Origin of the sequence: Microbulbifer zhoushanensis (assembly GCF_021729055.1) — a bacterium.
In the GTDB taxonomy this organism is placed as follows: Bacteria; Pseudomonadota; Gammaproteobacteria; order Pseudomonadales; family Cellvibrionaceae; genus Microbulbifer; species Microbulbifer zhoushanensis.
On record NZ_JAJSAO010000004.1, the window covers coordinates 403701 to 510671 of the forward strand.

The following is a 106971-nucleotide window of genomic DNA, read 5'->3' on the forward strand; positions in this document are numbered from 1 at the left end:
TACCTGCATCTGGTAGTAGGCATCGGCCTGCGGATTACCCTGGGCGCGGGGACGAGCGGAAACCGGCGCGCGCGCGGTACGCGCGTCTGCGTAGGTGGAATCCTGCTCATAGGCGGGCGCCGCGTTGCCGCTGTCATTACCCAGCTCGACAATCGGCGCCTGCGAAAATACGGGCGAAGCCGCAACCATAGTGGCTGCGGCTAGCGCGACTCTCCCAAGCAAAGGCTTGGGAGAAAATCGAATCGATAAGTTCATCGCTACAGGCAATTACTTAACGATTACAACGCGACGGTTCATGGCACGGGCGCTCTCGCTGGAGCCAGCCTGAGCCGGACGCTCTTCACCGTAGCTGATCACTTCCAGGCTGGCAGCGTCTACGCCCTGCAGCACCAGGAAGTCACGAACGGCGTTGGCACGACGCTCGCCCAGTGCCAGGTTGTACTCGCGGGTACCCAGCTCGTCGGCGTGGCCTTCCAGGCGTACTGCCTGGGCGCTGCCACGCAGGCGGTCCGCGTGGGCAATCAGCAGCTCGCGGGTCTCCGGCTTCAGCAGGGACTCGTCAAAGTCGAAGTAGACAACGTTGTCCAGGGGCACGGCAGTTTCCGGCTCCGGCGCGGTGTCGACAACCGGCTCGGTGGGCTGTTCTACCATCTGCTGCTGGGCAGTGTCGTCGGTGTCGGTGCTGGAACAACCAGCCATGACGGCCAGTACACACGCCAGGCCAAGACCAGTTTTTACTGATTTAAACATAAGCAACTCCGCTTTTAAGTGTTATCGAGAAATCCACAAGGTTCAGATTTTGTCTATTTTTTACAACTGCGACCGATACGCCAGTCACAAACAGCGTATCGGGCAGGTCCCAATCAGTCGAAATAGGGCGACCAGGCCGGTTCACGTACATCCCCGCTACGAGAGGGCAGCCTGTACTTCACCCCGGCATCCAGCGAAACCGCAGCCAGAATACCTTTGTCCCCACGCTTGGTGGCGTACATCAGCATGGCACCATTGGGCGCGATGCTGGGGGACTCGTCCAGACGCGTTTCCGTGAGGACCCGCATCCTGCCGGAGACGATATCCATCGTGGCAATAGTGAACACCCCCCTGCTCCGATGGACCATCACCAGCGTTTTACCGTCGGGAGAGACCCGCGGCCTCGCGTTGTAGTCGCCATCGAAGGTTAAGCGGTCTACTTGACCGGTGGCAAGAGTCAATTGGTAAATTTGTGGCTTACCTCCCCTATCAGAGGTGAAAACCAGCGATTTACCGTCCGGCATCCAGTTCGGCTCGGTGTCAATGGAGAAGTGCCGGGTCATGCGGGTGAACTTGCCACTGCGCAGATCCAGTACGTATATCTCCGGGTTGCCGTCCTTGGATAGCACCATTGCCAGCTTGCTCCCGTCCGGCGACCAGGTGGGCGAGCTGTTGATCCCCTTGAAGTTGGTCAACTGCTGGCGCGCACCGGTACGCAGGTTCTCACGGAAAATCGCCGGCCGCCCGGTTTCGAACGATACATAGGCCACTTCCTGGCCATCCGGTGACCACATCGGCGACATCACCGGCTCACTGAAGCGACGAATCACTTTCGGGCGCGCGCCGTCGATATCCGACCTGACCAGCGAATAGCTGGGCCGGCCACCGCGCCGTTCCTCCTGCACGTAGATCATCTCTGTAGAGAAGGCGCCCCGGATACCGGTGATCGCCTCATAGATCTCGTCTGCCGCGCGATGGGCAATATCCCGCAGCTGGCGACTGCCGCCGCTGACCTGCTTGGTGAACATAGTCTGTTGGCCGAAGATGTTCACCAGGTCGAAGGTCAGCAGGTAGCCGCTTGCCTGGGGCTCTATACGACCGGTAACGACGTATTCAGTTCCCAGGATTCGCCAATCCCTGAAAATAACTTCGTCCGGGGCCTTGGGGAAAGACAGCATGTCTTCCTTGGGGACCGGGGCGAACAGGCCGCTGCGGCGCAGGTCGGCTGAAATGATGTCGGAAACATCCTCCGACAGCACCCCGGTACCGGAGAAACTGAAGGGAGCCACGGCGATGGGTGTGGGATCGTCGATGCCGCTGGTGATATCCACCACCAGCTGTGCCCTGGCGCTCAGGCTGAGCGAGGCGACGACGAGTACGGCGACGAGCTTGAATAGGTTCTTTATCATTGGCGCAGATCTTCGACTCGGAAATTCAACAGGGTTGTTCGTACCTCGCGCTCAAAGACCGTCGGCTCCTCCCGGGCCAGCTCTGCCACTTCCGGGAAAGTCTCGACCCGGCGAATGGCGGTGAGCACTGAGCGGTCCAGCGCGGCATTACCACTACCTTCTACAATGTTCGCCGCGACGACGCGGCCGGTGGGGACAAAGTTGATCTTGACCACCGTCAGCATGCCGTTGCGGGCACTGGGCGGACGACTCCAGACGGACTCGATCCGCTGCTGGATCGCCTGCGCCACGGACATCACCGCCTGGGCGTCCTCGCGCGCGTCCAGTAACTCCTCTTCTTCTTCGAGCGCCTCCTCGAACGCGCTCTTGCGCTCCTGCTCGAGCCGCTCCTTGCGCTCACGCTCCTTGCGCTCTTTTTCCTTGCGGGCCTTTTCCTCAGCGGCCTTGCGCTTCTTCTCGGCCTCGGCCTTGCGTTTTTTCTCGGCCTCCTGCTTCTTCTTGCGCTCCAGGGCGGCCCGGCGCTCGCGCTCGGCCTCCGCCTCGCGCTGGCGCTGCAGCTCCTGCTGGCGGCGCTTTTCGCGCATATCCACCTTGGGCGGGGCCTTCTTCTGCTTGACCGTCGCCTCTACGGTAACCAGTTTGGCCTGCACGAACTTGGGCATCTGCCGCTTCTGGGGCTCGTTCGAGGCCTCCCAGCCCAGCGTCAGCACGGCAATCAGCAGGCCGTGGAACGCCAGGCTGGCGACCACCGGCAAGATATAGGAGCTGGCGTTATTCATAATGCTCGCTCACGCCACCCCTACTCTGCCGGAGGCTCGGTAACCAGGCCCACGCTCGGCGCACCGGCGGCCTGCAGCTGGGTCATGGCGCCGACAATCAGGCCATACTTGGCATCGGTATCTCCCCAGACCAGTACCGGCGTCTTGGGCTTTTGACGCAAAACCTTGCCGACAGTTTCCCGGATCTCGTCCATCGGCTTGGCAACTTTCTCGTCGTCGCCCAGGTTGAGGTAATAGGTACCATCGGCGCGCACGGAAACAATCAGGGGCTCATCATCGGTATCGTCGATCGGCGCCGAGGGCGCGTCGGGCAGGTCAACCTTGACGCCCTGCATCAGCAGTGGCGCCGTGACCATAAAGACGATCAGCAGCACCAGCATCACGTCGATATAGGGTACGACGTTGATTTCAGACACCAGTTTGCGCTTGCCGCCCTTGCGAAAAACACTCATGACAATCGTCCGGTCGCGTTAGCTGGAGTGCACTTTGCGGTGCAGGATCGAGGAGAACTCTTCGGCGAAAGTCTCATAGCTGGACAGCAGCCATTCCGCCTTGGCAGAGTAGCGGTTGTAGGCCATTACCGCGGGGATGGCGGCAAACAGCCCCATGGCGGTGGCCACCAGCGCCTCACTGATACCCGGCGCCACCGTGGCGATGGTGGCCTGGTGCATGGTGGCCAGGCCGCGGAAAGAGTTCATGATGCCCCACACGGTACCGAACAGGCCGATATAGGGGCTTACGGAACCCACCGATGCCAGGAATGGCAGGTTCATCTCCACTTTCTCCTGCTCACGGGACATAGCCACGCGCATGGCCCGCTCGGTGCCCTCCATGACGGCCTCGGGGCTGCTGCGGCCCTGCTGACGCAGGCGGGTGAATTCGGTGAAACCGGCACGGAACAGGGACTCGACGCCGTCGACTTTGCCCTTCTCGGCACGCACATTGCCCTCGCGGAACAGCTGGTTCAGGTCGGCCCCGGACCAGAAGCGGCGCTCGAAGTTGGTCAGCCCTTTCTTGGCGCGGGTCAGGTAGAGGCCGCGCTGGATGATCATCACCCAGGAAATCACCGAGGCCAGCAGCAGTAGCAACATCACCAACTGCACCAGCAGACTGGCGTTCTGTATCAGCCCCCACAGGGAAAGTTGTTCACCGGCGTTCATGTCTTAGTTCACTGCCTTCAATGCTTTATAGATAGATTCGGGAAGCGCGCAGGGTCTGCGGCTGTCATCTGCGACACAGGCGACTTTGACCACGCCCTCGCAGATAATTTCATCGTCGCGCCAGATTTTTTGTTCAAATGTCACTGCCGCGCGCCCAAGTTTGCCAATCGCCGCCGTTGCCCGCAATGCGTCGTCCAGCCGCGCCGAGCGCCGGTACTGGATTTCCGCCGAATGCACCACCAGCAGGAGCCCCTGCTGCGGCATGGCGGGCTTATCATAACCGAGCGAACGCACGAATTCTGTGCGCGCGCGCTCCATATACTTCAGATAATTGACGTAATACACGATTCCACCCGCGTCGGTGTCCTCGATATAGACACGCAGGGGGATACTGAAAACTTCTGCCACGTGGGTCCTTATTATCTCTGCTGGCGGCCCGCGGCCGCCGGTCAGCCCATCCGGTCCGGTTTGGGTATGCCGAAATGCTCGTAGGCCAGGGCCGTGACCATCCGGCCGCGCGGGGTGCGGGTGAGGTACCCCTGCTGGATCAGGTACGGCTCCAGCACATCCTCGATGGTATCACGCTCCTCGCTGACAGCCGCGGCGAGACTGTCGACACCCACCGGGCCACCGTCGAACTTCTCCATCATGGTGAGCAGCACGCGCCGGTCCAGCTGGTCGAAACCGCGCACATCCACGTTGAGCATATTCAGCGCCCGGTCGGCAATATCCGCATCCACCACACCATCGCCCTTCACCTCGGCAAAATCCCGCACCCGCCGCAGCAGGCGATTTGCAATCCGCGGGGTGCCGCGGGCACGCCGCGCCACCTCTAGCGCCCCGCCCTCGTCCATCTCCACGCCCATCAGGCGGGCGGAGCGGCTGACAATGCGGGTGAGGTCCTCGACGCTGTAGAACTCCAGCCGCTGCACAATGCCGAAACGGTCGCGCAGCGGCGAGGTCAGCAGGCCCGCACGGGTGGTCGCGCCGACCAGGGTAAATGGAGGCAGGTCCAGCTTGATGGAGCGCGCGGCCGGCCCCTCACCGATCATGATATCGAGCTGGTAGTCCTCCATAGCCGGGTATAGCACCTCCTCCACGTGCGGGCTGAGGCGGTGGATTTCATCGATAAAGAGGACGTCACCCGGCTCCAGATTGGTCATTAGTGCTGCCAGGTCGCCGGCCTTCTCCAGCACCGGTCCCGAGGTGGTCTTGATGGCGACACCCATTTCCGTGGCGATGATATTGGCCAGCGTGGTCTTGCCCAGCCCCGGCGGGCCGAACACCAGCGTGTGGTCCAGGGCATCGCCGCGCAGGCGGGCAGCCTGGATAAAGATCTCCATCTGCTCGCGCACCACCGGCTGGCCCACATAATCGGCGAGACTCTTGGGCCGCACGGCGCGATCGTGCTGATCTTCCTGGCCGGAGGGGCCAATGGGCTCGGGCGCAATCAGTCGGTCAGCTTCGATCATGGCTTCCTCCGCCAGCATAATCACAACCGCAAGGGCGAACCTCGTGCTCGCCCAATTCCGGACGGGCGGCCACGATGCCCGCCCCTACGACACCATTAGCTGGCCAGACACCGTTCATGCCGGCACCATGCTCTTGAGGGCCAGACGAATCAGGGTGGCACTGTCTGCATCGGGCTGCTCCTTCGTCGCCCGCGCCACCATCTTCGTGGCCTCGGTGGGCTTGTAACCCAGTGCCGCCAGGGCGCTTTCCGCCTCCCCGGCATGGTCGACTTTCGGCTCCGCCGCAGTGGCCATCAGCGGGATATCGTTGCTGTCACCGAACTGCGGCGCGAGTTTGTCGCGCAGCTCGATGATCAGGCGCTCGGCGGTTTTCTTGCCCACACCGGGCACCTTCACCAGCGCCGCCACGTTATCCTCCGACACGCAGCGCGACAGCGCAGCGCCGTCGAGGCCGGACAGGATCGCCAGCGCCATCTTGGGGCCGACGCCATTGACCTTGATCAGGGTACGGAACAGTGCGCGGTCCGCCTCACGGATAAAGCCGTACAGCTGCTGCGCAGTCTCGGACACCGCCAGGTGGGTATGCAGCACCACCGGCTGCCCTGCCGGCGGCAGTTCAAAAATGGTGGTCATCGGGGCCAGCACTTCATAGCCCACCCCCTGCACATCCACCAGCAGGTGCGGCGGCTGTACTGCGGCGAGGCTGCCGCTCAGTCTTCCGATCATCGTTATCCGGTTCTCTGTGTGGTTTTACTTCTTTATATATGTTCCCGTGCAACCTTCCCGGCTGCCACCGCCCGCTAGGAAACCGTGAGACGACCGCGTCGGAAGCGGCCCCGGCCACTGCCCGCGGTATGCACCAGGGTCTGCATGGTGTGCATATGGCACAGCGCCACGGCCAGGGCATCGGCGGCGTCCTCCTGCGGCGCGGCCGGCAGGGATAACAGGGTCTTCACCATATGCTGCACCTGCAGCTTGTCCGCCGCGCCACTGCCGACGATGGCCTGCTTGACCTTGCGCGCCTCGTATTCCGCCACCGGCAGGTCGGCGTGGGTGGCCGCCACGATGGCGGCGCCGCGGGCCTGGCCCAGCTTCAGCGCGGAGCCTGCGCTCTTGGACATGAATACGTTCTCGATCGCCATCTGCGCCGGCTGGTATTGGCCGGCGATCTGGCTCACGGCATCGAAGATCAGCTTGAGGCGCTCGGGCAGCTCCGCGTCGGGCAGGCGGATCACACCACTGGCCACATAGCGGGCCTTGCCGCGCTCCACGTCGATCAGGCCGTATCCGGTCTTGCGCGAGCCGGGATCGATCCCCAGGATTCGGGTCAAAGGGCGCCTTCCTGTATGTTTATATAGTAATGGCGAAAGGTAAGAAGTGTCCCAAGGCGGGCGGGAGGCGTCAAGGGAGGCAGGGCGGGCCGGGCGGCCCACCCTCCCGGGTCAGCCGAGCTCGGCCATGACCTCTTCGGGGATATCGGCATTGGTATAGACGTTCTGCACGTCATCCAGGTCTTCCAGCATATCCACCAGTGCCAGCACCTTTTCCGCACCATCCTTTTCCAGCGGGATGGTGGTGGACGGGATCATGGCTATTTCGGCACCGTCCGGCTTGAAGCCCGCCTCAGTCAGTGCGTCTTTTACCGGCATGTAGTCCTGGAACTCGGTGGTGAGCTCGATACTGCCGTCATCGTTGGTCTCGATGTCCTCGGCCCCGGCCTCCAGGGCCGCCTCCATCAGGGCATCCTCATCGGTGCCGGGCTCGTAATACATCTGGCCCTTGCGGGTGAAGAGATAGGCTACCGAACCATCGGTTCCCAGGTTACCGCCGCGCTTGGTAAAGGCATGGCGAACCTCGGCAACGGTGCGGTTGCGGTTATCGGTCAGGCACTCCACCAGGACCGCAACACCGCCGACACCGTAGCCCTCGTAGGTCACCGCCTCGTAGTTATCACCCTCGGCATTGCCCGCGCCGCGCGCAATCGCCTTGTCGATGGTGTCCTTTTTCATGTTGGCACCCAGCGCCTTGTCGACAGCAGCGCGCAGGGCCGGGTTGTCATCCGGGTTGGGACCGCTCTTCGCAGCGACGGTCAGCTCGCGAATGATCTTGGTGAAAACTTTGCCGCGCTTGGCATCCTGGGCCGCCTTGCGGTGCTTGATATTGGCCCATTTACTGTGTCCAGCCATTACTCTCTCCGGTAATTCTCCGTCGTGGCTTTTGCAAACCTGTCGTCACCCCGGTGCCAGCCGGGACCCGGATGGCACTGGTTGCCGGCCAGCGCCGGCAGGGGACGCAACTGTTAACTGACCTGCTCTTCCTTCTTCTGGCGCAGGCGGATATTCAGCTCGCGCAGCTGCCGCGAATCCACGGTGCCCGGGGCATCGGTCATGACACAGGCCGCGCTCTGGGTTTTCGGGAAGGCGATCACATCGCGGATTGAGTCGCTGTCGGTCATCAGCATCACCAGGCGATCGAGGCCGAAGGCCAGGCCACCGTGGGGCGGCGCGCCGTACTTGAGCGCGTCGAGCAGGAAGCCGAACTTCTCGCGCTGCTCGCGCTCGTCGATCCCCAGCGTACGGAACACCGCCTGCTGCATGTCCTGGTTGTGGATGCGGATCGAGCCACCACCCAGCTCGGTGCCGTTCAGGACCATGTCGTAGGCCCGCGACAGCGCTTCCAGCGGGTTCTTTTCCAGCTCTTCCGGTGAACAGGAGGGAGCGGTAAACGGGTGGTGCAGCGAGGTCAGGCTGCCGTCGTCCTCCTCCTCGAACATGGGGAAGTCCACTACCCAGAGCGGTGCCCACTCGGCGGTGTACAGGTCCAGGTCCTCGCCCAGCTTGCAGCGCAGGGCGCCCAGTGCCTCGGAGACGACCTTGGCCTTGTCGGCACCAAAGAAAATCAGGTCGCCGTTTTCGGCCTGCATGCGCTCCAGGATCGCCGCGCGGGTCTCGATGGGCAGGAACTTGGTAATCGGTGACTGGAGGCCGCCCTCGAGGTCATCCTTGTCGTTGACCTTGATGTAGGCCAGGCCCTTGGCCCCGTAAATACCCACAAACTTGCCGTAATCATCGATCTGCTTACGGGTCAGCTTGTCGTTGCCGCCCGGAACCTTCAGCGCCGCCACGCGACCCTTGGGGTCATTGGCCGGGCCGGAGAAGACCTTGAACTCCACCTCGGTCATCAGGTCCTTGATCTCCACCATCTCCAGCGGGATACGCAGGTCCGGCTTGTCGGAACCGAAGCGCAGCATGGCCTCGTAATAGCTCATGCGCGGGAAGTCACCCAGCTCGACACCTTTCAGTTCGCTGAACAGGCTGCGCACCATGGCCTCGGTAATCGCCATGATGGCGTCTTCGTCGAGGAAGGCGGTCTCGATATCGATCTGGGTAAATTCCGGCTGGCGATCCGCCCGCAGGTCTTCATCGCGGAAACACTTCGCAATCTGGTAATAGCGATCGAAGCCGGACACCATCAGCAGCTGCTTGAACAGCTGCGGCGACTGCGGCAGGGCGAAGAACTTGCCGTCGTGGGTGCGGCTCGGCACCAGGTAGTCACGAGCCCCCTCCGGCGTCGCGCGGGTCAGGATCGGGGTCTCGATATCCAGGAAGCCCTCGCCATCGAGGTAATTGCGGATGGCCGTGGTCAGCCTGGAGCGGAAGCGCAGGTTGTGCTGCATCTCGCGGCGACGCAGGTCCAGGTAGCGGTACTTGAGACGCACGTCTTCACCGACATCGGTGTGCTCGTCGAGCTGGAACGGGACAGTCTCCGCCGTATTGAGGATCTCCAGGGCAGTGCCGTAGACCTCGATCTCGCCGGTGGCCATATTCGGGTTAACCGCCTCGGGCGCACGGGCACGAACACGTCCGGTAACCTTGAGGACGTACTCACTGCGCACCCGGTCGGCCAGCTCGAAGTACTCCGCCGCGTCCGGGTCAAACACCACCTGCGCGATACCGTCGCGGTCGCGCAGGTCGATGAAGATCACACCGCCGTGATCGCGGCGGCGGTCCACCCAGCCGCACAGGGTAACTTCGCGGTCGATGTCCGCAGAACGAAGGGCGCCACAGTAGTCGCTGCGCATGAATACAATTCCCGTTGTCGATAGTGATTGGCTGGGCGGCAGGTGCCGCCCGATTGGCTCCGGCCCGGTCCCGGTCAGCTGGCCTTGGCCTTGTCCCCGGCGGGCTTGTCCGCCCTGGGCTTGGCCGCATCCCCGGCCAGGTTCTTCTTGTTCCCGGTCTTGAAGTCGGTCTCGTACCAGCCGCCGCCCTTGAGACGGAAGCCGGCGGCCGAGATCTTCTTGCGAAGCTCGGCCTGTTTGCACTCGGGGCAGTCGGTCAGGGGCGCATCACTGATACGCTGCAGGGCCTCCATCTGGTGACCGCAGGCACTGCACTGATATTCATAGATCGGCATGGATTCAGTACCCGATACATTAAGGGGCGCAGATTATACATGACGCCCCGCGAGGGAAGAAGCAGGCAGAGGCCGCTCCACCGCAGCCGCCCCCGCAGGGTGCAATGCCCACCAAAATGAGCACGGCGCAGCAGTCCGGGGGCCAAAATCGTGAAAAAAAGCACTATTTTTCCCGCTCAACCCCGTGCGCGTGAAAAAAAACTATATATACTTCGGGGCAGTACCACGCTGTACGAACACATTTTTATCGGAAAAACACAACTCAAAAGGAAGCTACTCATGGCCGCACGCAAAGCATCAGCCAAGAAAGCACCCGCTAAGAAGACCGCAGCGAAGAAAACCGCGGCTAAGAAGGCTCCGGCCAAGAAAGCCGCCCCGAAGGCCAAGAAGGTTACTGCGATCAAGGAAAAGTACACCAAGACCCAGATCCTGAACCAGATCTCCGAGAACACCGAGCTGACCCGCAAGCAGGTCCAGTCTGTACTGGACGAGTTGTCCGACATCATCGAGGGTCACATCAAGAAGCGCGCGGTGGGTGAATTCGCCCTGCCCGGCCTGATGAAGATCACCACCGTGAAGAAGCCGGCCAAGAAGGCCCGCAAGGGTATCAACCCGTTCACAGGCGAAGAGACCGTATTCAAGGCCAAGCCCGCCAGCACTACCGTCAAGGTACGCCCGCTGAAGAAGCTGAAGGAAATGGCCGAGTAAGAATACCCGCCGATTCCGGACGCCAGACCCCGCCCCCGGCGGGGTTTTCTGTCTGGGGCCCCGGCCCGGCAGGGAAAACTGCCCCCGCGCGCCCCTACCATCCCCAGCCCGCCCCGGCGTAAAATACCCGCCCAGAAAGCCAGACCCAATTACCAGTAAAACCAACCGGACAAGACTCGATTTATGCGCGCATCCCGCTACCTGATCGCCACCCAGAAAGAAACCCCGAATGACGCTGTGGTCATCAGCCACCAGCTGATGCTGCGCGCGGGCATGATCCGTCGCCTGTCCTCGGGACTGTATACCTGGCTGCCCACCGGACTGCGCGTGCTGCGCAAGGTGGAGCGTATTGTGCGCGAGGAAATGGACCGCGCCGGCGCCCTGGAGGTGCTGATGCCAGTGGTCCAGCCGGCCGAACTGTGGGAGGAATCCGGTCGCTGGCAACAGTACGGGCCGGAACTGCTGCGGGTCGAGGACCGCCATCACAACCCCTTCTGCCTGGGTCCCACCCACGAGGAAGTGATCACCGACCTGATCCGCAACGAGATCAGCAGCTACAAGCAGCTGCCGGCCAATTTCTACCAGGTACAGACCAAGTTCCGCGACGAAATCCGCCCGCGCTTCGGCGTGATGCGGGCGCGCGAGTTCACCATGAAGGATGCCTACTCCTTCCACCTGGGTGCCGACTCGCTGCAGGAGACCTACGACATCATGCACGGCGCCTACTGCCGCATCTTTGATCGCATCGGCCTGGACTACCGCCCGGTACTGGCGGACACCGGCGCCATCGGCGGCTCCAGCTCGCATGAGTTCCACGTACTGGCCGAGAGCGGAGAAGACGACATTGCCTTCGCCACCGACAGTCGCTACGCCGCCAACGTGGAGCTGGCCGAAGCCGTGGCCCCGGCTGGCGAGCGCCCGGCACCCGCGGCCGACATGGCCGAGGTACACACCCCGGGCCAGAAAACCATCGACGCGGTGAGCCAGTTCCTGGGTAGCGAGCCGTCCCAATCGGTCAAGACCCTGATCGTACTGGGGGAGGCAGAAGAGGGCGAAACCGCCCCCCTGGTGGCCCTGGTACTGCGCGGCGACCACGAACTGAACGAGCTCAAGGCGGAAAAGCTGGCCGGAGTCGCCAGCCCGCTGCAGTTCGCGCCCGAGGAGCGTATCAGCGCCGAGCTGGGCTGCGGTATCGGCTCACTGGGACCGGTGGGCCTGGGAATCGAGGTTATCGTGGACCGCACCGCCGCGCACCTGGCCGACTTCACCTGCGGCGCCAACCGCGACGATTACCACCTGACCGGCGTCAACTGGGAACGGGATGTGCAGCTGGCGCGGGTCGAGGACCTGCGCAACGTGGTGGCCGGCGATGCCAGCCCTGATGGTAAGGGGACCCTGGAAATCAAACGTGGTATCGAGGTTGGCCACATCTTCCAGCTGGGCGACAAGTACAGCCGTGCAATGAACGCCACCGTGCTGGATGAGAACGGCAAGGAGCAGACCATGGCCATGGGCTGTTACGGTATCGGCGTTTCGCGCATCGTCGCTGCCGCCATCGAGCAGAACCACGATGATGCCGGCATCATCTGGCCGGAGGCCATCGCACCCTTCCAGCTGGCCATCGTGCCCATCAACATGCACAAGAGCGAGCTGGTACGGGAGAAGTGCGACCACCTCTACGAGACCCTGCGCGAGGCCGGCGTCGATGTACTGCTGATGGACGAACCCAAGGCGCGCCTGGGGGCCATGCTGGCCGACGTCGAACTGATGGGCATTCCGCACCGCATTGTGGTGGGTGACCGCGGCCTGGAGAAAGGCGTAGTGGAATACAAGGGCCGCCGCGACGCGGAGAGCCAGGACTTCGCCGAGTCCCAGCTGGTCGAAGTCCTGCTGGAAAAACTGGGCGGTTAACCGCTCTACGATAGGGGTCGGGAGCCGGCTGGCTCCCGATCGCGCGCCCCCACAACCGGCCCCGGCCGTGTCACCATGAACTACCCCCTGCCCTTTCCCCGCACCTTCTCGTAAAATCGGTTGCCATGATAAGAACAAGCCTTATTGCACTGCTGCTCATGCTGTTTACCGCCGGCGCCAATGCCCAGGTGCGCATCCCCGAGCTGGCGCCGGAGGAGCGTGCAGCGCTGCGCAATGCCATCGGGCAGGCCGACAGCTTTGCCGACCGCTTTGACGCGGAGGTATGGCTGATGGCCAAGTCCCAGCCGCTGGCGCGCTACATCAAGGACCCGGATGAACGTATGCACGTGCTCAAGGCGATCCACCGGGAAGCCACCCTGGCCGGGCTCAGCCCCGAGATCGTCCTGGCGGTGATCCAGATCGAGAGCGCCTTCAACCCCTACGCGGTGTCCCGCGTGGGTGCCCAGGGCATGATGCAGGTGATGCCGTTCTGGAAGAACGAAATCGGCAGCCCCACGGACAACCTGATCGATATGGACACCAACCTGCGCTACGGCTGTACCATCCTCAAGCACTATATCGGCAAGGCCAGGGGCAACCTGGCCAACGCCCTGGCCTACTACAACGGCAGTTACGGCCGACACACCTACAGCAGCAAGGTACTGGACGCCTGGGCGGAGCGCTGGCGCTGATGGCAGTCTGCGGCACGGGTACAGGGGACAGGCAGTGAGTACCGCGTTCATCTTCTTCACCGGCGCCGCCTGCAGCCTGCTGCTACTGGCCGCCGCCAAGCTGGCAACCCATTACCGGGGACTCGACGCCGCACGCTGGCTGCTGCTGGTGATCACCGGCGTATTTTTCTACCTGCTGCGCCACGCCCTTCCCGAAGCACCGCCGCCACTGGATTTCCTGGTGGTATTCCCGTCGATCCTGGTACCCGGTGCTTTCTGGCTGTTCGCCCACACCCTCTGCCACGACTGTGACCCTTTCCCGCGCTGGGGCTGGGCGCTCATCGGCCTCGACGTGGTGATCAACAGCCTGTCCAGTAGCAGCCTGCTCCGCGACAACTGGCAGGCGCTGGATAATGCCACCTATATTCTTGCCCAGCCGCTCAAGCTGGGGCTGCTGTCCGCCGGGGTGATTACGCTGCTGCGCCACTACCAGTCGGATCTGGTGGAAGCCCGCCGCAACCTGCGGCTGGTCCTGATGATCGCTGTCGGCGGCTATATGCTGCTGGTTGTCATGGCCGAATTCCTGTTCACCTACCGGCCCGCCCCCGCCGGCATCCCGGCCCTGCATGCAGTGCTGGCCAGCCTGCTGTCGCTGTCAGCATGCCTCTGGCTGCTGGCCCCGGCCCCCGGTGCACTGGCGGAATCCCTGCCCAGGGACAATGAGGAAGCGGTTACCACCGAGGCCACGCCCCGCCCCCCGTCGCCCATGGATGACAGCCAGCGGCAACTGGCAGGAAAGCTCGAGGCCCACATGCAGGCCGGCGGCTACCGCCGCACCGGCCTCACCATCCGCGAACTGGCGGAGGAACTGGGGGCCCGCGAACATATCCTGCGCGCCCTGATCAACCGCCACCTGGGCTACCGCAACTTCAACGAATTCCTGAACCAGTACCGTATCGACGAGGCCAGCACCCGGCTGGCGGATCCGGGGCAGGCCCACCTGCCGGTGCTGACCATCGCGCTGGATATTGGCTATCGCTCCCTGAGCCCCTTCAATGCCGCTTTCAAGCGCCGCCACCAGCAGACACCCACCGAGTACCGACGCGAAAGGCTGCCCGCCTGAATCGGCATAATTCCGGAATCCGTCAGCTGTTTTTTCGTTTTCCGTAAGCGTCCACCCGCACTTTCCGCCAGACTCTTCCCTGATTCACTGTGGGGGCGGACCTTGTGTCCGGCCCTGCGGCCACCATAAAAAACATCGGAAGAAGAATAAGCAGGTGAACCTATGGAAGTGGCGTTTCTCGCGGAGATGGCCCAGGCATGGCTGTCGCATTTCAGGACTGACCTGTTTCGCTACCTGATGGCTGCTACCGCAGTGAGCCTGTCCGTCAGCTGGCTGTTCCGGGGCTGGATGGAGCGCCGGCGGATCCAGAAGCGCCGTGCCCGCTGGCGGGATATCCGCCGGGAAGTCAGCTTCTCCATGCTGACCCTGGGGATTTTTGCCACCGTGGGCATCATCACCAGCGTGCTGCGCGACTGGGGGCTGGTGAAGCTCTACTGGGAGTGGGGGGACTATCCATTGTGGTGGGCTGTCCTGAGCCTGCCGGTGGTCATCCTGGTCCACGATGCCTACTTCTACTGGACCCACCGGGCCATGCATCATCCCCGCCTGTTCCGGCACTTCCATCGGGTACACCACCTGTCCCGCACCCCCACGCCATGGGCGGCCTACAGTTTTTCGGTGGGCGAGGGTGTGCTGATGGCGGTCTTCTCCCCCCTGATCCTGACCCTGATGCCCCTGCATGTGCTGGTGTGGCTGGCGTTTATTTTCGTAATGATCTTTCGCAACGCGATGCTGCACGCCGGCTGCGAATTCCATCCGCGCAGCTGGGTCGATGGCCCGCTGGACTTTATGACCACCACTACGCATCACGACCTGCATCACCAGAAATTCCAGGGCAACTACGGCTTCTACTTCACCTGGTGGGACCGCTGGATGGGCACCGAGTTTAAGAACTACAAGGACGAGTTCCGCCGTGCCGCTGCCGGGAATAACGGCGATGACGACGGGAGAGAAGATTTGCAGGTGACCGCCTGACACCGGATTGCGGCTGATCGGCAATGAAGTCCGCAAGCTCGCGTGGCCCGGCACCCGTTACAGGGCGTCCGGTGCCACGCATTTTTGTTTCAGGAAGCCTGGGGGCGCTTGTCACGCCCGTGAAGGTAACAGGCAACGCCCCACAGTATTAGCAGCACCTCGGTGGCAAAGAACAACCCATTGCGCCAGTCAAAACCACTGTGGGCCAGCATGCCCACCAGGCGCCCGCCACCAAACCCGGCATAGGCCATTGCCAGCAGGAGGAATGCGGTGGGTCGATGGCGCCGGAACACCAGGGCCAACGCGATCGCTGCGGCGATCGCCAGCATCAGCCCGCCAAATGTGGCCAGGAACTCCGGCATGGCCGAGGGTGCCAGCAACGCAAAGTCGATCGTCTTGGCAAAAGCCGCTGGATTGGCAAAGGCCATCACACCGATGATCGCGAACACCAACGCATTCAGAATCAGGTAAATCGTTCCGCTGTTTCTCACTGCCTGCCTCCTTTACAAGCGGTTCGCCCATAAGACCCTTGAAGTCTGGCCCCACACTCCCCGACGGGCCAGCTTTCCGCCCCTGTCGATGAAATTTGCGTACCGGATGCGGTTTTACCTGCCAGGCGGCCACGACCGGAAGCACTCCGGACTACTATCCGATCGAGCGTCATTGCAATCGCCGTGGGGGAGCCGTGGCAGGCGCCCCGCATCTCCTCCCCCCGACTGGCATGACCCCGGCTCTAACAGCCCCGGGAACTACAGGCCCAACAATAATGGAAAGGACGTCAGTATGCGTAATTCGTACTTGCGTGAACCGCTGGTGCACTTTGCCCTGATCGGGGCGCTGCTGTTCGGCATCAACGCTGTATTTACGGATAGAGATGAAAGTTTGGATGAAATCGTCGTAAGCCGCGACCGTATCGATCATCTCGCCGCCGTGTTCGAGCGGCGCTGGCAGCGCCCGCCCTCTGAGCAGGAACTACATGACCTCGTGGAAAACTTTATCCGCGAGGAAGTGCTTTACCGCGAGGCAATGAACCTGGGCCTGGACAGGGATGACACGGTCATCAGGCGGCGCCTGCGCATGAAGATGGAGTTCCTGGCCCGGGACCTGGTCGATGCCGTCGATCCCGGCGAAAAAACCCTGCGGGATTTCCACGCCGCCAATGCCGAACAATACCGGAGGCCGGCACGCATGAGTTTCCGGCAGGTCTATTTCGACCGCGCGGCCCACGAAAACCCGGAATCGGCTGTCGAGACCGCCCGGGCACTGCTCGGGGAAGGGGTACCGGAGGCGGAGCTGGGTGACAGCAGCCTGCTGCAGGCCCACTACCGTGACGAGAGCAGCGAGCGGCTGGAGCGGGTTTTCGGCGGGGGATTTGCCGCGAAGCTGCTCGACCTGCCCCGGGGGCAGTGGAGCGGTCCGGTGGAGTCAGCGTACGGGCTGCACCTGGTTTTTATCGAGGCCCGCCAGCCCCGGCGGGTGGCAGGTTTTGACGAGGTGCGTGCAGAGGTTCTGCGCGACTGGCAGCGCAGCGAAAAGCAACAGGTACTCGAAGCGCAGTACGAAAATTATCGCACGGCCTACAGGGTGCGTATCGACGAATTCCCGGGGCGCGAAACTGACGGGGTGGCCATGCAATGAATCGCCTGTCGCTGCTCCAGATTACAATGATCTTTGCCCTCCTGGCCCTGCTGCTGTCATTCCAGGCCAGCTCCCACGAACTGCGCCCGGCCTACCTGCAGGTCCGGCAGACCGCGGAAGAGTCCTTCAGGGTAACCTGGCGGGTACCGGCCCGCGGCGACCTGCGGCTGGCCATCAACGCGCGCTTCGACGACAGCGTGGTGCCCACCGGCACACCGCGCGCCAGCTTCGCCAATGGCTTCTACACCGAGTCCTGGGATATCCGCCACCCGGAAAAACTGGCCGGTGCACAGGTATCCATTGATGGGCTGAGCCAGACCATGACCGACGCACTGGTGCGCATCCAGTGGCAGGACGGGCGCGAACAGGTGGCGCGCCTGTTACCGGACAAAACCGGAATGGTGGTGGATACCAGGGCCAGTGGCGCCCAGGTTGCCGCGACCTATTTCGTGCTGGGTGTGGAGCATATCCTGCTGGGTATCGACCACCTGCTGTTTGTGCTGGCACTGGTGCTGCTGGTCAGTGGCTGGCGGCAACTGGTGATCACCATCACAGCTTTCACCCTTGCCCACAGCCTGACCCTGGCCGCCGCAGTGCTCGGCTGGGTCGCCGTGCCGCAGGCGCCGGTGGAGGCGATCATTGCCCTCAGCATCGTGTTTGTCGCCAGCGAGATTCTGCAGAAACAGCGCGGCCGCTCGACCATCGCGATCCAGCGACCCTGGCTGGTGGCTTTTGCCTTCGGGCTGCTACACGGGCTGGGATTCGCCGGGGCGCTGGCGGAAATTGGCGTACCCGGGCACGCGATCCCGCTGTCGCTGGCAGTGTTCAATATCGGCGTGGAGGCGGGGCAACTGGCCTTTATTGGCGCGCTGGCCGCGTTGTACTGGCTGGGCCGGCGGTTGCCATCGGTGCAACTGTGGGAGGCCCGGACCAGTGCGCCCGCCAGCGCACTGGTGGCGACCCCGGTTTCCTATGTGGTGGGCGGCCTGGCAGCCTGGTGGCTGGTGGATCGCACCCTGGCAATGATGCTGGTCTGAACCGGGGCGGGGGCCGGCCATCGCCGGCCCGGAAAGGGACAGATCAGTCCTGGAACAACAGTTCCAGGGGGTAACCCTTGAACGGCTTGGTCTTCTCGATCACCAGGTGCGAGGTCATGCGCGAAATGGCCGCATCCTCGTTGGCCAGCAACTGCTCGGACACCCGGTTGAAGTCCGCCGCGTCCGGGCAGATAAAGCGCAGCATGTAATCGAACTCTCCCGACATCTTCACGCAGGAAACGATCTGCGGGATATCGTTGATGGCGCGCCGGAAGCTCTCGCTGGTGCGGGCATCCTGGCGTTTCAGGGCCACATTGACGTAGAACTCTGCGTGGCGGACCTTGTCCAGGTTGACCTCCGCGAGGAACTCGCGGATGTAGCGCTCACTGGTGAGCCGCTTGACCCGCGCCAGGCAGGCGCTCTCGGACAGGCCGATCTCTTCACTCAGGTTCAGGTTGCTGATACGCGCGTTGGTCTGCAGTGCCTGCAGGATTTTCAGGTTATGCCGGTCGATTTTCACGGTGTTGTTGATCTTCTACCACGGAGGGGCCAAGGATACCGGCATTCGTGCCGGGCCGAAACATCGGGTCGGGCGGGCCACTGGCCCGCCGCCTCAATCAACCCGCCTGGCGGTTACCACTGGTGACGAAGCGCTCGATACGGTCCAGCGCGCGGCGCAGGTCCCCGTCATCGGCGGCCAGGGTCAGGCGCACGTGGTTCACCGCACTGGCGCCGAACGGCGCACCCGGCAGGACCGACACGTGCTCCGCGTCCAGCAGCGCCTCGGCAAAGGCCTCGCCGGATTCCGCCACCTTCGACACATCCACCATCACGAACATGCCGGCGTCCGGCGTGGCACAGCTGAGCCCCGGGATCCCGGCAATCCGCTCGACAATCAGGTCACGGCGCTGCTGGTAGGCATCGCGCATCTGGCTGACGAAATAGGAGTCGAACTCCAGCGCAAAGGCCGCCGCCTCCTGGATAAACTGGGGGCAACCGAAGATGGTGGCGCCGGCGAACTGGGCCAGCCGCTCGGTCAGCTCGCCCCTGGCCACCGCCCAGCCAAGGCGCCAGCCACTCATGGCGTGGGACTTGCTCAGGCCGTCAATCACTACCACGTTGTCCAGCTCCTCGGCGGCGGTGCGCAGGGAGGTATGACGGCGGGCAAAGGTGATCATCGAGTACATCTCGTCGCTGATCAGCCAGATATCGCGCTCGCGGCAGTAGGCGGCCAGCTCGCGCAGCTGCTCCGGGGTGGCCATGGCGCCGGTGGGATTCACCGGGGTATTGATCATCACCACGCGGATGTCGTCGGTGATCGCCGCCTTGATCGCCTCCACGTCAAAGGCGAAGTTGTCCTCCGCCGGGCAGGCGACTTTCTGCATCTCCAGGCCCAGTGCGTTGCAGATGGGCACATAGCCGATATACATCGGCTCCGGGATCAGCACTTTCTCGCCGGGGTTCAGCAGGCAGGCGAGCACGGCGTAAATGGCGTTGGTACCACCGGGGAACACCACCACATCGTCCGGGCTGCACGGGTGCGGCGACACCTTGCTCTCGATCGCGGCGATGGCACTTCGCAGCATCGGCTCGCCGGCATCGGGGGAATAGTGGGTACGGCCGACACCCAGGCGCGCGCGGGTGTAATCGAGGATCGGCTCCGGGGTATCGAAGTTGGGGTCGCCCACACACAGGAATATCACGTCCTCGCCTTTGTCGGCCAGTTCGTGGGCCCGGTCACTGACCGCCCAGACATTGGCATCCGCCTGGTTGAGTCGCTCGCTGGCGTTACTGAAATGTGGCTTGTACATCGTTCCTGTCCGGTTGTTATCGATACTTCTACGTTAACAACCGGGCGGGTAATCGATGGCGCTAAAGCGCGGTGCTTTTCGCATTCCCGCGCCATTTTGGGCGCCTTTGCCGCAGAAAATTCGGTGACCGTACTCCGTTCCTGGTCAAGCGGATACCCACCCTCTGACTGCAGCCTCAGAAGCGGTAATTGATGTTCAGGCCACCGATCTCATCCTCCGGGCGCAGCATGATATTGCCGCTCACCTGCAGTTTTTCGGTGACATTCAGCCCCACCATGGCACCGGCGCCGTTCTGGAAGAAACCGCGCCCGTCGCTGTCATAGGCCCTCAGGTACGCACTGTTGCCACGAATCGACTTGAGACCGACGCGGACATCGGCGGTATCGTCACCGTCATTGCCTTCCACCCAGACTTCCCCGAACCAGCGCCATTCGGCATTTTCCGGCGCGTTGTAGAAAAAGCCAGCACGGTAGCGCAGGTATTCCCGGTCCTGGCCCTTCACCTTGAGCCCGATCGGGTCGAGGGTCTCGCCGGTGACACTGCTGACATAGCGGAGATCTGGATCGGTGCGCTCGCGGAAGCGGTCGACCTCTACCTCGGTCCACTCCACCGATACGAACGGGCCCAGCTGGCAGGGCAGTGCCGGAGCGGTATCGTAACCGCCGCGCAGGAACACACCGGAGGCATCACCCTCGGTGCCCGCCTGGACCCGGGTCCGGAACGACTGGCCCAGGTGGATACGGCGATCCACTTCGTCATAATCGATATCACTGTAGGTGAAGCCACCATCAACAAACCAGCGCTCGTCGTTCCAGCGGGCAAACCAGCTGAAATTCAGGTTGTCCGCCTCCAGCCACAGGTTGTCCGGCGTGTACTCGGTGCTGCCATAGGAAAGCGACAGGGACCACTCGAAATTCTCGGCGGCATTGAAGCTGAAGCCAAACAGGCCATTCCAGGCGCTGTCGTCGTAATACTGGGCCGGTCCGCCGCCCAGCTCGGTCCGCTGCCACGCACCGCCGAAGAAAATGGTGGTGGTGGGCTCGCGGAAACGCTGGGCCACCAGGTGATGGTCGATATTGGTCTGGTGCGTGCGGTAATTCTGGTAACCCAGGTCGGGCAGTAAGCCGAAGCCCACCGGTGCGCTCAGTACCGAATAATAATAATCACCGAGCACTTCCTGCGCTGCCAGGGTCGGGTGCACGCCATCGTTGAAATACAGGCGGTCCGCATTGGGCGCACTGCCGTTTTCACTGAACACCGGGTCCGGGTTGGCACAGGCACCCGCCATATAACAGGTGGCAGCCTGGTCGATATCGGCAAAGCCAAACAATCCCGGCCTGTCCAGTGCCAGCGCGGCAAGCCCAGCAGAATCGAGGATCAGCACATTGGCCCCCAGCAGCACCAACTGCGAACGCAGCGCCTCGTTATACAGCGACGTGCCGATATTGGCAGTACTCACCGCACCCGGGCCGATATCATTCATCAGCGGCGTATTACCCACCCGCGGTACGTTCGATACCACCACATAGTCCGCTCCCGCCGTGCTCAGCTCGGCGACCGCGAAAGTGAGAAACCTGGCCGCCCGCTCCATACTTTCCGGGCTGATGGTTCCGGCCAGGGTGCCGGCAATGATGTCGTTGCCACCCCCGTTCAGGTAATAGAGCGCATGGGAATCGATACTGTTGCGCTGCAGGAACCCCTGCCCACTGGCGTTGGGGACACCGGTCAGCCCGATACCATTGCCGGGATCGTCTACCAGCGCCTGTAGTGCCACCGGGTCACCAAACGCGGCCACGGCGGCTGCCACCTCCGCCGGAGGCAGGTAGGGGCTCTCACCGGCGGCAGGATCGCAGATGCCGTCGGGGCCGCAGCGGGTGGAATCCGGCAGGATGGTAGTCAGGCTGTTGTGGTCGGCGACGGTGGTATCGGGAAACAGCTCGAGAAAGCGCTGCGGACCCACCACGTCGAGCAACACATCGGCGGCCCGGTTACCGCCCACTGCCCAGTTATTACCGTTGGCCAGCAGAGATTGCGAGATCTGTGCCACCTGCTCTGCCGGCGTGCCCGGGGCCGGCGCACAGGGAATGGCGCCACCGAAATCCGGCCCCAGGCCGAAACAGGACGGCGTCAGCATGGGAAGGCCGAAGCGCTGGGCGGTAAAGCTGATGGCCGGCTGGCGCGGAGTTTCCCCACCCGGGTCGGGGCTGGTAAATATGCCGGCATTGCCGCTGTCGGACAGGCTGTCACCGAAGACATAAAAATTACTGTAGAGGTCCTCGGTGACATTCTCGTCGGCAAAGCTGGCCGATGCTGCTGCCAGTGCCACGGCCAGGCTGATGGATTTCGCGGTGAATCCCATGTCGCACTCCTTTGCTTGTACGCGGGCTTACATGTGCCGCACGCCTTTGCGCTGTTATGTTGGCGGTGGTCGCGATGGGCCAAGTATAGACACGCCTCGCCACAATCCCGGGACGGCGCGATCAATTCCTGTTAATCCACGGCAGTTTGCCGGCCGTTCGCCGCCGGTGGTTCATTTCAGGTCTGCAAAGGCCTCGATCGCCCGCTTGCGGGTTTCCTTTACATCGCAGATCGGCGGCGGGTAGTCCGACATACGTGGCGGGCAATGGATTTCATCGCCGCGCACACTCTGCAATTCCGGCACAAAACGGCGGATAAAGTCCCCGTCCCGATCAAATTTCTTTGACTGGCTATATGGATTGAACACACGGAAGTAAGGAGCGGCGTCGGTACCCGTGGAGGCCGCCCACTGCCAGCCCCCGTTATTCGAGGCAAAATCCGCATCCACCAGCTTGTTCATGAAATAGCGCTCGCCCCAGCGCCAGTCGATCAGCAGGTTCTTGGTCAGGAAGGACGCCACCACCATGCGCAGGCGATTGTGCATCCAGCCGGTCTGCTCCAGCTGGCGCATGGCCGCATCCACAATCGGCACACCGGTCTTGCCGAGGGTCCAGCGGCGGAACGACACTTCATCCCCGGACCACTCGACTCCCTCGGTCTCGGGCTTGAACGGCTTGTGCTTGCACAGGCGGGGATGGGCCGCCACCAGGTGGGTGTAGAACTCGCGCCAGATCAACTCCCCCAGCCAGCAGGCGATGCCATCGCTGCCGCCGCTCCAGCGATCCCTGTTGCACTCCAGCGCCATGTGCGCACACTGGCGCACCGAGATGGCACCACTGTTCAGGTAAGGGGACAGTCGCGACGTGGCGTCAATCGCGGGGAAATCCCGCTCGTCCTCATAGCCGTCAATGATCTCACTGAACGACTTCAGGCGGCGCATCGCCGCCTTCTCCCCCGGTTGCCAGCCCTTTACGGTACCGCGTTTATCCACTTCCAGCGGGTATCCCTCCAGGGACCCGGGAATCGTCTGCACCAGGTTGTTACTGCCCTCCACTTCGAGCCAGGCGGGCCAGTCCACATCCGCACTGCGCTTGCGGGGCGCCGGCAGGGGCTGGTAGCTGTCGCCGCCGAACTGGCTGATAAACGCCCGCTTGAACGGCGTAAAGACCTTGTAGGCCTCGCCGCTGCCAGTGGTTACCGAGCCCGGCGGCACCAGGGTGCGGTCGGTGCAGTATTCCACTGGCACATTAATTTTCTTCAGTGCCTCCCGCACTGCATTGTCACGCCGCTGCTCGTTGAGCGGGTACTCTGCATTGGCGAACAGGGCATCGGCACCCAGTTTTTCCACTACCTGGGACAATGCCGCCGGCACCTGCCCAAACTCCCGCAACTCGAGGAAGTACAGCGGTATATTGCGCTGGGCCAGGCCCTCCTGCACTTCCCGCAGGCAGGCCATGCGAAACGAAACCAGTGGATCGCCCTCATCCTGGCCCTGCCAGGTTTTCGGGCAGGCGATAAAAATCGCCGCAACTTCGCTGCAACTCCCGGCCGCGCGATGCAGGGCGGTATTGTCGTGCACGCGGAGATCGTTGCGCAGCCACACCAGGCCGCGTTCGAAGGCTGCCTTGCCACTCATGACAGGTCCTCCCGGAGTTCTTCGATAGCCTGCGCGCCGCTGGCGGGCAACAGGCGCCCCCTGCCCGCCTCCGCCAGCCGCACGAGGTCGCGCTTCTGTAATTCGACGATCCCGCCGGCAAACCATACCGGCGCGCGCATGTTGCGCAGGGCGCGCTCCGCGCCACTGCCAAACGCCGCCATGGGCAGGGCGTTATGGCTGAAACAGATCACGCCCCGCGCCTGTAACTTCTCCACGGCGTAAGGCAATTCCGGCATCTCGTCTACCGGCCCCAGGTGTAATATGTCGATGCCCGCCGCCAGCAGGCCGGCCCCGAACAGGGCGGCAAAAGCCTGCTGCTCGGCACCGGGAAAACTCACCAGCAACAGCCGCCCGCTCCCCGCCTGGCCGGACAGGTTGCGCTGGCCGCTGCGCAGCATCAACGCAAGCTGCCCGTTCAATTGCTCCCAGAAATAAGACCGCAGCACGCTGCTGCCGAACCGGGTACGGCGGCTCAGGTCGCGGTGCAGTGGCGCCAGCCAGCAATCCAGTAAAAGTGCCGGAGGATAAGCCGACAGCAGCTGCTCCAGGTGCTGCTGCAGGGCGGCGGGCTGGAACCGCAATGCCACATCGATAGTTTCCTGCACCGAACGCGCCCAGGTATCCCCCTGTTCCTGTTCGCCAGCGGTTCGCTCGCCGTCATCGCCCCGCTCCAGTAATGGCCGCACCTTGCCGATGGGAACACCGCGTGCCAGCCACGCCTGGATTTCCCGCACCCGCTGCACGTCCGCCTCGCTGTATAACCTGTGGCCCTTGCCGGTGCGCGCGGGTACCAGCAGGCCGTAGCGCCGCTCCCAGGCGCGCAGGGTGACCGGGTTGACCCCGGTGCGCTGGGCGATATCGCGGATCGGTAGCATCGCGTGCTGGCCGGCCGGTGCGCCGGATTCAGTCCCGGGGACTTCTGTTTTATTGGCGTCAGTCACACTCATCGGCTTGGTACCGCTCTCGGTCATTGGGGCCCGGGCCCTCAGTGAAAATCACACAGGCCCATCTCGGCCGGTTCGGTCGCCAGCAGCAGCTGGCTGTGGATAAAGTGGTGCGGGCTGCGCGGCAGGTAGTGGCGCAGCAGGGTCAGCACCGCCGACACCGGCTTCAGGCCCAGCCGGTAATCCTCGATCAACTGGGTCAGCTCGGCCTTCTCTTCCCTGCTGAGGAATTCCTTCAGGTGCCCCTGCACGTGCATCAGGGCGTTGGTGCGGTCCTTGCGGGTAGCCATGTGGGCGAGGATTTCCATCAATCGGCCGCGCACCTCGAAGGCAAAGGTTTCGGCGTCATGGGACCTGGCGTCGGCGATGAAGCGCCCCAGCTCGCGGGTCTTCACCTGGTGGTGGGCGAGCAGCAGGTATTTGTAGGCGGTATAGAACTCGATGATCCGGGCGGGCCGCGGGTCTTCCTCCACATAGCGGAACCAGGCGTCATAGGCGAACACCCGGGTCAGGAAGTTCTCGCGTATCTCGCTGTTGTTGAGGCGCCCGGTCTCCTCCATCGGCAGGTGCGGGAAGTACTCGCGTATTCGCGCGGCAAACATCCCCACGCCGTCACTATCGTGCCCGTGGCCGTTGGGCAGGTAGCGGCGCACCCCTTTCAGGCCACAGCTGGGTGAGTTCTGCATAAAGATATAGCCGCGCACCCGCTGCAGCTCCGGCGCCACACTGTCCGCATAGTCCCGCAGGGGCTGTGTCACATCCAGGTCCGGGTCCACTACCCCGATAACGCGGACTTCGGCATCCGGCGCGGGATCGCTCTTGACCAGGCGGATGGGGTCCCGCGGCACCCCCAGCCCAATGGCCACCTCGGGACACAGGGGCACATAGTCGAAACAGTGCCCCAGCAACTGGGTGCAGACTCGGCTGTGCTTGTGCCCGGCGTTATACCGCACCGGGTCACCCATCACGCACTGGCTGATGCCAACGGGAATCTTCTGGGTCAGCAGCTGGATATTCATATCTACCTATACACTTTTTAAATGTGTACAAGGTTTATAGCGTGAAAACCCAGCCTGTACAACAATATTTTTTGTACAACAGGGTCCGGCAGACGCTTGCGCTGTCAGGTGTCACAGCTACAATGCCAGACCCTGCCGAGAGCCACGGATGAAGTGATGATCCCAGCACTGCGCGAAATCGACGAGGTACAGTCGCTCTACCTGCAATTCCTGCAAGCACTGGCGGAGGCCGGCTTCCGCGGCGATTCCAGCCCCAGTTATGCCAGCCGCACGGTACTGGCCACCGATAACTCCATTTACCAGGTGCTGCCACAGGCAGTGGTGTATCCCCGCGACACCCACGACCTGCAATTGCTGGCCCGGCTGGCGGACCGCGAAGAGTTCCACCAGGTGGTGCTGTCACCCCGTGGCGGCGGTACCGGTACCAATGGCCAGTCACTCACTGACGGCATCGTGGTGGATATTTCGCGGCATATGAACCGCATCCTGGAGATCAACCCGGACGAGGGCTGGGTGCGGGTGCAGGCCGGCGTGGTCAAGGACCAGCTCAACGCCGCCCTGGCCCCCCACGGCCTGTTCTTTGCCCCGGAACTCTCCACCAGCAACCGCGCCACTATCGGCGGCATGATCAATACCGACGCATCCGGCCAGGGCTCCTGCGTGTACGGCAAGACCCGCGACCATGTGCTGGAACTGTCGACCGTTTTGATGGGCGGCGAGTTGCTGCACTCCGCGCCGGTGGACAGCGACGGGCTGGGACAACTGCGCGAGCGGGACGACCGCATCGGGACGGTGCACCGCACCTGCGACGATATCGCCCGGGACAAGGCCGCGCTGATCGAGGAAAAGTTTCCCCGGCTCAACCGCTGCCTTACCGGCTATGACCTGGCCCACCTGCGCGACGGTGACAGCGGCGACTTCAATATCAACAGCGTCCTCTGTGGTTCCGAGGGCACCCTGGGCTTTATCGCCGAGGCAAAGCTCAATGTCCTGCCAATCCCCCGCTGTGTGGCACTGGTCAACCTCAAGTACGACAACTTCCAGGACGCCCTGCGCGATGCCGGCGACCTGATGGGCGCCGGCCCCACCTCGATCGAGACCGTGGACAGCAAGGTACTGCAGCTGGCGATGGAGGATATTGTCTGGCACAGCGTCAGCGAGTTTTTCCCCAGCGATGATCGCCCGGTGCAGGGCATCAACCTGGTGGAGTACACCGCCGACTCGGAAGAGGAACTGGAGCGGGCCCTGGCGCGCTTTACCGCCCAGGTAGACAACGCCATCGGTGAGACCGGCAAGAGTTTTGGCTACTCCATTGCCCGCGGACACAGCGAGGTCAACCGGATCTGGGCCATGCGCAAGCGGGCCGTGGGCCTGCTGGGCAATGTCAGCGGGGAAAAACGGCCCATCCCGTTTGTGGAGGACACCTGCGTGCCGCCGGAACACCTGGCGGACTTTATCGCCGAGTTCCGCGCCGTGCTGGATGAGGCCGGCCTGGATTACGGCATGTTCGGCCACGTGGATGCCGGGGTACTGCACGTGCGCCCGGCCATCGATATGAAAGACCCGCAGCAGGCCGCGCAGATCCGCCCCATCACCGACCGGGTGGTGGCACTGACGCAGAAGTACCACGGCCTGCTGTGGGGCGAGCACGGCAAGGGGGTGCGCTCCGAATACGCACCGGAGTTCTTCGGTGAACTCTACGGCGAACTGCAACATATCAAGGCCGCGTTCGACCCCCGCAACCAGCTCAACCCGGGCAAGATTGCCACCCCCAGCCGCGCGTCAGGCCTGCTGAAAATCGATGCGGTGCAAACCCGCGGCGAGCGCGACCGGCAGATCCCGGTGCAGGTATGGGAGGGCTACAGCGAGGGCGTCCACTGCAACGGCAATGGGGCCTGCTTCAACTGGGACCCGGACTCCGCCATGTGCCCGTCTTACAAGGCCACCCGCGAGCGTATTCACTCCCCCAAGGGCCGCGCATCGCTGATGCGGGAATGGCTGCGGCTGCTCAGTGCACGGGATGTGGATGCGGTGGAAGCGGCGCAGAAATTCCGCGAACAGTCCTTTTTTGTCGGGCTGCCGGGGCGGATCAAGAACAGCCTGGCCAGGGCCCGGGGAGAGTATGACTTCAACCACGAGGTCAACGAGGCCATGCAGGGATGCCTGGGGTGCAAATCCTGCGTGGGCCAGTGTCCGATCAAGGTGGATGTGCCGGAGTTCCGCTCCAAGTTCCTGGAGCTCTATTACAGCCGCTACCTGCGGCCGCTGAAAGACTATTTTGTCGGCAGCCTTGAGTTCGTGATGCCGCACCTGGCCCGGGTACCGGGACTGTACAACCGGCCGCTGCAACTGGCACCCGTGCGCTGGCTGCTGGAACGGGGCCTGGGCCTGTCCGACAGCCCCGCGCTGTCCCGCAAGGGCCTGGAGAAATCCATGGCGGAACTGGGCGTGCCCTACGCCAGCCGCGCCACCCTGGAGGCGCTGGGGCCGGCCCAGCGCAAGCGCGCCGTGATCATTGTGCAAGACGCCTTCACCAGCTACTTCGACGCCGATATGGTGGCCGATGCGCTGCGGCTGCTGCGCCAGCTGGATTTCTTCCCGCTGGTGGCGCCGTTCAGGGCCAATGGCAAGCCCATGCATGTACATGGTTTCCTGCGCCAGTTCCGCCGGGTGGCGGTGGCCAACAGCGAGATGCTCGAAGAACTGGCGGATAGCGGCGTGCCGCTGGTGGGTGTGGACCCGTCCATGACCCTGACCTACCGCGCCGAATACCGCAAACTGCTGGGGGATCGTGCGCCGCAGGTAAAGTTGCTGCAGGAGTGGATGGCGAGCCAGCGCGAACACCTGGAGCAGCAGCGCTCCCGCCTCCGCCCTGCCACTTTCCAGCTGCTGCCCCACTGCAGCGAGCAGACCAATGCAGCCGCTTCACTGCAGGACTGGAAGGATGTATTTGCTGCACTGGGCCTGCAGCTGGAGAGCGAAAGCCTGGGCTGCTGTGGGATGGCCGGTACCTATGGCCACGAAACCGCCCACAAGGAGACTTCGCGGGTAATTTTCCAGCAGTCCTGGGCGCCGCGCCTGACCGGCGAGACCGGCCAGCTGCTGGCCAGTGGCTATTCCTGCCGCTGCCAGGCCAAGCGCTTTGCGGGAGTAAGCCTGCGCCACCCACTGCAGGGACTGCTGGCACAATTACAAAATTAAGCGTTTACTAGGGGGGAGATGAGCCCGGGAATCGGGCCCAGTTACTCCAAGAACCGGGAAGCGACCGCGATGTATCGACTGCTGACACCCCTGTTGCTGGCCGGCCTGTTGGCAGGCAATGCCCTGGCGGAGGCCACCCCGCCGGTCACCAGCCTGGTGGAATCCGCCGAGGCCCGGGCGCTGGAAGGGGACTTCGACGCCGCCCTGCCGCTGTATGAGCGCGCCATTGCAGGCCTGGGCGATGAACCGGCCCGGCAGCACGCGTTGCGCTATCGCTACGGCATCGTGCTCAATGCCCTGGGGGCACGGGAGGATCCCGATACCTTTTATCCACTGGCGCGGGCCCAGTTCTCCGCCGTACTCGACTACCTTGGTGAGGGCGGCGAGCTGGAGCATTCGGCGGCCCGCGTCAGCTCTGCCCTGGCGCACACCCTCCACCAGCAGGCCCCCTATGCCCGCAGCCCCCTGCACCAGTCGCAGATGCTGCGCCGGGCCTACCTCCTGTACAACGACGCGGCTTCGGGCCTGGCCCGGGAACAGGAGTGGCACAATCTGGCCATTACCTACTTCAACCTGGGCCAGGTATGCGAATGGCAGGGCAACCTGGAGGAAGCCATCGAGTGGCTGGAAAAGGCCGTGGCGCTGGACGCACGCCACGGATTCCCGGACCTGGAAGAGGACCGCGCCTACCTCTATGCCCTGCGTGAACAGGTCAATCCCCCGGCCCGGGCCAGCGCAACCGCCCTGTGACCAGGCGGCCAGCACCCATCAACACCCCACCGCCCCGCCAATCCGACGGTTTTCGGCCGCTTCGGACCAGCGGTCACAAATAATTTACTGCAGAATTTTCTCCGGCGGATTCCCGATTAGGAGGAGTGTTTCGTTCGGTTTTTAACCACACCCGAAGATGACATCGCTGTCACCGCGCCGACAAAGCACTGCAACCATGTGCTAGTACAAACTATTTTTTTCAGTCACATATTCACCAGAAATTCATTTGAAAGAATGAAGTTCTCAAAAAACATGATTTCTGGAATTAATGCATCAATGGCAGCGCTGACATTGATACCGGCGGACGCTGTTTAAAAAATGCACAGAAGGATTTGATTAACCGGACCCAACCCGTAATATAGCCACCACTGATTAATTATTAATCAGTTATTTCCAAACTAACTTGGAAATGTCACTGGGCCCCCGGGCCGGTGACCAACTGATTCCTGGAGGTAACGGGAAAATGCTGAAACAGACTCTGCGCAATTTTGTATTTCTTATGACCGCCGTCCTTGCGGCCTCTGTGAGCCTGAATGCATCTGCCGCCGTTAAGAAAGAAAAAACCATGGTTGTAGACGCCACCGCTTACAACTCGGTGCCCGGCCAGACGGACGACGATCCCTGGGTAGCGGCGTGGAACAACCGCCTGCGTCCCGGCCAGAAAGTGATCGCAGTGTCCCGTGACCTCGAAAAGCATGGACTGACCAACGGCGCCAAGGTGAAGATCGAGGGCCTGCCCGGCACCTATACCGTGCGCGACCGGATGAACAAGCGCTTCAAGAACCGTATCGATGTGTGGATGGAGAAAGACATCAAGAAAGCCCGCAAGTGGGGCAAGAAAAAGCTGAAGATCGTGTATCAACCGGTCAAGTAAGCCAACAATTCACACTAACTAACAACAGTAACTGACCGCGGCTATCACCGCGGCCTCAAACGCCCCGCCCCGCGGGGCTTTTTTTTTGCCTGCGAAAAAATAGCCGGCACTTCAACCCGGAACCCGGATTTCAGGGTTCGGTTTCCGCGTCGATTCCCGGGAGCTCTCGGCATTTTTCGTGGCTGGTATGGAAGCGACCCGGCTGGCGATCCCGGTTATAGCGGAATCGTGGGCCATCCTCACGGAACACAATCAGGTACTCCTCCTTTTTCCACTGACCACCTGTGCGGAACTCGGTCAGCCAGAGCAGTGCCTGCTCGCCCTCGTAGCAGCGACCGTAAAAAAGCCGGGTTCTCTCCACCAGTTCCTTACTGAGGTAATCACGGTACTGACCCGGGTAAGTAAAGCGGTCACTGGAAATCGATACCTCTGTTTCACGGTTGTCGCCGTGGCCCTCTCCCGGCCTGCCGCGGGGTACCCGCTGGATATAGATTGAGGTGTTTTCATCGCAGTCGATACAGCTGCGTCCCGCAATCACCGCATAACCATCGAGCTCGGCTACCAGCCGGGCCTCCGCCAGGTGAGTCTCAAGCAGGCGGTCACCGGGCAGGCGCACGTCCACTGCATACACTGACCCGCAAGCCAGGGACAACAGGAGGGGGGAAAGCAATACAAGCAGGGGTTTTATTGCGGACATCGACAGGGGCACCGCTCTCAGTCACCGGGTGGGTCACCGGAAGCATTCTTTCCGTAGAGCTTCGCGGTGCCCCGTGATTGGGTAGTGCGCTGTCACACTGTCGCGAATCCCTGCCAATTAAAACGATAGCAGGGAATTCGGGAAGTGGTGATTGGGGAGCGGGCGGGAGGAAAGGCTGGTTTCAGCTCTCCTGTTCTTCCACCGGTCCGACAAAGGTGGCTATACCCTCCTCGCGCAGGGCATCCAGGGCCTCCTCGAGGGCCTCACGCTCCGTTTCGAAGGCATCCTCCCAGACGGTGGAATTGTCATTCTCGTCGACAATTTCCAGCAACCAGCCACCCTCGCCATCCTCGTAAATATCGATATGGACGTTCAGCCCATCCTCGCTGTAGGCCTGGCTCAGCTCGGATTCGCGGGGTTCAAATTCATCTTCCATGGGGTGCCTCACTTCGGGCCGGTCACTGGGGTCGCAGCACTGTGACAAGATGCGGCCGGCCGGTCAATCAAAATCTGTCGCGGGATCGCGAGCCAGGGCTGCGAAACTGCCCATTAAATGTACGACAAACGTCCCGGTGTGCGTTAAAATGCGCGGCGATTTTTAGCCCCGCCCTGGCCAGGTCCAGGCCGGGAATGTTTTGCCCCGGATTTACGCTCCGGCCCGCAACGAGGAAAACCCATGTCCCACCAGTACGTAGTCTGTGCGCTCTACAAGTTCGTCACCCTGGACGACTTCGAATCCCTCCGCGAGCCCCTCCTTGAAGTCATGCTGGAACACCGCGTGCGCGGCACCCTGCTGCTCGCCCGGGAGGGCATCAATGGCACTGTCGCCGGCTCCCGCGAGGCCATCGACACCCTGCTCGCCTACCTGAAAAGCGACCCGCGGCTGGCGGAACTGGATTACAAGGAGTCCTACACCGATTCCGCCCCCTTCCGGCGCAGCAAGGTGAAGCTCAAGCGCGAGATTGTCACCATGGGCGTCGAGGGTATCGACCCGCGCCAGACCGTGGGCACCTATGTAAAGCCGGCAGACTGGAATGCGCTGATCAGCGACCCCGAGGTGGTGCTGATCGATACCCGCAACGACTACGAGTACCAGGTGGGCACCTTCGAGAAGGCGGTCAACCCCAATACCGAAAGCTTCCGGGAATTCCCCCAGTATGTGAAAGACAACCTGGACCCACAGAAGCACAAGAAAGTGGCCATGTTCTGCACCGGCGGTATCCGCTGTGAGAAGTCCACTGCGTACCTGAAGGAGCAGGGTTTCGAGGAGGTGTACCACCTGCAGGGGGGCATCCTGAAGTACCTGGAGGAAGTCCCCAAGGAAGAAACCAAGTGGCATGGCGAGTGCTTCGTCTTCGATGACCGCGTGACCGTGAACCACGACCTCGAGCGCGGCGAGTACCAGCAGTGCAATGCCTGCCGCATGCCGGTCACAGAAGAGGAAATGCAGTCACCGCAGTTCGAGCAGGGCGTCAGCTGCCCGCACTGTTTTGACAAGGTCTCGGACGCCGATCGCGCGCGTTTCCGCGAACGGGAGAAGCAAATCCAGCTGGCCAAACAGCGCGGCGAGGAGCATATCGGCCACGATGCCCGCGAGACCACCGCCGAGCGCCGCCGCCGCAAGCAGGCATTGCGCCGGCAGCAGGCGGAGCAGGCAAAGCAGGAAGAACTGCGCAGCCAGCGCGCCTGAGCGGGAAGCTCCCAGGTTCCGCCGGGACAAAAAAGGCCGGCCCGGTGCATCCGGGCCGGCCTTTTTGGTTAACCACCCCGCAGGATCGTCAGTCGATTTCTATCTCCGGCATTCCTTCCCCCTCGCCACTGCGCAACCACAGCTCCGCTCCCGCACGCCGGGCGATCTCGCGGTAGTGGCGCGCCACCTCGCCGTCCGGCTCCGCCACCACACTGGGCCGGCCGCTGTCGGTGCCCTCGCGGATCGACATGGCCAGTGGCAGCTTGCCCAGCAGGCCGGTGTCGTAGTCGGCCGCGATGCGCTCGCCGCCACCGGCACCGAATACCGGTTCGGTATGGCCGCAGTTGGAGCAGGTGTGCAGTGACATGTTCTCGACTATCCCGAGCACCGGCACATCGACCTTGCGGAACATCTCCACCCCCTTGATGGCATCCTTGAGGGCCAGGTCCTGGGGCGTGGTAACGATCACCGCGCCCGCCAGGGTGGCTTTCTGGGCCAGGGTCAGCTGGATGTCGCCGGTGCCCGGGGGCATATCGACCACCAGGTAGTCGAGTTCCTCATCCCCCTGGCACCAGAGGGTCTGGGTCAGGATCTGGTTGAGGGCACCGCTGGCCATGGGTCCGCGCCAGACGGCCGGGGTATCCTCGGTCAGGAGGTAGCCGATAGACATGGTCTTGAGGCCCAGGGCCTCCACCGGCAGGAAGAACTTCTGTTCCCGCACCTCCGGCCGGGCGTCCTCGGTGCCCAGCATGGTAGGCAGGCTGGGGCCGTAGATATCGGCATCCAGCAGGCCCACGCTGGCGCCTTCTGCCACCAGTGCCAGCGCCAGGTTGACGGCAGTGGTGGACTTGCCCACCCCGCCCTTGCCGGAGGCCACGGCGATAATGTTCTTCACACCACGCATGTGCGCGGGCACCTCCCCGGCATCGGTGGTGGGGATATCGGTGAACAGCTCGAACTGCAGCCCCGCGTCCCCCAGCGGCCCGCCACGCAGCGAGGGCATACAGGCCTCCCGGATCCGCTCACGCCACTCGCCTTCCTGGCTGGAGCAGGGGTATCCCAGGGTAATGCCCACAAAGACGGTACCGTCCTCGTAGCCCACCTCGATATCCGCCTCCAGCTCATCCAGTATCCGCCCGGTGCCCGGATCATGCAGGCTGCCCAGGCACTCCGCCAGCCGCTCCAGCTCTGCCTGTACATCGGCCGGCAGGTCTTCGTGTTCGTGGTCGTGTTCGCTCACCATCATCCCTCTTTCCGGTGGGTATCGTTCGGTGCGTGCATTGTGTCCGATGGGTCCGCCCAATTCTAGCCGCCCCGGGGGCAGCAGGCCCCGCCGCCCTCCCAGCAAGGCCGCAGATCTGCTATATTCGCCGGTCTTTTTACCGTGGCCGCAACCCTGTGGCCGGAATCCGCCGATTTCACCAGGGAATCGGCGCGAATCAGCGAACCAGCAGATGGAAGAACCGATGTCCGACAAGCGCAACATCCTTGTTACCAGCGCCCTGCCCTACGCCAATGGCTCCCTGCACCTGGGCCATATCCTGGAATACATCCAGACCGACATCTGGGCGCGTTTCCAGCGCGCGCGTGGCCACGACTGCCTGTACATGTGCGCCGACGATGCCCACGGCACCGCCATCATGCTGAAAGCCGAGCAACTTGGCCTGACCCCGGAACAGCACATCGCCAATATGCAGGCGGAGCACGAGAGGGATTTCGCCGACTTCCTGATCGGCGTGGACAACTACCATTCCACCCACTCGGACGAGAACCGCGAGCTGTCAGCGATGATCTACAAGCGGCTGCGCGACAACGGCCATATCGCTACCCGCACCATTACCCAGGCGTTCGACCCGGAAAAAAACCTGTTCCTGGCCGACCGCTACATCAAGGGCACCTGCCCGCGCTGCAAGTCGCCGGACCAGTATGGTGACAACTGCGAGGCCTGTGGTGCCACCTACAGCCCCACCGAACTGATCGACCCGGTATCCGCCATTTCAGGCGCAACGCCGGTGGAGAAGGAGTCCGAGCACTTCTTCTTCACCCTGCCGGAGTTCACCGACTTCCTGAAGCAGTGGACCCGCTCCGGCACCCTGCAGGACGAGGTGGCCAACAAACTGTCCGAGTGGCTCGATGAAGGCCTGCAGCAATGGGATATCTCCCGCGACGCACCCTACTTCGGCTTCGAGATCCCCGACGCCCCCGGCAAGTATTTTTATGTCTGGCTCGACGCCCCCATCGGCTACATGGCCAGCCTGAAAAACTATTGCGACACAAAGGGCCTGGACTGGCAGGACTACTGGAAAAAAGACAGCGATGCCGAGGTGTACCATTTTATCGGCAAGGATATCGTCAATTTCCACGCGCTGTTCTGGCCCTCCATGCTCGACTCCGCCGATTTCCGCACCCCGACCAAGGTCTGCGTACACGGTTTCCTGACCGTAAACGGCAAGAAGATGTCCAAGTCCCGCGGCACCTTTATCAATGCGCGCAATTACCTGGACCACCTGCACCCGGAATACCTGCGGTACTACTTTGCCGCCAAGCTGACTGGCGGTGTCGACGACCTGGACCTGAACCTGGAAGACTTTATTGCCCGGGTGAATTCCGACCTGGTGGGCAAGGTGGTCAACATTGCCTCGCGCACCGCCAAGTTTGTGAGCAAGTCCGGCGGCGTGCTGGCCGACCAGCTGGCGGACGAGGCGCTCTGGAACCAGTTTGTGGAGGCGGCGCCCCGTATCGCCGAATTTTACGAAAGCCGTGAATACGCCCGCGCCATGCGCGAGATCATGGCGCTGGCGGATGCCGCCAATGCCTGGATTGCCGACAAGGCGCCCTGGTCACTGGCGAAAGAGGAAGACAGGGAAGCCGAGGTACTGGCCATCTGCTCCCAGGGCGTCAACATGTTCCGCGCACTGATCACCTGGCTGGCGCCAGTGCTGCCGGAAACCGCGAAAAAGGCCGAGGCTTTCCTGGGCGCGGAGCTGGACTGGCACGCCGCCACCACACCGCTGTCCGGTCATACCATCAACAAGTTCAAGCCGCTGATGCAGCGGATCGAGCAGAAGCAGGTGGATGCGGTACTGGAAGCGGCGAAGGAGTCCCTGGCCCAGCTACAGGCGGAAACAAAACCGCTCAGCGGCCCGCTGGCGGACGATCCCATCGCCGACGAGATCCAGTTCGATGACTTCGCCAAAGTGGACCTGCGCATTGCCCTGATTGCCAATGCCGAGCATGTGGAAGGCGCGGGCAAACTGCTCAAGCTAACCCTGGACCTGGGCGGCGAGACCCGGCAGGTGTTCGCCGGCATCAAGAGCGCCTACAAGCCCGAGGACCTGGTGGGCAAGCACACCGTGATGGTAGCCAACCTGGCCCCGCGTAAGATGCGCTTCGGTGTGAGCGAGGGCATGGTGCTGGCCGCCGGGCCCGGCGGCAAGGACCTGTGGATCCTCGAGCCCCACGCGGGCGCCCAGCCGGGCATGCGTGTGATGTAAACCCTGTAGGAGCGGCCGCTGGCCGCGATCCGGGTTGAGATTATATTTCGCCCTCGATCGCGGCCAGCGGCCGCTCCTACGAAAACTCTTCAACTTACAGGGATGGCCAGAATGCGCGGCGTCTTCCTCGACACCCTCACCATGAAACTCGAAGAGCTGGACACCTCCGGCCTGGAAGCGAGCCTCGAGCACTGGGACCTGTATGAATCCACCGCCCCCGAACAGGTAGCGGATCGCATCGCCGGCGCCGACGTGGTCATCACCAACAAGGTGGTACTGGATCGCGAGCTGATCGAAAACGCCGCCCGCCTGAAACTGATCTGTGTCTGTGCCACCGGCACCAACAATATCGACCACGAAGCTGCGGAAGAACGGGGCATCCCGGTGCGCAATGTGGCCGGCTATGCCCAGGCATCAGTACCACAGCATGCCCTGGCCTTGATCCTGGCCCTCGCCACTCGCTGGCATCAATACCACAGTGACGTTGTGGCCGGGCGCTGGAGTGAATCCCCCGTGTTCACCATGCTGGATTACCCGGTGATGGAACTGGCCGGCAAGAAACTGGGCATCATCGGCTACGGTGACCTCGGCCGGAAAACCGCCGAACTGGGTCGCGCGCTGGGTATGGAAATCCTGGTGGCCGAGTCCTTTACCGGCGAAAAGAAGGCCGGACGCACTCCTCTCGGGCAACTGCTGGCGGAGGCCGATGTCATCAGCCTGCACTGCCCGCTGACAGACGAGACCGACAAACTGGTCGACAGGGAATTCCTTGCCGCCATGAGGGCCGGCGCCCTGCTGGTAAACACCGCCCGCGGCGGGCTGGTGGACGAAGCGGCGCTGGCAGAAGCCCTTGAGAACGGCCATCTCGGCGGCGCAGCACTGGATGTGCTGAGCGTGGAACCACCACCGGCCGATCACCCGCTGCTGGCGGGCGATATCCCCAACCTCATCATCACTCCGCACAGCGCCTGGATCAGCCGCGAGAGCCGCCAGCGGCTGCTGGATGGTGTGGTAGCCAACATTGAGGAATGGCGCCGATCCGCCTGAGTCACCACCCGGGCGGCACGCGCCCGGCGATCACTTCCCGCTGACCATCGCCTGCCGCACAGGCGGCGTGGCCCACTGCGACCAGGGGCCTGCACACAGTCACCTCACTCAGTGCCAGGTTCCGGCATCCGGTTACCGGACCGCCTTCCCGCTGCCGTGCGTCCCGGAGGGCCGGTGCAGTAACAGCGCTGCAAAGCTGTGGATTAGCGGTCAGCCTAATTCGCGGTCCCGCATACCAATTTCCGATGGCGACTCTACGATTCATAGACAGAACCCTGACGTGAGGAAATTTCTTATGGCTACTGCAAAAGCCCCCAACAGTTCCAGCCAGGAAAAACTGAGGCAGGCCTACCACCTTGCCGGTGAGGCAGCTTCTGACCAGGCTGCACACCTGCGTGAACGCGCACGCTCCTCGGTCGAGAACAGCAAGCGCCGCGCCACCGACCTGGAGCAGCGCTTCGAGTCCTCAATCAGGAAGCATCCGGTGGCCAGCGTGGGTTGTGCATTCGCCGTCGGCTGGGTTATTGCAAAACTACTGAAGTGATACCGCGCGAGCCCCGCTCGCCCGTTCACTCTTTCCAGGCAACTGATACAAGGTTCCGGGAACCCGATACTGATGCAGAAAGATCAAGATCCAGCACCGGACAACAGAGATTCCGAACCGGCCGCGCAGGAACGCGGCCGGACTTCTTTTGATTCATCACAGGAGAAGCCGGAGCCCCGGGAGCCCAGCCCACTGGCACAGGTTGAAGCAACAATGACACTGGTGTCCGCGTGGCTCAACAATCTGCAGACACTGTTCAGGCTGGAACTTGACCGTACGATAGAGGCCGGTCGGCGCATGCTGGCCATACAGCTCGTACTGCTGCCACTGGGCATCGCCTTCCTACTGAGTCTCTGTGCCGGCGTCGGCCTACTTGCCTATTACTTCTCACAGTCGGTGTATATCGGCTTCACCGCTTTTGTGCTGGCCCAGCTGGTACTGCTCACGGCAATGATGCTGTACATGAAAAAACTCCGCGGCCTGCTCGGCTTCAGCGAGACGCGCAAGCAGGCCCGGGAGGCTATGGACAATGTCCTTGAAACACTTAAATAACCGCGTTGCGGAATGCTGCCGGGAAATGGATCGCCAGCGTGACGCCATTGTATCCCTGGTTGACGCCCAAAAAGGCGCTATTGACCAACGGGCCAGACGCATTCCCTTGCCACTGGCAATGGGCGCGGCAGCTGTAGCGGGCTTTATTGCCCAGCGGTTCTTTCATTCCCCCACCTCCAACCAGCTTCTGCGGCTTTACCTGACCTGGCGGGCCTTTTAGGCGCAGCCTGGCCTGGTACTGCAGGCCAGCGGACGCCGGATAGCAGCCAGGGGAACAACCGCCGCACCCCCGGGACAATAAAAAAGGGGCCGGATAACGGCCCCTTGCAGCTGCCTGGACAGGTGAGAATCTCAATCATCCATTGCCAGCACAGCCTGCTTCATTTCTTTCACGTAACGGTCAACCAGTTGATAGTCCCGATCGGTGCCCCACTCCCGTGAAGCTGCCTTTTCGTAGGCATCCCTGGCTGCGACATAGTTACCGTTTACCCGCTCCTTGAAACCGATATTTGTGTAAGTTGACTTCATATTCTCCTTGTGACCGTCTTCTTTGGGGAACTCCGTCGAGCGCATCTTTTCCAGGTAGGATTTTTTGGTGATCCGGTCGGCAAGATATTGTACATCCGCGGTCAGCAACTCCGCCCACAGCGAACTATTGGCGTCCTGCCAGCTGCCAGACTCCACCAGTGACACCAGCTGTGCCAGGAGTTCACCGGCTTCCTCATCCCGGTCAAGCTCTTTAAGTGCTTTATACCTCGTCAGGCTGAGGCTGACGAAGCGAGGGGATTCCTTGCCGCCGAAATCGATCTTTCCCTGCTCGGCCAGGAATTCCTCAAATTTCCTCTCACGGAACAGGCGGATCATATCCTCGGTATCCGTCACCGCCACCGAGGCATCGACCTCCTCAATCCTCACCTCGCCGACCTCGACCATTCCCTTGCCCGCAATACCGACACCATAGGCAATATAATCAGCCTCATCCGGGATTTGCAGGACCATTTTTTTGGCCTTCCAGTCACTGCTTCCACGGATTGGTGAATAAAACGTGCTATCCCAGGTGAGGTACTTCGCCTGGTCATCCTGCTGATCGACGGCCCCAAAATAAATGGCTACCGATTCCTCGACACCTGTCGGCTTGTAATCAACCACAAGCATGATGCGCTTGTCATGATAGGGGGCCGCTTCAATCTTTTTCTTCATCAGTCCAACGTCGCCGGGTGTAGCATCCCCGGACCGAATGATGATCTTTTCCTCGTCGACCTTTCCGGTTATTTCGAACACGTCAGCGACAGACGCATCGTAAAACCAGTCACCAATTATTTCCTCACCGGTGAACGGCTCCATGGGCTCGAAAAGGCTGTCGGGGAAGGATTTTTCATCGTTTTTTTCCCCGGCGAACACTGCAGTGCTTGCGATAAGCGCAAGGGAAAAACCCATTTTCCTGATCATAGTCATCACAACTCCCTGTAATTTGATAAGTGTGAGCACTTCTCGATACCCGATGCTACAGGGCATAAATAGGCCAAACCACCCGCGGGAAACCTGATGTAAGGTCCTGTAATAAATGACGCCTGGACCTCTTTTTTTATGCCAAAACGTTATACAAATAATTTCGAGTATTGTGAAATCTCGCAGGGTGCCGGCTTTCCAGCCCGGGGCAGCGACATCCTCGGGAGCAGCCAGGCCCGGTTCGAGGAGGGCACCCGGCAGCGGCGGCCCGCCGCCAGCTCACGGGCTTGCCCGGCGCACCAATTCAAAAGCGCTCCTCTCTACTATCCGCATGTTGGCAGAATTGTCTTTCTATCCTTCCCGCTGCGGGGCCATTCAATTAGAGTTAACTGAGGAAGTTTTTACCCAGATATAAAATGACTACGACCAAGCAGACAGTGCCCCCAGATCCGCGGCCAGTAACGCCCATCCCTCCGATCGAGGTTGAAGAAGCCGGCCGTAAACTGGCAGCTTTCATCCGTCGCAACCCGCGCCTGCTGGTCCTTACCGGTGCCGGCGTCAGCACGGATTCCGGCATTCCCGACTACCGCGATGAAGACGGCGCCTGGAAGCGCAAGCAGCCGGTGCAGCACCAGGATTTCATGCGCAGTTTCGAGACCCGCCAGCGCTACTGGGGCCGCAGCCTGATCGGCTGGCCGGTCATCCGGCAGTCGCAGCCAAATCCCGCCCACCGGCACCTGGCGGAGCTGGAGCTGCGGAACTGCAGTGAGCTACTGGTTACGCAGAATGTGGACCGGCTGCACCAGCGGGCGGGTAGCCGGAATGTAATCGACCTGCACGGGCGGGCCGACCAGATCATCTGCATGGACTGCGGCTACCGCTGTGACCGGCAGCTGGTGCACGATCGCTGCTTTGCGCTCAATCCGGGATTCCACCAGTACCAGGCCAACACCGCGCCGGATGGCGATGCGGACCTGGAGGTGGATTTCAGTGGCTTTCGCATTGCCGACTGCCCGGACTGCGGTGGCATCCTCAAGCCGGACGTGGTGTTTTTTGGGGATAATGTGCCGCGTAACCGGGTCCGGTCTGCACTGGATGCCCTGCAGGCCAGCGACGGGTTGCTGGTGGTGGGCTCGTCACTGATGGTGTATTCCGGGTTCCGCTTCTGCCGCTATGCGCGGGAGTGGAACAAGCCCATCGCCTCCCTGAACCTGGGCCGCACCCGGGCAGACGATATCATCGACCTCAAACTCAGTGCGCGTATCGGCGAAACCCTGGATGCCACGCTGGCACAGCTCTGAAAACCGGCACTGTCATTGCACAGGGTTGTCCAGCTTCCCGCCCGCGTCAGCGCCATCAGCGGTGTCCTCGCGGCATTCCCAGCCCCAGCTGCGATGGCGGTCGGCAAATTCCCGCGCCCGGGACTCGCAATAGCCGGCGCGGTGCTGCGCGCTCCACAGGGACTGCACCTGACCCGCCTTGGTGTAACGCACCTCACAGGGCACCTTGCGTGGCGGATCGGCAAAAACCACATCGATCCGGCGCTCACGATCCCCGAGTACACAGGTAAAATCCTGCGCCAGGCTGCCGCTGGAAACTGACAACGCGATAAGAAAAGCCGCTAGCACGCCTGCCCTGAACATCTGCAACCTCCCGAGCCGTCACTCGTCGCCGTTACCATCACCGATCTTGTCCTGGGTCCGGTTTTCGAAATCGCTTGCATCATGCCGCTCGTGCAGCTGTTCCTCCGGCTCGCCCCAGGTGCGGTTAACCATACGTCCTCGCTGCACCGCGGGCCGCCGGGCAATTTCATCGGTCCAGCGGAGCACATTGCGATAGGTGTGCGCCTGCAGGAATTCCGCGGCATCGTATACCCTGCCCTTCACCAGCGCGCCATACCAGGGCCAGATCGCCATGTCGGCAATGGTGTATTCACTTCCGGCGATATACGGGTGTTCCGCCAGCTGGCGGTCGAGCACATCCAGCTGGCGTTTCACTTCCATCGTGTAGCGGTTGATCGGGTATTCGTAGGGCTCGGGCGCGTAGGCATAGAAGTGCCCGAAGCCCCCCCCCAGCAGCGGGCCGGCACCCATCTGCCAGAACAGCCAGTTCAGGGCCTCGGTGCGCTGCGCCGGGGTATGCGGCAGGAAGGCACTGAATTTTTCCGCCAGGTAGAGCAGGATGGATCCGCTCTCGAATACCCGGATCGGTGGATGCATGCTCTGGTCAAGCAGGGCCGGTATCTTGGAGTTGGGATTTACGTCGACAAAACCACTGCTGAACTGGTCGCCCTCGGTTATATCGATCAGGAAGGCATCGTATTCCGCCCCATCAAAGCCCAGCGCCAGCAGTTCCTCCAGCATGATAGTGACCTTGACTCCATTGGGTGTGGCCAGCGAGTACAGCTGCAGGGGATGCTCGCCCCGGGGCAGGGCTTTCTCGTGGGTGGGACCGGCGACGGGACGGTTGATATTGGCAAACTTGCCGCCGCTGTCCTGATCCCATTTCCAGACCTTCGGCGGGGTGTAGGTATCGTCGGCCATCTGTGCGACTCCCGCCGGAGCCTGTCGGGAAAAAGCGCCACAGGGACTGCGAAACAGGACCACCCCAATCTTATTATGATCGGCAGCTGGCCCCGGATTCACGGCTTATGCCGTGCGGCGATAAGACAGGCCCGGCACTTGGTTAACAGGGCTGCATTCTGCAGGAAGGATAGTGTGCAGATCCCGAATCGCGACCGCGGCCGTCAGTCGCCCTTAACTGCCTGCTCCCGGCTGTGGCAGGCTACTGTTCCAGATGTCCCGGTGCATTTTCCAGTCTTTCCCGACCTTCTTCCAGGTTACCAGGTACTTACCACTGTCCAGGGTCTGGCCGTCTGGCCCGATCACCGTCGCATTGCCAATCTCTACTGCCGTGCCCCCGAGGCTTTCCACCTCGACGGTCTGCAGCTTTATCTGGATGCCGGCATCCATCATGCCCTGGAATACTTTACGGACGGCGTCGCGACCACTCAGCATCCCGCTATTGGGCGGCAACAGCTGGGTGTCCGTGGTATAGATGGCTGCCAGCTCTTCGGCATCGCCCTGTTCAAGGGCATGCATCCATTTTGCGTTGGCGGCCTCAATGCCGGCACGGACAGTGCCATTATCGTTTTCCTCAGGTGCTTCGCAGCCGACGGCAACGAATGCCAGAAAAATTACAAACAAGGGGACTCTGGGAAATTTCATTAATCATGCCTCCTGGCAATACTCTCTTATTGCAACGATTTGCAGCGTTTTACGCTGGCTGATACTGCCGTGTGCAAGAGGATGGTCGGGACACAAGGCCCCTGACTGCGGGGCATAGTTCTTATCGTTTTATGATTTATGTCAGCGGGGTAAGTACGCAACGTAGGCCCACGCACCCGCAGAAACTTAATAATTTTGATTAACTGATAACATCACAGGTGCCGCGGGTATTGCAATGCCGCACTGCCAGCAAAGACCACTAAAGTGGGGCTCACGCGGCATTGACGTCGGAAATGGCGCCGGCCAGCCAGCCCGGGCGGTCTATCCCAGTTCAAAGGAGGTTATTCCGAAAACCCGCTCCAGGGGCAACTGCGGCGGTGGCCCGGAGTACATACGGGCAGTCTCAAACACCATCTCCATCCTGTGACGCTCTACCAGTTTCTGCGCCTGGGGGTTCACCTCGGGAATATCCAGGTAGACGGGGCGCCCGGTGGGCACACTGGCCGTCAGGGCCAAAAAAAGGCGTTCGGCCAGGTCCGCGTCGTCGGCGAATAACGGGCCTATCTTGTAGCCCTCGCGACAGGTCCGCATCACGCCGTATCCGTGTAATTCGTCATTTTCCACCGCTCCCAGTGCCACCGAGTCCGGCTGGGAGATCCAGGCATGCAGGAAATGCTCACGCGGGGCGGGGAATAACTGGTGGTCATAGGTGGCGACCTCCGCGAACGGGACCCAGGAGAGAGGCACCACGGCGTGAGTATCCTGCGCTCCAGCGGTCCCCTGTCCGGTCAGGCCCAGGTAGCGCATATTGCGGTGGGCCAGGCCAAACCCGGCCTGGCGATAGTTTTCCTGCTGGGCCACCACGCCGTCCAGGCCCATGGTACGACCCGCAAGGTAGTCCATCCCGGCCGCAGCCAGGCGCTCGCCGTAGCCGCAGCCGCGGCGCGCCGGATCAACGATATACAGCCCGAGAAAACCGAAGTCCTCGCCATAGCGCACCGCTGAGATGCAGCCCACCGGCTTGTCGTCCTCAAGGCCGATAAAGAAGCCGCGCGGGTCGGCCGCATAAAAACAGGCAGCGTCATGTAGCCCCGGGTTCCAGCCCTCCCGCTGGGCCCAGTCCAGTGCGAGGCAGAGTTCTGACGGGTGCATATTGCGGATTGTAAAGTCGCTCACAAGCCCCTCTCCAGCCAGTTCAATGTCCGGTTACTTGTGTCCTAACTGTAGTCTCGCCGGCGGGAGAATAAAGCGGCCATCGAGGCCGGGGCAGAATTGGGACCAGGAAAAAGCGGTAGGAGCTTGCCCTGGCAAAGGCGGCGGGCCGGGGTGGCCGCGCCGCCGGTTGGGGCAGGAATCAGGCCTCTTCTTCGGCCAGCTTGTCCTGGGTGCGGGTGGCAAAATCAGCGGCATCGTGCCGTTCCCGCAATTGCCCACTGGGTTCGCCCCAGGTGCGGTTGACCATCTTGCCCCGCTGCACTGCCGGGCGCTCGCCAATCTCATCTACCCAGCGATTTACGTTGCTATAGGTGTGCGCCTCGAGGAACTCAGCAGCGTCGTAGGCCTCGTTGCGCACCACCGCTGCAAACCACGGCCAGATGGCCATATCGGCAATGGTGTAGCCACTACCGGCCACATAGCGGTGATCGGCCAGGCGCCGGTCGAGCACATCCAACTGCCGCTTCACTTCCATGGTGTAGCGATTGATCGGGTACTCATACTTTTCCGGCGCATACGCGTAGAAGTGCCCGAAGCCGCCGCCCAACAGCGGGGCGGTGCCCATCTGCCAGAACAACCAGTTGAGGGTCTCCGTGCGTCCCGCTGCGTCCGCGGGCAGGAAAGCATCGAACTTCTCCGCCAGGTAGAGAAGGATAGAGCCGGACTCGAATACCCGGATTGCCGGGTCGCTGCTGTGATCCACCAGGGCGGGGATCTTGGAGTTCGGGTTGATGTCCACGAAGCCGCTGCCGAACTGGTCGCCCTCAAGGATATTGACCAGGTGGGCGTCGTACTCGGCCCCCTCGAAACCCGCGGCCAGCAGTTCCTCCAGCATCACGGTTACCTTGACGCCGTTTGGTGTCGCAAGTGAATAGAGCTGCAGGGGATGCTCACCCACCGGCAACTCGCGCTCGTGCGTGGGGCCGGCCACGGGGCGATTGATATTGGCAAACCTGCCCCCGCTACCGGCATCCCATTTCCAGACTCTGGGCGGGGTGTAGGTGGTGTCGGACATACTCTTTACTCCTGTGAATGGATTGCGGACGGATTCGACAGTCCGGTTGGCCGCCTCGCCGGTTGTCGAAAGCTGGCCGGGATATCTACGGTGCGGGTCGGCAAACAGACCTTCAAGGGCCAACGGCAAGCGGGCAACCGAAATGACGCTTCTTTACGGAAACCCGCAATCAACCAGCAGGATCTGGCAACCCATGCGAAGGCTGCAGGCTCTCGATTCCAGCGATATCCAGTAACCGCTGCCAGTATCCCACATCGACCCACTGGCCGAATTTCCTGCCCACCTGCTCGAAGTGGGCCACCTTTTTCATACCAAAGTGCTCATGCAGGGACACACTGGCCGGATTGGGCAGCGTGATGCCAGCGATTACTCAATGTACCTGGAGAATCTCCAGCCTCCTGAACAGGGCATCGTAGAGGCGCCTGCCCCAGCCACAGGACAGCTCGGTGTGCGCAACATAAACGGTAATCTCCACCGAGTGGCGGTAGGCGGAACGGGCTCTCCAGCCGGTGGCATAGGCGTAGCCAACCAAATCATCACTGTCGTTCTCGGCCACCAGCCAGGGGAGGTCCTGTGCGGCGATGCCGGCGAACCGCTCCCGCATCGCCTGCTCCGAAACTGGCTTCTCTTCGAATGTGGCAAAGCTACTGGAGATGTAGTGGTTATAGATATCTGCAATTGGCCGGGCATCGGCATTATCGACGTTTCGGATCATGGATTGCTGTCCCTGTAAGCGGCAGGCCATTCAATAATTTTTTCCAGCTTGGCAAGTATGCATGCCTAAAAGAATTCAACAACTTACCCTGCTTTCCTGAAGGGCTGGATAATGTTCTGTGGCGATAACCAGCCAGGCGGCACTTTAACCACGACGTAAACCGGTTAAACTCAGCTAACCTGCTGGCCACTGCCACAATAATACGTGCTGCCACTGCAGCCCCCGTGCCGGGAGCAGATGATAATCAAGGAGAATAGCCGTGGATTACTTCGAGGGAATGAAACGCCTGCCGGGCCTGCCCATGGGCCGCGCCGCCTACAGCGATCGCATGGCCTATATCGGTGCCGAGCTGTCCAGGCTGGTCTACGAGCCTTTTACACCCGATGCTGACCTGACTGGCCTGCTGCACAAGCTGGGCAAATGCAGCAATGATACCGAGCGCCGGGAAGTCCTGGCCGCCTGGAGCAGCCACCTGCACAGCAATAGCTGTGGGCTCGAACCGGATATCCGCCATATTCTGCAGGACAACAACTTTGAGCCGATCAATTTTTATGATGTGTCAGAGACCCAGGCACTGCTGGCACAAATGGATGGCGGCGGAGGCCATAAAGTACTGGTGCTGTGCTTCCGCGGCACAGAATTGAATGCCTGGGACATCATCACCGACCTGCGTTTCCCACTGATGCCGGCCGGCAACCAGGGGCGGGTTCATACCGGTTTCAAGCGGGCTTTCGAGAATGTCCGCGCCCAGATTGAAAATGACCTGCTGAAAAGGGCGCAGTTGCCCCTGTACATTTTCGGCCACAGCCTCGGCGGCGCGCTGGCGCTTATCTGCACCAGGGAGCTGAACCCGGACGGTGACGGTGCCACCTATGTCTACGGCTGCCCCCGCACCGGTGACCAGCCTTACTTTCGCCGGGTGAAAACACCCATCTACCGACTCGAGATGGGCGGCGACCCTGTGCCGATGGTTCCGTTCGGTTACGGGTTTGGTGCTGTGCTCGCCCTGCTGCGCCTTATCCCACTGAACGGTACCTTGCACCTGGCCCGCTGGCTGCGCCAGAAGGTGCTGGGCTATTACCACACGGGATTCCGGGTGTTTATCAAGCATGCGCCCAACGATCCCGATGAGAACAATTTCGGTTTCCGCAAAATGCGTGTGGATTTCTCGGCGAATATCTTCTGGCGCATGCAGAGTATCTGGCGCGCCTGGCTCAGCACCCTGCCCGACGTAAAGGGTGTGGCCGGTTTCCACTCCATCCGGCTTTACAGCGATATGCTGCAGGCCCATATGCTGCGCCGCAACCTCAACCTGCTGCGGTCCGCAGCCGTGCCCACAAGTTCACCGGAAACCGTGCCGGTGGAGGAAGCCACCCGGGAAACCGCCGCCCCGGTAGATTCTGGCCCGGCGGACAGCGCCCGGAAAAAGACCACCGCAGGCAAGGCACCGGCGAAGAAGGCCACAACCACGCGTAAACGCAGGACTGCAACCTCCGGCAAGTCGCCGGCACCGCGCAAGCAACCGGCGCGAAGTAAGGAGACTGAAAGCGAGACCGAGGACTGAGCCGGAACTACCGCTTAATCACCGGCAATTCCGCTCCCAGCCAATCGGGCAATGTTCAGCTATAGAGCCGCAGGGACTGTGGCTCTCCCTCCAGTTCCATCACAATCGCGAGGGGTGGATCGCCATCCATTCCCGCAGCCCGCGCCAGCAGGCCGACAAATGCCATGGTCTGTTTTGACATACTGTCGGCAGGGTGGAACAGGAAATGCTGTTTTACCCGCAACCAGCGGTGCAGGCAGAACGCCAGCAGGCGGTTGTCCCGGTCAAGCCCCGTCCCGTCCCCGATGCCATTACCAGCGTGGTAGTGCTGGTGCAGTTTGCGCAGTATCAATGCCCAGCTCTTGGCAAACAGATGCATGCGGCGGGCATCCCGCAGGCCACGGGAGTCCAGGCTCCGCACCTGGGGGTTTTCCAGGCAATTGGCAAACGGCGCGGCAAAGAAATCATCGCGGCCCGACAGGGGCCGGTCCTCACTCCGCGGGCCGGCATTGAATTCAGTGAAGAGGCCGATGGCCCCCTCATAACGGCGATAGCGTCGGTGCAATTGCCGCACTGCCCGGCAGGCAATTGCCTGGCGGTTTTCACTGATCACGTCAAAGTCCCGCAGCGCCTGTAATACATCAGATAGCAGCTGGGTATCAGAGGTATTTCCCGGATCCGCATAGTTCAGCAGGGATTCCAGCGCCTCTCCCTCCAGCGCAAGCCGGGCCTCAATCCGTGCATTGATAAACCCGCTACCCGCACGTTCCTGCCACTGGCAGTAGCCCTGTACGGCAAGCCGGCCCGCTTCCGGCGACAGCAGGCCGCCCGTTACCAGGGTATCGACAAACATTTCCAGCTCATCGAGCTGCAGTCGCTCATCACGCTGGGTGACGGTGAGATTAAGGGGCAGGCTTCGCTGCCCACCGCGACGTATATTGAGCAGGGACAGGAAGCCCGCTGATTGCTGTTCACGGATACCGTCCAGTGCCCGCTGCACTTCCAGCCGCGACTGGATGGCAACATTACCCGCCAGGTCCTGCTCCACCTGCACACGACTGTCGACGATCGACAGGCTACCGAGGGACAACCCCAGCAACGCCATCTCACTGCCGCGGGTTTCCCGGCGCTCCAGCAGGTCGCTGGCACTGCCGGCAACCAGTTCCAGGCCCGGCAGGGACTCCGCAGTCCCGTCCACCAGCGCGGCCAGCGCCTCCAGGTCACCAGAGAGCAGCCGGCGATAGAGCTCGGAACCGGCTGCAGAGCCCGGTTCCAGGCGCAGCTCGATTTCCGCTTCCTGCCGGCGCAATCGCTGTTCCCGCCCGAGGACTGTTAATTCGATCCTGCGCCGTGCCACGGCCTCGATCTTCGCGGCCAGTGCGCGAATACGCGCGTCGATTTTCTCCAGTGCCGCGCGGACACCGGCCAGTGCCGCGTCCAGCTGACCGGAGGCGGACTCTACTGCGCTGGCGACACTGCCGCCCAGTCCGGCCAGCTCATCCACCAGGGCCCCGGCGGCATCCGCCGCCTGCTCCTCAACCGTTTCCGCCAGCTTGCCCTGCAGCGAATCCAGCAATCCATGAACCTCGTCGGCAATACGCCCGCGCAACTGCGGGGGTACCCCGGCAGGCAGGGCCTCGATAACGGCGGCCGCCCCCTCGCGGGCCAGCGCCGGTTCCGTGGCGCGACTGAAAACCCCCGGGCCACTGTCCAGCCAGCGCACCAGTTGCTCCGCCACCGATTGCCGCAGGCTATCCTGGTCCGTTTCGGCACCGCCGGCCAGGCGCAACAGGGTCTGCAGGTCCGGGTCCGTCGTCACGTTGGCCACCACAGCATCCAGCAGCTCGCGGTACTCTGTCTGCAGCAGGTCGCCCGGCTTCAGGTACGCACCAAAGCGCTGGTAGAGCGACTCGTAGTCGCGAAGACAGGGCTCTACCAGGCGCTCACGTACCTGGTCCACCAGCCCGGAAATATCCAGTTGGATACCCAGCCCGGCACTGCCACTCCTTTCACTGCCGCGGATGCGCCGGATCCGCAGCGCCAGTCGCCCACCTTCCGGCCAGGCGGTAAGTTGCAATTCCCGCTCTGCCCGGTAACTGGCAGACAGAGTCAGGCCCGCATCCGCCACAACCGCCCCGGTGGCCGACAGCAGGCTGTACTCCAGCTCCAGCCCGGCGTCCAGGCGGCCGGCGGACTGCCAGTGCAGTGCGGCCAGGTCGTCGGCGGCGGCAATTGCTTCTATATCGAAGGGGGATGGCAGCTGCCGCAGGCAGGTGGCGGCGGCGGCAGCGAAGCGCGCGCCCGCGGGCACATGGAACCAGTAATCGAGCCGGCCATGGGCTTCACCGTCGGCATGGGCCACGATGCCGCCCGACGGACCGCCACCCGACACATCACCGCCCAACTGCCCCCGAGCGTGCAACTGGCCCGCCAGGCCGATCCGCAGTGGTTCCAGGCCGGCGCCCGCGCCGACAGCAGCTACCGGCATGAATTCCGGCCGGTCGCAGGCCTCGAGCTCGAGTTGCGCCCCGCCCTCTCCACCCACGGCCAGTGTTGGGCTGCCGGCCGGCAACGCGGCTTCTGTGGCGGCAGAGCTATCCAACAGCTGCAGTTGCACCAGGCCCGGATCATCACCTGCGCTATCGGCAAAACTGTCCACCCGCCGCAATAGCCGGCGCAGCGGTGCCGGCACACTGTCGGCATAGGCGCCCCGCAGGCTGGCAGCCAGCTGCGCCAGGGGCGCCGGATCGATATCCAGCTGTTCCAGCCGCGGGCGCTGGGAGTCCAGCTCATCCTCCAGGGTAAACAGGTAATCCAGGGGGGAGCTGGCGGCAGTGCCGCTCTGCAGGTCCGGCCAGTGGCGTTGCAGGCCATCCAGGGCCAACAGCAACTCCACCTCTTTATCCAGGCCAAGACTTTCGAGTACTTCACCGGCGGGGGACCGGCGCGAGAGGAAATCCATGGGGTGCTCCTTGCAGGTTATTGTTATACAGAGTGAGAATAAGCCAGTGGTGGAGACAAAAGCCAGCAGCCGCGGGGCCTGTCGACAAGCCCGTGTTGAACCCCCCATAGGACTCACCCATAATACCGCCCCTGCGCGGTATGCCACCGCACCCCTCTCCCCCGGCCCTCGTCGCGACGCGGCCCCGTGCGCGGGAGTGGGGTAAACCAGTGCGAGTGGCCCAGGCGGAACGTCATGTAACAGTTCGCTTCGCCAGAACGCCCAGCTCTGCGTTGAGAAAGCCTGAAATAGAACCACTATTCCTGCGCTTCCTCGCCTTGACCTGGACGCTTTGGCTATGCTCCTTTGTTACCGAACTTTCCGATTGGACCACCGGGCTTCGACAACCAGCACCAGGCCAATCCCGGAGAACCATGACCGAATTTGCTGTCATCCTGCTGAGCACCATTCTGGTCAACAACTACGTGTTGGTGCAGTTTCTCGGCCTGTGTCCTTTTATGGGCGTCTCCAACAAGCTGGAGACCGCCGTAGGCATGGCGGGCGCCACCACCTTTGTGCTTACGCTGGCGTCCATCTGCTCCTACCTGGTCAATACCTACCTGCTGGAGCCGTTTGATATCGGCTACCTGCGTACCATCTCCTTTATCCTGGTTATCGCGGTGGTGGTGCAGTTCGCGCGCATGTTTATCGAGAAAACCAGCCCGCTGATGCACCGGGTGCTGGGGGTCTTCCTGCCCCTGATCACCACCAACTGCGCAGTGCTCGGCGTGGCACTGCAGAACACCATGAAAGCGCACAACTTCGTGCAATCCACCCTTTATGGCTTCGGTGCCGCGGTGGGCTTCTCGCTGGTACTGATCCTATTTTCCGCCATGCGCGAACGCCTGTTCGCGGCGGACGTCCCCACCCCGTTCCGCGGTGCTGCCATTGGCATGATCACCGCCGGGCTTATGTCGCTGGCCTTTATGGGCTTCAGCGGCCTGGTATAGGGGGGCAGCATGCTGGACTGGTTACCCGAAATTTCCACTCCCCTGCTCGTGCTTGGCGGCATGTCGCTGGTATTCGGCGCCCTGCTGGGCTTCGCCGCCGTGCGCTTCCGGGTCGAGGGCGACCCGCTGGTGGAGCAGGTGGACGCCCTGTTGCCACAGACCCAGTGTGGCCAGTGCGGCTACCCTGGCTGCCGGCCCTATGCCGAGGCCATCGTCCACGGCGACAGCATCAACAAGTGCCCGCCGGGTGGCCAGGGCACCATCAACGAACTGGCCAACCTGCTGGATGTGGAGCCCCTGCCCCTGGACGCCGAGCACGGCGTTGAGGACGTCAAGAAAGTGGCGTTTATCCGCGAAGCGGAGTGCATCGGTTGCACCAAGTGCATCCAGGCCTGTCCGGTAGATGCCATTGTCGGCGCGGCCAAGTACATGCACACCGTTATCGAGGATGAGTGCACCGGCTGCGACCTGTGCGTCGAGCCGTGCCCTGTGGATTGTATCGATATGGTGCCGGTGGAAACCCCGTTGCAGGACTGGCACCCGCCCAAGCCGGCTGATGGTGTGGAGCTGATTGCCAGCGACAGGAGGGATGTGGCGTGAGCCCAGAGCAGTTGAAGTCATCACGCGAATCCGCCGACGAACGTCGCGCCGCCCGCGAGGCACGCCTGATCGCGCGCGAGGAAAAGCGCGCGCTGGAACCAAACGACTTTCCCGGCGGCATCCACCCGCCGGAGAACAAGCACCAGTCCACCGGCGAGCCCATCGGCACGATTCCGCTGGCAGAAAAGCTGGTGGTCCCACTGATCCAGCATACCGGCGCCGCCGCCATCCCCCTGGTGAAACTGGGCGACAGGGTACTGAAGGGCCAGCTGATCGCCGAGGCCGACGGACTGATCAGCGGCAATATCCACGCCCCCAGCTCCGGCACCGTAGAGGCCATCGAGCCCGGCCCCATGCCGCACCCATCCGGGATGACGGTGGATACGATTACCATACGCACCGATGGCGAGGACCGCTGGTGCGAGCTGCATCCCTGCGAGGATTTCCGCAAGCTGGCACCGGTGGAACTGCTGGAGAAAATTCGCGACTGCGGCGTTGCCGGCCTCGGAGGTGCGGGCTTTCCCACCGCGGTAAAGCTGGATCCCCACGGCGGCACCGGGATCGACACCCTGATCATCAACGGCACCGAGTGCGAGCCCTACATTACCGCCGATGACATGCAGATGCGCGAACGCGCCGGGGAGATCATCGCCGGCGTGGAGATGATGGCGTATATCCTCGACGAGCCGGACCAGGTCCTGATCGGCATCGAGGACAACAAGCCCGAGGCAATCGAGGCCATGCGCGCGGCTGCCGAGGGCACCCGTTTCGATATCGTCGTCTATCCCACCAAGTATCCCTCCGGTGGCGAGAAGCAGCTGATCCAGATACTTACCGGCCGCGAGGTCCCCAACCGGGGCCTGCCGGCCAACGTGGGGGTCATCTGCCAGAACACCGGAACTGCCAGGGCCGTCTACCGCGCGGTGCGCTTCGGCGAACCCATGGTCAGTCGTGTCACGACGGTGGTGGGCGAAGCCCTGGAGCGCAGCCGCAATATCGAGGTGCCGCTGGGCACCCCCATCCGCCATATTCTCAAGCACCACGGTGTGCACCGCGGCCTGATGCAGCGGATCATCCACGGCGGCCCCATGATGGGCTTCACCATCGAGGACGACAGCACGCCGGTGATCAAGACCACCACCTGCCTGCTGGTACCCACCGACAGTGAATTGCCGCCCCCCCCTCCGGCCCAGGCCTGCATTCGCTGCGGCTTCTGTGCCGAGGCCTGCCCGGCCTCTCTGCTGCCACAGCAGCTGTACTGGTACGCGCGCGCGGACGATCGCGAAAAACTGCAGGCATATAACCTGTTCGACTGCATCGAGTGCGGCGCCTGTTCCTATGTCTGCCCCAGCACGATACCGCTGGTGCAGTATTACCGCGCCGCCAAGGGCGATATCCGCATCGCCGAAGAGGAAAAGGAAAAGTCCGATCGCGCCCGCGAGCGCTTCGAGTTCCGCAAACTGCGACTGGAAAAAGCCGAGAGGGAAAAGGAAGCCAAGCGCAAGGCCCGCCGGGAAGCCGCAGAACTGGCGCGCAAGCAGCGCGAGCAGGAAGCGGCATCCAGCGGGGACAAGGCCGCCGACGAGGAGGCCGATGTGGTGGCCGCGGCGCTGGCCCGGGTGAAGGCGAAACAATCGTCGCCGGAGCAACAGCTGGCCCGGGCCAGGCGCTCACTGACCAGTGCCGAAAGCCGTGTCGAGCACATGCAGAAAAAGCTCGACGCCGCCGACGAGGGCCAGCGCGACCAGCTGGCGGCGCAGCTGAAGGAAGCACAGCTCAAGTTGCAGGAAGCCCGGCGCAAGTTTGCCGAAGCCCAGGCCAAGTCCAGCCCCTCGGCGGCCACCGACGCTGCAGAGGCGCAGGCCGGCAGCGCCGCGGCGGGGACAAAGGGCAGCGGTGACAGCGACAAGGATGCGTCCCCGGGAGAAAGGTCCAGGGCACAGGAAGCAATTGAAAAGGCTAGGGCAGCCGCCGCGGCGCGGGCCAACATGGATCCGGCAGAGAAGCTTGCCGCAGAGGTCGAGGCCCTGAAGGCCCGCGTGGCCAAAGCCGAGGCGCGATTACAGAAGGCGCGGGAAGAAGACGACCAGAACGTCGATGCCTTTGCTACCGCACTGGAGAAACTACAGGACAAACTGGACCAGAAAATGCGCCAACAACAGGAACAGGGCGGGGATCAATAATGTCACTGATGCGCATGTCCTCACCCCATGCCCGCTCCGGTGACCGTACCGCCGGTGTGATGCTGCAGGTCGCCGCAGCCACCATCCCCGGCGTGCTGGCCCTGGTGCTGTATTTCGGTATCGGCGTACTGATTAATATCGCCCTGTGCACCGTCACGGCTCTCGCGTGCGAGGCGGCGATCATGAAACTGCGCAATCGCCCGGTGGCCTTTTACCTCAAGGATTACACCGCGTTTGTCACCGCGCTGCTGCTGGGCATTGCCCTGCCACCCTACTGCGCCTGGTGGCTGCCGGTGGTGGGCAGTGCCGTAGCGATCGTGCTGTCGAAACAACTCTATGGCGGCATGGGCTACAACCCGTTTAACCCGGCAATGGTGGGTTATGTGGTGCTGCTGATCAGCTTCCCGCTGGCGATGACCCGCTGGGTGGCGCCGGGTGAGCTGATCCAGGGCACCCCCGGTCTCGGCGAGGCCTTTTCACTGGTGTTCGGCAATTACAATGTCGACGGCTTCACCCGTGCGACCCCACTGGAAATCGTGCGGCTGAACGACTCGATCCTTCTCGAGCAGCTCTACCAGATGGAGCCCATGCTGAACCTGGGCACGGTGGCCGGTCTTGGCTGGGAAACCGTCAACCTGGGATTCCTGCTCGGGGGCCTGTTCCTGCTTTACCGCGGCGTGATTACCTGGCACGCCCCGGTGGCGATGCTGGCCACCCTGACCCTGCTGTCGCTGCTGTTCTATGACAGCGGCAGCTCGCTGAGCGAGGGCTCCCCCGCGCTGCACCTGTTCTCTGGTGCCACCATGCTGGGCGCTTTCTTCATCATCACCGATCCCGTGAGCGGCGCCACCAGCAACAAGGGCCGGCTGGTGTTCGGCGCGGGCGTGGGCCTGATAACCTTTATCATCCGGGCCTGGGGCAGTTACCCCGACGCCGTGGCATTTGCCGTGCTACTGATGAACTTTGCCGCGCCCACCATCGACAACTACACGCTGCCACGCACCTACGGCCACAAGGCTCCACGCAAGGCCACCGAAGGCGAGGAGGAGCAGTAATGCTGAAACGCTCCATGGCCAGCAATGCGGTTATCCTGGCGCTGTTCGCCCTGGTGACCGCGGGCACCCTGGCAATAACCCAGATCACCACCCGCGAGCCCATCGAGCGGGCCATTCGCGAAGCCTCGGCCAAGGCACTGCTGGAAATCATCCCGCTGGACCGTCACAGCAACGACATGCTGGTGGACACCTATCCCATCCCGCGCCAGTACTGGTCGCGCCTGGGCCTGAAGGACGGTGGCGATATCAACCTGGCGCGCGAGGAAGGCCGTATCAGTGCAGTCATTATTCCCACAGTCGCGCCGGATGGTTACGGCGGCCCCATCAACCTGCTGGTGGGCGTCAACCGGGACGGTACTGTTGCAGGGGTACGGGTAACCAGCCACAGTGAAACCCCGGGCCTGGGCGACAAGATCGAGGTCAAGAAAAGCGACTGGATCCTGGGCTTCAATGGCAAGTCGCTGGGTAACCCACCGCGGGGCCAGTGGAAGGTACAGAAGGACGGCGGAGCCTTCGACCAGTTCTCCGGCGCCACCATCACCCCGCGGGCCGTGGTGACACAGGTGCGCGAGGTGCTGGATTTCGTCGCCGAACACCGCAAGGAAATTTTCTCCGCGCCCGTTTCCGAGCGTGCGGTGGAAGTTGAGCAGCCCACCGAGTCCGGCCAGGAGGAGCAGTAAGATGGCAACACCCGGCTATAGCGAGATCAGCCGCAACGGCCTGTGGAACAATAACCCGGCCCTGGTACAACTGCTGGGCCTGTGCCCGCTGCTGGCGGTTACCGGTACGGTGGTCAATGCGATCGGCCTGGGCCTGGCCACCATCGGTGTACTGACCTGCTCCAACCTGGCAGTGTCCATCGTGCGCCGGCAGATGCCGGAGACCGTGCGGCTGCCAGTGTCGGTGATGATCATTGCCACCTTTGTGACCTGTGCTGAACTGCTGATGAAGGCGTTCACTTATGAGCTCTACCTGGTGCTGGGCATTTTTATCCCGCTGATTGTCACCAACTGCGCAATTCTCGGCCGCGCCGATGCTTTCGCCAGCAAGAACCCGGTCCTGCCGTCGGTGGTGGACGGCTTCATGATGGGGCTGGGCTTTATGGCGGTGCTGATTGCGATTGGGGCCATCCGCGAAATACTGGGCCAGGGTACCCTGTTCGCGGACATGGACCTGTTACTGGGACCGGTCGCCAGGGACTGGGCCATCCCGGTACTGGGCAGTGACTACCCGGGCTTCCTGGTGGCGGTACTGCCGCCGGGCGCTTTCCTGGTGGCCGGGCTGCTGATCGCGGCGAAGAATGCCATCGACGCGGGCATCGAGCGCCGCCGCAGCCAGCAGGTAAGGATCGTCCCCGGAGCCAAACGGGTGCGCGTTACCGGCAAGATTTCCTGAGATGCACCAGCAGCGAGCATCGGCCACATGGGGTGTAAGACACTGTAAGCTGGTTGGCACCACATTCGTCCAAATGGCGCTAGTCACGGGGCCCAATTTGGCTAGAATGGTACGCCCGATCAGGGGAATGATCGGATATGTACACAATAAAAAGGGATTACAGCCATGACAATGGACAGTGGAAAGTCTGAACTCGTATATCACGGCCGCCGCGCCCAGCGCGCCGACAGCCGCCAGCGTCGCAAGGCGATTCTGGAAGCGACCCTGCGCCTGATCGTCAAAGAGGGCATCCGCGGTATCCGCCACCGCGCCGTTGCCCGCGAGGCCTCCGTGCCGCTCGCCGCCACCACCTACTACTTCAAAGACCTCAATGACCTGATCAGCGACGCCTTTACCTATTTCGTGGAACAGGGGCTGGAGCACACGCGCCAGCTGCAGGAAGACAGCTTCGCCGCCGCCCGGGCCCTGTCGGAAGAGGAGCGCGCCTCTGCTGGCGGGCGAAAACTGCTGACCCAACAGCTCACCCGCTTTATCCTCACCCACGTGCGCTCCCAGGCCAGCCAGCGCGACTTCCGCCTGATCGAGCTGGCATTCCGCAACGAGGCCCTGCGCAATGAGCAGCTGACACGGGCCATCCGCATGGCCAACCAGGCCAACCAGGCACTGATCGAGGAGTTCTTCCAGCTGCTCGACGTTGCCGACTCCGAGGCCGCAGCCCAGATCACCATGGGCACTATCCTCAACCTGGAATACCAGATCCTCTGCGGCGCGGTGGATATCGAGTCGCCACTGCTCGAGCGTACCGTCACCATGATGATCAAGGGACTGATCCCGGCCATGGCCACCGCCAGCCAGCCGGTCGCCCTCGACTGAGCACCCCGCGGCCACCTGACCAGCCAGTTTCCTGAAGGCGCCCCGCCCCGGCGGGGCCGCTCACCTGACTTCCCCCCACCACCGTCGCAGCCGGCTAGGCTCAAGGTAACACTCTGTAAACGTGCCATTTAGCCATGACACCCAGCTGGCGCTTACTGATCGCAATAGCCATCGCCCTGCTGCTGAACAGCGGCTGTGAGCGCAGCGGCCAGGACACTGACCAGCCTCCCGGGTCCGGCAGCGGCCCCGCGGCGCCTGTGCCCGGCAATCTCGATACCATCCCCATCGACCTGTACGACAACTACACCGAGACCGGCGACCTGGCCGCGATTGAGAAGCGCGGCCAGCTCCGCCTGCTGGTGGATCCCAGTCGTTCCGCCGCGCTGCACCGGGAGGCGACGCAACAGGATGTGGAAATCGAGCAGGCCCGCCTGATGGCACGTCGACTGGGCCTGGAACTGGTGATTCTCGAGGTGCCACAGTTCAGTGACCTGATCCCCATGCTCAATGCCGGCAAGGGTGACCTGATCGCCAACAACCTGCTGGTCACCGATGCCCGACAAGAGCAAGTCGACTTTTCCAGCCCCACCGCCGAGACCGAGGTCGTCCTGGTGTCGGCAACAGACACGGCGGATGTTGATGGGCAGAGCAGCCTCAGGGGCAAAGTCCTGGTCGTCACCGCCGGCACCGAATTCGAGCGCCAGGCGCAGGATTTCGCGCAACAGCACCCCCGGGTGGAAGTACAGGTACGCGATGACAATTACATCGACCTGCTGGTGGAGGTGGCCAGCGGCGACGCGGACTTCACCATTGTCGACCGCCAGGCGCTGGGCCTGGTGCAACAGTTTCGCGATAACCTGAAAGCCAATCGTGTATTTCCCGGCCAGCGCCAGCTTGCCTGGGCCATTCGCAAGGACTCCCCGCGACTGCTGGAGGCCATCAATGAGCAGGTGCGGCTGGTGCGCCTGACCCGGCCCGGCGAGCGCTCTGTCGGTGACCTGGAGGCGATCCGGGAGCGCGGGGTGATTCGTGCCGTCACCCGCAACCACCCGGGCACTTACTTTATGTGGAAAGGGCAGATCCTGGGTTTTGAATTCAGCCTGCTGGAGAACTTCGCCAAAACGCTCGGCGTGCGGCTGGATATTACCGTGGCCGAGAACCACGAGGATTTTGTGCGCCTGCTCCGTAATGGCGATGTGGATATCTCGGCCAGCCTGCTTGCCATCACCAGGCGCCGGCAAGCGGAGGGCATGGCATTTTCCGACCCCTACCTGACAAGCCCCACCGGTATCGCTGCCCGCAGCGGCGCAAAGCTGGCCGCAGTCAAGGACCTCGCCGGTCAGACGGTGTGTGTGCGCCGGGCCAGCAGCCAGTACCAGGTGGCAGAAGAGCTCAAGCAGCAGGTGCCGGACATGAAAGTCGAGGAGGTCCCTGGTGAGCTGGATATCCAGCAGGTCATCGACAAGGTGGTCGACCGGGAATGCGACCTGGCTATCGCGGATGAAATCTCCGTACGGCTCGAGCAGGCCTGGCGGGAGGATATCGTATTCGCCCTGCGGCTGCCGCGGGAAGAAAACCGCTACGCCTGGATGGTGCGGGAGTCCAACCCCCAGTTACTTCGGGCCATTAACGAGTTTTTCGCCGAGCCCAGCACCGATGACAGGATCCCGGAACTCTATGAGCGCTACTTCAATTCCCCCAAGCGCACGCGGGTAGAAATCGAGGAACTCAATCGCAGCGGCCAGATATCCCCTTTTGACGATATTGTGCGCCGCTACGCGGAGCAGTTCGACTTCGACTGGCGACTGATCGTCGCGCAGATGTACCAGGAAAGCAATTTCGACCCCGACGCCAGGTCCTGGGTGGGTGCCAGGGGGTTGATGCAGGTGATGCCGAATACCGGCAAGCAGGTGGGCGTGACCGACCTTTTCACCCCTGAAAACAGTATCCGGGCCGGCACCAGGTATATGCGCTGGCTCCATGACAAGTTTGACGACAAGGGCATCAACCAGGAGAACCAGGTCTGGTTCACCCTCGCCTCCTACAACGCCGGCCTGGGTCATGTCTACGACGCCCAGGACCTGGCCGAGCAGAAAGGCTGGGATCGCAGGGTCTGGTTCGACAGTGTGGAAAACGCCATGTTGCTGTTGTCGGAAGAAAAATATTTCAAACAAGCCCGTTACGGTTATGCCCGGGGACAGGAGCCGGTGGATTACGTGCGCAAGATCGAGGCGCGCTTTCGCTCATTCGTCGCCCTCCTTGAGGCACAGGAGCGCCGCAATAAACAGGGCACCCGGTTAAACCCACGGACATACCTCTTCACCAGCCGGGTCCGCTATCGCGCCAACAATGCCCCGGCGCAGCCCCTGACTAGACTGTAATCAACGAAGCAAGCATCGACCGGTATAAAACTTAATGCGGTTCACTCTTCCCTGGTTCTCGTTCAGTGTTCTTTTCATAACATTCCTGCTCGCCGTTGGCTGTGGAGGCGACCGCGAGCACTCTCAGCCCGGTGAAGCCACAGAACCGGCTACCGGACAGGAGTCCGCGGAAAGTGGGAGCGAGTTGGCGACAGCAGACGAAGCGGAAGGGGGAACGGCGCCACCAGCACAGGAGTCACCAGAGCCTGCAGAAAACGCTGTATCTGGCGAGAGTGAAAAAAAAGCCGGCAAAAAGGGGAAAGTCGCAGGCCTGTGGGACCGCTTTGCAAAGCGGGTGGCCGGCAAGGGCGACCTGCGGCCGGAAGCCGCCTGGTCACCCGAGACTACCGGCGAATACCCCATCGGCGCCTATGACAACTACATAGAGACCGGGGACCTGGATGCCATCAGGAAGCGCGGCAAGCTGCGTATCCTTGTTGATATCACCAATACCGACTCCCTCCACCGGGCGGCCACACCACAAGACATTGAGATCGAGCGAGCCAAGCGAAAGGCGGAAATACTGGGCCTGGAGCCGGTTGTGCTTTACGCGGAAAGCTTCGACCAGCTGATACCCATGCTGATAGAGGGCAAGGGGGACATTATCGCCAACAACATGGTTCCAACCTCCGAGCGTCGCGAGCTGATTGATTTCAGCATTCCAATAGCGTCCACCCATGACACCCTGGTCTCCCGGACCGATATGCCTGATATCAAGGCAGGTGAGTCACTAAAAGGCAAAACCCTACAGGTAACCAGGGGCACAGTATTTGAGCAGCGGGCCCGGGAACTGGCAAAGAAGCATCCCGGTCTCAAGGTTGAAGTTGTCGACACCAACTACGTCGAACTGGCCCTGGAGGTGTCCATGGGGCATATCGATTTCACCATTATCGACGAATTGATATTTGGCCTGGTAAGCCAGTTCCGTGACAACCTCAAGAAAAATATTGTCTTCGAGCGGGAAGACCAGCTGGCAGCGGGCATCCGCAAGAACTCCCCGCAGCTTAAAAAGTTTATCAACGATGCCATCCGTAATATCAAACTGACCACCCCCGACCAGCGCTTTGTCGGTGACCTGGACCAGATCAGGGAGCGCGGTGTACTGCGGGCTGTCACCCGCAACCATCCCGGCACCTACTTTATGTGGAAAGGCCGGGTGATGGGTTATGAATACGAGATGCTGCAGAGATTTGCCAAGGATCTCGACGTGCGCCTCGAGATTATCGTGGCGCCGAAGCACAGTGACCTGCTGGATTACCTGAAAGAAGGTAAAGCCGATCTAACAGCCAGCCTGCTGACTGCTACCGATGCACGCCGGCAGAGCGGGGTTGATTTTGGCCCCGCCTATATGGAAGAGAAAGTCAGTGTCGTCGGCCGGTCAGGGGAAACCATCGAGGATATTAGTGAACTGGAGGGGCGCACTATCCATGTTCTGGAATCCAGCAGCCAGTATGAAGTCCTGGTGGAAATCCTGGACCAGTACCCGGACATCGAGGTGGAGCTGGTCCCGGAGGAGCTCACCATCCCCCAGATTCTCGACCGGGTTGCCGAGGGCGATTACGACCTCACAATTGCTGATGATATAACCGTGCGCCTGGAACACCACTGGCGCGACGATGTGGACAACCTGATCGACTTACGCGTGGAGGATAATGTTTACGCCTGGGCGGTACGGGAGAGCAACCCGCAATTGCTGGAGACGATACACCAGTTCTTTAACGATGAAGAAATTACCAAGCTGCGAAAAACCCTGTTTCACAAGTACTTCGACGAGCCCAAGCGCACCCGTGACGAAATCAAGGGGCTGAGCGAGAAGGGCGAAATCTCCCCGTTCGACAATATCGTCAAGAGGTACGCCAAGGAGTATGACTTTGACTGGCGCCTGGTGGTCGCACAGATGTTCCAGGAAAGTAGCTTCAACCCCGGGGCCAAGTCCTGGGTAGGCGCGCGCGGCCTGATGCAGGTGATGCCGGATACCGGCAAGCAGGTAGGCGAGACCAAACTGTTCGATCCGGAAACCAGTGTGCGTGCGGGCCTGAAATACCTGCAGTGGCTGTACCGCAAGTTCGAGGGCAAGGGTATCAGTCCCGAGAACAAGATGTGGTTTACCCTGGCCTCCTATAACGCCGGCCTGGGGCATGTCTATGATGCCCAGGACCTGGCTGAGGAAAAAGGCTGGGAGCGCAAGGAGTGGTTCAACAACGTCGAGAAAGCCATGCTGCTTCTCTCGCAGGAGAAGTATTACAAGAAGGCGCGATATGGCTATGCCCGGGGCCGGGAACCCTATGATTATGTGCGCAAGATTGCCGCCCGATTCCGGACCTATGCCGCTCTGCTGGAGGCATTCGAGCGGCAGCAGCAGGTGGGGGCCCTTAGCTGCACTGCTCTCCCACTCTGGCTAACCACGCACCTGGGCGGGCTGGCACATATCGCCGAATGTCGCGAGCCGAAAGGCGAAGGCGTGGCACAGGTTCCCGCCCAGTAAAAAAGCCGGCGGAATGACCGCCGGCTTCATTGTTGGCACCCGACATGGGTCCGACATGGGTCCGGCAGGGGTTGTCAGCTGCAGCTGCCCCCCATCGAGGCCACCCACTCCCGCAGCAATGCCGTACCTTCCTCGTGCTCCAGGCTTCGACCCAGTTCCGGCATCATGGCACCGGGGTTGGTGGTCTCCACCCGGAAGTTGAGGATGGATTCCTCCGGCTCACCCGGGACGATGGCAAACCGGCGGTTGCCACTGCCGGTGCCCGCCGCCACCGGTGGTTTGCACAGGCCCAGCTTGCGCCGGTCGGACTCCTGGTGATGCAGCATTAGCCCCGATGTATCGGCGGCGCCCGCCGGGTTGTGGCAGTGGCCACAGTTGATATCCAGGTAGGAACGGGCGCGTGCCTCGAGCGGCTCGCTGCTATCCGTGAAATCCACGTTGCGCGGTACCGCGGTAATCTCCGGCAAACCACTAAGGTAACCCACCTGCTGCCAGTGCAGCAGCTGGTTGCGCGCGCCGTCCGCGTAGGCGTAGTCCTTGTTCAGGTGACGCGCGCGCGGCCCCAGCGGCATGATGGCCTTGTCGGTATGGTTGTCCGCATGGCAGCCGGCACACTGGTTCGCATCCGGCACCACATAAGTAAAACCCGCATCCTCGATTTCCCCGCTTACCAGCTGCAGGCGACTGGCGTCTCCGGCTATTTCCAGCACCGCTTCGGTCTGCTCTGCGTTCCATACGTAGGGCAGCGCCTGCCAGCCGTCCGCGCGCTTTACCAGCAGGCGGGTTTCCATCAGCCGCACATTGTCCAGGTTCAGGGCCTCACCGGTCCGGCCGGCGACGTAATCACGGCTGTAGTCATCGGTGCGCAGCACAGCGTCCTGGATGCCGCTGGTATCCCGTGGGTAGTAAAAGGTCTTGCTCAGAACCGTCCCCACCGGGTATTCGAAACGCTCGTCCGCGTACTCCGCCGAGCTGCCCGGGGGCATCCAGACCGTACGCAATTTGTGGGCATAGTCGGTGAAGAGCGCAGTATTCAGGTCATAGGGAAGCACGCCATCGTTCGGCAGTAACTCACCGTCGATGGCTTCCACAATATGCCAGTCACTGAGCTTGTCCGGAACTGCATCGCGCTCGAAAACCGCCACCGGCTCTCTCGGTGCTTCACAGCCGCCCAGGGCGGCTGCAAAAATCGGGGCCAGCACCGCGCCCCACAACAGCTTACGCATCTTCCGCCTCTAGTTTTGCCATATCGGTTTTTTCCGGCTCGGCCTGGTCAAATTCCAGGACCACCTGGGGCAGCTTCTGCAGGGCACACTTGTGCGGCGCAATATCAGTGGAGATATTTTTAAAGTCGTTGGAGGCATCGATATTGATAATGCCGGCATCACCGTTGTCAATGCACAGCTTCAGGGATTCCGGCAATGTGCCATCCACCAGCTTGTCACTGTTCACCACGCCATCCCAGAGGATATCCGGCAGGCTGCCACCCAGGCCGAACTTGGCCAGCTTCAGGGCCTTCAGCTCGATGTGGTCAGGCGAGGTGCCACCACCGGCAAACTGGTTGTCATAAATAAAGATACCCTCGGGATAGGGATCAAACGCTTCCTGGGTGGATTTATCGGAGTAGTAACCGGCTGTGTAATAGCTGCTGACGATAATATTCGCCGTATCGTTATCCGCGATCTCGTTGTTGAAGATCTCCACATTGTCATTGGAGTTGATCACGATACCGGATCCGGCCGGCACTGCCGCTACCGGGGTGCCCTCGTGGCCGAAGTTTCCGGTATTGTTCTCAAACACACGGTTGTCGTAGACACGGGTGCTGTGTCCCGGCTGCGGCAGGTTGGGCATGTTGAACACCAGGATGCCGCCGGTATTGTTGGTGGCGATATTGTCGTAGACATCGGCACCGATGGTGTTTTCAATTTCGATTCCGGCAACATTGAACTCGGCGCGGTTGTTACGCACGATCACATTGCGCGACTGGCCCACATAGATTCCAGCGTCCGATGCACCAATAGCCACATTGCCCTCGAGCAGGGTATTTTCAGTCTGCACCGGGTAAATACCATAGGCACCGTTTTCCGTCGCGGGGCCATTGGTCCACTCCACCCGGACATTGCGGATAACGATATTCTCACCCTCATTGACCTTCAGTGCGTCACCGATGGTGTCCTCGATCGCCAGGTCCTCGATGGTGAAATCACTGGCATTCACCAGCAGGCCCTCGGCGCCCTGGATCTGGTCCTTGAAGGAAAGGACGGTTTTCTCCATACCGGCGCCACGGATGGTCACGCCATCCACATTCAGGGACAGGCTGCGATTCAGGGCGAAGTTCCCGGCCGGAAGCTCGATCACATCCCCCGGCTTGGCTGAGATCAGTTGTTTCAGTAATTGCTTCTGGAAGTCCGCGCTCGCTGACGCCGCGGCTGTTTCCGGGTTATTCCCGGCGGGATTCTTGTCCTGGGAACAGGCAGCAGCCAGCACTGCGGCCAGCGCCAGCCCCATGTAGGCAGTGGTCTTCATGTGAATTTCCTTTTATTCAGGTTCTTCTGTTATTCGAGTTATCTGCATGCCGGGCCCGCGCTCCTGCCTGGCCCCAGCCCGGCCACACTGCAATTGGTACACGTGTACCAACTAACAACCGCAGTAACTGGCGGGGCTACAAACAGGCCAATCCTAGCCCATTCGCGGACATCACGGCAATAAGGTCCGGGCCCTGACCTTGCCGCCCAATCAAGGGCTGTGTATCGTCTGCACAGTCACTCGGAAAGAGCCGGCCACCATGAAACTGCGACTACTTTCAGGCGCACCACCAGATCCCGGTCCCGTGAGCCCTGTGGGGCACAGCCCTTTCCCCATTCGCCTGACCCTGCTTCTCACGCTGCTCTGCACCCAGGCCCATGCCAGCGGCACACTGCAACTGAAGCTGCTGACCGAAACCGGGGATGCGTTCGAGGTTGAGCAGGAAGTTACCGGCAAGGAGCAGGAGTTTGCTTCGGGAATTCTGGATCGGGAAGCCCCCGTACGGGAATACCAGGCAATCAAGTGCGATGGCCCCTGGGGGGCAGTCAGGTACCGCATGGCCCTGCCCAGCGGCCCCGGCTACCAACTGGAGCTGGGGCGGGACACGATCCTGTTGCGGATCGTGGAGCACGGGGTGGTCAGCGAGAACCGCAATATCGAGGCTATGAAAATCCACTGCCGGGATACAGAACCCCGCGCGGTGATCAAGTCCCTCGTTGAAATCCAGCTGGACCGCTACAGCGCCGAAGCCCGGGAACTGCTGCTGCCCAACGGCTACCGTATCGAGTACAGCTATCTGCCGGACGCAGTCGAGTAACCAAAAACGGCGCCCTGGGGCGCCGTTTTCTTTTTCTCCCCCCGACTTCGAGCCGGGCCAGTCCCACTCAGTGGAATACCGGCGCGGAAACGAAACTCCAGAACAGCACCGTCCCCACCATCACTACCACCGCCATCACCAGCGATACGGTAACCACCGCGCTGGCAAACAGGAAGCCGCGCTCTTCAGATAACCCCAGGACAATCGGGAGACCGGTATAGAGCAGGTACACGGCATAGGCAACCGCGAGCATCGCAATCAGGATATCCAGCCACAGCACGGGGTAAAAACCTGCCAGGCCGGCAATGAAGATGGGTGTGGCAGTAAACCCGGCAATGACCATCCCTTTCATGGGGTAGGTGTCAGCACCGTAGGTTTTGGCCATCCAGTGAATGAAGTAACCGACGCCGATCACTCCCAGTACCATGGCCAGGTAGAAGGCGCCTACCAGTGACAGGGCGCTCTGGCTGGTGACCCGCACCGGCTCGCCACCGCCCACACTCCAGCCGATCTCGGTGGTGCCGTAAAACCAGGCCAGGGCCGGCAACAGCGCCAGGACAATGGCATAGGGAATATGCCGGCGCAGGCCTTTCTCAGACAGGCTCCCGATTTGCTGCCACTGTTGCCGGGGGTGTACCAGCATTCCGAACATGTAGCTCAACATCCCGTTTCTCCTCACTCAACGTAAGGAACTGTCCGCCAAGGCGCTACTGCTTCAGTACTGCTTTTACTTCCTCTGATCTATGCGTGTTTAAGGCATATTGCGCCGCCCCGCCAGCGGTCCCCGGGGGACCGCTTCGCGGGACACAAGACGGCCGGGGATGACCGATCTCAATTTGCTCTGGATACGTCTTGTCAAAGTGAGGAATACCACCAGCGGTCATTCCCTAAGTTCCAGCTTGTTTTTATTCTCACGTCCAGTTGTATCACTACCGGCATACAAGTCAACGGCTGTGCTGGATTAAGCGCAATCGGCTGTGATGACGTTTCTTCAGGAAACAGCCCCGGACAACTGTGCTACCAATCAACCCGGCCCCGTCGGTAGTGGAATGTGGCAGGGGGCCGACAGGGAAACTGGCGCAGGAAGGAGAAGCCCCGGAGCTTCCACCACCGGGGCCATGCCATGGGGGGCGGACTGTCAGCGGTGACAGCCGCGTGCTTCAGACTTCAACCGGGGACACCGGCTGCATCCAGCCAAAGCGGTCATCCGCCCTGCCCTCCTGGATATCCAGCAATGCCTGGCGCAGGTGCTCGGACACAGGCCCCGGTACCTGCGCCAGTTCATACTGCTGGTCACCGTCGCCGAAGACGCTGATGGGGCTGATAATGGCTGCAGTGCCACAGGCGAAGGCCTCACTGCAGGTACCGGACCTGACCAGCGCCAGCAGGTCGTCGATATCGATGTCGCGCTCGTGCACGGTGTAGCCCTGGGATCGCGCCAGGTCAATCAGGGAGTCCCGGGTAACACCCTCGAGAATCGAGCCATTGAGCTTCGGTGTGTGCAGCTCTCCCTCCATGACGGCAAAGAAGTTCATGCCTGACAGCTCGTCCACCGTATGGCGGTTGCCCGGGTTGAGCCACAGGGACTGGTCGTACCCGCGGGCTTTCAGCCGCGAGATACTCAGTAGCGATGCGGCGTAATTGCCCCCGACCTTGGCATCGCCGGTGCCGCCCACGGCAGCGCGGGAATCCTCCCGCTCAACCCACAGGCGCATATGCCCGGCATGATAGGCCGCCGAGGGACTGGCAATCACATAAAATTCATAGGAGGTGCTCGCCGACACGCTCAGGTTGGGCTGCGTACCGATCAGGAAGGGGCGCAGGTACAGCGACTCGCCGCTATTGGCCGGCACCAGGTTCGCGCAGTAGGCGGCAACAGTACGGACACCATCCATGAAAAGGGCCTCCGGTACCGGCGGCATGCACAGTCGTTCCGCTGAGTGCGCCATCCGCTCAGCATTGCGACCGGGGCGGAAGAGGCTCACCCCGCCGTTGCCGGTGCGATAGGCTTTCATCCCTTCAAAACAGGACTGGGCGTAGTGCAGCACCTTGGCCGCCGGATCCAGCGCCAGCGGCGCATAGGGCACCAGCTCACCGCTGCTCCAGCACCCGTCCTGGCAGACGGCACGAAACATTACCGGCGCCATCACCGTGCCAAACCCGAGCCGCTCGGGCATTTCAAACCCCCGCAGACTGCTGGCCACTGCCGGGTCAATATAAATGCTCACTGGGAGACCTCCTGTATCAATGCTGTGCCGATTATGGCCCCTGCCGAGATTGAATCCAAACCCTCTTTGCTGCCAACAAGCAACCTGCGCAAAACTTTGAGCGTTAACGGTCATTTAATAGGAGAGCTGTCTTCCGGAAAGGATCGACCATCGCAAGCTGACCACGCTGAGAACCGCGGTCACTTCGCTGCAGAAGTGACGCCGGTATCAACTTGAAATTGTGGCGCACAGCAAATCCCATACGACGACGACTGAACCGGCCCGGTGCTACTGTGCGTAATAGCCTGTAAAAGGACTCGGCAGTTTCTTCTACCATCCTCACCGGGTGATTTGAGACGCTTGACTATACTCATCAGTACGCCCCGGTGACACCGGCCAACAGGTGGCAGGGGCCTTGCGCGAACAGCGCTGTGGTTTACTGCACCGCCAAAAAATCGCGCCGACCGGAACTGAAAACCTCCGGGCACAGTCAGGGACTGAGAATCGAACCACACTTCAGGGAGAGAAATTCCGCCGGCATGTACCGCGCGGAAATCGTGCCCGACCAATCGCGAGCCCCGGCTTGCGGCCGGGTGAGGCAAAACATGGAATAGAAGTGGTTCAACCGTGACACAGACAGATTTCAGCAGTTCGTTTGCTACCGGCTTGATGTTTACAGCCACAGCTCTGCTGTGCAGCAACGCGTGGGCGGAAGTTGAGCCCGTGCCGGAGGATACCGGCGCCCCACCGCCCGCTTTTATCGAGGCGGCTTCCCAGCCACTTGAGGCCGAGCCTACCCGCCGGCAATTGCGCCCTTCCGAGGCTGCGCGGCGTTATCGCCAGCGCATCGAGGAAATGGAGGCTGAATACGGAGCCTACGGCACTGGCATCGATGAACAGCTGGTTGGCCTGGCAACCGCCCTGCAAAATTCCGGTGCCCACGAGGAGGCAATCAAGGAGTTTCGCCGGGCAATGCTGATCAACCGTGTCAACGAGGGTCTCTATTCTCTGAACCAGATACCGATGATCGAGCGCATGATCGACAGCCAGATTGCGCTCAACCAGTGGGACGAGGCGAACGACAACCAGGAGTATCTCTACTGGTTACACGAGCAGAATTACGGCAACAGCGACCCGCGCATGTTGCCCGTTATAGAGCGCCTGAGCAGCTGGCACCTGCGGGCCTACGTCGAGGAAAAAGGCGAAACCCTGTTCGAGCACCTGATCAGTGCCACCAACCTCTACCAGTTGGCTGTCGATATCATCACGCAAAACTTTGGTGCCAATGACCTGCGCCTGGTCGAGGCGTTGCGTGGCCTGAAGGCCACCAATTACTACCTCGCCACTTATGCCGGGGAACCGCAGCAGGCTGTGGTGGTGAACACCAATTTCGCCGGCGGGGGGTTCGACAACAATCATCGCCAGGCGCAGCTTGATCATTTTCGCATGAACAGCTTCAGCACCGGCAAGAAAGCGATCGCGCGGATTGTCGATGTCTACCAGAAAAACCCCCAATCCCCCCCCGCCGCCTCGGCCAAGGCCAAGGTAGAGCTGGGAGACTGGTACATGATGTTCAACAAATGGCATTCGGCCAGGGAAACCTATGGTGAGGCTTATCATGCGCTCTGGGACAACGGCGCCACCAACCGGGAGATAGACGATATCTTCGGGCGCCCGGCCGCCCTGCCCGACCTGCCGATGCTGGACGAGGACCGCGGCGGCCTGGCCCAGTCTTATGTCACCGTTTCCTACGATGTCACCGCCTACGGCAAGGCGCGCAATATAGAGATCCTGAACTCCAGCGCGGATGACAGCGTCGTTATTCGCTCCCGGGTGCGCAATGTTCTCAAACGCGCCAAATTCCGTCCCCGGTTCGAAAATGGAGAACCAGTGGATACTGTGGGCATCGTGCAGCGGTTTGTCTTTGACTAACCTGCAAAAAGCTTTACACGACGGCCAGGTTAATTCAGGCAGAGAGTCCCGCCCCGGGAACACAGACAACCAAACCCGGGGCGTCGCCAGGGGTCCAATGCACCAGACCATCGCGACAGGCGGGCAGTAAAGGAAAAATCAACGACAAAAACCAGAGTTCCGGGTGTGGAATTACACCGGAGCCGCAATGGAAAGCTGGATGACCCGGCTTTCACCGCACAGATCGCTCGAGTCCGAAAGGCGCCGATCGGCGTACCAGGAGAGAGAAAATGACACTACGGAAAGCGGTATTTTCACAGCAGAGCAAACCCCCTGGCTGGCACACCCTCGCCTCGATTGTGGTGCTGAGTGCGGTTATTGCCGGCTGCAAGAGCCAGCAGACCCAGCAGCAACCCCCGGCACAGCCCTCACAGTCGCAATCCCAGTCCCAACCGTCATCCAGCAGCTCATCATCGCAGTCGTCAAGCAGCTCATCGAGCCGCTCCCAGAGCCAGTCGAGCCCGCAGACAGCCAGCAACATGCCCCAGAGCAGCCCGCCGAGCAGTCGTAGCAGCTCCTCCTCTATGCCCAGTAGCAGCTCTGCCCAGCCCAACACTTCGATGCCAAGCATCGAGTCGGGTGAGCGGTCCAGCCAGCAGGCCAGTACCGCCTCTGATTCGGGCAGCGAGGAAGCCCGGCGACGCAGTTCCGCCGGGGACAGCATGCCAGATCCGACCGCGCGACGGGACTCACCCTCCAGCCCGGTATACAGCGAATCTGAAGCGCAACCGGAAGAACGGCGCATGCCCCCCGATCCCTCAAGTAACAGCGAGGGCCAGCCCCCTGAGGAAATCGATTTTTCCGAAGAGGAACAGAGCGCATCGTCGTCCAGCAGCAGTTCATCATCCTCCAGCTCTTCCAGTAGCAGTGCCGCGACCGCCAGCAGCTCTGCGAGCGAAGCATCGGCGAGCAACCAGTCCAGCAGCGCATCGTCCAGCAGCCCCAGTGCCTCGGCAAGTGCCGGAAGCCCGTCCAGCGGTAGCAGTGCACCGAACGAGGCACCCGCCACCGCAGCCGAGCGGGTATCGGAACTGGAGGGAGAGTTCGACTCCACCATGGCGAGCTATGACGGCATGATCCTGCGCGAGCGGGATTACGTGCGCAATCGCCCTGCCTCCGAGGATGAGAGTGAGGAGTCCATGGACGAACCACCGCCCGGTGAGTCCCTCGAGGACCTGATCGAGTCCGCAGAGGCCGAAATACCCGCTCCCCCCGGGGGCGGTGGTGCCGGCAGCGAGGAAGGCAGTGGCCCGGAGCAGAACAACTCCAGTGGACAGGCTACCGGCCCCGGCATGCCCACCGCCGGTCGCAAAGGGGAATATGACCACAGCGGCAGCGGCAGCGTGGTACCTGCCGATATCCCCGAAGGGGATGACGACGACGTGGTGGCCCGCCAGATTCGTGAGGCCGCCACGCGCGAAAAGGATCCCGAGCTGCGCGAGCGGCTTTGGGAAGAATACCGGAAATATAAAAACGCGAAGAAGTAACAGCGGAGGGAATTACCATGCATTTGCCCAGACTGTTGTCCGCCACACCTGTTATCGGCCGTGGCCTGCTGCTTGGCAGCCTGTTGCTACTGGGTGCCTGTGCCACCACCGAGGTGCGCACTACCGCGTTTACCCCGCTGACAGTGGAGGACGCCACCATTCCTGAGGATCGCCTGCTGGATGTGGGTGTAGTGCAGTTTGACCCCGGCCTCGCCACGGCGGAAGTGGACGAAGAGGAACTGGTGTTCCCCGAATTGCGCCAGGCGGAATCCCGCTACATTGCCGTGACCCTGGCAGAGTCACTCCAGCAGAGCCAGGGCTGGGGCCCGGTGCGGGTAATCCCCAGCACGCGCACCAATATCGATGTAACCGTGCAGGGACGGATAGTCCAGTCAGATGGCGAAACGCTTACAGTGGAAGTGTGGGTTACCGACTCGCGTGGCCAACAGTGGTTCACCAGGGAATATTCCGAGCGCGCCTCGCAGTATGCCTACGACCGTAAGCACCCCACCAGTGGCGATGCATTCCAGGGCATTTATAACCAGATCGCCAACGACATGCTCAAATACCGCCAGGGCCTGTCTGATGAATATATCGCGGAACTTCGCACGATTTCCGAAATGCGCTTCGCCCGCAGCTTTTCACCTGACGCCTTTTCCCGCTACCTGGCCCAGAATGAGGACGGAATTTACGAACTGAAGGCACTGCCGGCGCAGGACGATCCAATGCTCCAGCGGGTAAGACGTATCCGCGAGCGTGATTATCTGTTTGTTGACACCCTGCAGGGTTACTACGGCACTTTCGTCAAATCCATGGAAACCCCCTACCAGGAGTGGCGCTCCCTCAGCTTTGAGGAAGTGCAGCAGATGCGTGAACTCAAACGCAAGGCGCGCAACCACACAATCATGGGTGCGGCTGCGATTATCGGCGGCATTGCCGCCGCCGGCGCCGGCGGTGGTGCCGCGCGACAGGCGGGCCACGTTGCCGTTGCCGGCGGGGGCTACCTGGTGAAAAGCGGGTTCGACCGCCGCAGCGAAGCGAAAATGCATATCGAGGCATTGCAGGAACTGGGCGACTCCATGCAGGCAGAGGTAGAGCCGCAGATTGTGGAGCTGGAAGACCGTACCGTCACCCTCTCCGGCAGCGTGGAAAACCAGTACCGCCAGTGGCGTGAAATCCTCAAGGAGATTTACGAGGCGGAAACCGGCGCCCTGGAAACCAATATCTGATAACGGCGCGCCCGCATGTACCGAGCATGGCGGGCGCCGGAAAATAATCCCAGCTATGCGGAATGACTATGCAACACCGCGACCAGTCCCCGGAAGATAACGGCTATATCGAACCCGCTGATTTTCGCTTCGGCGCTGACTCCCCGCAGCCGGATGACGGGGCTGCCACCCGTGAAGTACCGCAGGGTGAAAATCCCCCCCGCCGCGGCAACCTGCCCGCCATCCTGGTGGGCTCGGCACTGGTGATAGGCGTTATCGGGGTCTTCTGGATCCTGCCGCAAACCGTGGAAAGGCCGGAAGTCAAAATCGCTGCAGGCCAGGGCCCTGCCTCCGCCAAAGACAGTGCGATGCAACGGCCCGCGAAAGTCCAGGCATCCCCCTATACCGACGCCGAAATCGCGCGCCAGCGCCGTCGTGTCCAGGAGATCCTCCAGGAAATCTTCGTTTTACAGGAAGAATTGCAGGAACGCCGGGTCGAAATCTGGGCGCCCGAGGATTTTTCCGCAGCACGCGGCCTGGCCGAGGAAGCGGATGCGATATATCGCCAGCGCCAGTTCAAGCAGGCGCTCGATCAGTATGAGCAGGCCCTGGCTGCGATGCAGTCGATCCGGGACAGTGTACCTGAGCGTATCGAACAGCACCTCGCCGAGGGTAATGACGCACTGAATCGCGGTGATGCCGAGGCCGCCCACAGCGCCTTTGACCTGGTGCTGACCATTTCCGAAGAGCATCCGCGAGGCACACGCGGCAAGGCCCGGGCGGAAAAACTGCCCGAGGTCTGGGAAGAGGTGACCCGGGGCCGCGACGCATTTACCGCCAACGACCTGGACACTGCAAAAGCGGCCCTGCAGCAGGCCCTGGCGCTCGACAGCGAGACCCGGCCCGCGCAGGAGTTACTGCCGGAAGTGGTCACGGCAATTACCGAGCGCGACTATAGCGAGGCCATGTCGGCTGGCTATGCCGCCATCGCCGCAAACGACTACGCCACTGCCAGGTCAGCTTTCGAGCGGGCACAAAAGCTCAAACCGGAAGCCCGCGACCCGGCGGTGGGCCTGCAGCAGGCTGCCAACGGGCTCGAGCAAACACGCGTCGAGCGGCTGTTCAGCCAGGCACACCAGCAGGAAGCATCCGAGCAGTGGCATGCGGCCGTAGAGAGCTACAGTGCACTGTTGAAAACAGATAGCAGCCTGGTGTCCGCAATCACCGGCAAAGCCCGCGCCCAGGCACGCGCTACGCTTGACGACCAGTTACAGGAGTTACTGGAGGACCCGCTGTCCCTGGGTGGCAGTAAACGCAATACACACGCCCGCAGAGTACTCGCGGATGCACGCCAGATAGATGCAGACGGACCACGACTGCAGTCGCAGATCGAGGAACTGGAAACTGCCCTGACCCAGGCGCTGATCCCGGTACCGGTGCGATTCCAGTCGGACAGCAGCACACGGGTATCGATATACCGGGTAGGTACCCTGGGCAACTTTACCGAGCGCCAGATCACACTGAAACCCGGCCGCTACACGGCGGTGGGCCGGCGGGATGGCTATCGCGATGTCCGCCGAGAATTTACCGTCGAGCCCGGCGCCGAAACACCGACAGTTGTCATCCAGTGCGCAGAAAAAATAAACGGTGCCAATAATAGCTGAGACAGCTACCAACGGCTGAACCGCCCCTCGCTCTGCCGATCCAATACGTTACGGCTCCGGCTTGAAAAAGCCGGACAGGATCGCCTGCCGGGTGCTGGCGATAAAAGGAATATCGCGACAAACAGTGGCACGAGGGACATGGCGCAAGCGCGGGCAAGCTAAGCTTTATGTCACCGGAGAAAACAGGCAGCGAGAAGCGCGGGAATCGACCAATTCCCCTCGGTGCACGGGCAACGGCCGCTGCCCAATTGCGATAAAGCGATAATTACGCAGTAACAGGGATTCACTAATGACAGCGAAGGAAGCGGTACCCGTTCGCGATAACGATCGCGCAGATGAAGACTTCTCAATCATCCAGCCCGCCGGGTTTACCCCGGTGGCAGAGGAGGCTGGCAGCCGCAAACTGTTGTTTTCCCCTCGCGCCCTGATCGTTGCCTTTGCCCTGCTGCTGGGAATGCTGGTACTGGTCTACCTGCTGGTGGCGCGCTCATTGATTTTTGAAACCCAGCCCGCCGATGCCAATGTCAGTGTCAGCGGGCTTGCCCTGCCCCTGGGCGATGGTCACCTGGTACTGCCGGGCACCTATCGCTACGAAATTACCGCCACCGGGTACCTGCCCCAGAGTGGCTCAGTAGACGTCAGTAGTGACCAGAACAGCCGCCGCGCAATCAAGCTCGAGCGCCTGCCCGGCCACCTGCAGGTAGTCACCGATCCCCCCGTGCCGGTGCGAATCCTGGTCAACGGAGAGGAAGTGGCGAGCGAGGAGGGCCTGGCCAGGAATATCCCGGCAGGCACCAAGCGCATCACCATCGAGACCGAGCGCTACCTGCCCTTTACCCGTGAAATCGATATCGAGGGCCTGGACAATACCCAGCAGCTGCAGGCCCGCCTGCGCCCCGCATGGGCCGATGTGCAGATCAGCAGCCACCCGCCCGGCGCCACGGTAACAGTCGAGGGCGAGGTAATCGGGACTACGCCCCTCACGGCGCAGCTGATCCAGGGGGACCGCATAGTCGAGATATCCCTCCCCGACCACAAGACCGCGGAAGTCCCCGTGGCTGTCACCGCCGGTGTCGACCAGGCCCTGGCTCCGGTGGAACTGGCCGCAGCCGATGGCCTGCTGCGCCTTGCCAGCAGCCCGTCCGGTGCCAGCGTAACCGTTAATGGGGAGTTTCGAGGGCAAACACCGCTGGAGCTGGACCTGGCGCCCGACAGCGTGCACCAGATCCGCTTCTTCAAGGATGGCTTCGGCTCGGTGGAGCGGCGCGTGGAAATCGCGTCTGGCAGTGAGCGGGAAATCAAGGTGGATTTGTCCGCGGTGTTCGGACGGGTCAAAGTCACCAGCAGCCCGGAAAACGCGCGAGTCTTTATCGACGGTGAGCTGGCCGGCAATACCGGCGAGATTTTCACCCTGCCCGCCCGCAGCCACAGCATCCTGGTGCGCAAGGAAGGCTATGAGGATTACCAGACGAGCGTCACGCCCAGTGCCAAACTGGAACAGACAGTTCGCGCCGTGCTACTCACCCAGGAACAGGCACGCTGGAGCAATATCCCCGCCGAGATAACCCACGGTGCCGGCGGCCGCATGCTACTGATGCGTCCCAACGCAGAATTCACCATGGGCTCTTCACGCCGTGAACAGGGCCGCCGCGCCAATGAGGTTATGCGCAAGATTGCCCTGACGCGCCCCTTTTACCTCGGTGCCACCGAGGTCACCAATCGCCAGTTCCGGCGCTTCAAGCGTATGCACAGTTCCAGCCATGTGAACGGGGTCAGCCTGGACAACGACAACCTGCCGGTGGTGAATGTCAGCTGGAGCGATGCCGCCCTGTTCTGCAACTGGCTCAGCCAGCGGGACGGGCTGCAACAGGTTTACCGCACCGAGGGCAGTCGTGTCACAGGTTTCGATGCCAGTGCCAATGGCTATCGCCTGCCTACAGAGGCCGAGTGGGCCTGGGCCGCCCGCTTCCGCAACGGTGGCATGCTGAAGTTCCCCTGGGGTAATGAATTACCGGTAGGAAAGAACTCCGGCAACTTTGCCGACAACAATGCGGCACAGCTCGTACCCGCAGTGCTCCGCTCCTATACCGACCGTTACGCTGCCACCGCACCTGTTGCCAGCTATAGCGCCAACCCGCACGGGCTGTATGACCTGGGCGGCAACGTATCCGAATGGATTCATGACCTGTACACCATCGGCACCGGGCTCTCCATGCGGCGGGAAGAAAACCCCGTGGGCCCCCAGGATGGTGATTATCACGTAATCCGCGGCTCCAGCTGGCGCCACGCTGGACTCACCGAATTGCGCCTTTCATTCCGGGATTATGGCGCAGAACCGCGCAGTGACGTGGGCTTCCGCGTAGCCCGCTGGATTGACTGACGATACCCCTGGAGCTGGCAATCGGCGCTGGCAAACGGAGAGAAGCAATGAAAAGTTTATGCCTGGTCCTGACTCTTGCCCTGTTGCCACTGGCAGCGCTCGCCCAGCAACAGGAAACACAGGGTGAAGAGGAGAAAGAGGAGGTAAGCCAGGAGCAGGATGCCGGCAATGTGCAGGCGCGGGCTCCTGAGAGTAACGACAACGAAGGTGGCGTCGACAATTACGAGGCATCGGAAGAAATTTCCGAGGACCTGTCAGTCTCCTACCCGATTGATATCTGAGAAACCATCAAACTGCCGGGAAAAGATTGCGGAGCAGAGCGAGAACCATTATGAAATTCAAATCCTCCGATTTTATATTCCAGCTGTTTGCGCTGCTGGGCGCAATCATCCTGGTGCACGCTATTTACGTATCGGTGATCCGTCCCAATGCGGATGCCCTTATTGAGGAACAGCTCGCACGGGAAGCCGCCGGTGAAACCTACATCCAGCAGCGGTCGCTTTATATCGTCATGCGCGACTATGAACAGGAAGCCTGCTTTGTACTGATGCTATGGGCCATGGCCATCATGGGACTCAAGGCACAACGCAGCATGCGCGAGCGCAAACTGCTTGACCGCGCCCTCCTCAACGTACGTGAGGGCACCCCGATCCTGCCCGAGGATGCGCGGGACCTGTCGCGACCGATCCAGGCCCTGCCCGAGGAAGAACGCAACTACCTGTTGCCGCGCGCCCTGCTCACAGCCTTGCAGCGATTCAGTTCCACCAGGAATGTGGCCGCCGTCTCCAACTCGGTAAAGGAGGTCTGCGATACCGAGGGCGACCGGCTCGACTCCGAGCTGGCCATGGTGCGTTATATCACCTGGGCCATCCCCTCGATTGGCTTTATCGGTACGGTCCGCGGTATCGGTGAAGCACTATCCCAGGCACATCGGGCCGTGGAGGGAGACATTGCCGGCGTCACCGTCAGCCTGGGTGTGGCTTTCAACTCCACCTTCATCGCCCTGGTGATCAGTATCGTGATCATGTTCTTCACCCACCAGCTGCAATTGATGCAGGAGCGACTGGTACTGGATACCCAGAATTACTGTGACAACAACCTGCTGCGATTCCTCAAGGTCAGCTGACCTGGAAACACGGCCAAAGATGCATGCACAAAACTGTGGCGAGTGACCGCCGATAACAGGTAAGCCGCCTGCCACCGCCCCACCGGGACGGGGCACGGGAAGAAGGAGCTAGCCAATGGCGCAACAAGGCGTACTGGAAATCAACGACTGCGGCCTGCGGGTCTTCAGTGGCACCGACGAAATACTCGACAGCCCTGGCGTGGCAGTGGTGGACAGCCACAAGATTCTGCTGGGCACCGCGGCACTGATGCGTGCCCGCAGCAACCCGACGCGGGTCAACACCCAATTCTGGCGCCGGCTGAGCCTTGAGTCACTCAACTCCGACAACGCTCGCTGCCGCCACCACGCGGACCTGGCCTACAGTCAGCTGCAGGACATGGCGGAACACTGCGACATGCCCGACGAGTTGATTCTCGCTGTACCGGGCAATTTCACCCGCGAACAACTGGCCCTGCTACTCGGTATTGTCAATGAGAGTCCGGTCAACGCCGTGGGCCTGGTGGATGCGGCCACTGCCTGTGTCGGCAACTGCGCACCCCGCGGGGTACACCTGCACGTTGAATTACAGCGTCACCAGACGCTGGTAAGCCGCGTGGCCGTACATGAACAGGCCCAGCTCGACCATGTCGAAACTGTCAGCGACGCGGGCCTGCAACACTTCCAGGATTCCTGGGCAAGGGTATTTACCGATGCCTTTGTCATGCAGTGCCGTTTCGACCCACAGCACTCCGCCGAGGCGGAGCAGCAACTGTACGACCTGATGCCGCAATGGGTCGGCCGCGCCATGCGCCAGGGTGAAGTCATGGCGGAACTCGAGGATCGCACGGCCAAAGTCAGCCTGCGCCAGCTGCAGGATGCCAGCACACCGATCCTGTCCCGCATCCGCGCACTGCTCGACAACCTCGCCGACCCCTCCAGCGTGGTGTTCGTATCGCACCGCTGGGCCGATGTACCCGCCGGCGCGCAACTGGCAGAGCGAATCCATCTCCTGCCGCACAACAGCATTGCGCAGGCGGTGGAAAAGCGCTGGCATGAAGTACACAGCGAGACCGCTGCACTGCGCCTTGTCACCGCCATGTCCGCGGCACCCGCCAACGAAGTCGCCGTGCAGGTCAATGCGGCCGCCGAGGCGGCTGCCACCCACCTGCTGTTCGGGCACCGCGCCCTGGCAGCGCAGCAGCCACTTTTTGTCAGCTGGCAGGAAGGCGCACTCAAAATCACGCCCACCCCACCCGAACACCCCGCTGCCACTATCACCAACCACGCCGGTCGCCTGGCACTGCGAGTCGACGCCGGCGCGCAGTTGATGCTGAATGGTGAGGAGATCGCAGCGCCGGTAAACCTCACGGCCGGTGACAGGATCGGCGCGGCAGATTTTGACGAAGTCATCACCGCAATCAGTGTGGAGCAATATGGCGCGTAAGAATCGGCGGTTTACCACTTTCAGCCTGTCGTTCCTCGACATCATGTCCTGTGGATTCGGTGCCGTGGCATTGATCTTCCTGATCATCAAACACGGTTCCGATCACGATATCGAGGTGAAAAACCAGGATCTCTCGGCCGAGGTTGAGCTGCTGAAGGAGGAAGTCCAGTTCGGGCGTGAACACCTGGTGCTCGCCCGCAACACACTCGATGCCACCAGCGATGAACTGGCCGACGCGCAGGGCCTGGCGCGCCGTATTATCGAACAGATCGAGGAAGTAAAGGGCAATATCGCCGAAATCGACAGCAACACCGAAGAAGACGACATCAAGCGTCTGCAGGACAAGCTCAAGAAGCTTCAGGACGCCAAGAAACAACTCGAGGCGGAAAACAAGAAGCTTGGGGACAATGTGCGCAAGTTCGTCGGCGATGGCGATCGACAGTACCTCACAGGCCTGCGCCTGGGTGGAAATCGCATCCTGATCCTGCTGGATTCCTCGGCCAGTATGCTGGGGGACGAACTGATCAAGGTGATCCGCACCCGCAACATGTCATCCCGCACCAAGCGTGAAGCGGGAAAATGGCGCCGTGCGATCAATACCGTGTCGTGGCTCACCGCGCAGTTCCCGCAGGACAGCCAGTACCAGATCTACACTTTCAACACCGGGTTCCAGGCCGCTATTGCCGGTACCGAGGACCGCTGGCTGAACGTTGACGACCGCGACCAGCTTGACGACGCCTTCAAGGCCCTGGATGAAGTGGTGCCCGATGGCGGCACCAGCCTTGAGCGGGTGTTTAATGCAGTCAGCGCCATGTCCCCGCTGCCGGACAATATCATCCTGATTACCGACGGGCTCCCCACCCAGGGCATGAAGAGACCACGACGCAATGTCGTCACCGGCAAGGAGCGCCGCAAACTATTTGACCGGGCGGTAAAAGCCCTCCCCGGGGGCATCCCGGTGAATGTAATCCTGGCGCCGATGGATGGCGATCCGTTTGCCGCCAGTGAATTCTGGAAGTTGGCCATGGAGACCGATGGCTCCTTCCTGGCACCGTCGAGGGACTGGCCATGAGACGCAACCGCCTGAAGCGCCAGCAGGAAGAGTTCAGCATTTCCTTCCTGGATGTCATCTGCTGCGGGTTCGGCGCCATTGTACTGTTGTTAATGATCGCCAAGACCGTCGAGCCCATTGTTCTGGAAGAGGCAGAGCTCGACCTGGATGGCCAGGTCAGGCAACTGCAGGAGCAACTGGCACAAATCCGCGGCGAAACCACGGTGCTCAACCGGGACCTGAATGCCAAGCGCGAGCAACTGGATATCGAGCGTGAGAAAATTGCCAACCTGCGCGGCCGCCTGTCGGTCCTGCAGGCACAGTATGCAAGCAAGACCGAGGGTGAAACCGAGGAAGGCAAGCTCAAGGGCGAACTCACCATCGCCCTGCAGAGCATGACGGATGAAATGCGGCGCCTGCTGGGGGAAAACTACCAGCGCAAGAACAACGTCATTGGCGGTATCCCGGTCGACAGCGAGTACATCCTGTTCATCATCGACACGTCCGGCAGTATGTTCAATTACGGCTGGGACCGCATGATGAATGAAATGGTCAATACGCTTGACCTGTACCCCAACGTCAAGGGCATCCAGGTAATGAATGATATGGGGGACTACATGTTCTCCAACTACCGCAATAAATGGATCCCCGATACACCCGGACGCCGGCAGGCAATCCTCAAGCGCCTGCGATCCTGGAACCCGTTCAGTAATTCGAGCCCGGTGGAGGGCATCCAGAAGGCCGTACGCAGCTTCTACGATGCTGACAAGAAAATCAGCATTTACGTTCTTGGCGACGAATTCACCGGCAAGTCAATCCGGCGGGTGATGCTGGCGGTCGACCGGGTCAACGCCCAGCATGGCGAGGGCAAGCGCAATGTACGCATTCACGCCATTGGCTTCCCCATCCAGTTCTCCCGGCCACCCCACCTGCAGACAACCGGCCTGAGATTTGCGGCGCTGATGCGCGAGCTGACCTATCGCAACGGGGGAACTTTTGTTGGACTCAACGATTTTCGGTAGCGCAATCGCGCACTGACAGGAGCGACCCATGGCCTTGAAGAGAAATGGATTTTCCGCTGCAGCCAGATTGGCGCTAACTGCAACAGTCCTGCTGGTTACAGCCTGTGCACACACTGTACAGGTGGACGGGGAATACCCGGAACCGGTGGGGGAACAGTACCCACTTAATGTCGGCTACTACCTGAGCGAGGGTTTCCGGGAATTCACTTACCACGAAGACAGCGAAGACCGCGATGAGTGGAACATAAATACCGGCCGTGCACAGCAGAACCTGTTCCAGACAGTACTGGGCGCCATGTTCACCGAGTCCATTCCACTGTCGAGCTATCCACAGGAGCTCCCTGACAACATCGAGCTGGTAATCGTACCGGAGGTACGGGAACTCCAGTTCACCATGCCGCGGGAAACCCGGGTAAATATTTTCGAGGTGTGGATCAAGTACGACATGTACGCCTACGACAAAAATGGCGACCAGGTTGCCAACTGGGTTATCACCGCGTACGGCAAAACCCCGACTGCCTTCCTGAAATCCCGGGAGGCAGCACTGGGCCAGGCTATCAATGTGGCCCTGCGGGATGCCGGCGCTACGCTGTATACCGGTTTTGAGCGGGTGCCGGAACTGCAGGCACTGGTAGCCAGTAAGCAACGGGCCCTCTCTATGAAAGACCAGCCTGACGGGGAAGCGGAAACCACGGACTAACAGGAGGTTGTTGTGGTCAAGGTATTTTTTGTAATTCTGGTGGCCGCGGTCACCGGTTGTACCACGGTTGTCATTGATGAGTACCGGCGCAGCGATGGCGAGCTGGCCGACGGCGATTCGGTGGTTATTCTCGGTCGGCGACATTCCAGCGACTACGAGACAGAGCCGGACCTGATTGACTGCGTGGGCCGTACGCTACACAACCCCGACGGCGGCGTCACGGTAATTTCGGAACAGCATTTTGTCGACGCCATGTACCCCTGGTTCGAGCCACGTACCGCACCGCTTCACCTGAAATCCCTGGACCGCCTGATGGAAAATAGTGAGGTGCGTAAGCGGCTTGAGGCTTTCGGGGTGAAGTATATCGTCTGGATAGACGGTTCAACCGAGACCACTGCCAGCGCCGGATCCATCGGCTGCTCTATCGGCACCGGCGGTGCCGGCTGCTTTGGCTTCGGCACCTGGGACAAGGAGTCGGATTACGAAGCTTCAGTATGGGATTTTCGCGACCAGGAGCTCTCGGGAAAGTTGAACGCCGATGCCAAGGGCACCTCCTATATGCCCGCCATTGTTATTCCCATTCCATTAATCGCGCGGGTGCAGAACAATGCCTGTAAGGGCATGGCAGCCCAACTGCAGCAGTTCCTGGTGCCGGGCCAGGCTACCAAAAGTTAACTGAGGGAGGGAGACGGAGCGATGCAACATACTAATAAGATCCTGATCGGCGCAGTGTTGGCGGCCATCGCCGGCTGTGCTTTCAATCCGGCCACCAACCGGCCCGACCTGGTGCTGATGTCCGAGGAAAAGGAAATCAGTATCGGGCAGGAAATGCATGCGAAGCTGGTGGAGAGCACCCCCATTTACCGGGATCCGGTGCTGACCGCCTATGTCGACTACGTAGGGCAGAAGATCGTCAAGGCCAGTGATCGCCCTGACCTGAAATACAATTTCACCATCATTGACAGCCAGGACATCAACGCATTCGCCCTGCCCGGCGGCTATATCTACATCAATCGCGGCCTGCTCACCTACCTGCACTCCGAGGCAGAGATGGCGGCAGTGCTCGCGCATGAGGTCGGGCATATCACCGCCCGGCACGCAGTTCGGCAGAAAACCGCCGCCACCGGCGCCGGGGTCGCCTCGGTGCTGTCGGTACTGGTTACCGGCAGCGGCGTGGTGGGCGATGTCGCCAACCTGTGGACCACTGCCGCGGTGAAGGGTTACGGGCGGGATATGGAGCTGGAGGCCGACCGTTTTGGGGCCCAGTATATGTTCAATGCCGGCTACGACCCCCAGGCCATGATCAACGTGATTGGGCTGCTGAAAGACCAGGAGACCTTTGCCCGCCGCAAGGCGCGGGTCGAAGGCAAGAAGCCCCAGACTTACCACGGTGTGTTCTCCACCCACCCGCGCAATGATATCCGCCTGCAGGAAGTGGTGGCCGCCGCCGGTGAGTTGCCCAAGGACAAGAAGGAAGTGAAAGTGGAGAACTTCCGAGAGAAAACCGAGGGCATCGTCTACGGACAGAATGCGCAGCAGTCAGATCGCAATCGCTACAATCACCGCCGTCTTGGCTTCTCACTGCTGTTCCCCGATGGCTGGGAAGTAAAAAACGAGCGTTCGTCCATTGTCGGCACCCATCCCGAGGGCAAGGCCACCATCACTATCAAGGTGGACAACCGCAATGGCAACCAGCCCGCCGATATGGCGCTGCGTGAAGTCTACGACGTGCGTAACCTGGAGCAGGATGAGAAACTCAACCAGTATCGCCTGGTTGGGCACACCGGCAAGCTCCCGGTGTCTTCACCCGACAGCCCCGAACGGGTAGCGGTGGTCTTTTACGGCAGCCGCCAGTATATCCTCGAGGGCAAGATTAACGACCCTTCGCTGCGGGATGCAGACAACCGCAACAAGTACGACAACCTGTTCCTCACCAGCATTCGTAGCTTCCGTCCCCTGCGTAAAAGCGACATCATCCAGCCCAACATCAGGCGTTTGCGCTATGTGCAGGCCAACGACAAAACCACCTTTGCTTCACTGGCACGGCACATGGATATCGGTGAGTACGCCGAGGAGCAACTGCGACTGTTGAACGGCTACTATCCCCGCGGCGAACCCCAGCCGGGCGAGTGGATCAAGATAGTCCAGTAATCCGGCCCGGGCACCGCCCCAGGCACTGCCCGGAATGTGACCCACCAGACGGACTGTGTGGGCCGAAATCCCTTTCCCACACTGACCGGAGCCGTTACCTTAATAACGACAGCGACAAGCAGACAATAACGATAATGAGGAGCCAACAATGAACGGTTTGATGATGCCGTCCCAACTCACCCTGACCGCCGTCATGCGCCACGCGCAGGCTAACTTCCCCGGCAGTGAGATTGTTTCCTTTACTGCCGACAACCCCACCCACCGCTATACCTATGCCGACGCCTTTGCGCGCAGTGCACAGCTGGCCAATGCTCTCCAGGCCCTGGGTGCCAGGCCCGGCGACCGGGTCGGCACCCTGGCCTGGAATGACTACAGGCACTTCGAACTCTACTATGGCACCTCCTGCAGCGGCCTGGTCTGCCACACCATTAACCCGCGCCTGTTCCCGGAACAGATCGCCTATATTGTCGGGCACGCCGAGGACCGCTGGCTGTTTATCGACCCGATGTTTGTCCCCCTGCTGGAGGCGCTGGCCCCGAAACTCTCGTCGGTTGAGGGCTTCGTGGTCCTGACCGACCGTGCCCATATGCCCGACAGCACGCTGCCCAACCTGGTCTGCTACGAGGAGCTGCTTGAATCACAGCCGACAGGATTCGACTGGCCGTCACTGGACGAGAATACTGCGGCCGCCCTCTGCTATACCTCCGGCACCACGGGCAACCCGAAGGGCGTACTCTATTCCCACCGCGCCATGGTGCTGCATACCTACGGCGTGCTGATGCCGGATGTGTTTGCCCTGAAGGGCAGTGAGGCAGTATTGCCGGTTGTCCCCATGTTCCACGTCAACGCCTGGTCGATTCCCTACGCGGTGCCCGCCGTGGGGGCCAAGCTGGTATTCCCCGGGCCCAAGATGGCCTGCGGTGAAACCCTGAGCCGGCTGATCCGCGAAGAGGGCGTAACCATCGCCGCTGGCGTCCCCACCGTGTGGCTGGCGCTGCTCAAATACCTGCGGGAAACCGACAGCACCCTGCCGAGCCTCAACCGTGTGGTGGTGGGCGGCTCCGCCTGCCCCTGGAGCATTATGGAGGAGTTCGAGCAACAGCACGGGGTCTACACCCACCACGCCTGGGGCATGACCGAAATGAGCCCGCTGGGCACTTACAACCCGCGGGTACCGGAAGATTTGCCTGGGGACCAGGCCAAAGCACTGCGCCTGAAGCAGGGCCCCGCCGCCTTCGGCGTGGAGATGCGTATCGTGGACGAGCAGGGCCAGCCGCAACCCCACGACGGTATCGCCTTCGGTGCCCTGCAGGTTCGCGGCCCCTGGATCTGCGAGCGCTATTACCGCGCGGCGGAGTCAGCACTCACTGACGACGGCTGGTTCGATACCGGCGACGTGGCCACCATCGATCCCCGGGGTTACCTGGGCATCACCGACCGCACCAAGGATGTGATCAAGTCCGGCGGTGAGTGGATCTCCTCCATCGAGCTGGAGAACTGTGCCATGGCACTGGACGAGGTGGCCGAGGCCGCCGTAATCGGCATCTCCCACGAGAAGTGGGCCGAAAGGCCGCTGCTGGTGATTGTGCCCGCGCCCGGGGCCGAGCCGGACCCACAGAAGGTACTCGCCGCCTTTGAGGGCAATGTGGCCAAGTGGTGGATTCCCGACGATTGTGTCGTTGCGGAAGAACTGCCCCATACAGCCACCGGCAAGATCAGCAAGAAAGACCTGCGGGAACAGCTCGCCAACTATCGCTGGCCGGAAGAACAGCCTGCCTGATACGCCCACCATCCACCGGAACAGCGCGGCTTGATACCGGGCCGCGCTGTTTCCCCACCGCCCGCATCGCTTCCCCACCAGCAACCGTCACAACAATGTGACAATGACTATGGCAAACTGATTCTGACCGTATAGCCCCGGCAGGTATCATTCATGAAAATAACACCAGTTACCCCAAGCTTTTTCACCGCCATTGCTCTCTGCACCCAGCTGCTGGTGCCATATGCCAATACCGCTACCGCCTCCGACCGGGATGACCCACTGGTGATCGCCCACCGGGGGGCGTCCGGCTACCTGCCCGAACACACACTTGAATCCAAGGCCCTGGCCTACGGAATGCGCCCGGACTATATCGAACAGGACCTGGTCCTGAGCCGGGATGGGCACCTGATCGTGATGCATGACATCCACCTCGACCAGGTAACGGACGTTGCCCGTGTATTCCCGGGTCGCGCCCGCGAAGATGGCCACTTTTACACTATCGACTTCACTCTCCCCGAACTGAAGCGTTTACGGGTAACCGAGACTTTCGAAGGTGATATCGAGGAGCGAAAGCCAAAATATCCCGGGCGATTCCCGCTCTGGAAATCCAGCTTCCAGCTTTCCACCCTTGAAGAAGAGATAGAGCTGATCCAGGGCCTGAACAAGAGCCTTGGATACGAGGTCGGCATATACCCGGAGATCAAGCAACCCTGGTTCCACCACCGGGAGGGCCGCGACATTGCCCGGCGCACCCTTGAGACACTGAAGCAGTACGGGTATACCGACAAAACCAGTAAAATCTTCCTGCAGAGTTTCGATGCCGAGGAGCTACAGCGCATCGACGGGGAACTGATGCCGGCAATGGACATGGACCTGCCGCTGGTACAACTGGTTGCCGCCACCAGCTGGGGCGAGAAAAAGGTCCAGCAGGGAGGTCACTGGGTCAACTACAGCTACGACTGGATGTTGACCCCCAAAGGGCTGGAAAAGATCGCCGGGTATGCCGACGGTATCGGCCCCTGGGCAATGATGCTGGTGACTCCAGCGGAAAACGCCATCAACGACAACGGCATATCCCGGAGAGCCCAGGCCCTCGGTCTGCAGGTGCACCCCTATACTTTCCGTGCCGACAGCGAGGAAGTCCCGCCAGTGCTGGGGGAGTTTGACAGGTTACTCGCCCTGTTTATCGAGGATATCGGTATCGACGGGCTCTTTACCGACCACCCGGACCAGGTGCGCGCCTTCCTTGATGCAACTGGCTCACCGGGTGGGAGAGCCCCGGCAGCTTCTGAAAAGGCCGGTTTACTGAAAAAGACGCAACAACAATAACAGCGAGAAATTTCAATGAAAATCCGTCAGTACCTTTTTGCCGTTTCTGCATCAATGTGGATTCCCACCATAGCTGCCGCTGAATTCACACCCGGCCCAGTGATAAAGGAATACGGTAAAACTGCGCCGGTGATTCAGGACCAGCCACTGCAACCAAACCAGCAATTCAAGGTGGCCTTCGATGCAGTGGACAAGTCAGGTAAAGGAGAGCTAAACAGGAAATTCAACAGCCTGGCCCGTTTCCTGAATATGCATGCCCGGGCAGGTGTAGACCCGGATAACATCCAGTTGGCGCTGGTGGTCCATGGCAAGGCCGGATTTGACCTGCTCAATGACAGTGCCCACCGGGAAAAGTACGGACAAGCCAACCCCAATGCAAAACTGCTGGCGGCACTGCAGGAGCAGGGAGTCCGGGTGATGATCTGCGGCCAGTCCGCCGCCCATCTGGGAATCGGCAAAGCCCAGCTGTTACCTGGTGTGGAAATGGCCCTCTCCGCCATGACGGCCCATGCGCTCCTGCAACAACAGGGCTACACACTGAACCCTTTCTAAGCGGTATATCCAGGGGCTGGCCCGGCACTAACCCTGCGCGCTACTGCCGGCAACCGTAGGGGCTTGCGCGGTGGCATCGCGGCCTGCAGCCCAGCTGGACAGGGCCATCTGCTTTACTTCCTGCAGTTCCGCCGCGTCCGGCGCGGTGGTGGGCACCAGGGCCTCGGTGTCGTCATGGAACAGGTAGAGACGGGAGGCAAGCTCGGCAAACGGCAGCGACGCCTCGCCATGGCGCTCGCCGTTCCCATGTGTCGACACCTTGACCCCGGCGCCCCAGTCCTGGCCGCTGTCGTTGTTGGGATTGAAAAAATACAGCCGCATGACGTTGTCGCCGTCGAGCGCCACACGGATTAATGTGATCGCATGCCAGCCGACAAAGATGCCGGTGCTGTCGGTCACCGCCAGCCCGGCGGGCTGTGGATGAATGATAGGCTGGTTGCCGTTGTAAAATGGGTGATAACTGCAATAGAACCGGTGCAGGAATGCATCATAGTCACGCAGGCCACCGGTCTGGATGTCCACGGCGAGAAAACACTCGCGCCCCACCCACCAGCCGTGCAGTTCGGGATTGATCCAGCGGTGCGGGTCATCACCGCGGCCCGCACACAACTCTCCCATAAGGCGGTAGATAAGGTCCAGGTGCGGCACCAGCAATACCGAAACCGGGTCGGTATCCAACGGGATCATTGCCCCTGCGGCCCCGGCCGAGGAAATCGGCTCCCCCTCGAAATGCAGCACGATCTCATCAAAATGCGCGGCACGGGAAATCAGGTGCAGCAGGTAGTCCGGGTCATTGGAGGCCCACATGGAAATGGCCCGCGCCGCCTGGCAGGTAGGGTTATTCCCCTGGCCGATACCCAGCGGCTGCCCCAGTACCTGGATAGTACCGGCCAGCAGGCGCGTTGCCGGTGTGACCTGGGTGCCGAACACTGTCGACTGTATCTCTGCGCACACCGGCGATAATCGCAGGTCAATCTGGCGCCAGAGGGCCGGTGCCACCGGCGCCGAGTAGAGCATGCCGCTCTCGAGTATCAGGGCCAGGCCATAAACACTCTGGGCGGTGCCTATGTGCACTGCCCCCTCGATCAAGCGCCCCACCAGGTCATGAAAGGTCCGCAGCGCATCGAGACCGGTGCTGCTGAGCCCCAGGGCCAGGGCCTGCAGTGATTCGCGCGCTATCGGAAGGTCCACATCAGCAAGTGCCAGCCAACGCAGGAAGACCGCATGGTAGTCCGAGACCAGTCCGTTCTCATGCATGGCCCGGGCGAATGCGCTTGCCTCCGACTCCAGTTCCCCGGCGGACAGCCGGACAACCCGTTCCAGGTAAAGCTGGACGCCCGGATCATCGGCGCAGGTTGCCGTGGGGCCAAACAGGTTGCTGACCAGGCGATCAGCATCCGCCGCCGCAGCGCCATTGCCGCCCTCCCCGCGGCTACGGGCCAGGGCGATCTGGGTAATCATCGACTTGACACTGTCCACCTGCAATGGGCGCTGCGACATGATGCGGCGTACCTCGTGCACGAGGCTGCCAAGGATATCCGCAAAACCGATGTTTTCGAGCAGGTAGCGGAACACCCCGGAAACTGCGGTACTGGTACGCCCCAGTCGCGCGCGCATCGCCTCACCGGGGCCGGCTAGCAGGTGATCCAGGTTGAGGGCCATCACCTGGGCAAGGAAATGACGTGCCTGTTCCGCGGGAATTCCCGCATGGGTGTAAACCCCATTGCTGACGGCCAGCAGCCGCAGCTGGCTGAGAAGTTCTATCAGCACTGTCTGCCGGTCACCCTGCTCCAGGGTATTGCGCACCAGCCCAGGCAGCAGGGTCGCGGGCTGGTCCCAGGGGGTATCGGCAAAAATCCCCGCCCGGTCACACCGCGCCGCCAGCTGGTACAGCGCGTCGACGCCACCCGGCTCGCCGGCGAGGCGCCCGCCCACGTCCAGTACCGCAGAGCGAAAGCGCACCTTGTTGAACGGGCGCGCCTGCTCCAGCTGCTCAATGGCATATTCCAGTTTGTCGATCAGTTGCCGGCTTTCCACTTCACCAACCTGCTCAGCTTCATCAGACAGGCGAGTTTAGCCCACCTGCCTGTAAATTACCGGGCACAGCGCACCGGGCGCGGTACCCGGACCTGTGCCGCGCCCGGACAGGGCCGGGCATTGCCGGCGCCCTGCTCCCGTGACCGCCCAAGGCTCTAGAGGTAGTAATCCAGTTCTTCCTGGGCCTTGAGCAGGTCGCGCAGCTGGTAGGGATCGTCACCAAAGAAATACACCAGGCCCCAGTGGGTGCCGAAGGCACTGCGCTTGGGCACCTTGTTTTGCATCGGTGACTGGAGTTCGTGAAACTCAAAATAGGCATGGTTCTCAGTGGCATCGGGGATCTTCAGTTCATTGACTACCCGCCGGCGCGGATAGACCCCGAAACAGCCCGCATGGCCTTTAGCATCCACCACCTCCTTCGGGAAGAATGCCTCGATTTCCTCATCGGTGGTTTTCGGGTCGAACATCATCACCATGGCCTGGTAGGCATTAAAACCGTAGGCCCGCTCAATCAGCTCAAACGCATTGAAACCCGGCGGGCGATAGGCCACCTCGCCGAAATACATCTTGCCGTCGCTGGTGACAAAATACTCCGGGTGGATAAAGCCGAAATCGATCTCGAAGGTATCGATCAGCTTCTGGATTTCCTCCTCCACCCGCGGGCGCCATTTCTCCAGGTCCGGTGTCGCCGGAACAAACACCGAGTAGCCGAGGGTCACATACTCGGAAATGTTCATGAAATGGATTTTGCCATTCTTGATAAAGGCCTCCACCGCAAATTCCCAGCCATCCAGGTGGCTCTCCATCAGGAAAGGGAATTCCTCGTCGGGAATATTGTCGACATCCTCGGCAGTGCGGACCACCCTGTGGCCCAGGCAACCGGCCTTATCGAAAGCCTTCAGGTGGATCGGGTCGTTGGGGTCGCCGTCCAGCTTGAGCAGTGCCTGGTTCACGCGCGTCAGGAAGCGGATAACATCCCCCTTGTCCTGGGCCTCCTCGAAAATACCCACGCGAATACCGCCCAGCTGTGCCCTGCGTTTCATCAGTGCCTTGTCGCGGAACAGCAATGACTGCCCCATCAGGCGCGGGTTATCCAGCAACACAGCGTTGATCGCCCCGGCCCACTCCACCGTCTCTTCGAACAGCGGGATGGCTACATCCACCCCCTCGTCTTTCAGTCTCTTGGCGATTTCCATCGAACGTTCATTGAGCCGCTCGAAGTTCCAGGAAATAAACGGAATATCGTGCTTGTTGGCGTACTCTTCGGCCCAGGACGGTGCAACAATCACGTAACGCCGGTCGAACCGGTCGATTGCGTCAATTGCATTCAGGCTCCAGCCCAGAATGGCCACGTAACCTTTATTCCTGTCGAAATTTCCCATGTCGGTCTCCATCTCGCGGGTTTTGCAGCAAAACCGTGCAGCGGCACAACAGCCCGGACCGCAGGTGTCACCATGAATAATGTGAACCTCTGCCACCACCCTATCGTAGGTCTGCTTACGATGGAATGGATACTGTCGTGGGATTAAACTGCTTTCGTAAAGTAACCGACCCTGGGGACCATAATTGGCTGGGATAGCCACATCCGGAAAACTCACCTGTTAATCGGGAGCACCTGTGGAAAACGACGAAAGCCTGGAGCAGTTCAGGCAGTGGGTAAAGCAACGCAATCCGGGCGAGGAGGAGTTCCTGCAGGCCATCGACGATGTGGCCGGGGATGTATTTTCCCTCTACCGGGAGAAAAGTGAATGGTATGACGCCTGTGTCCTGCCCCGCCTGTGCGAGGCCGACCGGATCATCTCATTCCGTGTTTGCTGGGAAGATGACAACGGCGATATACATGTAAATCGCGGCTGGCGCGTGCAGTATTGTGGCGCCATCGGTCCCTATAAGGGCGGCATCCGCTTCCATCCGACAGTCAATGAATCGATCCTCAAGTTCCTGGCTTTCGAACAGACCTTCAAGAATGCATTGACCGGCCTGCCCATTGGTGGCGGCAAGGGTGGCGCCGATTTCGACCCGCGCGGACGCTCAGACCGGGAGATCATGCGTTTCTGCCAGGCGTTTATGGACGAGCTTTATCGCCATATCGGCGAAAACACCGACGTGCCGGCCGGCGATATCAACGTGGGACGGCGTGAGATCGGCTATATGTTCGGCCAGTACCGCCGGCTGGCAAATACCTTCAGCGGCGCCCTGACCGGCAAGGACATCGAGTTCGGCGGCAGTCATGTTCGCATGGAAGCCACCGGCTACGGTCTGGTCTATTTCCTGCGCTGCATGCTGGCGAAGCGGGACGAGGAGGTGGACGGGCAGGTAATCGCGATATCCGGTGCCGGCAATGTGGCCCTGCACGCCGCACTGAAGGCGGGGCACCTGGGTGCCACAGTGGTGTCTCTCAGCTCCAGCAAGGGTGCTCTCTACTGCAAGAATGGTATTCCCCAGGAGCTCATAGAGGAGGCCATGGACCACCGGGCCGGTTCGACAAAATTACTTACCCGGATGGCGGATGCCGGCGGCGGCGAGTGGCACCAGGGCGCAAGGCCCTGGCACTTTCCCTGCGATATCGCGCTGCCCTGCGCCACCCAGAATGAACTGGATGGCGACGATGCGCGGGCGCTGATTGAAAACGGTGTCACGCTGGTGGCAGAGGGCGCCAATATGCCCTGTACCGCAGAAGCCGTGGAGGCCTTTCACAAGGCCTGTGTTCCCCATGCGCCAGGCAAGGCCTCCAACGCCGGGGGCGTGGCGCTGTCCGGGCTGGAAATGGCGCAGAATGCCTCTTTCACCCGCTGGGACCAGGAACGGCTGAACCAGCAACTACTGGAAATCATGCAGGACATCCACCGCCAGTGTATTGCCGACGTCGAGGGTGATGACGGCTACATCAACTACCATCGCGGGGCCAACCTGGCCGCATTCCGGCGTGTGGCCAGCGCCGTTTACGCCCAGGGAATCGGCTGAGTCCCGGACAGACCGGGGCCGACAGTGCTATTGCCGGGATTCGTCGATAAAGACCTGCTCAATCGCAAGGCCGAAAACCCGCGCAATGCTGAAAGCCAGCGGCAGGCTGGGGTCATACTTGCCCTTCTCGATCGCCACCACTGTCTGCCGTGACACCCCCAGCTTCTCCGCCAGGTGGGCCTGGGTCCATCCGCGCTCGGCCCGCAGGGACTTGAGATGATTTTTCACCGCAGCCTCCGGGAGGCTGTCACCAGGCTCACCAGGAAGGTGACTCCCATCAACAGGACCAGGTGCGAAATCTGCGGGGCAAAGGGCGAGCCGGGCTGGTTACCGTAGAATTCCCACGCGATCCCACCCACCAGCCCCACACCCAGGGTGATGGCGGCCGAATCCAGGAACAGTTTGCGTTCCAGTTCATCCTGGACCTGCAGGTGCCGGATCGTGGCCAGGATCATAGATGCCCCGGCCAGCAGGTTCAGCGCAATCGCCAGCAGGGTAAGGATCCCGTTACCGGCCCAGAACAGGCGGGCGCCAAACGTCATCAGGGCAGTGGTCAGCAACCAGGCGCCGGTCCAGAGAGCGAGCCTCCCATTGCTGCGTAAAATATGGTGACTCCGGGTTTCAGAGGGCAGTTTATCGTGACGCATCAATCTTCTTCTCCATGTTGTTGTGATTATGCCTTTCCCTGTATGTAAAGCGTGCTTTACCTACCCTAGGGGCACCACCGACTTATGTCAAGGAGGCTTTACATTGGTGAATGCATCTTCCCCGCGCAGATTTCATTGCGCCTGAATTTGCGTACCATAGGGAAAAATGGAAACAAGAGACCCGCCCATGGCTAACCCCGGTCAATTCCGCCTGCTGGGTACCCGGCGCTTCCTGCCCTTCTTCCTCACCCAGTTCCTCGGCGCCTTCAATGACAATGTGTTCAAGAGCGCGCTGATGGTGATGATTGCCTTCCGGCTGGCGGCGGACCAGGCCAACGCGCTCAACAACCTGGCCGCGGGCCTGTTTATCCTGCCGTTCTTCCTGTTCTCCGCCACCGCCGGCCAACTGGCGGACAAGTACGACAAGCGCCTGCTGATCCGGCGTATCAAGCTGGCGGAAATCGGCATCAGTATCCTGGGCGTCACTGCGCTGGTACTGGGCAACAACGCGTTGTGCCTTCTGGTACTGTTCCTGCTGGGCGTACAGTCGGCATTTTTCGGGCCCATCAAGTACGCCATCCTGCCCCAGCACCTGCGCCGCTCGGAGCTGGTGGGCGGCAACGCGTTTGTGGAGATGGCGACCTTCGTCGCCATCCTCGGCGGCACCATTGTCGGTACGGTGCTGAGTGGCGCCAGCGATGCGGGCAGCAGCAGCCAGTGGATCGGCGTGCTGATTATCAGCATCGCGGTGGCCGGCTACCTGGTGTGCCGCGCCATCCCCAGCGCCCCGGCACCGGTACCGGACCTGAAGATCGAGCTCAACCCGGTCACCCAGACCGCGCGCCTGCTGCGGGAAATCACCAAAACACCGGCCATCTTCTACTCGATTATCGGCATCTCCTGGTTCTGGCTGCTGGGCGCCGCCTACCTGACCCAGATCCCCAGCTTCGGCAAAAACGTGCTTGGTGGTGACGAACCGCTGGTGGCCCTGCTGCTGTGCAGTTTCACCGTGGGTGTGGCCATCGGCTCCCTGCTCTGCTCGCGCCTTTCCGGCGGCCGTATTGAACTGGGCCTGGTGCCCCTGGGGGCCGCCGGCCTGACTTATGGTGGCATCATGCTGTCGGTGATCGGCGGCGGCCTGTCACCGCTGGCCGAGACCTCCCTGGCAGCCTTCTGGGCCAGCGCGGGCGCCAAGGGCTTCCTACTACACCTGGCGCTGATCGGCGTGTTCGGCGGGCTCTATATCGTGCCGCTGTACGCCATGATCCAGGACCGTACAGACAAAGCCGTGCGGGCCCGCGTTATTGCGGTGACCAACATCATGAACGCCCTGTTTATGGTGATTTCCGCGATACTGGGGATTGTCTTCCTGAGCGTACTGGACTTCACCATTCCGCAGTTCTTTATGGTAATGGCGCTGATGAACGCGGCGGTTGCAGTATTCGTGTTCAACCGGGTTCCGGAATTCGCCATGCGCCTGCTGGTATGGCTGCTGTCCCACACCATGTACCGGGTGAAGCACGAGGGGCTGGAGCAGATCCCCGCCGAAGGGCCGGCCATCATCGCTTGCAACCATGTGAGCTACGTGGATGCGCTGCTGCTGGCCGGCGCGGTGCGCCGCCCCATCCGCTTTATCATGTACAAGCCCATCTACGAGATCCCGGTGCTGCACTTTATTTTCCGCACCGGCCGCGCGATTCCCATCTGCTCCCGGCAGAAAGACCCGGAAGGCTACGAACAGGCTTTTGTGGAAATTGAGCAGGCCCTTGAGAACGGCGACCTGCTGTGCATCTTCCCCGAGGGCCAGCTGACCAAAGATGGCGAGCTGGCTCCCTTCCGGGCAGGCATTGAGAAAATACTGCAGAAGAATCCGGTACCGGTGATTCCCATGGCCCTGCGCGGCCTCTGGGGCAGCTTTTTCAGTCACAAGGGCGGCAACGCCTTTACCAGGCTGCCAAAGCGATTCTGGTCGCGGGTCAGCGTGGTGGCCGGTAAGCCGCTGGATGCGGCCTCTGCGCGGGCAGAAAATCTACAGGAGGTAGTTCTGGGGCTGAGGGGCGAGCAGCGCTGAACGACGGGGCGGTAGCGGCCGTTACTGCCCCAGGTTGGGCCTCAGGTTGCTACTGCCTCGATTTTATTGCCGTCCAGGTCGAGTATAAAAGCAGCATAATACGAGTCGCTGTATTCCGGGCGCAGTCCCGGCCTGCCGGCACACCGCCCACCCTGCTCGAGTCCGATCCGGTAAAAAGCATCGACCGAGTCGCGGTTGGGCGCGTTGAATGCGACATGGACACCATTGCCGGCGCTGGGCCGCCCCTCACAAGGGATGCCCACCCAGAACTCCAGGCCATCACCATAGGACGCAGCCACGCCCGCTTCATAGTGTGAGCGACGGATCGAGAGGGGCGCGAGCACCGCATCATAGAACTGTACAGACGCGGTGACATCGTCCACGCCTAGGGAGACATGGCTCAGTATCATTCCTGTTTCCTTCCATAATCCTCTGCGGAAAACTTACCGAACGCTCGCTTCAACAATAACCACTTCAGCATCAATTATCCGCACCCGGCGCCAGGATTCGACTGATTGAGCATCCGGGGATCAGGCTGGCTGACTGAACGATATTTCCTGTTTTTTAACGAGCCACAAGACCGGTTTTATGCCGGTACTTTATCCACAGCGAACCACCTTATCCTCAGCGGCAGACTGTAGTAATCTACCAAAAGTGTGAAGCAGGTCCGCAACCTTTGTGATTTCGACCGCCCGTGTTCACATGCCCCACTGCAAAATAAACACAATAATGAACGACAAAAAGCGCATTTTTACAGCCTATCCGTTCTCGCGGGGGCTGTTTTTCCTCCTGGCCGTATTACTGGGTGCCCTGCCAGCGCCCCTGCTCGCCAGCGAGTTGATCGTGGTGACAGGGGAAGAAAACGGCAGCAGGCGCACGGGCCAGTTGGAGACCTGGCACGACCACACCGACAGCAGTGGTGTCGAGGAGGCCGCCCGGGCCCATGCGGAAGGTGCATTCAAGCCACTAAAGTCGGCCGGCTCCACGGGCTTGAAGAGGGGGGCTTTCTGGTCGCACTTTGTCCTGCACAACCCCTCGCCCCGCCCCGTAACCCTCAACCTGGAATATGTCGATCACCAGCTGATCGAGCTGGCCGCCTACCAGCGCCCGACACCGGGAACCGGCCAGTATCACGGGCTGGCCCGGCTGTCGATGCAGGCTCCCTTCGACCAGCGGCCGATTGACCATCACCGTTTCATCCTGCCGCTGGAATTGCAGCCGGGCCAGCACAGGGAGCTACTGGTGCGGTTCAGCTCCGCGGAAGCCGGGTTTGTCTTCCCGTCGATGCGCATCTGGACTCCCGATAATCTGCGCAAGACCCAGCTACTCGAGAACAGTGTTATCGCGTTCCTGTTTGGTGGTTTCTTCCTGATGGCGGTCTTCTCGCTGGTATGCGGTGTTTCCACCGGCGAGCGTACTTTCTATTTCTATTCGGTTTATGCCCTGTCCAAGGTCGCGGCCTGGGGCACCATTCTGGGATTCACACACCAGTACCTGCTTCGCGAACAGTTCCAGTGGCACTACATGTCCATTACTGGGGCAGTCAGCATCCTGTGCGGGCTCGCATTCGCACGCCTGTTCCTGCAGAGCCGCCGGTATACACCGCGACTCGACCGGGTGCTGGTGCTGATGATGGCCAATGCCGCCCTGCTCCTGATCGGCGCCACACTGCAATTAAAAGTAGTGGCCCTGGTCACGATTACTGTGGCCCTGTTGCTCTACCCGGTGGTAACGCTGGTGGCAATCGCCCGCTGGCGACAGGGCTCGGGGGCGGCGGCTGTGTTTGCACTGGCCTGGGGCCTGCTGGTTACCGGCCTGTTTACGCAGGCCCTGCGGGATCTGGGTGTTGTAGGGCACAACCTGTTCAACTACTACTGGCCGCCCATTGCCTCGTTTACAGAAATGCTCACCATCATGGCGGCCATGGGAATCCGGGTGCGCAGCCTGGGCCAGGAAAAGCGGACCGCAGAACAGCAGTACCGGCAGCAGCTGGAGCGCTCCAAGGCAGAACTGGAAGCCATGGTGTGCGAACGAACCCACGAACTGGAGGCGGCCCGACAGCGCGCCGAGCTGGAAGCACGCACCGACCCCCTGACCGGCATCTGCAACCGGCGCAGCTTTATTGATGAAGCACAGCGGCAAATCCACCTGGCGAGACACAACGGACGGGGCTGCAGCCTGCTGATGTTTGACCTGGATCACTTCAAGGCAATCAACGACAGCCACGGCCACGCCGTCGGGGACGAGGCCCTGCGCCGGTTCACCCGCTGCATGCTGGACAATATTCGCGAAACCGACGTCTTCGGACGCCTTGGTGGTGAGGAATTCGGGCTGCTGGTCACCGGCAGCAGGCAGAATGCACAGCAGACTGCCGAAAGGCTCCGCGCTGCCGTTACCACCATCACGGTCCCGTCTCCCGCCGGGATACTGACGTTCACCACAAGTATCGGTCTCGCCCACAAGGACAATTGCAACAACCTGGAAACCCTGCTGGTCGAGGCCGACAGGGCGCTCTACCAGGCCAAACAGGAGGGTCGCAACCGGGTTGCCGATTACCGCGAGCCGGCCCCCGAACCAGCGCCGGCCTGACAGCCGGGCCCGGTCTATTCCCCCCTGCGGATCTTCACCAGCCGGTTGCCCTCAAAGACCAGGCTCAGCAGATCGCCATTGATCCGGTAGACCAACTCGTCGATCTTCAGCACCGTCACCCGCCGCTCGGTCTTGAGCGCATCCACGTAACCGATCTGCTCGTGCAGGATGGGCTCGCCGCATTTCTCCAGCACCCCGATCTTGAGATCCCCCTCCTGCACCACTCGGTTGCCGCAGCGCAGGGCGCTGGCCTGTGCAGCCAAAGCGGACAACAGCAGTGCTACAACAACTTGCCTGAACATAGGCTCTACTCCCGGACAGATGAGCCCGCTTGCCGGGGCTCCCTGCCAATACCCTGCCGGGCCCGGACTTAACCTGTGCTGAACCTCCCCGCTGGCGTCGACGGAGCCCAGTGGCCAACAATGAAAGAGCGCCAACTAATAGCCTCCACTTATCAAGCTGAGTGAGAAAAGCCATTTCACGCGCAAGGCCGCGGAAGCTAATCTGGCCACACTGAAACACCAGGGGGTAATTCCCCCCCCACCCCTGAAGCAGGAAAGGAGCGACAGATGACCATCTTAAGTAAATTGACCGGAACGGGTATCCGCACACAGTCCCAAGAGACCGAGTGCAACTATGAGGACAACTACTACGGCGACCAGGTGTGTGTTTTGCGCCCCCACAATGCGTAGGGCAGCTTCTGCGCGAGATCCACAGATCGGGCTCATCATTACCTGGGGCGCGGTCGCATACGGGCCGCCTATACTCTGGTTCTGAACCGCGTAGGCTTATCGATTGATCGGGCGACCGCGGATATCCGCACAAAGAGATGGAAGCCAGGGGAGCCCCGGAAAATGGATTTACAACTCAACGGAAAGACGGCCTTTGTCAGCGGCTCCACCAAGGGGATTGGCAGGGCCATAGCCACTGCCCTGCTAGATGAGGGCGCACGCGTCATCATCAACGGCCGCAGTGATACAGGAAAGGTAGTAAGCGAACTTTCTTCCCACGGTGACGTACTGGCAGTGGAAGGCGACCTGGCTGACACTGACGACTGCGACAACATCTGCCGAGAAATTGATGCCACCGGCGGGATCGATATCCTCATCAACAACATGGGCATCTTCAATCCGAAGCCCTTCGAGGAAATCAACGACGATGAATGGCAGGCCTTCTTCAGCGCAAACGTGATGAGCACCGTGCGCCTGTCCCGTCACTATTTCCCCGGGATGCTGAAGAGGGATTTTGGCAGGGTGATCAATATTGCCAGCGAGGCGGGTATGCGGGGCCTGGAGAGCATGGTGCACTATTCCATGACCAAGGGCGCGCAGATCGTAATCGGCCGCGGCCTGGCCAACCTGACCCAGGGATGCGGCGCCGACATCACCGTAAACTCAGTCCTGCCAGGGCCTACCCTGACCGAAGGCGTCAGCAGCTGGCTGACAGAGAGCGCCAGGGTACAGGGTAAGTCCGAAGAACAGTTTGTGTCCGAGTTCTTCCGCGAGACCGAGCCCGACTCGCTGATTCAGCGCTTTATCAAGCCGGAAGAAATCGCCAGTATCGTTGCCTTTATTGCCTCCCCCCTGAGCTCAGCCATCAATGGCGCCAGCATCAAGGCAGAAGGCGGGCTGATCAAGTCAATCGTATAACGCTTGCTATGACGAGCATTCCGGATGCCTGCCGGATGGCACCGGTCGGGCGGCCTGATAATCTACGGCCGACTGCCACCCAGGCATCCCTTCAGCCACCCGATCATCCTGACGCCACAGACGGCAACAGTGAACGTAACCAGGAACTGCCCACTCATCTGCAGGGCCAGCTTGGGCCAGAAGTCGATCTCCTCGGTAAACAACGACAGCACAAGGTTACCGGGCAAAAGAACAATGCCGAAGTAAGGCCAGCCGCCGTCGTAGCACTGCCAGTTATATACAAATGCGATACCTCCAGCTGCGGTCGACAAACCGGCAACCAGCAGAGGCAGGTGAACAGCTCGCTTCATTTTCAATAGCGCCTCATCCTGGCATTCAACACTCGTCGTACAGGACAGCCTCCAGCGCTCCTGGCGGCACGGTCCCTGCACCTGTTAAGCATTTTTCTATACAGCATGCGCAAGCCAATACCCCATAACAATCAAAGAACCTGAAGCCAGTGCGTATTGGGGAGCCAGCGAGTTCAGCTTTAATGTCAAGAGAGAACAGAGAAGCAGTATCAGCCCAACAGGCGCAAATATATTCACGCCAAATATGAACCAACTCTCACAATCAAAACCGTAAACCCGGTCCACACAAAGCCCGGATACAGGCCATAAGGCTAATGATAAGGCCAGGATTGACAATAGCAGCTCGACATATCCTAAAACACTGAGCATCTAAATATCCAGGCCAAAGCCATTACGCCCACACACCGGTAACCGATTTTCAGTTCCCGGCCAGGCCTTCGCCTATGGCTCGATGGGGTGCTCATCAAACTGCCTTGCTGTATCGCCGATTTTCAGCCAGGCCGGCTTTTCCGAGACAAACTCATGGAATTGATTCTCAAGCCCAATATCCCCGTCTATACAGTTAGCCGCCAGGGGAAATGACTCTTCCTCCGATAAAATCTCACCAAGCGCAGTGCCGCAGGCCGAGCAAAAGCAACGGTCATATTTATAGGGAGGTATGGCCTTAAAGACTGATATCTGGTCTCGCCCACTCACAAGCCGAAAATATTCCGATTTTACAAACACCAGGTTGCTTGCACCCACTTTCCGGCATCGGCTGCAATGACATGTCCCCATCATAACTGGCTGCTCGGCTAACTCGAACTGGACCACCCCACAACAACAGCTTCCCTTGATCATAAATCACCTTTGTGTACTGGGCATTGGGATTATAGTCCACCACTCTACACAAATACTGTTCATATATACAGCTATCAATCGCCCCAACAGTATGCATAACCAGGCGACATGCCGTACAATTTACATACAGCCCCGCACTAACCAGCGCAGCTGCTCGGCGTCCGGCATCAGTTGGCTAACTCACTTGAGTGTCCGCAACCCCTGGCCGGGGGGATCAGCACACAGAACTCTCAGTATATCCCCGGAAGCAATCGATAACGCACGCGCCACGCATAGTCCCGATAGCCCGGCAACTCTTTCTGTAGGGCCCGGTCTTCAAGCACGGTTCTAATCACCGCGATGATTGAAGCCACCGCCGCAGGAATCAGCGTCCATACCGAGCCCAGGGCAGCAGCAATACCGAACAGTGCAAGAATATTTCCCGCATAGCCCGGGTGCCGGACAAGCCGGTAGGGGCCACTGTCACAGACCATATGCCCAAGATCGGCCCGAATACACACCACGCTAAAGAAAAAGCGATTCTCCACCAATGCCCAGGCAGCGAAGGCATATCCGAGGCAGACCAGCACGAAGCCCGTCAGGTTAAGCCATAGGGGGAAGCCTGGAGACCAGTGATACCGATGGTCCAGCCCTGCGACGATGACCATAGGTAGCCCGATACTCACTGCCATCAGTGGAGCAAGCACCTTGTCCCAGGCTTTTGCGTTCTGGAAGTTTTCAATATTCTGCCGTTCGGCCATCAGTCCAGGGTGCCGCATTTCAGCCCACATGCGCCCGCCCAAACCGGCCGCTATGAGCAACAGGGAATAGAGCCATGCCTGCCACCAACCAAGGTCGCCACCAGATATCAACAAAATCAGCGGGATAAGGAGATATACCGCAACCAACCTGATCCACTGGCGAGCGGTTGCAGCTTTAGCTGCCCCTCGACTAACGGTTTTCTCTGGCATGTCTTCCCCTCCCCAAACACAACTGACTTGAGTGTGAGCTCAGAGGCATGAACAGTGACGGCCCACTTTGGCCCCTCGATAGGCAAAATAGCAGTAAATAGTCCCCGCAGAGCACTCAAATGCTAAGCTGGGCCGCAGGGGCACAAAGGCCGTGAGCATTGCTGCCGGCGTTTATTTGGCCCGTGCCTATTGCTCTCATACCGGGTTACCTATGGCGGGATGGTTTATCCGACTTAAAGAGCTTCCACGCCTGAGATCATCGATCTTCTTTTGCTCTTCTAAAGCCTTTCTCTGCAGATAAAGCGCGATGAAATTTCCGTTCTCCAGCGCTCCGGTTTCCTTGAATGTGGCATATAGCTTCAAAATCGATAAGCTAAAAAACCCGAGCAGCATATAAATGTAGGAATTTACGCTCAAATTCTCGCCACCCACAATTGCGCCAAAAACTCTGGCCAGATGGTAAAAGCAGAATAGAGCGACAAGTGAATCCGCAATGAACAGGTCCTTTTTCATGACTCCTCCTTGAGCGTCCTGAACATTAAGATTGCAATCTATGCCGCGCCCAACCATGGCTTGGATTATCCGCCTGCAGCCAATAGTTAGCCTCTTACCGATCCGGCCTCTGCACCTGGTTGTCCGGAGATACTTTGCTTTCTATCCAAGCTATGTAATGAGAGATGCGAACATTGTTTCCGCCATCACCGTAGCGCGCGCCACGATACGTACGTAAGTCCCTTTGACTGGAGTCCCAGGAGACAAGCCCGGCAAGTTGCCATTGGCCCCCTTCCTTGGCAAGGACCGGCCCTCCGCTATCGCCATTACCCGCCATCCCCTCGAGTGGAACGCCAGAATTTGGCGAATCAAACGTGTAGGAAATCCAGCGTGTATCAACACTGGAGATCACGTTAAAGGCCCTGCGCAAAGTGGTGCGATGTGCGGCGTCGGGCTCCGAACCTTCTTTGCCATTGCCCGTGGCGCCCTTGCCGATTAGCTGGACACGCCTGCCCATTTCCTCGCTGACACGATAGAGAGAAATTGGCTTCACATCGGTCACAGCTGCCCTCAACTTAACAAGTGCAATGTCGTCGGATGACGCGAGAAATGCCCGCAGCTCAGTGCCGTCACCAGAGGCCAACGCCTCTTTGACCAGTGTGTCAGGTGGCATCTTGTGTCCAGAGTGAACGACTACGGATTCAACTTTACGCGGCAGGTCGTTAATGGTGATCTCTTCGATATCCTGCATGCAAACCACATGCGCGGCGGTAACAACCCATTCAGGGGATATCAGGGCACCATGCCCTTCACCCGGGAAATCGGCCAATGCTGGTAGTGCAGAGGCAGGGATTTGATACCTCTCATCGTCAATGTCGTCTCTGATGATAATAGCGCTGGCCGTGGATGACATAGCCAGCAGGGCCATGAAAAGATATTCCTTCATACTGTTAAAATCCTTCTTTCCTTGTTATGCATTTTGAGATCACTAAAGTGACCAATGCTTAAATTACAACCAGGTATGTGCACGGTTCCCGCGATCGCGATAATAGAGCACAGTGATAGCGCGTAATGTGTACATAGTTAGCCCTCGTCTGTTTTCCCTGATTCTGCGCTTACTCACCACAAGAGAACTCAACAACCTTTTCAACACTGCCAACCTCAATTACAAGCGGCTGGCAATTATGGCCAGCGACGATTGAAGCTCGATAAGCTGAGCCGGCCTCACTGAATAGAACTCCAGAGTAAACTTCAGGGTACAGGATTTCACAGAATCCTTTGCCAGCACTTTCAGATCAACACTATCTGTTACATACTTTTTACTCGGGCTTCGAGTTGCACTTTAACCAAGAACCGGTCACCGGGCTCCGAAGCACTCCCCTCCCCGATAACAGTATTCCACAGGAAGAAGTTCTCAGCCTCCAGTATATTCTCCGGGAAAGAACCACTTTCGTTATAGAAAAGATTAACCTCGACTGAAGTCACATCAACCGCCAATCCAGAAAGCGGGAAGTTGAAAACCAGGAAAACTGTTAATTTTCTCAAATTGATTCTCGCATTACGCCACCTGCAGGGGCAGCTTATTTTATGCACTTTATACGTGATGCTGGAAGCGCATGGGCAGCGTAAAAAGCTGCGCAATGCAAACTATCCCGCAGAGGGCCTAAGACTTCAAGCCTAACCACCTGCCTTTGCTAAGCAATAGACTGCACCAGGACTAGAGCGAAACCTGAAACAATTAGTGCAACGCCGACAATAATTCCACACCTTACTAGACGCGCCTTTTTAAGAGCCCTCTCGCCTTCCTCAATAATTATTGACTTTTCGGAATCCAGGAATTTTTTTGAAAGTACCCAGGCATATAGAGAAAAAGTATTTCCCAGGTCCGAGAAGGAATAGCCAGAAGGTGAACCCAATTTCTCCCATATTTCAGGCTCCGAATTTTTCAATGTCCTGGCCAACCCCGGAAATCGTATCTGTAGAACGCTAACAACCAAAACCAGGCACCCCAAAATAGCAATACCCATCTCCGACTCTCCATCACTTGAGAACCAGCCTAGGCGGGAAAATTGTTGCATGCGCAAAGAGACCTGTACGCAACCGTACTGGCGCTTTCCCAATGTCTCACTGCAACTTTTCTCCACACTTTGAGCAAAACTCCGGTTCGACTAAAAAATTTTGGTTGATAATAGTTTTGCCGCATGCATCACAGAACTTTGTTGACCTAATATTAAGGAAGGTAATCAATACCGTGGCTGGCACCATTATATATAGAGTTTCACCTCCGAAGCCCATAAAGCAAACAAAACCGATAAACAGAGCACCAGTACCTATTACAAAGGGCTTCCACAACTTACGCTTGAGCTGAGCATCCTTTCCCAAAAAGAATATGACGAAGCCAATAAGACCCAAGACACCCCATATACCAAAGAAGACAGGGAACATTTCATCAGCGTTCATTCTTGCTCCTTACACCTAACGTTCGCAAAAGAGGCGGCCGAAGCGTAGCGTAGGCCGCCCCACGGAGGGCTGAAGGGCCGAAGCAGACTGCCTGCACCTGTTATGTGCGGTCTACTGGACATTGTAAATACGTATGACACCAACTTTGCCCTCCTCTACCTCCAGGACGACTAACAACTGATTACTGTAACTGTTGTATTTACCGTTATCGGGATGCACACCGCTGGCCTCCTGCGTGTAGCGGATTGCCATACCATTCTTGCCAAATGTGACTACATCAAGAAGCTCAGCTTTATACTTGTCATGGGAGCCTAAATAGTACGTCATGCCTTTGCGCATCCTAACTTTTCCGTCTGGCTTTCGAGAGTCATCAGTATCAAAAGGTATATGCTGGCTCCCTACATCATCCTTTAGCAAAGATAGATAGTTTTCAATATCTTCTGGTTTAGCATCTGGCGCTTGAGTGGCTACAAAAGCCTGAAAGTATTCATTTGCAAATTTTTCAGCGTCAAATTCTGGCTCTTTTGCCGAAGACACAGCTGACAACAGTACCGCAACTATAAACAAAAATACTTTATTCATCTTATCTTCCTTTTCATGCTGCAAATAATGCCTTGGTTAAGCCGTCGGGGCGCAGCGAATTACCGGTCGGCTTCACCAACTGGTTAAAGATACCCAACATCAAACGCCTCTTGAATTTCCGGGCAACGCTGCATCTCCACTCGGGGTAGCATCACCTCAAGCCCTTTCACTATGACCCAACGGAGTGATTTCTTTGATTCAACCCAACGCTGCTCAATGAGCGGTTGTGCAGCCACTTCACAAGCATCAGGTTCAGATAGGGCTCTTATGAGGCCCTCACGAATGCGCTTGTGGTGCGAGATGCCCTGGTGCCGAGCCAGAATCAAATACGCGATTTCGTAACTCCCTATGAAACTGGTTTTCAACGGCGGATTAGGCCCATTGTTCACCAGATCCCAAACATAATTGACGTTTGCACCAATTTCGTCTAATTCAGCTAAGATCCCTTTTTCATCAGCTTTGCATTCCGCCGCCAGCTTTTCAATTTATGCCTCTTTTTCTTGGCGGCGCGCGGTACATTGAGGGTCCGCCTCCAGCTGCTTCATAAAATCAGCTGCAGTAACACCTTTCCTTACCATGACCTACCTGTTACTCCATTAGAAGTGTTCGCAGGGTAGGTATTTAAATTTATGCCAGCGTAGCAACCGGCATAAATTTAAAAACCGGAGCGTATGTCTCCTTGCTAGCCTAGTTAATAACTGCAATAAATTCACTGAGCTAATGCCAAATAAATGCATCCGCTACACATCATGGCAAATAGTGTTGATACAGCCTTTGATACTGTATTAGAACAAAGCATTTGAGCGTATCTAACAATAGACATTGCAAAGAATAGAATAGCTGCGTGGATGACGAGAACTCGTGAAATATCTTGCGTCCAGCCTTCAGGAACTTCATATGTCAGTGGATAAAATACTATTCGTGACAACCAACCAGTTTTCTTGCTTAATTTCTCTATTCCACCATTGCTTTCGAACACTCCAAAAGCTGTAAGGTAGGCCAAAAATGTCAAAGGAACCAAAATAAATAGAAGTACTTTTCTCATACTTACAGTGGTCTTACCCACAAAAAGTAGACACTCTAACTAGGCGCATTTGCGCTCATACTCTGCTGGGCTTATATGCCCGATC

General features: G+C 60.7%; 101 protein-coding genes (1 of these 101 cut by a window edge). 48 read left to right on the plus strand and 53 right to left on the minus strand.

The window, feature by feature from the left end; genetic code table 11:
- The 13 genes from LVD10_RS10345 to LVD10_RS10405 all read right to left on the minus strand — a co-directional run.
- Positions 1-189, minus strand: partial view of a YbgF trimerization domain-containing protein gene (locus LVD10_RS10345; RefSeq protein WP_232941113.1) — the beginning only. Its footprint begins 591 nt before the window's first position; the window shows 189 of its 780 coding nt (coding positions 1-189); its start codon is at positions 187-189; its stop codon lies beyond the left edge, outside the window.
- A 78-nt stretch (positions 190-267) separates the two neighbouring features.
- Complete coding sequence (locus tag LVD10_RS10350; protein WP_232941111.1) at positions 268-750, minus strand: OmpA family protein; 483 nt, start codon at positions 748-750, stop codon at positions 268-270.
- Positions 751-863: 113 nt separating this feature from the next.
- Positions 864-2159, minus strand: a complete 1296-nt coding sequence (tolB, locus tag LVD10_RS10355) for a Tol-Pal system beta propeller repeat protein TolB (RefSeq protein WP_232941110.1) — start codon at positions 2157-2159, stop codon at positions 864-866.
- Positions 2156-2938, minus strand: a complete 783-nt coding sequence (gene tolA, locus LVD10_RS10360) for a cell envelope integrity protein TolA (RefSeq protein ID WP_232941109.1) — start codon at positions 2936-2938, stop codon at positions 2156-2158. The genes tolB and tolA overlap by 4 nt, the downstream gene beginning before the upstream one ends.
- 20 nt (positions 2939-2958) lie before the next feature.
- Entirely contained in the window at positions 2959-3390 is a 432-nt protein-coding gene (tolR, locus tag LVD10_RS10365; RefSeq protein WP_232941107.1) for a protein TolR, read from the minus strand.
- 18 nt (positions 3391-3408) lie between these two features.
- The gene (gene tolQ / locus LVD10_RS10370; protein ID WP_232941106.1) at positions 3409-4098 is read right to left on the minus strand and encodes a protein TolQ; all 690 of its coding nucleotides are present in this window, start codon (positions 4096-4098) and stop codon (positions 3409-3411) included.
- 3 nt (positions 4099-4101) lie between these two features.
- Complete coding sequence (gene ybgC, locus LVD10_RS10375) at positions 4102-4506, minus strand: tol-pal system-associated acyl-CoA thioesterase (RefSeq protein WP_232941104.1); 405 nt, start codon at positions 4504-4506, stop codon at positions 4102-4104.
- A 41-nt stretch (positions 4507-4547) separates the two neighbouring features.
- Positions 4548-5570: a Holliday junction branch migration DNA helicase RuvB gene (gene ruvB / locus LVD10_RS10380; RefSeq protein ID WP_232941103.1), complete on the minus strand. Its 1023-nt coding sequence runs from the start codon at positions 5568-5570 to the stop codon at positions 4548-4550.
- Between the two features lie 114 nt (positions 5571-5684).
- On the minus strand, positions 5685-6296 hold the full coding sequence (gene ruvA, locus LVD10_RS10385; RefSeq protein WP_232941102.1) for a Holliday junction branch migration protein RuvA: 612 nt from the start codon (positions 6294-6296) through the stop codon (positions 5685-5687).
- Positions 6297-6370: 74 nt separating this feature from the next.
- Entirely contained in the window at positions 6371-6901 is a 531-nt protein-coding gene (gene ruvC, locus LVD10_RS10390) for a crossover junction endodeoxyribonuclease RuvC (RefSeq protein ID WP_232941100.1), read from the minus strand.
- Positions 6902-7012: 111 nt separating this feature from the next.
- Positions 7013-7756, minus strand: coding sequence for a YebC/PmpR family DNA-binding transcriptional regulator (locus LVD10_RS10395; RefSeq protein ID WP_232941098.1), 744 nt, complete (start codon positions 7754-7756; stop codon positions 7013-7015).
- 113 nt (positions 7757-7869) lie between these two features.
- Positions 7870-9651, minus strand: a complete 1782-nt coding sequence (gene aspS / locus LVD10_RS10400; RefSeq protein ID WP_237063552.1) for an aspartate--tRNA ligase — start codon at positions 9649-9651, stop codon at positions 7870-7872.
- Positions 9652-9725: 74 nt separating this feature from the next.
- Positions 9726-9986, minus strand: coding sequence for an FmdB family zinc ribbon protein (locus LVD10_RS10405; protein ID WP_232941095.1), 261 nt, complete (start codon positions 9984-9986; stop codon positions 9726-9728).
- A 279-nt stretch (positions 9987-10265) separates the two neighbouring features.
- On the opposite strand from LVD10_RS10405, the gene LVD10_RS10410 reads away from it, so the two are divergent.
- The 5 genes from LVD10_RS10410 (at position 10266) to LVD10_RS10430 (ending at position 15374) form a co-directional block, all read left to right on the plus strand.
- Positions 10266-10694: an HU family DNA-binding protein gene (locus LVD10_RS10410; protein ID WP_232941094.1), complete on the plus strand. Its 429-nt coding sequence runs from the start codon at positions 10266-10268 to the stop codon at positions 10692-10694.
- A gap of 183 nt (positions 10695-10877) precedes the next feature.
- The gene (locus LVD10_RS10415) at positions 10878-12605 is read left to right on the plus strand and encodes a proline--tRNA ligase (RefSeq protein ID WP_237063554.1); all 1728 of its coding nucleotides are present in this window, start codon (positions 10878-10880) and stop codon (positions 12603-12605) included.
- Positions 12606-12730: 125 nt separating this feature from the next.
- Positions 12731-13297, plus strand: coding sequence for a lytic transglycosylase domain-containing protein (locus LVD10_RS10420; protein WP_232941091.1), 567 nt, complete (start codon positions 12731-12733; stop codon positions 13295-13297).
- A gap of 34 nt (positions 13298-13331) precedes the next feature.
- On the plus strand, positions 13332-14399 hold the full coding sequence (locus LVD10_RS10425) for a helix-turn-helix transcriptional regulator (RefSeq protein WP_232941090.1): 1068 nt from the start codon (positions 13332-13334) through the stop codon (positions 14397-14399).
- 162 nt (positions 14400-14561) lie between these two features.
- A complete protein-coding gene (locus tag LVD10_RS10430; RefSeq protein WP_232941089.1) occupies positions 14562-15374 on the plus strand; it encodes a sterol desaturase family protein in 813 nt (270 codons plus the stop codon).
- Between the two features lie 89 nt (positions 15375-15463).
- Here the strand turns inward: LVD10_RS10430 and LVD10_RS10435 are convergent, their stop codons facing one another.
- Complete coding sequence (locus tag LVD10_RS10435) at positions 15464-15865, minus strand: DUF4345 family protein (protein ID WP_232941088.1); 402 nt, start codon at positions 15863-15865, stop codon at positions 15464-15466.
- Between the two features lie 292 nt (positions 15866-16157).
- Here LVD10_RS10435 and LVD10_RS10440 point away from each other — a divergent pair, with 292 nt between their 5' ends.
- Together LVD10_RS10440 and LVD10_RS10445 are read left to right on the plus strand one after the other, a co-directional pair.
- Positions 16158-17012 carry a peptidylprolyl isomerase gene (locus LVD10_RS10440; protein ID WP_232941086.1) on the plus strand — a complete coding sequence of 285 codons (855 nt, stop codon included), beginning with the start codon at positions 16158-16160 and terminating at the stop codon, positions 17010-17012.
- On the plus strand, positions 17009-18049 hold the full coding sequence (locus LVD10_RS10445; protein WP_232941084.1) for a HupE/UreJ family protein: 1041 nt from the start codon (positions 17009-17011) through the stop codon (positions 18047-18049). The genes LVD10_RS10440 and LVD10_RS10445 overlap by 4 nt, the downstream gene beginning before the upstream one ends.
- A 43-nt stretch (positions 18050-18092) precedes the next feature.
- On the opposite strand, the gene LVD10_RS10450 is transcribed toward LVD10_RS10445, so the two are convergent.
- The 6 genes from LVD10_RS10450 to LVD10_RS10475 all read right to left on the minus strand — a co-directional run bounded on the left by LVD10_RS10450 (position 18093) and on the right by LVD10_RS10475 (position 25838).
- Positions 18093-18569, minus strand: a complete 477-nt coding sequence (locus tag LVD10_RS10450) for an Lrp/AsnC family transcriptional regulator (RefSeq protein ID WP_232941083.1) — start codon at positions 18567-18569, stop codon at positions 18093-18095.
- A gap of 97 nt (positions 18570-18666) precedes the next feature.
- Positions 18667-19860 carry a pyridoxal phosphate-dependent aminotransferase gene (locus LVD10_RS10455; RefSeq protein ID WP_232941082.1) on the minus strand — a complete coding sequence of 398 codons (1194 nt, stop codon included), beginning with the start codon at positions 19858-19860 and terminating at the stop codon, positions 18667-18669.
- Positions 19861-20035: 175 nt separating this feature from the next.
- Positions 20036-22219, minus strand: coding sequence for an autotransporter outer membrane beta-barrel domain-containing protein (locus LVD10_RS10460; RefSeq protein ID WP_237063556.1), 2184 nt, complete (start codon positions 22217-22219; stop codon positions 20036-20038).
- A 171-nt stretch (positions 22220-22390) separates the two neighbouring features.
- Positions 22391-23854, minus strand: coding sequence for a deoxyribodipyrimidine photo-lyase (gene phrB, locus LVD10_RS10465; protein WP_232941080.1), 1464 nt, complete (start codon positions 23852-23854; stop codon positions 22391-22393).
- Positions 23851-24846: a MerR family transcriptional regulator gene (locus LVD10_RS18000; protein ID WP_305080385.1), complete on the minus strand. Its 996-nt coding sequence runs from the start codon at positions 24844-24846 to the stop codon at positions 23851-23853. Before LVD10_RS18000 ends, phrB begins: the two co-directional genes overlap by 4 nt.
- A 14-nt stretch (positions 24847-24860) precedes the next feature.
- Positions 24861-25838, minus strand: a complete 978-nt coding sequence (locus tag LVD10_RS10475) for a YbgA family protein (protein ID WP_237063558.1) — start codon at positions 25836-25838, stop codon at positions 24861-24863.
- A 156-nt stretch (positions 25839-25994) separates the two neighbouring features.
- On the opposite strand from LVD10_RS10475, the gene ydiJ reads away from it, so the two are divergent.
- The 3 genes from ydiJ to LVD10_RS10490 all read left to right on the plus strand — a co-directional run bounded on the left by ydiJ (position 25995) and on the right by LVD10_RS10490 (position 30684).
- The gene (ydiJ, locus tag LVD10_RS10480; protein ID WP_232941076.1) at positions 25995-29039 is read left to right on the plus strand and encodes a D-2-hydroxyglutarate dehydrogenase YdiJ; all 3045 of its coding nucleotides are present in this window, start codon (positions 25995-25997) and stop codon (positions 29037-29039) included.
- 69 nt (positions 29040-29108) lie between these two features.
- Positions 29109-29789: a tetratricopeptide repeat protein gene (locus LVD10_RS10485; protein WP_232941071.1), complete on the plus strand. Its 681-nt coding sequence runs from the start codon at positions 29109-29111 to the stop codon at positions 29787-29789.
- 484 nt (positions 29790-30273) lie between these two features.
- Positions 30274-30684 (plus strand): RlpA-like double-psi beta-barrel domain-containing protein, encoded by a 411-nt coding sequence (locus LVD10_RS10490; protein ID WP_232941069.1) that lies wholly within the window; start codon positions 30274-30276, stop codon positions 30682-30684.
- Positions 30685-30814: 130 nt separating this feature from the next.
- On the opposite strand, the gene LVD10_RS10495 is transcribed toward LVD10_RS10490, so the two are convergent.
- Positions 30815-31381: a hypothetical protein gene (locus LVD10_RS10495; RefSeq protein WP_232941067.1), complete on the minus strand. Its 567-nt coding sequence runs from the start codon at positions 31379-31381 to the stop codon at positions 30815-30817.
- Between the two features lie 181 nt (positions 31382-31562).
- Positions 31563-31817 (minus strand): baseplate wedge protein 53, encoded by a 255-nt coding sequence (locus LVD10_RS10500; RefSeq protein ID WP_232941062.1) that lies wholly within the window; start codon positions 31815-31817, stop codon positions 31563-31565.
- A gap of 240 nt (positions 31818-32057) precedes the next feature.
- On the opposite strand from LVD10_RS10500, the gene trhO reads away from it, so the two are divergent.
- Complete coding sequence (gene trhO / locus LVD10_RS10505) at positions 32058-33071, plus strand: oxygen-dependent tRNA uridine(34) hydroxylase TrhO (RefSeq protein ID WP_232941060.1); 1014 nt, start codon at positions 32058-32060, stop codon at positions 33069-33071.
- 88 nt (positions 33072-33159) lie between these two features.
- Here the strand turns inward: trhO and apbC are convergent, their stop codons facing one another.
- Positions 33160-34314 carry an iron-sulfur cluster carrier protein ApbC gene (apbC, locus tag LVD10_RS10510; protein WP_237063604.1) on the minus strand — a complete coding sequence of 385 codons (1155 nt, stop codon included), beginning with the start codon at positions 34312-34314 and terminating at the stop codon, positions 33160-33162.
- A gap of 223 nt (positions 34315-34537) precedes the next feature.
- On the opposite strand from apbC, the gene metG reads away from it, so the two are divergent.
- The 4 genes from metG to LVD10_RS10530 all read left to right on the plus strand — a co-directional run bounded on the left by metG (position 34538) and on the right by LVD10_RS10530 (position 38708).
- The gene (metG, locus tag LVD10_RS10515) at positions 34538-36565 is read left to right on the plus strand and encodes a methionine--tRNA ligase (RefSeq protein ID WP_237063560.1); all 2028 of its coding nucleotides are present in this window, start codon (positions 34538-34540) and stop codon (positions 36563-36565) included.
- Between the two features lie 111 nt (positions 36566-36676).
- Entirely contained in the window at positions 36677-37612 is a 936-nt protein-coding gene (locus LVD10_RS10520) for a D-2-hydroxyacid dehydrogenase (protein ID WP_237063562.1), read from the plus strand.
- 295 nt (positions 37613-37907) lie between these two features.
- Positions 37908-38156, plus strand: a complete 249-nt coding sequence (locus LVD10_RS10525) for a hypothetical protein (RefSeq protein ID WP_232941053.1) — start codon at positions 37908-37910, stop codon at positions 38154-38156.
- 72 nt (positions 38157-38228) lie between these two features.
- Positions 38229-38708 carry a hypothetical protein gene (locus tag LVD10_RS10530; protein ID WP_237063564.1) on the plus strand — a complete coding sequence of 160 codons (480 nt, stop codon included), beginning with the start codon at positions 38229-38231 and terminating at the stop codon, positions 38706-38708.
- Here LVD10_RS10530 and LVD10_RS10535 read toward each other — a convergent pair.
- Positions 38701-38874 carry a hypothetical protein gene (locus tag LVD10_RS10535; RefSeq protein WP_232941050.1) on the minus strand — a complete coding sequence of 58 codons (174 nt, stop codon included), beginning with the start codon at positions 38872-38874 and terminating at the stop codon, positions 38701-38703. The genes LVD10_RS10530 and LVD10_RS10535 overlap by 8 nt on opposite strands.
- A gap of 185 nt (positions 38875-39059) precedes the next feature.
- Positions 39060-40163 carry a hypothetical protein gene (locus tag LVD10_RS10540; protein ID WP_237063567.1) on the minus strand — a complete coding sequence of 368 codons (1104 nt, stop codon included), beginning with the start codon at positions 40161-40163 and terminating at the stop codon, positions 39060-39062.
- A 410-nt stretch (positions 40164-40573) separates the two neighbouring features.
- Between LVD10_RS10540 and LVD10_RS10545 the strand changes: the two genes are divergently transcribed.
- On the plus strand, positions 40574-41458 hold the full coding sequence (locus LVD10_RS10545; RefSeq protein ID WP_232941048.1) for an NAD-dependent protein deacetylase: 885 nt from the start codon (positions 40574-40576) through the stop codon (positions 41456-41458).
- Positions 41459-41470: 12 nt separating this feature from the next.
- Here LVD10_RS10545 and LVD10_RS10550 read toward each other — a convergent pair whose 3' ends face one another.
- From LVD10_RS10550 to LVD10_RS10580, 7 genes are all read right to left on the minus strand, one after another.
- Entirely contained in the window at positions 41471-41800 is a 330-nt protein-coding gene (locus LVD10_RS10550) for a hypothetical protein (RefSeq protein ID WP_232941047.1), read from the minus strand.
- A gap of 18 nt (positions 41801-41818) precedes the next feature.
- Entirely contained in the window at positions 41819-42700 is an 882-nt protein-coding gene (gene yghU / locus LVD10_RS10555; RefSeq protein ID WP_237063569.1) for a glutathione-dependent disulfide-bond oxidoreductase, read from the minus strand.
- A gap of 213 nt (positions 42701-42913) precedes the next feature.
- Positions 42914-43363, minus strand: coding sequence for a YybH family protein (locus tag LVD10_RS10560; RefSeq protein WP_232941045.1), 450 nt, complete (start codon positions 43361-43363; stop codon positions 42914-42916).
- 342 nt (positions 43364-43705) lie between these two features.
- A complete protein-coding gene (locus LVD10_RS10565) occupies positions 43706-44560 on the minus strand; it encodes a GNAT family N-acetyltransferase (RefSeq protein WP_237063571.1) in 855 nt (284 codons plus the stop codon).
- 178 nt (positions 44561-44738) lie between these two features.
- Positions 44739-45614 carry a glutathione-dependent disulfide-bond oxidoreductase gene (gene yghU, locus LVD10_RS10570; protein ID WP_232941040.1) on the minus strand — a complete coding sequence of 292 codons (876 nt, stop codon included), beginning with the start codon at positions 45612-45614 and terminating at the stop codon, positions 44739-44741.
- Positions 45615-45783: 169 nt separating this feature from the next.
- A complete protein-coding gene (locus LVD10_RS10575) occupies positions 45784-45924 on the minus strand; it encodes a hypothetical protein (RefSeq protein ID WP_237063573.1) in 141 nt (46 codons plus the stop codon).
- A 60-nt stretch (positions 45925-45984) separates the two neighbouring features.
- Positions 45985-46329 (minus strand): GNAT family N-acetyltransferase, encoded by a 345-nt coding sequence (locus LVD10_RS10580; RefSeq protein ID WP_237063575.1) that lies wholly within the window; start codon positions 46327-46329, stop codon positions 45985-45987.
- A 259-nt stretch (positions 46330-46588) separates the two neighbouring features.
- Between LVD10_RS10580 and LVD10_RS10585 the strand changes: the two genes are divergently transcribed.
- Positions 46589-47893: a lipase family protein gene (locus LVD10_RS10585; protein ID WP_232941036.1), complete on the plus strand. Its 1305-nt coding sequence runs from the start codon at positions 46589-46591 to the stop codon at positions 47891-47893.
- 55 nt (positions 47894-47948) lie between these two features.
- Here the strand turns inward: LVD10_RS10585 and LVD10_RS10590 are convergent, their stop codons facing one another.
- Entirely contained in the window at positions 47949-50834 is a 2886-nt protein-coding gene (locus tag LVD10_RS10590) for a hypothetical protein (protein WP_237063577.1), read from the minus strand.
- Between the two features lie 413 nt (positions 50835-51247).
- On the opposite strand from LVD10_RS10590, the gene rsxA reads away from it, so the two are divergent.
- From rsxA to LVD10_RS10635, 9 genes are all read left to right on the plus strand, one after another.
- Complete coding sequence (gene rsxA / locus LVD10_RS10595; RefSeq protein ID WP_232941032.1) at positions 51248-51823, plus strand: electron transport complex subunit RsxA; 576 nt, start codon at positions 51248-51250, stop codon at positions 51821-51823.
- A gap of 9 nt (positions 51824-51832) precedes the next feature.
- Positions 51833-52423 (plus strand): electron transport complex subunit RsxB, encoded by a 591-nt coding sequence (gene rsxB, locus LVD10_RS10600; protein WP_232941030.1) that lies wholly within the window; start codon positions 51833-51835, stop codon positions 52421-52423.
- Between the two features lie 68 nt (positions 52424-52491).
- The gene (rsxC, locus tag LVD10_RS10605; RefSeq protein WP_237063605.1) at positions 52492-54606 is read left to right on the plus strand and encodes an electron transport complex subunit RsxC; all 2115 of its coding nucleotides are present in this window, start codon (positions 52492-52494) and stop codon (positions 54604-54606) included.
- On the plus strand, positions 54606-55661 hold the full coding sequence (rsxD, locus tag LVD10_RS10610) for an electron transport complex subunit RsxD (RefSeq protein ID WP_232941029.1): 1056 nt from the start codon (positions 54606-54608) through the stop codon (positions 55659-55661). Before rsxC ends, rsxD begins: the two co-directional genes overlap by 1 nt.
- Positions 55661-56341 carry an electron transport complex subunit RsxG gene (rsxG, locus tag LVD10_RS10615; protein ID WP_232941027.1) on the plus strand — a complete coding sequence of 227 codons (681 nt, stop codon included), beginning with the start codon at positions 55661-55663 and terminating at the stop codon, positions 56339-56341. The genes rsxD and rsxG overlap by 1 nt, the downstream gene beginning before the upstream one ends.
- 1 nt (position 56342) lies before the next feature.
- Positions 56343-57056: an electron transport complex subunit E gene (locus LVD10_RS10620; RefSeq protein ID WP_232941025.1), complete on the plus strand. Its 714-nt coding sequence runs from the start codon at positions 56343-56345 to the stop codon at positions 57054-57056.
- 165 nt (positions 57057-57221) lie between these two features.
- Positions 57222-57929, plus strand: a complete 708-nt coding sequence (locus tag LVD10_RS10625) for a TetR/AcrR family transcriptional regulator (RefSeq protein WP_232941024.1) — start codon at positions 57222-57224, stop codon at positions 57927-57929.
- Between the two features lie 134 nt (positions 57930-58063).
- Positions 58064-60310 carry an MltF family protein gene (locus LVD10_RS10630; protein ID WP_237063578.1) on the plus strand — a complete coding sequence of 749 codons (2247 nt, stop codon included), beginning with the start codon at positions 58064-58066 and terminating at the stop codon, positions 60308-60310.
- Positions 60311-60494: 184 nt separating this feature from the next.
- Entirely contained in the window at positions 60495-62834 is a 2340-nt protein-coding gene (locus LVD10_RS10635) for an MltF family protein (RefSeq protein ID WP_237063579.1), read from the plus strand.
- A 74-nt stretch (positions 62835-62908) separates the two neighbouring features.
- Here LVD10_RS10635 and LVD10_RS10640 read toward each other — a convergent pair whose 3' ends face one another.
- Both LVD10_RS10640 and LVD10_RS10645 read right to left on the minus strand, forming a co-directional pair.
- Entirely contained in the window at positions 62909-64060 is a 1152-nt protein-coding gene (locus LVD10_RS10640) for an SO2930 family diheme c-type cytochrome (protein WP_237063580.1), read from the minus strand.
- Positions 64053-65360: a parallel beta-helix domain-containing protein gene (locus LVD10_RS10645; RefSeq protein ID WP_237063581.1), complete on the minus strand. Its 1308-nt coding sequence runs from the start codon at positions 65358-65360 to the stop codon at positions 64053-64055. The genes LVD10_RS10640 and LVD10_RS10645 overlap by 8 nt, the downstream gene beginning before the upstream one ends.
- Positions 65361-65619: 259 nt before the next feature.
- On the opposite strand from LVD10_RS10645, the gene LVD10_RS10650 reads away from it, so the two are divergent.
- Positions 65620-66177, plus strand: coding sequence for a hypothetical protein (locus tag LVD10_RS10650; RefSeq protein WP_232941018.1), 558 nt, complete (start codon positions 65620-65622; stop codon positions 66175-66177).
- A 67-nt stretch (positions 66178-66244) separates the two neighbouring features.
- Here LVD10_RS10650 and LVD10_RS10655 read toward each other — a convergent pair whose 3' ends face one another.
- Positions 66245-66841, minus strand: coding sequence for a Yip1 family protein (locus LVD10_RS10655; RefSeq protein ID WP_232941017.1), 597 nt, complete (start codon positions 66839-66841; stop codon positions 66245-66247).
- A 496-nt stretch (positions 66842-67337) separates the two neighbouring features.
- Positions 67338-68405, minus strand: coding sequence for a branched-chain amino acid aminotransferase (locus LVD10_RS10660; RefSeq protein WP_237063582.1), 1068 nt, complete (start codon positions 68403-68405; stop codon positions 67338-67340).
- Positions 68406-69107: 702 nt separating this feature from the next.
- On the opposite strand from LVD10_RS10660, the gene LVD10_RS10665 reads away from it, so the two are divergent.
- Positions 69108-70316, plus strand: coding sequence for an energy transducer TonB (locus tag LVD10_RS10665; RefSeq protein ID WP_237063583.1), 1209 nt, complete (start codon positions 69108-69110; stop codon positions 70314-70316).
- Positions 70317-70527: 211 nt separating this feature from the next.
- Here LVD10_RS10665 and LVD10_RS10670 read toward each other — a convergent pair whose 3' ends face one another.
- Entirely contained in the window at positions 70528-71412 is an 885-nt protein-coding gene (locus LVD10_RS10670; RefSeq protein ID WP_237063584.1) for a hypothetical protein, read from the minus strand.
- On the opposite strand from LVD10_RS10670, the gene LVD10_RS10675 reads away from it, so the two are divergent.
- The 15 genes from LVD10_RS10675 (at position 71411) to LVD10_RS10745 (ending at position 88210) form a co-directional block, all read left to right on the plus strand.
- Positions 71411-71842 carry a hypothetical protein gene (locus LVD10_RS10675; protein ID WP_232941013.1) on the plus strand — a complete coding sequence of 144 codons (432 nt, stop codon included), beginning with the start codon at positions 71411-71413 and terminating at the stop codon, positions 71840-71842. The two genes, LVD10_RS10670 and LVD10_RS10675, sit on opposite strands and share 2 nt — an antisense overlap.
- A gap of 17 nt (positions 71843-71859) precedes the next feature.
- Positions 71860-73071, plus strand: a complete 1212-nt coding sequence (locus LVD10_RS10680; RefSeq protein WP_232941012.1) for a hypothetical protein — start codon at positions 71860-71862, stop codon at positions 73069-73071.
- Between the two features lie 68 nt (positions 73072-73139).
- Positions 73140-74714: a tetratricopeptide repeat protein gene (locus LVD10_RS10685; RefSeq protein ID WP_232941011.1), complete on the plus strand. Its 1575-nt coding sequence runs from the start codon at positions 73140-73142 to the stop codon at positions 74712-74714.
- Positions 74715-75003: 289 nt separating this feature from the next.
- Complete coding sequence (locus LVD10_RS10690; protein ID WP_237063585.1) at positions 75004-77094, plus strand: PEGA domain-containing protein; 2091 nt, start codon at positions 75004-75006, stop codon at positions 77092-77094.
- A 47-nt stretch (positions 77095-77141) separates the two neighbouring features.
- Complete coding sequence (locus tag LVD10_RS10695; protein ID WP_232941009.1) at positions 77142-77375, plus strand: hypothetical protein; 234 nt, start codon at positions 77142-77144, stop codon at positions 77373-77375.
- A 50-nt stretch (positions 77376-77425) separates the two neighbouring features.
- The gene (locus LVD10_RS10700) at positions 77426-78220 is read left to right on the plus strand and encodes a MotA/TolQ/ExbB proton channel family protein (RefSeq protein ID WP_232941008.1); all 795 of its coding nucleotides are present in this window, start codon (positions 77426-77428) and stop codon (positions 78218-78220) included.
- 115 nt (positions 78221-78335) lie between these two features.
- Positions 78336-79643: a hypothetical protein gene (locus LVD10_RS10705; protein WP_232941007.1), complete on the plus strand. Its 1308-nt coding sequence runs from the start codon at positions 78336-78338 to the stop codon at positions 79641-79643.
- Positions 79633-80715 carry a vWA domain-containing protein gene (locus tag LVD10_RS10710; RefSeq protein WP_232941006.1) on the plus strand — a complete coding sequence of 361 codons (1083 nt, stop codon included), beginning with the start codon at positions 79633-79635 and terminating at the stop codon, positions 80713-80715. Before LVD10_RS10705 ends, LVD10_RS10710 begins: the two co-directional genes overlap by 11 nt.
- Positions 80712-81716: a vWA domain-containing protein gene (locus LVD10_RS10715; RefSeq protein WP_232941005.1), complete on the plus strand. Its 1005-nt coding sequence runs from the start codon at positions 80712-80714 to the stop codon at positions 81714-81716. Before LVD10_RS10710 ends, LVD10_RS10715 begins: the two co-directional genes overlap by 4 nt.
- A gap of 28 nt (positions 81717-81744) precedes the next feature.
- The gene (locus tag LVD10_RS10720) at positions 81745-82416 is read left to right on the plus strand and encodes a hypothetical protein (RefSeq protein WP_237063586.1); all 672 of its coding nucleotides are present in this window, start codon (positions 81745-81747) and stop codon (positions 82414-82416) included.
- Positions 82417-82428: 12 nt separating this feature from the next.
- Positions 82429-83091, plus strand: coding sequence for a hypothetical protein (locus tag LVD10_RS10725; protein ID WP_237063587.1), 663 nt, complete (start codon positions 82429-82431; stop codon positions 83089-83091).
- 21 nt (positions 83092-83112) lie between these two features.
- Positions 83113-84567: a M48 family metalloprotease gene (locus LVD10_RS10730; RefSeq protein ID WP_232941002.1), complete on the plus strand. Its 1455-nt coding sequence runs from the start codon at positions 83113-83115 to the stop codon at positions 84565-84567.
- A 148-nt stretch (positions 84568-84715) separates the two neighbouring features.
- A complete protein-coding gene (locus LVD10_RS10735) occupies positions 84716-86347 on the plus strand; it encodes a long-chain-fatty-acid--CoA ligase (RefSeq protein ID WP_237063588.1) in 1632 nt (543 codons plus the stop codon).
- 153 nt (positions 86348-86500) lie between these two features.
- A complete protein-coding gene (gene glpQ, locus LVD10_RS10740) occupies positions 86501-87658 on the plus strand; it encodes a glycerophosphodiester phosphodiesterase (protein ID WP_237063589.1) in 1158 nt (385 codons plus the stop codon).
- A 15-nt stretch (positions 87659-87673) separates the two neighbouring features.
- Positions 87674-88210, plus strand: coding sequence for a DsrE family protein (locus LVD10_RS10745; protein WP_237063590.1), 537 nt, complete (start codon positions 87674-87676; stop codon positions 88208-88210).
- 27 nt (positions 88211-88237) lie between these two features.
- On the opposite strand, the gene LVD10_RS10750 is transcribed toward LVD10_RS10745, so the two are convergent.
- Together LVD10_RS10750 and LVD10_RS10755 are read right to left on the minus strand one after the other, a co-directional pair.
- Positions 88238-90247, minus strand: coding sequence for a hypothetical protein (locus LVD10_RS10750; protein WP_232940998.1), 2010 nt, complete (start codon positions 90245-90247; stop codon positions 88238-88240).
- A 155-nt stretch (positions 90248-90402) separates the two neighbouring features.
- On the minus strand, positions 90403-91629 hold the full coding sequence (locus LVD10_RS10755; RefSeq protein ID WP_232940997.1) for an ATP-grasp domain-containing protein: 1227 nt from the start codon (positions 91627-91629) through the stop codon (positions 90403-90405).
- 235 nt (positions 91630-91864) lie between these two features.
- On the opposite strand from LVD10_RS10755, the gene gdhA reads away from it, so the two are divergent.
- Entirely contained in the window at positions 91865-93211 is a 1347-nt protein-coding gene (gene gdhA, locus LVD10_RS10760) for an NADP-specific glutamate dehydrogenase (protein ID WP_237063591.1), read from the plus strand.
- Between the two features lie 27 nt (positions 93212-93238).
- On the opposite strand, the gene LVD10_RS10765 is transcribed toward gdhA, so the two are convergent.
- Together LVD10_RS10765 and LVD10_RS10770 are read right to left on the minus strand one after the other, a co-directional pair.
- On the minus strand, positions 93239-93439 hold the full coding sequence (locus tag LVD10_RS10765; protein ID WP_232940995.1) for a helix-turn-helix transcriptional regulator: 201 nt from the start codon (positions 93437-93439) through the stop codon (positions 93239-93241).
- On the minus strand, positions 93436-93858 hold the full coding sequence (locus LVD10_RS10770) for a hypothetical protein (RefSeq protein ID WP_232940994.1): 423 nt from the start codon (positions 93856-93858) through the stop codon (positions 93436-93438). Before LVD10_RS10770 ends, LVD10_RS10765 begins: the two co-directional genes overlap by 4 nt.
- Before the next feature lie 187 nt (positions 93859-94045).
- Here LVD10_RS10770 and LVD10_RS10775 point away from each other — a divergent pair, with 187 nt between their 5' ends.
- On the plus strand, positions 94046-95929 hold the full coding sequence (locus tag LVD10_RS10775) for an MFS transporter (RefSeq protein WP_232940993.1): 1884 nt from the start codon (positions 94046-94048) through the stop codon (positions 95927-95929).
- A gap of 41 nt (positions 95930-95970) precedes the next feature.
- Here the strand turns inward: LVD10_RS10775 and LVD10_RS10780 are convergent, their stop codons facing one another.
- Complete coding sequence (locus LVD10_RS10780; RefSeq protein WP_237063592.1) at positions 95971-96339, minus strand: VOC family protein; 369 nt, start codon at positions 96337-96339, stop codon at positions 95971-95973.
- A 319-nt stretch (positions 96340-96658) separates the two neighbouring features.
- Here LVD10_RS10780 and LVD10_RS10785 point away from each other — a divergent pair, with 319 nt between their 5' ends.
- Positions 96659-98518 carry a sensor domain-containing diguanylate cyclase gene (locus LVD10_RS10785; protein WP_232940991.1) on the plus strand — a complete coding sequence of 620 codons (1860 nt, stop codon included), beginning with the start codon at positions 96659-96661 and terminating at the stop codon, positions 98516-98518.
- Positions 98519-98532: 14 nt separating this feature from the next.
- Here the strand turns inward: LVD10_RS10785 and LVD10_RS10790 are convergent, their stop codons facing one another.
- Positions 98533-98820 carry a DUF2845 domain-containing protein gene (locus tag LVD10_RS10790; RefSeq protein WP_232940990.1) on the minus strand — a complete coding sequence of 96 codons (288 nt, stop codon included), beginning with the start codon at positions 98818-98820 and terminating at the stop codon, positions 98533-98535.
- 267 nt (positions 98821-99087) lie between these two features.
- Here LVD10_RS10790 and LVD10_RS17965 point away from each other — a divergent pair, with 267 nt between their 5' ends.
- Entirely contained in the window at positions 99088-99210 is a 123-nt protein-coding gene (locus LVD10_RS17965; RefSeq protein ID WP_255774649.1) for a hypothetical protein, read from the plus strand.
- Positions 99211-99372: 162 nt separating this feature from the next.
- Entirely contained in the window at positions 99373-100167 is a 795-nt protein-coding gene (locus tag LVD10_RS10795) for an SDR family NAD(P)-dependent oxidoreductase (RefSeq protein WP_237063593.1), read from the plus strand.
- Between the two features lie 62 nt (positions 100168-100229).
- On the opposite strand, the gene LVD10_RS10800 is transcribed toward LVD10_RS10795, so the two are convergent.
- The 9 genes from LVD10_RS10800 to LVD10_RS10840 all read right to left on the minus strand — a co-directional run bounded on the left by LVD10_RS10800 (position 100230) and on the right by LVD10_RS10840 (position 106886).
- Positions 100230-100517: a hypothetical protein gene (locus LVD10_RS10800; RefSeq protein WP_232940988.1), complete on the minus strand. Its 288-nt coding sequence runs from the start codon at positions 100515-100517 to the stop codon at positions 100230-100232.
- 441 nt (positions 100518-100958) lie between these two features.
- Entirely contained in the window at positions 100959-101357 is a 399-nt protein-coding gene (locus LVD10_RS10805; protein ID WP_369413279.1) for a GFA family protein, read from the minus strand.
- Positions 101358-101587: 230 nt separating this feature from the next.
- On the minus strand, positions 101588-102307 hold the full coding sequence (locus LVD10_RS10810) for a methyltransferase family protein (protein ID WP_232940986.1): 720 nt from the start codon (positions 102305-102307) through the stop codon (positions 101588-101590).
- A gap of 195 nt (positions 102308-102502) precedes the next feature.
- The gene (locus tag LVD10_RS10815) at positions 102503-102820 is read right to left on the minus strand and encodes a hypothetical protein (RefSeq protein WP_237063594.1); all 318 of its coding nucleotides are present in this window, start codon (positions 102818-102820) and stop codon (positions 102503-102505) included.
- A 94-nt stretch (positions 102821-102914) separates the two neighbouring features.
- Positions 102915-103745 carry a S1 family peptidase gene (locus tag LVD10_RS10820; protein WP_237063595.1) on the minus strand — a complete coding sequence of 277 codons (831 nt, stop codon included), beginning with the start codon at positions 103743-103745 and terminating at the stop codon, positions 102915-102917.
- A 748-nt stretch (positions 103746-104493) separates the two neighbouring features.
- Positions 104494-104826, minus strand: coding sequence for a hypothetical protein (locus LVD10_RS10825; protein WP_232940983.1), 333 nt, complete (start codon positions 104824-104826; stop codon positions 104494-104496).
- A 97-nt stretch (positions 104827-104923) separates the two neighbouring features.
- On the minus strand, positions 104924-105259 hold the full coding sequence (locus tag LVD10_RS10830; protein WP_237063596.1) for a hypothetical protein: 336 nt from the start codon (positions 105257-105259) through the stop codon (positions 104924-104926).
- Positions 105260-105370: 111 nt separating this feature from the next.
- Positions 105371-105841: a nuclear transport factor 2-like protein gene (locus LVD10_RS10835; RefSeq protein ID WP_232940981.1), complete on the minus strand. Its 471-nt coding sequence runs from the start codon at positions 105839-105841 to the stop codon at positions 105371-105373.
- Positions 105842-106550: 709 nt separating this feature from the next.
- Positions 106551-106886 (minus strand): hypothetical protein, encoded by a 336-nt coding sequence (locus LVD10_RS10840; protein WP_237063597.1) that lies wholly within the window; start codon positions 106884-106886, stop codon positions 106551-106553.
- Between the last annotated feature and the right edge of the window lie 85 nt (positions 106887-106971).

Excerpts from the sequence above, each read along its gene's own strand:
- LVD10_RS10350 (WP_232941111.1), bottom strand. The coding sequence starts at position 750 with ATGTTTAAATCAGTAAAAACTGGTCTTGGCCTGGCGTGTGTACTGGCC.
- tolB (WP_232941110.1), bottom strand. The coding sequence starts at position 2,159 with ATGATAAAGAACCTATTCAAGCTCGTCGCCGTACTCGTCGTCGCCTCG.
- tolA (WP_232941109.1), bottom strand. The coding sequence starts at position 2,938 with ATGAATAACGCCAGCTCCTATATCTTGCCGGTGGTCGCCAGCCTGGCG.
- tolR (WP_232941107.1), bottom strand. The coding sequence starts at position 3,390 with ATGAGTGTTTTTCGCAAGGGCGGCAAGCGCAAACTGGTGTCTGAAATC.
- tolQ (WP_232941106.1), bottom strand. The coding sequence starts at position 4,098 with ATGAACGCCGGTGAACAACTTTCCCTGTGGGGGCTGATACAGAACGCC.
- ruvB (WP_232941103.1), bottom strand. The coding sequence starts at position 5,570 with ATGATCGAAGCTGACCGACTGATTGCGCCCGAGCCCATTGGCCCCTCC.
- ruvA (WP_232941102.1), bottom strand. The coding sequence starts at position 6,296 with ATGATCGGAAGACTGAGCGGCAGCCTCGCCGCAGTACAGCCGCCGCAC.
- LVD10_RS10395 (WP_232941098.1), bottom strand. The coding sequence starts at position 7,756 with ATGGCTGGACACAGTAAATGGGCCAATATCAAGCACCGCAAGGCGGCC.
- aspS (WP_237063552.1), bottom strand. The coding sequence starts at position 9,651 with ATGCGCAGCGACTACTGTGGCGCCCTTCGTTCTGCGGACATCGACCGC.
- LVD10_RS10405 (WP_232941095.1), bottom strand. The coding sequence starts at position 9,986 with ATGCCGATCTATGAATATCAGTGCAGTGCCTGCGGTCACCAGATGGAG.
- LVD10_RS10410 (WP_232941094.1), top strand. The coding sequence starts at position 10,266 with ATGGCCGCACGCAAAGCATCAGCCAAGAAAGCACCCGCTAAGAAGACC.
- LVD10_RS10415 (WP_237063554.1), top strand. The coding sequence starts at position 10,878 with ATGCGCGCATCCCGCTACCTGATCGCCACCCAGAAAGAAACCCCGAAT.
- LVD10_RS10420 (WP_232941091.1), top strand. The coding sequence starts at position 12,731 with ATGATAAGAACAAGCCTTATTGCACTGCTGCTCATGCTGTTTACCGCC.
- LVD10_RS10430 (WP_232941089.1), top strand. The coding sequence starts at position 14,562 with ATGGAAGTGGCGTTTCTCGCGGAGATGGCCCAGGCATGGCTGTCGCAT.
- LVD10_RS10440 (WP_232941086.1), top strand. The coding sequence starts at position 16,158 with ATGCGTAATTCGTACTTGCGTGAACCGCTGGTGCACTTTGCCCTGATC.
- LVD10_RS10445 (WP_232941084.1), top strand. The coding sequence starts at position 17,009 with ATGAATCGCCTGTCGCTGCTCCAGATTACAATGATCTTTGCCCTCCTG.
- LVD10_RS10455 (WP_232941082.1), bottom strand. The coding sequence starts at position 19,860 with ATGTACAAGCCACATTTCAGTAACGCCAGCGAGCGACTCAACCAGGCG.
- LVD10_RS10460 (WP_237063556.1), bottom strand. The coding sequence starts at position 22,219 with ATGGGATTCACCGCGAAATCCATCAGCCTGGCCGTGGCACTGGCAGCA.
- phrB (WP_232941080.1), bottom strand. The coding sequence starts at position 23,854 with ATGAGTGGCAAGGCAGCCTTCGAACGCGGCCTGGTGTGGCTGCGCAAC.
- LVD10_RS18000 (WP_305080385.1), bottom strand. The coding sequence starts at position 24,846 with ATGACCGAGAGCGGTACCAAGCCGATGAGTGTGACTGACGCCAATAAA.
- LVD10_RS10475 (WP_237063558.1), bottom strand. The coding sequence starts at position 25,838 with ATGAATATCCAGCTGCTGACCCAGAAGATTCCCGTTGGCATCAGCCAG.
- ydiJ (WP_232941076.1), top strand. The coding sequence starts at position 25,995 with ATGATCCCAGCACTGCGCGAAATCGACGAGGTACAGTCGCTCTACCTG.
- LVD10_RS10485 (WP_232941071.1), top strand. The coding sequence starts at position 29,109 with ATGTATCGACTGCTGACACCCCTGTTGCTGGCCGGCCTGTTGGCAGGC.
- LVD10_RS10490 (WP_232941069.1), top strand. The coding sequence starts at position 30,274 with ATGCTGAAACAGACTCTGCGCAATTTTGTATTTCTTATGACCGCCGTC.
- LVD10_RS10495 (WP_232941067.1), bottom strand. The coding sequence starts at position 31,381 with ATGTCCGCAATAAAACCCCTGCTTGTATTGCTTTCCCCCCTCCTGTTG.
- LVD10_RS10500 (WP_232941062.1), bottom strand. The coding sequence starts at position 31,817 with ATGGAAGATGAATTTGAACCCCGCGAATCCGAGCTGAGCCAGGCCTAC.
- trhO (WP_232941060.1), top strand. The coding sequence starts at position 32,058 with ATGTCCCACCAGTACGTAGTCTGTGCGCTCTACAAGTTCGTCACCCTG.
- apbC (WP_237063604.1), bottom strand. The coding sequence starts at position 34,314 with ATGGTGAGCGAACACGACCACGAACACGAAGACCTGCCGGCCGATGTA.
- metG (WP_237063560.1), top strand. The coding sequence starts at position 34,538 with ATGTCCGACAAGCGCAACATCCTTGTTACCAGCGCCCTGCCCTACGCC.
- LVD10_RS10520 (WP_237063562.1), top strand. The coding sequence starts at position 36,677 with ATGCGCGGCGTCTTCCTCGACACCCTCACCATGAAACTCGAAGAGCTG.
- LVD10_RS10525 (WP_232941053.1), top strand. The coding sequence starts at position 37,908 with ATGGCTACTGCAAAAGCCCCCAACAGTTCCAGCCAGGAAAAACTGAGG.
- LVD10_RS10530 (WP_237063564.1), top strand. The coding sequence starts at position 38,229 with ATGCAGAAAGATCAAGATCCAGCACCGGACAACAGAGATTCCGAACCG.
- LVD10_RS10535 (WP_232941050.1), bottom strand. The coding sequence starts at position 38,874 with ATGAAAGAACCGCTGGGCAATAAAGCCCGCTACAGCTGCCGCGCCCAT.
- LVD10_RS10540 (WP_237063567.1), bottom strand. The coding sequence starts at position 40,163 with ATGACTATGATCAGGAAAATGGGTTTTTCCCTTGCGCTTATCGCAAGC.
- LVD10_RS10545 (WP_232941048.1), top strand. The coding sequence starts at position 40,574 with ATGACTACGACCAAGCAGACAGTGCCCCCAGATCCGCGGCCAGTAACG.
- LVD10_RS10550 (WP_232941047.1), bottom strand. The coding sequence starts at position 41,800 with ATGTTCAGGGCAGGCGTGCTAGCGGCTTTTCTTATCGCGTTGTCAGTT.
- yghU (WP_237063569.1), bottom strand. The coding sequence starts at position 42,700 with ATGGCCGACGATACCTACACCCCGCCGAAGGTCTGGAAATGGGATCAG.
- yghU (WP_232941040.1), bottom strand. The coding sequence starts at position 45,614 with ATGTCCGACACCACCTACACCCCGCCCAGAGTCTGGAAATGGGATGCC.
- LVD10_RS10575 (WP_237063573.1), bottom strand. The coding sequence starts at position 45,924 with ATGAAAAAGGTGGCCCACTTCGAGCAGGTGGGCAGGAAATTCGGCCAG.
- LVD10_RS10580 (WP_237063575.1), bottom strand. The coding sequence starts at position 46,329 with ATGATCCGAAACGTCGATAATGCCGATGCCCGGCCAATTGCAGATATC.
- LVD10_RS10590 (WP_237063577.1), bottom strand. The coding sequence starts at position 50,834 with ATGGATTTCCTCTCGCGCCGGTCCCCCGCCGGTGAAGTACTCGAAAGT.
- rsxA (WP_232941032.1), top strand. The coding sequence starts at position 51,248 with ATGACCGAATTTGCTGTCATCCTGCTGAGCACCATTCTGGTCAACAAC.
- rsxB (WP_232941030.1), top strand. The coding sequence starts at position 51,833 with ATGCTGGACTGGTTACCCGAAATTTCCACTCCCCTGCTCGTGCTTGGC.
- rsxD (WP_232941029.1), top strand. The coding sequence starts at position 54,606 with ATGTCACTGATGCGCATGTCCTCACCCCATGCCCGCTCCGGTGACCGT.
- rsxG (WP_232941027.1), top strand. The coding sequence starts at position 55,661 with ATGCTGAAACGCTCCATGGCCAGCAATGCGGTTATCCTGGCGCTGTTC.
- LVD10_RS10620 (WP_232941025.1), top strand. The coding sequence starts at position 56,343 with ATGGCAACACCCGGCTATAGCGAGATCAGCCGCAACGGCCTGTGGAAC.
- LVD10_RS10625 (WP_232941024.1), top strand. The coding sequence starts at position 57,222 with ATGACAATGGACAGTGGAAAGTCTGAACTCGTATATCACGGCCGCCGC.
- LVD10_RS10630 (WP_237063578.1), top strand. The coding sequence starts at position 58,064 with ATGACACCCAGCTGGCGCTTACTGATCGCAATAGCCATCGCCCTGCTG.
- LVD10_RS10640 (WP_237063580.1), bottom strand. The coding sequence starts at position 64,060 with ATGCGTAAGCTGTTGTGGGGCGCGGTGCTGGCCCCGATTTTTGCAGCC.
- LVD10_RS10645 (WP_237063581.1), bottom strand. The coding sequence starts at position 65,360 with ATGAAGACCACTGCCTACATGGGGCTGGCGCTGGCCGCAGTGCTGGCT.
- LVD10_RS10650 (WP_232941018.1), top strand. The coding sequence starts at position 65,620 with ATGAAACTGCGACTACTTTCAGGCGCACCACCAGATCCCGGTCCCGTG.
- LVD10_RS10655 (WP_232941017.1), bottom strand. The coding sequence starts at position 66,841 with ATGTTGAGCTACATGTTCGGAATGCTGGTACACCCCCGGCAACAGTGG.
- LVD10_RS10675 (WP_232941013.1), top strand. The coding sequence starts at position 71,411 with ATGGCGAGCTATGACGGCATGATCCTGCGCGAGCGGGATTACGTGCGC.
- LVD10_RS10670 (WP_237063584.1), bottom strand. The coding sequence starts at position 71,412 with ATGGTGGAGTCGAACTCTCCCTCCAGTTCCGATACCCGCTCGGCTGCG.
- LVD10_RS10680 (WP_232941012.1), top strand. The coding sequence starts at position 71,860 with ATGCATTTGCCCAGACTGTTGTCCGCCACACCTGTTATCGGCCGTGGC.
- LVD10_RS10685 (WP_232941011.1), top strand. The coding sequence starts at position 73,140 with ATGCAACACCGCGACCAGTCCCCGGAAGATAACGGCTATATCGAACCC.
- LVD10_RS10690 (WP_237063585.1), top strand. The coding sequence starts at position 75,004 with ATGACAGCGAAGGAAGCGGTACCCGTTCGCGATAACGATCGCGCAGAT.
- LVD10_RS10695 (WP_232941009.1), top strand. The coding sequence starts at position 77,142 with ATGAAAAGTTTATGCCTGGTCCTGACTCTTGCCCTGTTGCCACTGGCA.
- LVD10_RS10700 (WP_232941008.1), top strand. The coding sequence starts at position 77,426 with ATGAAATTCAAATCCTCCGATTTTATATTCCAGCTGTTTGCGCTGCTG.
- LVD10_RS10705 (WP_232941007.1), top strand. The coding sequence starts at position 78,336 with ATGGCGCAACAAGGCGTACTGGAAATCAACGACTGCGGCCTGCGGGTC.
- LVD10_RS10710 (WP_232941006.1), top strand. The coding sequence starts at position 79,633 with ATGGCGCGTAAGAATCGGCGGTTTACCACTTTCAGCCTGTCGTTCCTC.
- LVD10_RS10715 (WP_232941005.1), top strand. The coding sequence starts at position 80,712 with ATGAGACGCAACCGCCTGAAGCGCCAGCAGGAAGAGTTCAGCATTTCC.
- LVD10_RS10720 (WP_237063586.1), top strand. The coding sequence starts at position 81,745 with ATGGCCTTGAAGAGAAATGGATTTTCCGCTGCAGCCAGATTGGCGCTA.
- LVD10_RS10730 (WP_232941002.1), top strand. The coding sequence starts at position 83,113 with ATGCAACATACTAATAAGATCCTGATCGGCGCAGTGTTGGCGGCCATC.
- LVD10_RS10735 (WP_237063588.1), top strand. The coding sequence starts at position 84,716 with ATGAACGGTTTGATGATGCCGTCCCAACTCACCCTGACCGCCGTCATG.
- glpQ (WP_237063589.1), top strand. The coding sequence starts at position 86,501 with ATGAAAATAACACCAGTTACCCCAAGCTTTTTCACCGCCATTGCTCTC.
- LVD10_RS10745 (WP_237063590.1), top strand. The coding sequence starts at position 87,674 with ATGAAAATCCGTCAGTACCTTTTTGCCGTTTCTGCATCAATGTGGATT.
- LVD10_RS10755 (WP_232940997.1), bottom strand. The coding sequence starts at position 91,629 with ATGGGAAATTTCGACAGGAATAAAGGTTACGTGGCCATTCTGGGCTGG.
- LVD10_RS10770 (WP_232940994.1), bottom strand. The coding sequence starts at position 93,858 with ATGCGTCACGATAAACTGCCCTCTGAAACCCGGAGTCACCATATTTTA.
- LVD10_RS10775 (WP_232940993.1), top strand. The coding sequence starts at position 94,046 with ATGGCTAACCCCGGTCAATTCCGCCTGCTGGGTACCCGGCGCTTCCTG.
- LVD10_RS10780 (WP_237063592.1), bottom strand. The coding sequence starts at position 96,339 with ATGATACTGAGCCATGTCTCCCTAGGCGTGGACGATGTCACCGCGTCT.
- LVD10_RS10785 (WP_232940991.1), top strand. The coding sequence starts at position 96,659 with ATGAACGACAAAAAGCGCATTTTTACAGCCTATCCGTTCTCGCGGGGG.
- LVD10_RS10790 (WP_232940990.1), bottom strand. The coding sequence starts at position 98,820 with ATGTTCAGGCAAGTTGTTGTAGCACTGCTGTTGTCCGCTTTGGCTGCA.
- LVD10_RS17965 (WP_255774649.1), top strand. The coding sequence starts at position 99,088 with ATGACCATCTTAAGTAAATTGACCGGAACGGGTATCCGCACACAGTCC.
- LVD10_RS10795 (WP_237063593.1), top strand. The coding sequence starts at position 99,373 with ATGGATTTACAACTCAACGGAAAGACGGCCTTTGTCAGCGGCTCCACC.
- LVD10_RS10800 (WP_232940988.1), bottom strand. The coding sequence starts at position 100,517 with ATGAAGCGAGCTGTTCACCTGCCTCTGCTGGTTGCCGGTTTGTCGACC.
- LVD10_RS10805 (WP_369413279.1), bottom strand. The coding sequence starts at position 101,357 with ATGATCAAGGGAAGCTGTTGTTGTGGGGTGGTCCAGTTCGAGTTAGCC.
- LVD10_RS10810 (WP_232940986.1), bottom strand. The coding sequence starts at position 102,307 with ATGCCAGAGAAAACCGTTAGTCGAGGGGCAGCTAAAGCTGCAACCGCT.
- LVD10_RS10815 (WP_237063594.1), bottom strand. The coding sequence starts at position 102,820 with ATGAAAAAGGACCTGTTCATTGCGGATTCACTTGTCGCTCTATTCTGC.
- LVD10_RS10820 (WP_237063595.1), bottom strand. The coding sequence starts at position 103,745 with ATGAAGGAATATCTTTTCATGGCCCTGCTGGCTATGTCATCCACGGCC.
- LVD10_RS10825 (WP_232940983.1), bottom strand. The coding sequence starts at position 104,826 with ATGGGTATTGCTATTTTGGGGTGCCTGGTTTTGGTTGTTAGCGTTCTA.
- LVD10_RS10830 (WP_237063596.1), bottom strand. The coding sequence starts at position 105,259 with ATGAACGCTGATGAAATGTTCCCTGTCTTCTTTGGTATATGGGGTGTC.
- LVD10_RS10835 (WP_232940981.1), bottom strand. The coding sequence starts at position 105,841 with ATGAATAAAGTATTTTTGTTTATAGTTGCGGTACTGTTGTCAGCTGTG.
- LVD10_RS10840 (WP_237063597.1), bottom strand. The coding sequence starts at position 106,886 with ATGAGAAAAGTACTTCTATTTATTTTGGTTCCTTTGACATTTTTGGCC.